Here is a 115,343-nt window from a genome sequence, read left to right as displayed (position 1 = left end):
TACCCTACCGATCGCACATACGTCCCACCCTCAGGAGCCCGGCGTGCCCCGTATCGCCCTCGTCACCTGCCGCCCCGGCCCCGAGATAAGCGTCGACCGCGACCTGCCCGTGCTGGTGGGCGCGCTGCGGGAGGCGGGGGCCGCGGCCGACGCCGTGTACTGGGACGACGAGCGGACCGACTGGAGCGGGTACGACCTCGCGGTGATCCGCTCGACCTGGGACTACAGCTGGCGTGCGGCGGAGTTCCTGGCGTGGGCGGAGCGGTGCGGCAAGGCCACGCGGCTCGCCAACCCGGCCGAGGTGGTGCGGTGGAACGCCGACAAGCGGTACCTCGGTGAGCTCGCGGCCGCCGGCGTCCCCGTCGTACCCACCCGCTACCTCGCCCCCGGCGACGGCGCCGACGGCCTCCCCGTGGACCACGAGTACGTCGTCAAGCCGACCTCCGGCGCGGGCGCCCGGTTCGCCGCCCGGTACACCGCCGACGAGCACGACACGGCCGTACGGCAGCTCGCACGGATGCACGCCGAGGGGTTGACCGCGATGGTGCAGCCGTATGTGAAGGGCATCGACGTCAGCGGCGAACGGGCGTTGCAGTTCTACGGCGGCCGACTCCTGCACGCCAGTCGCAAGGGCGCCGTCCTCACCCCCGGGACGCCCTACGACGAGCACAAGGTCGCCCACCCCGGCCTGGAGCCCTGGGCCCCGACCCCGGCCGAACTCGCCGTCGCCGAACGCGCCCTGGCCGCCGTACCGCAGGCTCCGGAGCTGCTGTACGCGCGTGTGGACCTCGTCGACGGGGAGGACGGGCCGGGCGGCGAGCCGCGGGTCATGGAGCTGGAGCTGGTCGAGCCGAACCTGTTCCTTTCGCTGCACCCCGGGTCGCTGCCGCGGGTGGTGGAGGCGATCGTGGCGGCCGCGGCCCGCTGAGGCATAGGCCGCGGTCAAGCCCGGTCGGCCGGGCCGGGGCCGGGTGGCTGTCCGGACGGCGGCGCGGGAGGATCGGGGGCCGCGCCCGAGCGCAGGCGTTCGAAGACGAGGTCGAAGGTGAAACCGGCGCTGAACCCGAGGGGCAGCGTGAAGAACAGCAGCCTGCGCACGTCGAGTTCGTCGAGCAGCGAGGGCACCGTGAGCAGCTGCGACGCCACGTACAGCAGGACGGAGACGACCCCGGCGCCCAGCCCCCGTACCGCGGACCTCGGCCACTGGTCGGCGGCTTCGAAGGAGCTGCGGATCACCGCGCCGGCCATGGCGGCCAGCAGCGGCGTCACCACCAGCACCGCGAGCCGGCGGCCGGTCGCCGGGCCGGGCTCGCCGGCCAGCGCGAAGCCCAGCAGGGCGCACACCAGCAACAGCAGCGCCACCGTCAGGCCCAGACCGGTGGAGAGCGCGACCCGGCGCCCGGCGCGCTCGCGGTCCCGCAGCCACTGCGCGCGGCGCCGCCGCTGCCCGTCCAGGCACTCGACGAGCCGGCGGGCGGAGTCGGGCCGCCAGTCCTGCCCGAGGAGGGTGATGTCGTCGTCGGTCGTGTCGTTGCGGACCTTGTCGAGGTTGACCCACACCTGGCTCGCCCCACCGCCGAACGCAGCGACCGGGAGCAGCGGGATGCGCTGGGACAGGGCGATGACCCCGGCCACCCGGGTCGACTGGCCGCCGCCGACGAGCAGTAGCGCGTCGCAGGTGAGCAGCGTCCGGTAGAAGGACACCTCCCACTCCGGTCCGGTGTCCCGCACCGTGTGCACGGCCGCCGGACTGCCCTGCGGCAGGCCGAAGTCGGCGTCCCGGTGGCGCGGGACATGCGCGAAGACCGAGCCCTCCTCCTGGGCGTACCCGTGGACGACATCGCGCTCGACGTACTTCGGCTTGGCGGAGAACACGGCCAGGTCGTAACCGGCCAGGGCGAGTTGACGGCCCAGCTCGCGGCAGGCGGCGGAGGCGGACTCGGGCTGCTTCAGCTCCGGCGAATAGCTCCGGCCGGGCTCGACGCTGCCGACGATCGCGACCACCGGGCGTGCGCTTTCGGGCGACACCATTGCCGTTTCCCCGTTTCTCACTCGACCGGTTGGTCCGCTGCCACCGGGAGGCTTTCCGGTCGCCGGGCCGGCCACACGTGGCAGGGATATTTACGGACCGTCAATTCGTCGACATAGTGCCGAGTTGACCTATGTCCCTATCACCTGTCAACCTCTCCGTCCTACAGGGGCGGCTGAGTCCCTACTGGGCACGTGCGGCAGGACGGTAAGTGGTCGATGGCGATCACCTTCATCAGTCACAGCTCTGCGGAGACCGAAGAAGACCAGGCAAACGTCGATTCGGTGCGGGGCGAACTCAGAAAACGATTGCCGGACTTCGGCTGGGAAGTCCGGGTGGACGACCAACTGCCGTCCGGAGTGGACTGGCGGTGGGTTCTGCACCAGTGGCTCGACGAGTGTGACGCGGCCGTCGTCCTGGTGAACAGGGACTGGGTGAAGTCGCCCTGGTTCAAGCGCGAGGTCGAGATCCTGCTGCACCGACGGGCGGCGGGTGCCCGCCTGACCATCGTGCCCGTGGTGCTGAGGGGATACACGACGGGCGAGTTGCGTCGGTCGGGGATGTCCCGGCTCGCCGATCTGCAGTGCATCGTGCAGGAGGACACGGGAGGCGACGCTGTGGCCGCCCGTGTGGTCGAACGTCTCGGGGAGCTGGGCGCGTGCGCGTCCTCCGCGGCGATGCGCTCGATGACGGTCAAGATCGAACACTGTCTGGGCGAGGTGAACGACCGGTTTCCGCTGCGGAACATGGCCCGTGCGCTCGGCTCCACGACGGAGTGGATGTTTCCCACCGCTTCGGAGGGGCGCCGCCTCATCGCGCACCGGTGCCTGGCACAGGTGCCCACCCAGAGGGTGCCGGGGGCCGTGAAAGAGGTCGAGTTCTTTCTCGCACTGGACCGGCTCAACAACCTCATCAGCATGCTGCTGCCCACCTGGATCGACCCCGCGGGGGTACGGCCGCTGGTCTCCGGCGGCCGTCATGTGGTCGCGACCCTGGCCGGCGCCTGGACCGACACGGCCAGACAGCACATCCACCGCGCTTCGTACTTCTCGGGTGACTACTGCGTCCAGGCGGTCTCCCTGGTCGCGGGCGAGGCACAGGAAGAGGAGCACATGGAGGCCTGTTTGACGGCCGTGCGTGCTCTGCTCAAGACGGAGGACGAGAACGAGCTGCCCCTGGAGGGCCAGGTGCTGTTCCTCGTCATCGACCCCGCCGGCACCGAACTCGGCGTCGTCGGAAATCTGGTGCGTACCCTGATCGACCGCTTCTCCTGGCTGAACGTCATCGTCCTCACCAACCAGGACGACCCCGCCGGCCTGGGTGCCCAGCTCGGCCACACCCTGCACATTCCGCTGCACCCCGATGCCGAGCGGCGGGTGGCGCGCACCCGGCTGGCGCTGGACGAGATCCGTGCCAACCGCAACGGCCGCGGAAAGGACCAGGTGTGGTGATCTCGGAGCCGATCCCGCCGGAACCGAGCGCGCGCAACGCCCCCGATCGCCCCGACGGCCGGGCCTACGTCGTACGCGGCGATCTCGACCTGGCCGTCGACGTCGCCCTCGCCACCGGACGGCCGCTGCTGCTGCGCGGCGACCCGGGCTCCGGCAAGTCGTCGTTCGCCGCGCATGTGGCGTGGCAGAACGGCTGGGCGTACCACGAGCACGTGGTGACCTCCCGCACCCAGGCACCGGACCTGCTGTGGTCCTTCGACCACGTGCTGCGGCTGGCCGACGCCCAGGCCCAACGGCTCAAGCCCATCGAGTCGTATGTGGAACCCGGTGTGCTGTGGAAGGCGTTCGCGCCGCGCTCCGCCCGCGCCCACACCCTGCGCGCCCGCGAGGACGGCGCGTGCCTGGCCGTCGTCGGCCGGACCGGCGCGGCGGAAGCCACCGAGGTGCGCGCCCGGTCCGTCGTGCTGATCGACGAGATCGACAAGGCGGACCCCGAACTGCCCAACGGACTGCTCGTCCCGCTGGGTTCACGCCGCTTCACCCTCTCCCAGACCGGCCGGGACATCGAGCCCGAGGACGACGCCAAGGCCCTCGTGGTGATCACCACCAACGAGCAGCGCGAACTGCCCGAGGCGTTCCTGCGGCGCTGCCTGGTCGTGAAGCTCGAACATCCCGTACCGGAGGAACTGGTCGAGGTCGCCCGCGCCCATGTGGACGCCTATGACGGCCCCTTCACGGAGGACGACCGGTTCCTCGCCGAGGAACTCGCGGACGTGGTGCAGAGTCTGCGGCAGGACGCGGACAGCAGGGCGCACCGCAAGCCCAGCACCGCCGAGTTCCTGGACGCGTTCCACGCCTGCCGGCAACTGGGCATCCGGGTCGCGGACAGCGACGAGCGGTGGCAGACCCTGCGCCGGATGGCCCTGCTGAAGCAGGACAACGTGACGTGATCGGACACGTCCCCGAGATCTGGCTGGCCGACCTGGCCCGGGCCCTGGCCGCGGTGGGCGACGACCCTGCCCGGCGGCACCGGGTCGCCCGGCTGCTCGGCCTCGGTGACGAGCCACCGCCCACCGGGCCGCCGCCTGCCGGAGCACCGCATCCCGGACCACTGCCGGTCGCACCACCGCCTGCCGAACCACCGCCTCCCGGAGCACGCCAGACCCCGGCGCCCGGTGAGCCCGCGCACCCCCCGTCGGCCGAGGTGCCGCCTCTCGCCCCCTCGGCCGAGGACCCACCCCTCGCCCCGCCCGGCCGGCTCCCCGGCGACGCCGCAGCCCACCTTGGGCCACCGGCACCCGACACCGACCCGGTGCCGTACGTAGGCCGGCCCCGCCCGGTCGGCCCACCCGTGCTGAAACCAGTGCGCTACGACGCTCCCGACTCCACCGACTGGGAATCAGTCCGCACCCTCGACACGACCACCGACCGTCGTCGCACCGCCCGGCCACCGCTGGCGCCGCTGCTCACCGAACGGTCCTCCACCGCGATCCTCAACGCCGCCCTGACCACCCTGGTTCGCGACGACGGCGAACCCGACATCGACGCCCTGGTCGACGCCTTCGCCCGCGGCATCCCGCTCACCCGGCTGCCCAGGGCACCCCGCCCCACGCTCCGCTTCGGCGTCCAGGTCCTGGTCGACCAGGGCGACGGTATGCAGCCCTACCGTCGCGACCAGCAGGAACTCGCCCGCCGCATCACCGGCCTGGTCGGCGCCGAACTCACGCAGATCCGTTACTTCGCCGATGCGCCGAACCGGGGCACGGGCCCAGCCTCCCCGCGCACCTGGCAGCCGTACCGGCCGCCCAGCCCGGGCACGCGGGTGCTGCTCGTCTCCGACCTCGGGGTCGGCGGGCCCTTGCTGCATCCGTGGCGCGCCTCGGTCGCCGAGTGGTACCAGGTGTGCCACGAGATCGTCCGGGCCGGCTGCACGGTGCTGGCGCTGGTGCCCTACCCGGTCACCCGGGTGCCCCCCGAGCTGACCCCGCTGCTGGCCGCACTCACCTGGGACCGGACCACGACGGTGAGCACGGTCGCCGCACTGGTGGGACGCAGGCGGTGACCGTGCCACGCGACCGACAGGCCGTCGACGCGGTCGAGAAGCTGGCGACCGCGCTCAGCGTGGCGGTGCGCGTGGAACCCGAACTGATCCGGGCGGTACGGCTGGAGCTGTTCCCGCGGCTCGGCGTGGAGACCGAGTCCGAGCTGTGGTTCAGCAAACTCGCCCGGTCCCAGGGGCCCAGCGGCCTCGTCTTCGACACCGGTGAACGCCACCGGCTGCAGGCCCGTCTGGAGCGATGGCTGCGGCAGCAGCGGGAGCGGCCGGAAGCCCCCGTCCACTCGCTGTGGCGCATCGTCCGGCACGTCCACGCCGACCTCTCCCCGGCCCTCCTGCTGGAGGAACAGGTCACCTGGCTCGCCGTGTGCGGACGGCACGATGAGATCGACGACGCGCTGGCCCCGGCGTTCAAGGCGATCACCCGGCAGAACCGCGACGGCCTCAGGCAGTGGTTCGCCTCGGCCTGGGACCGACTGCCGCAGGCGGTCCGGGACTCGCCCACGGGCTGGCAGCTCGCCCAGACCGTCCGTCCCCGCTTCCCGGCCCGGCGCTTCCCGTTCGGCGTGGAACGCGCCCCGCTGCCCGCCCGGCAGCTCGGCGACCTCGCCCGTGTCCTCGACGACGTCCTGATCACCGTACGCAGGGACGGCGGCGAGCTGGAGATCGACGGGCGGCCCGTCGACCCCGAAGCCACCGAGATGCCGCCCGGCGCCTACGCCCTCCCCGTGCCCGACACGGACCCGCGCGTGCTGACGCTGCTGGCCGGCGGCCCGCGCATGCGGGAAGAGGACCTGTCCGTGCCGGTGGACTGGCAGCTCCGCCTGCACGTCGGTCCCGGACCGGTGCTGCTGCGCAGCGCCCGTGGCCAGGTCTTCCTGCTGCACGAGCGGGCCGTACCCGAGCACGGCGCGAGCCCCGCCGGGCGGTTCCTCGGGATCTCGATGGCCCGCTACGACCACGAGGGGCTGCCCCCGCTCGACCACTCGCCCGACCTGTGCCGCGAGGTGGGCGCCGCGTTCGGCGACACCTACGCGACGGAGTACCTCACCGACCCGTCCCGCACCGCGGTCACCGAGCGGCTCGCCCGGCTCGCGGCGCGGCGGCACGACGGCCCGCTGGTGGTCTACGTCCACGGATACGCCTTGCGCGGCAGGGGCGCCGCCGGTCCGCATCTCGCCTTCCGCGACAGCGACCCCGGCCGGCCGGACACCCTGCTGGCCGGTGAGGAACTGTGCCGCCTCGCCGGTGAGGCGGGCGCCGACCAGGTGCTCGTACTGCTCGACAGCGTACGACCGCCCGGCAGCGGCAAGGACTGGGGCTACGGACCGCTGGCCAGAACGCTGAGAACGGCGAGCTGGACCGGCCAGATCTCCGTTCTCGTACCCCACGACGCCGGATGGGACAGGCTGTTCGGCTCCTGGCTGGTCCGGCTGCTGCAAAGCGGCCCGGAGACCGGCCCGCAGGGGTGGGGCTGGTCGCCCCGGGACCGGTTCATCACCGGCGGCGAACTCATGCGGGCCGTCGCCATGGACTGGCCCGGCGAGTACCCGTCGACACCGCGGAACTTCGCCACCGGCGTCCCGCGCGAGCTGCTCCCCAACCCCCGATACGCCCTGCGCCGCTTCCCGGACGGCGTGCACCCCGCCGACTTCGGGGAGGCCTACGCGCAGGAGGCCGCCGCGTTCCTCGGCGAGGTGATCAGGGACAGCGCGAGTTCCCCCGAGGACCGGGAGCGCGCCGTGTCCAACATGCTGCTGCTGGGCCCGGACCGGCGTGTCGAGGCCGCCGTCGCCCTGACCGAACTGGCGGAACGATTCACGGCGGCAGGTCGCCGGACCGACGCCGTCCCCGCGTACCAAGAGGCGGTCGACCTGCTCCGGCCGCTCGCCGGGCGACGGCCCGACAGCGCCCGCCAGGCACTGGGAGCCTCGCTGTACGGCCTCGCCGGCCTGCTGTGCGACGCCTACCGGTGGGCGGAGGCGCGGCCGTCCGCGGAGGAGGCGGTGGCGCTGCGCCGCCGGCTCGCCGAGACCCGGCCGGACCAGCGGCCCCGGCTGGCCGAGAGCCTGCACCTGTGGTCGCTCGTGCTGCGGGGCACCGGTCTGCACCAGCCGGCCCTGGAGGCGGCCGTCGAGGCGGCCGACCTGTTCGGCCGGCTCACCGCCGACGACCCGGACACGCACCGTGCGGCACTTGCCGTCTGCCTCAGCAGCCTCGCCAACCGCTACGGCGAGGTCGGTCTTCCCGAGCACGCCCTGACGGCCGCCGTCCAGGCGGAGGCCATCCGGCGGGCGCAGGCCCGGTCCGACCCGGAGAGCCGCGCCGACCTGGCCCGCAGTCTGCATGTGCGCTGGTACTGGGAGCGCTCGCTGCGGCACGCGGCCACGGCCCACACCACGATCACCGAGTGCGTGAGCATCCGCCGGGAACTGGCCGCACAGCGACCCGAGGTCCATCGTCCGAAGTACGCCGAGAGCCTCAACTGCCTCGCCGTCAGCCTCGCCGACCTGGGCCAGGTCGACCGCGCGCCGGTCCCCGCCCGCGAGGCCGTCTCCATCTACCGGGAACTCGTCGCCGCCGGCGCCGTCGACCTCCGCCAACCCCTCGCCCGCACCCAGCGAAACCTCGCCCTGTGGCTCGGCACTCTCGGCCGGCCCGCGGAGGCGGTGTCGGCGGCGGCCGAGGCGGTGAGCCACTACCGCGAGCTGGAGGCCGAGCAGAAGGGCCTGCACCGCGCCGACCTGGCGGACGCCCTGGAGATGTGGTCCTGGGCCCTGGACCTGCTCGGTGAGGGCAGGCCGAGGGCGATCGACGCGGCCCGCCAGGCGGTCGGGCTCTACCGCAAGCTCTTCGCCGCCGAACCGGGCAGGTACCGGCGGGCCCTGGCCCGCAGCGTCAACACCCTGTCGATCCGGCTGGACACGCACGGCCGGTCCGAGGAGGCGGCGCGGCTGCGCGCGGAGGTCCGCGACATCGTCTCCGGCGCGGTGCCTCCGTTCTGACGGCCCCTCGCCACCGGGCCGCCCCTACCGAACGGCCACTCGCTGCAACAACCCCCAGGTGAACTCGGCCACCACCTCCCGCCGTACCCCCTCCCCGTCCGGCGCCGTGAACGCCAGCCCCCACCGCGTGGGAGCCGTCCCCTCCAGCGGCCGGGCGGGCGCGAAGGCGCGGGCCGCCTCGTCGACCGTGCAGGACCAAGGGGTGAGGTCGGCGAGGGTGCGCAGGGCTGGGTGATCGGCTCCCGGGGCGCGGACGAGCCACTCGTTCCACACCGCGCCGTTCGGGGCGAGCAGCACCTCGAAGCGCAGGTCGGGCCAGAGCGGGACCGGCCACAGCCAGGCCTCGCAGTCCAGGTCGCCGACCTCGCGGGTGACGACGGACTCGGGCGCGCCCAGCACCGAGCGGTAGCGTGAGGCGGCCCCACGGGCACGATGGGGAGAGCGGACCATGGCCTGCCAGCGCTTGTTCGCCTCGCGCATGTCGGCGAGGGAGACGCCCAGTTCGCGTCGGGCCTCCTCCACCAGGTCCGGGTTGTGGTCGGCCATGCGGCGCAGCAGCACCAGCTGGAAGTCGAGCGGGGTGAACGGGCTAGCGGGGGGCTTTCCGGAGGGCATGCGTTCCATCGTCGCCGACCGGGCGGCGGCCGTCGGGCAGGAAGAGCACGGAATTGACGTAACGCGGGCCCCGGAAGGGCAGCACCCGGCGCAGCAGGCCCTGGGTGACGACGTACGAGGTCTCCGCCTGGTGGGTCTCCAGCGGGAAGCGGCTCAGGGGCACCCAGTCACGGCCGGGCAGAACCCAGCCGTCGTAGCCGAGCAGCGACAGATACGTCACCACCGGGCCGATCGGCTGGATACGGGACTCCAGCTCGACGAAGAGCGCGGGCCGGTCGCGCGCGAGGATCCCGGTCGCGCCGCGCAGCACCGCGAGCTCGCTGCCGTCCACGTCGACCTTGACGAACCCGACGTCCTTGAGGCCGAGTTCGTCGAGGGTGACCAGGCTGACCGGGAGCGCCTGGGCGTGGATGTTCCGGCGGACCAGCGAGGACACCCCGCGGTCGCCCGCGTCGTGCGGCGGCAGCCAGAGCCGGGCCGCGCCGGGGCGTTCGGCCGCCGCGGCCTGGACCACCCGGACGTTGGGCGGGGCCGTCGCCGCGAGCAGCCGGGCGAGGTGCGGGACCGGTTCCACGGTCACCACGCGGCGGGCCCGCCGCGACAGGCGACGCGTCCACGGGCCGTACCACCCGCCGACGTCCACGGCCGTCCCGCACCCGGCCGGGCACAGCTCCGCGAGCCGGGCCAGCTCGGGCTCGAAACGCGGGTACACGGCCCGGGCGAGGGCGGCGACCAGACGGGTGGGCAGCAGAGGGGCGATGTTCGCGGCCAGGGTCATGGGGCCATCCGTTTGAGGAGTTCCTCGTGTTCGTCGTCGGAGACCTGCTCGCCGGAGGCCGGCAGCAGCTGGGGGATGCCGTCGATGATCGGGTAGCGACGGTGCAGTCGTGGGTTGTACAGCGCGTCGTCCGGCAGGACCAGGTGCAGCGGGCCCTTGTCGAGGGGGCAGGCCAGTATCCGCAGGAGGGGGTCTTCGGGTTTCACGGTGGTGTCAACTCCTTGGCCGGTGAGGGATGTCGGGGAGCCGGCGCGGCGGGCCGTCGGTCGTGTCGCGGCATCGACATCAGCACGGCCAGGGCGAGCGCCGTGCCCGCCACTCGCAGCGCCAGCCGCAGCGGGTCCTGCGGCAGCGCCTCGCCGAACGACAGCGTGCCGAGCACGGCCGTGTACACGCAGGTCACCGTCGTGCACACCGGCACGATCAGCGAGGCACGGCAGCGTTGCAGCGCCGCCTGCGACATGACCAGGCCGAACGCGCCGGTGAAGAGGAGGAGGTACGGGTACGGGGAGCGGAGAAGGTCGAGCAGCGCGCCGCCGATCCCGCTCGTCGTCAGGTAGCTCGACACCCCCTTGATCGCCAGCGAGCTGACCCCGTAGAGCAGGCCCACCGCCACGCCGTACTCGACGCCCGTCGTCGGCAGCCGGTGCCGGTGGCGGGTCCTGCGTTCGGCCGAGTTGTACAGCCATACGCCCGCCGCGAGCGACGGCACGCAGACGAGGAGGACGAGGGGGTACGGCGCGGCCCGACTGACGGTCTCGGTGCCCTCCCGCAGCGACAGCACCACCATCAGCAGCGCTGCGAGGATCGCGCCGAGCGTGTACCGCTCCCGGCCGCTGGTCTCCTCGCCCAGCAGCCGCGCGGAGAGGAGCACGAGGAGGACGAGCCCCGAGACGAAGATGCCCTGTGCGGCAGCGATCGGCAGGGTGCGGTAGACGACGAGTTGGGCGCCGAACCCGGCGGCCAGGGCGAGCGAGCCGCCGATCCACAGCGGGCTGCCGAGCACCAGCCGCAGCAGCCGGGCGGGTTGCCGGATGCTCACCTGCGGGAGTGCGGTGAGCGCCCGTTTCTCCAGGACGAAACCGAGGCTGTACAAGGTGTTCGCCAGCAGCGCCGCCGCCACTCCCCACCACATGGTCTACTTCCTCCTGGCGTGCAGCAGCAGGATCGACGCGAGCGACGGCCTGGCACAGGCCAGCCGGTCCAGGGGGCGGAGGGGGCGCGGCACGCCGTGGAAGGGCGCGCCGTGCAGTCGTACGACTTCGAAGCCGGACGCGGCCACGAACTCCCGCAGTGCCCGGGCGGTGTAGAGCCGGAGGTGGCCGACGACTTCACGTCCCGGCCGGCCGTGGATCGCCCGCAGGCTGACCTCCGAGAAGACCGGCTGTACGCCGGCCGCCAGCAGGGCGCGGTTGTACCAGGCGGCCAGGTTCGGGGTGGAGAGCATGAGATGACCGCCGGGACGCAGTACGCGGCGGATCTCGTCCAGGGCGGCGTCGGGGTCGACGAGATGCTCGATCACCTCGCTGAACAGCACGGCGTCGGCGGACCCGGTCCGCAGCGGCAGCCCGCCGTCGGTGAGTTCACCGCGCACGGCGTACGGGATCCGGGTGCGGGCCCGTCGTAGCGCGTCCTGGGACCAGTCGACGCCGATGATGCGGTGGCCGGTCAGGTAGGGGGCCGCCGTGGCCGCGGCGGTGCCGTCGCCGCAGCCGATGTCGAGGACGGTGCGGGGGTCGCCGGTTGCCGGTCCCAGGGCTTCGGCGAGCATGCGGGCCTGGCGGCGGCTGCGCGGGGTGCCGGAGGCCACGGGGACGGCGGGGTTCTCGTAGAAGTCGCGCAGCTCGCGCGGCTTCACGGAGGAGGTTGTCATGGGGTCACCTCCGTGGTGTGCAGGTAGTGCTCGAAGAGGTCCCGCAGATGGGCGCCGTCCCCGTGGCTGAGCAGCGCGCGCGACCAGCGCAGGGCGAGGTGCAGACGGCCCGCGGTGGAGGCGGTGGTGACGGTGAGGCCGCGGGGCATCCGGGCCGGTGCCGAGAACCACACGGCGTGCGCACGGCCGGCCTCCTCGCCGAAGTCCAGGGGGTAAGGGATACGGCCGATGTTGCTGAGGAGGGTCGTGGACGTCCAGGGCGCGGCGGCCCGGCGCAGTCCGCGGGTGAGGGCGGCGCGGACGGCGACCGGGGCCCAGGGCGCGGTCAGGAGGGAGGCGCCGTGGCCGAGCTGGGGCCGGGGGAGGGATTTGAGGGCGCGGGTGCGGGTGGCGGTGCGGTGGAGCAGGGCGGGCATGTCGCCCGGGTCGTGCGCGGCCAACTCCTCCGGCGAGAAGGGCACTTCGACCAGCCGGGTGCCGTTGCCGATGGGCATGGAGGCGTCCCTGGGGCGGTCGTCCACGGGCATGGTGATGCGCAGGGGGCGGGGGCGGGCGCCGTGCTCCCGGTTCCAGTGGGCGATGGTCAGGGCGGTGGTGACCATGAGCTGGTCGTTGACCGTGTAGGGGGAGCCCTTGGGCCGGTGGGGGAGGGGGAGCTCGGTGACGAGCATGCCGTTGCCGGGGGAGGGTTCGGGGCTGCCGGGCGCCACCCGCGCCGGGTGGGACCAGTTGGACGGGGCTTCCTCGGGGGGCGGCGGCGCTTCGGCTGCCGAGCGTACGGGCGGTGCGGCGGGGGAGTTGTCCTTGCCGCCGTACAGCTCGGCGGCGGTGGCCAGGACGCGGAGGCAGGCGGGGCCGTCGAGCGCGGTGTGGTTGATGGTGAGGAAGAGGACGGTGCCCGGTGCGGTACGCGGCTGTGGGCCGCCGTCGACTCCGCGCGGCCGTACGCCCACGGCGTCGGATGCCTCGCTCCCCTCGACCGGTCCCGCCCCCGCTCCGTCCACCGCCTCCACCCGGATCGGCGGCGACAGCGACAGGGGCGGCGCCTGCGTCAGCGCCCGGGTCCGCGCGTCCCGCAACGCGTCCCGCCCCGACGCCGGAAAGCCCACCACCTCCACGTCCGGCTCCGCCGTCAGCTCCCACTCGTACCGGCGTCGGTACCACGGCCCCGGCGCCTGACGCATCAGGATGCGCGGATGCCGCCGCAACGCCTCGGCGAAGGCGGCCCGCAGCCGCCCCGCGTCCAGCCGCCCCGGCAGATGCACCTCGATGTGCACCGTCTCCGGCTCCTCCTCCTGGAGACAGTGCCGGGCGATCTCGTCCACGACGGGAAACGGGACCCGTACGGGCGGTCGCGGCGGACCGTCGGCGCGTGCGGGCTGCTGAAGTGCGGTCATGTGGTGTCGCCCTCCCGGGAGTCCTCGGGCTCCGGCGGGCCCCCGGCCGCCGACGCGCCCTGCGCCTGAGCCGTGTCGCCGGGACGGCTCACCCGGAACCTCGGCTTCCCGCCGATGCGCGCGGTCGGCGGATCCGGGTCCGGCCCACCGGGCCCGCGAGCGGAGACGGTCGGCCCGGATTCGGACAGGGGTACGGCTCCGGTCGGCCCGGACTCGGGTCGGGGTGCGGATCTGGGCCCAGGTCCGGCCCCAGGTCCGGGTCCGGCCCCAGGTCCGGGTCCGGCCCCAGGTCCGGGTCCGGCCCCAGGTCCGGGTCCGGCCCCAGGCCCAGTTCCGGAGGCAGGGTTCGCCGAACCAGGTGGCTCGATCCCCAGCGGACTCCGCCCGCGTCGACGCCGCGGCAACGGCCGCGTGGGTGACTGCGGCGCGGCGCCGCCCGGAAGGCTGGTCGCGGATGTGCCGGGTCCGCCTGCGGATACGCCCGAACCGCCCGCCACCCCAGCAGACCCCAGCGGCTCCCGCACCGCCACGACCCCCGCGAACAACCCGATCAACGCCAGCAGCTGGGCCGCAGGCCCGAACGTGCCCTCCTGCGCCCCGACCGGCTCCCCGGCGCCGAGGGCCGCCGCGACCCCCGCCCCGGCGAGGGCGGCGAAGGCGATCGGTACGAGCAGCGCGTGCCTGCGCCAGGCCACCACCGCCAACGCCGGCACCAGCAGTGCGAACCACCCGGCGATGAACACGCCCACCACCGTCACGGCCACCGTGCCCAGCCACAGCCCCGGCAGCGGCGGGGCCACCTGCGGCTCATCCGGATTGGGAGCGCGGCGGCGCCACAGCGCCAGCCCGGCCAGCAGGGCGAGCGCCACCGCGCTGCCGATCAGCCCGCCCTCGTACAGCACCGCGGGCTCGTACGACAGCTCGACCGCGCCGCCGGCCCCGGCGGGGATCCGCCAGCCCTGCTGCCAGCCGTCCAGCCGTACCGGCGTCAGTTCCTTGCCGTCCAGGGTGGCGTGCCAGCCGTCGTTGAAGTTCTCGTACATCGTGAGGTAGCTCGCCGCACCCGAGCCGACCGTCACCGCGCGCCGGTCGCCGAGCCAGTCCCGTATCTCCAGGTCACGCGCGGCCGTCGAGGCCTCGGCGACCGTGCCGCGCGTCAGGGTCACGTCGGTCAGCGTGAGCGGACCGGCATCCCCGGACTCGACCCGGTGGTCACCGGCCGGCAGCCGCACCTCGGCGTTGTCGCGGCCGCGCTGGCAGAGCGTCACCTCGACCTGCCGCCGTTCCATCAGATCCCGTACCGTTCCGCGCACGCTCGTGCGGTACAGCTCCCCGTCCACCGCGACGACCGGCCCCTCCCCGCACGGCAGCGAGAACGGCCGGGTGCCCCTCGGCTGCGGGGTCCGGTACTGGTCGAGGGCGGGGACGTAGGCCTCGGTCAGGCCCACCGGGAGCCGCAGGTCCTCGCCCACCATCGGGTTGTAGAGGGTCAGCGGGGCCGTCTGTGTGATCGTGATGTCGAGGCGGTCGGTCGTGATCGCCGGGAAGCGCACCCAGCCGTTCTCGTCGACCCCTGCGATCACCGCACCGTCCGGCGAGCTGATGTGCACCTCGGTGGGACGCGTGGAGAGGCCGCCCGCCGGTGCCAGCACGATCTCTCCCACCGCCTGCTTCCCGGGCCAGCGCAGGTGGAGCGTGGGCCGGTCGCCCGCGATCCACGCCGTGGTCAGGTCGCCGTCGGTGAGGTTGCGCGGCGACAGTCCGGCCCCGAGCCGTGCCGTGGAGTCGGCGGTGGCGACGATCCGGTTCCGCTGCTCCGGCGCCACCTTGTACAGCAGCTCGTCCAGCTCCTCGCCCGCCACCGGCACCGCACTCGCCCGTACCTCGTACGTCCCGGCCGTGGACGTCGTGAAGCGGCGGTGCAGTCCGGCCTCCGTGCCCGTCGGCGACAGCCCGGTCGGGTCGGCCGCACGGGACAGGGAGACGATCTCGGCGGCGGCCCCGGAGTCCTCGGCGTCGGTGGGCAGCCGCAGCAGCCGGGTCACCTGGACGTCCGGCAGGTCGATCTCGGAGAAGCCCGCCCCGGTCAGCCCGGGCCGCCGCGCCACGGAGTCCGTGATCGTCAGCTTCATCCAACTCGTCGCGCCCGCAGGCGCCTTGACCGTCTGCGTCGAACCGTCCGCCCGGAGGACGGAGTTCACCGACCCCTTCTGCGTCTCCACCCGCACCCGCGTCGCCGCCTCCCGTACGCCCTCCTGCGGCAACGGCGTCACCTTGAACGACTTCGGCATGTCGTACGACCCGCCCGCGAACCGGATCCGCAGCCACTCACCCTCCGGTGACCCCTCCGACCCCTCGGTCCACGCCGTGTCCGGATTGCCGTCGAAGGCGTTCACCGGGTCGAACTGGGGAAGGTGGAAGAGCCAGCTGCCGTACGACGACGCCGTCACCGACCGCGCACCGCGCAGCTCGGCCACGGTCTGGTGGTCGACGCCGGTCGTCGGCAGGATCTGGTGCGGCTTCTCGCCCGCGTCCTGGGCGGCGTCGGGCGCGTTGCGCTCGTCGCGCGTGTACGTGTACGACGTGTTGGCGTTGATCAGCCCGAACCGGGTGTCCGCACGCCGCAGCCCGTCCCCGACCACCTGCACCTGCGGTGAGCCGAGTCCGGGATGGTTGTCCCCGGTCAACACGCTTGCCCGGCCCCGCAGTTCGGACGCCAGCGGCAGCAGCGCCTCCGGCCCGCCGGACACCACGGCCGTGTCGGCGACCGGCTGAAGCCCGGCCTGATGCGGACGCGGCACGTCCGCGCTCACCGGCTTGTAGATCTCCACCGCCCGCTGCCGCGGATACAGCCCTTCCACCTGCAGCGGGGTGCCCGGCGCGATCGTCCCGCCGGTCATGACCGGCCCGAGCCCCGTCACCCGCTCGTACCCGGACTGCTCCAGGGTCCGCTTCACCGTCGTGGTCGGCACCTGGCCGATCTGGTCGGGATCGAGGTCGTTGCGGACGACGACGTAGTGGACACCGGCCCGGCTCAGGAAGTCGGCCAGTCCCGGCACCTGACCCCCGCTCGTCAGCGCCTGCTCCACGGCGTCCATCGCCCGCCGGTTGCCGGGCGTGCCGAACGGGACGTAGTCGCGCTGGGCCCACCGGGAGTCGGCGAGGACGTCCAGCGGCTGGTCGATGGTGGAGCCCCAGGTGTAGATGCCGTGCGCGGTGGCCGGCACGACGAGGGCGCGGGCGTCGGGGGAGTACTTCTCCATCCAGTCGGCCGTGGCCTGCCAGTACTTGGGGATCTCCTTGAAGGAACCGGGGTTGAGGATCGACCCGTTGAGATACGGCCACATCAGGCCCGGCAGCACCAGCACGGCCGCGACCAGCGGCGCGAACCGCCGCCCCCGCACCGGCCGCGCCCCGCGCGCCTCGGCCGCCACGCCCACCAGATGGGCGAGCCCCAGCACCAGCGCCAGAGCCAGCCCCGTCTGGAACTTGTAGATGTTCCGGAAGGGCACGAGCCCGCCGTTCAGCCAGTCCTGCACGACCCCGTGGAACGGCGCCCCGAACGCCCCGCCGTACCCGGCGAGCAGGATCAGCGCGACCGTCACCACGGTCAGCACCAGCCACCGCCGCTCGGGCATGTCCCGCCGCGCCAGCCCCGCGAGCCCCAGCCCGGCCGCGAGCGCCGAGCACACGATCACGACGACGGACGCGGCGACGGTCCACCCGGCCGGCAGCCACGCCTCACCGAAGTGCAGATAGGCGACCCAGTTCCCACCGCCGCGCAACGCCTCGGTCGCCGACATGGTCTCGGTGGTGGTCTGCGAACTCTCCACATAGGGAAGGAAGTTCTCGCCATAGGCCCCCAGCAGCAACAGCGGGATCACCCACCAGGCGGTCGCCAGCACGACCCCCGGCACCCACCACCCGATCAGCTTCCGCTGCCGGGGCCCCGGCGGCCGGGACAGCAGATACAGCCCGACGGGCAGCAGCGAGGCCAGCGTGGACGCGGCGTTCACGCCCCCCATGAAGGGGATGATCAGCGCCGACCGCAACGCGGCGACCCGCGCCGCGTACCGCTCATCGGTCAACGGCAGCAGCACCCACGGCAGAAACGCACCCGGCAGCGCGGCGGCGGACGTGGACCCGACGACGATGGTGAAGACGGGCCACAGGGCATAGACGACGGCACCGAGGAGCCGCGAGCCCCCGCTGCCCACCCGCAGCCGCTCGGCCAGCCGCAGCGCACCCCAGAAGGCGACCGACACGATCAGCGACAGCCACAGCCGCTCCGCCAGCCACACCGGCAGGCGTACGACGTCGGCCAGCCAGTAGAACGGCAGCATGGGCCACAGATAGCCCGAGTACTGGTTCTGGATCCCGCCGAAGCTGCCCTGGTCGGACCACAACTGCCCGAGATCGGCGAGGAACCGCCCCGGATCGACGGTCACGCCCAGCTTGGTGTCGAAGGTCTGCCGCCCCGGCTGCACCGCCAGCAACAGCACGAACACCACGGCCCAGAACCCCAGCAGCCAGCGCCGCGACCGCGGTCCCTCCGGCGGCCCCGAGGCCGGCACGGAGGTGGGCACGGCTGCCGGGGGAGGAGCCTGGACCGTGGTCGTCGTCATGGTGGACACCGCCGGAGGATGAGGAGGAGGTTCCAGGTGGCGAACTCGCGCAGTCCCGGCGCCTTCACGACGCCCTCCGCGAGAAACGGCCAGTAGCGGGAGCGCGCCGAGACGACCTCCACGTCGTCCCGCGCACGCACCTGCCGCAGGGTGGCGCCGATGTGCACGGCGAACAGGTTCTCGCCGAGGGTGTGCTTTGCGGCCCGCCCGGTACGCCGCTGGTATCGGGCCCGCGCCCGCTCGGCACCGAGGTAGTGCCAGGGCGCCCACTCGTGCCCGCCCCAAGGGGACAGCCAGTTGGTGAACGACACGTAGATCAGCCCACCGGGCCGGGTGACGCGCGCCAGCTCACTCAGGAACGTCTGCGGATCGGCCACGTGCTCCAGCACATTCGAGGAGAACGTGACATCCGCTACCCCGTCCCGCAGAGGCAGCAGATACCCGTCCGCGACCACGGCTCCATCAGGAGGCTTCGCCCCGAGTTCGCGCATATCGGGCTCGAAGAGGTAGGCCTGTGCCCCTCGCCGCCGGAACTCCTCGGTGAAGTACCCACTCCCCCCACCGACATCCACGACGGTGTGCCCGGCGACCGGCCCGTCGTATGCCTCGACCTGATCGACGGAGTCACGAGCGAGCAGCGAGTAGCAGGCTTCGGGTTCGTCCTGCTCATGCAGAAAGGCCCGAAAGAGGGCGAGTGAACGCCGAAACGAGGGGTCCTTGACAACGCGGTGTTCGGGCACGCCCCTGTAGGGGCGCGGGGCTGTGACATTTGCGGCTCCGCCGCGTGGGCGCGACCAGCCACGACGCTTCCGCACCCGCGAGACCACCGAATCACCCCGGCGTTCAGGCGCCACGTCGCACCGCCTCCGCAGCAACCGCCCGAAACTGCCGAACGGTCCGATCCCAGCGATAACGCGCGGCCCGATCCCGAGCCGCCTTCCCCATCAACTCCCGCCGCCGCCCGGACAGGGCCAACGTGCACCAGGCAGCGGCGAACGACGACTCCCCGCCCGCCAACACGCCGGTCTCCCCGTCCACGACGGAATCCCGAAGCCCAGGCACATCAAACCCAACGGTCGGCGTCTCCCGAGTCGCGGCCTCGGTGACGACCAGCCCCCACCCCTCCACGGCCGAGGGATGAAGCAACAGCCACGCCGCACACAGCAGCCGGTGCTTCTCCGCCTCCGACACATGCCCGACGAACTCGACGCCGGGGCCGGCCAGTTGCTCAAGAGAGGCCCGCTCGGGCCCGTCCCCGACGATGACGAGCCGCCCCCCGGTCACCGGCCGCACCCGCTCCCACAACCGCAGCAGCAGATCGATCCGCTTGTACTCGACAAGCCGCCCGACAGCCACGAACAACGGCTCGGAAGACCGGTCACCGAGCGGCCCCGGCTCCTCGACCCCGTTGTGCACGACCCGGATCCGCTCCCGTTCGACCCCGATCCCGCGCAGCGCCTGCGCGGTGGACGGAGAGACGGCAACCATCAGACCCCGCTGCCGCGCCCCCGTCAGAGCCCAGTGCTCCAGTCTTCGCCCGAGACGGGCAGCCGGGGCCAGGACCCCACCGAACCGCATCGGCCACAGATCGGTGTGCACATGGTTCACCAGGCACAACGTCGGCCCGCGATGCCACAGCGGTGCGAGGTACGGCATCCCGTTGCAGACCTCGACCAGCAGATCGCAGTCCCCGACCTGACGGGCGAAGGTGGATCTGGCACGCAGGTAGTGGCCGTAGGAGCCACCGGCCGACACGACCCGGTAGTCGCGGTAGGCCGCCGGCCCCCCGCACAGCAGGGTGACCTGGTGGCCGAGTCTCGTGAGGCCGTCGGCGAGTCGGTCGACCAGCAGCTCGGAGCCGCCGGCGGACCGGTTGCCCAGGTCTCGATGGGCGAGAAAAACGATTCGGCGCGGATGTGGGGGGAGCGCCGAGGAATGCTGCTGCGACGCCCAGGGGAGGGTGGCGCGCAGCTGGGAGGGCACGTGCTGGGGCATGAGCGCTCCAACTCGTCTCAGGGTGCGGAACTCAGCGTGGGGGAGGGGAGGGTTTGGGTTCCCGTGGGGGGATTCGAAGGTGCTGGTCTGCTTACGGTCGTTGTGCGTGGGGTGTGGACAGGCTGTGTCCGGGTGGGGGTGGACAGTTTTCGCCCAGCGGTTCGTCACGGCTACTCACCGGCGTGACAATTTCCGGCTTTATTAGAGCTGACGTCACGTCATATCGTGAGCGTGGGCTGGGGCATCTCGACCGTCCCGGCGGATTCAGGACGCTTACGCCCGCGTATCACCAAAACACCACCCACCGCCGCAAGAACGAATCCCGCCCCAGCAGCCCCTATCGGCAGCGTCTCGCTCACCATGCGCAGCTGACCGCTGTCCCGCTTCGCCTGCCGCACGGCCTCCTTCTGCGTGGCCGTGGTGAACGCGATCCTCTCGCTGTCCAGCAGCACCGCCGCGTCCTTGTCGCCGCCGGGCGCCCGCAGGGTGCGGCGCGGACCGGTCTGGGCGTGGACGACCCGGCCCGTGGCCTGATCCACGACGAGTTTGAAGCCGTGGTTGGAGTACCACTCCTCGGCCAGGACCTGCGGCCGGTCCGGCTCGTCGACCAGGCTGCCGGGGACGAGCCGGGTGCCGACCTTGCGGGGCGCGACCGTGCCGGTGAACCGGTAGCCCGTGTACCCCTGGATCTTCTCGGTGCCGTCGTAGCGCATGGTGATCGTGGTGCCACCGGTGTTGTCCCACCACTGGTAGGAGCGCTTCTCCACGTCGAACGGGAACTTCAGATAGGCCTCGCCCTCGATGTACGGCGACTCCTCGCAGCAGTGCACCGGCCTGGTCGTCCTGCGGTCCATCACCCAGCGGTGCGGGGTGAAGTCCAGCGCGTCGTGCGGGGACGCGGCAGGCAGCGACTTGTCCGTGTCGACGGTGGTGATCACGTCCCAGACGGCGTTGCCGCTGCGCTCGCTTTCCGCCACATTGCCGCGCACCCGCTGGGTGACGGTGATTTTCTGGTCCGGCACGGTCTCGATCTTGTCGGTGTCGAAGACACTTCCGGTGCCCTCGTACACGGCGGTGGTGTCGATGTCGATGGGGTTCACGGCGGCACGCGGGGCCACGTACCAGGCGAGCATCGGCGCCAGTACCAGCAGAAACGTGCCGAGGCCCAGCAGGATCAAGGAAAGAGGTGAGGCTGTACGGCGCATCCGGCACTCCTGGGGATTGACGCATGGTCGATGCACGCTCGGTGCACGGTCGTTGCCTGGCCGTTCTTGGGCCGGGAACCGTAGGCGCCCCTTGACGGAGTGTCAATGTCTTGACGGGCCGCCCCGGCTTGTCGAGACTGAAGGCGACAGGCAGGGGTAGACCGGGTCCAGGCTGGCACCACCGGGGTGGGGACGACCTCCGGATGCAGAGAGGCTGACCCTGCGATGTCCAGACTGCTCGCCGCCGCGCTGACCGTCGCGCTCGCCGCCGTACTCGCGGTGGGCGCCGCGCTCGGCGTCGTCGCGCTGCTGGAAGCGACACCCGACCAGCCGAACACGCCATTGATCACCTACGAGCAAGCGGGCCAGGGGAGTTGACCGTGGCCGCGACCCCCGCCACCCCCGAGGTGGCCTCCCCCGCCGCCACCCGCTCGGCCTGGCGGGACGTACCCCGCTTCCAGGTCCGCCGTTTCGCGGAGCTGGCGATGGCGGACGCCCCGGCCCTCGCCGAGGAGATCCTGCGCGAGATCCGCCGGGAGTACCCGCATCTGCCGCTGGTCCTGGACGAGTCGGGCGAACCGATGGCCCTGGTCGGCATCCGCCGCGCGATCGAGGTCTTCGTCCAGCACCTGGAGACCTCGGAGGGCCGCCCGACCGTCCCGCCCGGCGTCTTCCAGGAGTTCGGCCGTGGCGAGGGCCGGGGCGGCCGCTCACTGGACTCCCTCCAGGCCATCTACCGGATGGGCGTACGGCTGGCCTGGCGCCGTTTCGCCGAGATCGGGCAGCGCGTCGACATACCGCCGCCCGCGATGTACGAGCTGGTGGACGCCGGCTACGAGTACCTGGACGGCCTCGTCGACCAGTCGGTGCGCGGCTACGCGGAGGCGGCCGCCCGCCAGGCCGGCGAACGCTTACGCCTCCAACGCCGCCTGATGGAACTGCTGTTGGCCGAGCACCACCGCGGTGACCCGGCGGACGCCCTGTCCGAGCGGGCGGCCCGCATCGGCTGGCCACTGCCCGAGAAGGTCGCCGTAGGGGTCCTCCTGCGCCCGGCCCGGGAGGCGATGGCTCCGGCCGTGGGGCAGGGCGTGCTGCTCGACATGGAGTACGAGCAACCGCGCATGGTCGTCCCCGAACCGGACGCCGGCGGGCGCCCCGAACTCCTCCACCGGGCCCTGACCGGCTGGTCCGGCGCGATCGGCCCGCCCGTCCCGCTGGCCGACGCCGCGAAGTCCCTGCGCTGGGCCGAGGCGGCCGTACGCCTCATGGAACGGCGCCTGCTCCCGGCCGGAGACGTCCTGTACTGCACCGAGCACACCGAGGCGCTGGTGCTGCTCCAGCCCGAGGAACTGATCGACGACCTCGCGGTGCGCTGCCTGGCCCCCTTGCGGCACTGCGGCCCCACACACGGGCGGCGGCTCGCGGAGACGTTACTGGCCTGGCTGGAGACCAGGGGCGGCGCGCCCGAGGTGGCGGCCCGCCTGGGGGTGCATCCCCAGACGGTCCGCTACCGGCTACGGCAGATCCGGGAGCTGTGGGGCGACGAGATGGACGACCCGGACCGGCGGTTCGAGCTGGAACTGGTGCTGCGGGCACAGCGGTTGCGGGGAGCGCTGGGGGAGAACCCCCGCTAGCCGTCGCCGGCCGCCGTTGCCCGCGGTGCTGCGTCCGTCCGCCTCACAGACCGTAACGACTCTTCAGATGGCGCCAGAAGTCCCGGAACATCCACTTGTCGAACTCGGTGATCTGGGCGGCGGATCCGGCCTTCATCAGGAAGCAGCACTGGCCGGTCGGGGACCAGTCGTAGAAGTCGTCGAGGCCGAAGGTGTGGCCGACCTCGTGCAGATAGATGTGGATGTTCTCCTGGCCGAGCGCGGAGGTGAAGTACTCCTGCCCGACCCGCTGCCCCCAGTCACCGCCGGCCCCGCCCTGGAAGCCCTTGGTCAGCCAGAGCGACTGGTCGTAGTGGCGCGCGGCGCCGCCCGGACACTTGGAGTAGTTGCCGTCCTGGTGGAAGAAGCGGCCGCAGTCGGGGGCGCACTGCGGGGCGCCGGCCCCGTCGAGCATGCCGGCGTAGATGTCGACGGAGTTGTCGCTCCACTGGAGGGTGGACCGGTTCTTGACGGCCCAGCCGACGATGTTGACGGGGACGCCGGTGTACGGCCAGGCGTTGTGCCCGGCGCCGTTGCTCTCGACCATGGCGGCCATCCACTTGCCGAACTGCTTCTTCAGCGCGGCATGGATCTGGTCGCGCAGGGCGGCGCTGACCGGGGCGTCGGACTCCCAGCGGACGCAGTAGTTGACGCTGCCCCGGTTGGCCATGACCTGGTCCCAGCCGTAGTTCCGGAAGCCGTAGAGGTCGGGGTAGGTCGACTCGACGTGGTTCCAGACCTCGCCCAGGGGCTGGACGAGGCCCGCGGGCGGGTTCCACTGGGCGGCGGCTTGGGCGGGGGCCGCGGTGACGGCGGGCGCGGCGATCAACGCGACGATCGCGGCGATGACGGCACCGAGCCGTGCGAGAGGGGTGCGCATGGTGAACTCCCTTGGTGGGGGACGGGACTTCACCTGCTTGGTTGCCGCGGCGGCGTGGAGGGTTGCCTCCTGTACGGCACTTGTCGGGTGACGGAGGATCCGGTCAGGCCTCTTGCCGGGCGGGCTCCGGGCGGGCAGAGCGGGAGCGGGCGGCCCCGGGGCGCAGGCGGCGCCCGCGGCGGGTCAGGCCCCAGGGCTTGAGGATCGAGATCACGGTCATGAACACATACGCGGACAGTGACACGATCGGCCCCATCATGAGGTCGGTGGCATCGGGCAGCGGCCCGCCCGCCGCGACGGCGGCCACGGTGGAGCCCAGACCGGGCCGCAGGGCGAAGGCCGTGGCCGTGGTCGTGGCGAGCGTCAGCCAGAACTTGACGTACACCCATCGATGGCGCGCCAGCCCCCACTGCGACCCCAGGGCCAGCACCAGCCCGCTGACCAGCGTGAGGAACGCCACCGGCAGCAGCAGCCAGTCGGCGAACAGCTTCATCGCCCGCACGGACGCCTCCACGGTCACCGCGGACCCGGTGGTGGCCGCGGTGACGGCGAGCGCCAGCAACCCGAGCGTGAGCCCGAGCCAGCCGGCGGAGGCGACGACATGCACGACGAGAGCGGCCCGGCGGACGGGCCGGCTCAGTTTCCTGGCGGACGGGGAAGACCTCGTGGAAGACATGGACAACACCGTGCCGGGCACGGGCGGCGAGCACGTCTGACAGGGGGAGTAAGCCGGAGTACTGGCGTCGGCGTATGCGGCGGCACCGGGACTGCTTCGGCGATGAACCGCATGGCCCGGTCGTTCCCGCTTGAACTACGGCGCCGGATCGCATGACGCGGACACGCGGGTCCGCGTAGGCTCGAACGGCCCGCCGAGCGGCGGGGGAACAGGGGGTGCGATGGACATCGCGGGCGCGCGCGAGAGGGCGGCCCGGGTCGCTTCGGGGCTAAGACACCCCCTGGGGCTGCGGCGCTCACGCTCCGCTTCCGCGATGCGCGACCTGGCCTCCGATCTGAGCGCAGCGCTGCGTACCAGAGCCCACCCCCCGGCCGACGTCCGCGAGCTGTGCCACGCGCTGTGCGCGGAGATGAGCGCGCGGCGCGGCGGTCGGCCCGTCGAGCTGCGGTTCGAGCGGTTTCCCGACGAGATCGAAGTGACCGGGCTGTGGGTGGAGTTCCAGGACTTCGACCTGGTCATCGTCGAGGAGCGGGCCGAGGCGATGCAGCAACTGGTCATCCTCGGCCATGAGTTGTGGCATCTGCACGCCGGTCACGGCCACCATCACACGGACGGTACGGCCGCCGCCCGTGCCCTGGCCGGCACGCCCGGCTGGAAGGACGTCGCCCTCACGGTGGCCGCCCGCAACGGTTCCCGGGAGCGGGACGAGTCCGAGGCCGACGACTTCGGGCACCGGTTGGCGGCCGCGTTCCGGCCGCTGCTGTCGGGGCGGGGGGCGGAGCCACCGCTCGGGCCGGTGCAGCGGTCCATGGGGTATCGCGGGAGCGGGGCCGGGGGCAGGAACCGGAGGGTGGAGCGGTGACGTGGGCGAAGCTCTTCGGTGACGTGCAGATCTCCTTCTGGATCCCGACCGTCGCCCTCACCGCCGCCCTGGCGATCAAGCTGCCCAGCATCGTCAGGATGTGGCGGGACCCGCTGCTGCGTGCGGTCGGCGGCCTGCTGCTGTTCGCCTGCTCCGTGTTCGTCTTCGCCGCCCCGGGCACCATCGCCTGGACCAACCGCGTCACCGGCGTGCCGAACATCTCGGCGCCCTGGGTGTACTCGCTCATCACCGCGCTGTGCGCGTCCTGGCTGCTGCTGATCATCGCCTGGCGCAACGGCCTGGCCAACCGCTCGGCCGCGACGCGCCGCGCGACACGCTGGGTCGTCTCCGTCTACGCGGGTGTGGTCGTCGCCCTCTGGGTGCTCTTCGCCCTCGCCGACGCCCCCGTGGAACGGCTGCGGGACCTGGACACCTACTACGCCACGACGCCGTTCATGCGCGAGCAGATCCTGCTCTACCTGCTCGCGCACACCGTGGCCTGCACGATCACCGCCCGGCTGATCTGGAACTGGATCCGCACCGACGGCCTGGACGGCTGGCTGCGCTGGGGCCTCAGGTTCCTGGGCGTCGGCTATGCGACGAACCTGCTCTTCGACGCGTCCAAGCTCACCGCCGTCACCGCCCGCTGGACGGGCCACGACCTGGACTGGCTGAGCACCGACCTGGCGCCGGCGGCGGCCTGTGTCTCCGCGTCCCTGGTCGCCGTGGGCTTCATCCTCCCGCACACGGGCCAGTACCTGCACGAGCACTGGCGGATCCGGCTGCGCCACCGGCACCTGCGCACCCTCTCCGTGCTGATGCGGTCGGTCAGCGCCGCCCGCGAGCCGTTCACCCTGCGCGGCACGGCGGAACTGCGGCTGATCCGCCGGGAGACGTTCATCCGCGACGCGCTGCTCCAGGTGTCCCGGCACCTCGACGAGAACCTGCGCGGACGGTCGTACGACGCGGCCCTCGGCCTCGGCTTCGGGCCCGCGCAGGCGGAGGCCCTGGCCGCGGCCGTGATGCTCCTGGACGCCGTCGACACCCGGCGGCGCTCCCCGGAGGCCGACGCCGGCGCCTCCCCCTCCGGCCCCGACACCGCGTATCTGCTGCGGGAGATCCAGGCCGTGTCCCGAGCCCTCCGTCACCCCGACGACATCGAGGCGGTACGCGCCCGCGCGACCGCCCCGGCAGAGAGTGCCCCCGCATGAACGAACGCCCCGCCCCAGACGTCAGAACCGCCGTCGTCCTGGGGGGATCCCACACCGGCATGCTCGCGGCCCGCGCGCTCGCCGGTTTCGCCGACCGTGTGGTCGTCGTCGACCGGGACGCCCTGCCCGAGGGCCCCGAGCCCCGCAAGGGGCTGCCGCAGGCGCGCCACGCGCACATGCTGTGGTCGGGCGGGGTGCGGGCCATGGAGGAACTTCTCCCGGGCATCACCGAGGTGCTGCGGGCCGCCGGAGCGCAGCGGCTGCCCGTCACCACGGACGTGGTCGCCATGTCGGCACGGGGCTGGTTCCGCCGCTGGCCCGAGTCGCACCATGTGATCCTGGCCGGCCGGGACCTGCTGGACGCGACGATCCGGGCGCAGGTCCTCGCCGACGAGCGGATCGACCTGGTCGACCGGGCGGAGGCCGTCGGGCTGACCGGCACGGCCGCCGCCGTCACGGGCGTTCGGATCCGGACCCACGACGGGGCCGAGCGGGCCCTCCCCGCCTGCCTGGTCGTCGACGCCACCGGCCGCGGCTCCGGGACACCCAAATGGCTCGCGGCACTCGGCCTTCCCGCACCCGAGCACCGCGAGGTCGACTCCGGCCTGGTGTACGCCAGTCGCCTCTACCTCGCCCCCGAGCACGCCCGGGACGGCTTCCCGGTCGTCAACGTGCAGCCCGACCCGCGCGACGGCGGACCGGGCCGGGCGGGCTTCCTGCTGCCGATCGAGGACGGCCGGTGGATCGTCACCCTCTCCGGCACCCGCGGCGGCGAACCCCCCGCCACCGCCGAGGACTTCGCCGACTTCGCCCGCGAGAAGCTGCGCCACCCGCTGATCGGCGACCTCATCGAGAACGCCGAGCCGCTGTCCCCCGTCTCCTGCACCCGCACCACCGTCAACCGCCGCTACTTCTACGAGCGGATGCCGGCCTGGCCGGAGAACCTCGTCGTCCTCGGCGACGCCCTCGCCGCCTTCAACCCGGTCTACGGCCACGGCCTGGCGGTCGCCGCCCAGAGCGCCCTGATCCTGCGCGACATGACGCGCCGTCACTGCCCGTCGGCACCGGGACTGGCACGTCGCGTCCAGCGGTCGGTGGCCCGCCCGGTCGCCGCCGCCTGGGACATGGCCATCGGCCAGGACGTCTTCTATCCCGGCGCGACCGAGAACGGCCCCACGCTCAGGGAACGCCTCGTGGCCGCCTACGTGGCCCGCCTCATGCACACCGCCACCGGCAACGGCCGCATCGCCCGCCGGGTGACGGACGTGACGTCACTGGAACGCGGCGCCGAAGTCCTCCTGACCCCGTCCGTCCTGCTGGCCGCCGCGATCGGCCCACTCAAGCCGGCGCTGAGCGGGCCGCCGCTGACCGCGGAGGAGCGGAAGGCGGGCGGTTTGGTCTGAGGAGGATCAGCCGTCCGGCTGCGGCAGCCCGGGACCGGCTGTCCCACCCCGACCGGGCTGCGACGGCGCCAGATCGGCGCGCGACAGGGAGAGCCGGGGTGTGACGCGGCCGTCAGGGGCCGGGGCCCGGGGGCGTTGGAGTGTCTGGCGTGCGCCCCCGGGCGTCGGGCGGGGTCAGCCCTCGAAGGCCGGTTGCGGCAGGCCCTTGCCGGCGCCCGGGATCACGAAGACCGACCCGGCCAGGGCGGGCGGCGACGTGAGGCCCACGCGGGCCGTCGTGATGTACAGGTCGGTCAGGTCGGGCCCGGCGAAGGCGCACGCCGTGACCCTGGGCACCGGAAGCGGGACGACTCGGTCCAGTTCGCCGGTCGGCGTGTAGCGGCGTACGGACGCGCCCTCCCACAGGGCCACCCAGACGCAGCCCTCGGCGTCGACGGTGAGGCCGTCGGGGAACCCGGCGCCGTCCTCGATCTCGACGAGCGGGCGCCGGTTCACGGCGCGGCCGTCGTCCGTGAAGTCGAAGACGTCGAGGCGGCGGGTGGGCGAGTCGATGTAGTACATCAGCCGCCCGTCCGGGCTCCAGCCCGTGCCGTTGCTCACCGCAACGTCGTCGAGGATCACCTCGACCGTGCCGTCGCCGGTGACCCGGGACAGCGTGCCGCCGCCCGGGGCCTCGTCGTAACGCATGGTTCCGGCCCACAGGGAGCCGTCCGGGGCGACCGCGGCGTCGTTGGCGCGGCGGCCGGGGACGGGCTCGTGGTGCAGCCAGCGGAAGGTGTCGTCCGGGTCGAGCAGTCCGACGCCGTCCCGCAGGTTCAGCACCAGGCCGCCGCCGGCGCGCGGCTTGACGGCGCCGACGTGCTGCGGGGTCGTACGGACCGAGCGACGGCCCGAGACGGGGTCGTACGTGTGGATCCGGGACCCCAGGATGTCGATCCAGATCAGCCGGCCGCTCGCCGGGTCCCAGGTCGGGCCCTCACCGAGCTCTGCCTCCGCCCGTACCGCCACCTCGTACGCGGTCGTCGTCATGCCACGCTCCGGTGTCCGAGCCGCTCCGACAGTTCGGCGGCCCCCTTGGCGGCGAGCTGCTCCAGCTCGGCGCGCCGGTCCTCGCTCCAGCGGATCATCGGGACGGAGATGGAGAGCGCGGCGACGACCTGCCCGGTGCGGTCCCGCACGGGCGCGGCGACGCACGACACGTCCGGGTTGGACTCCTGGCGTTCGACGGCGATACCCCGCTGCCGGATCCCGGCGAGGGCCTCGCGCAGGGCGGCCGGGTCGGTGATGCTGTTGGGTGTCATGGCGACGAGCTCGGCGTCGTCCGCGATCCGGGAGGAGAGCTCCGGCTCGGGAAGGGAGGCCAGCAGCATCTTGCCGACGGACGTGCAGTGGGCGGGCAGCCGCCGCCCGGCGGCGGACACCATGCGCACCGCGTGCGTCGAGTCCACCTTGGCGATGTAGATGACGTCGGTGCCCTCGAGGATGGCCACGTGCACCGTCTCGTCACACGTCTCCGCGACGGACCGGGCGACCTGCTGCCCCTCGGCCGCGAGGTCGAGCTGCTCGGCGTATCGGCTGCCGAGCTGGTAAGGCCGTACGCCCAGGCGGTACCGTCCCGGCTGACCGGGGACCTGGACGATGTACGACCGGGCTGCGAGCGTGGTGACCAGCTCGTGCACGGTGGTGCGCGGCAGCTGCAGCTTGCGCACGATGTCGGGGGCGGACAGCGTGCCGTCCCCGTCGAGGAAGAGCTCGAGAATGTCGAGAGCCCGGGTCACGGCTGGTACGAGGCGTCCCACGTCCGGCACCCTCCCTTGGATGTCAGGCTGCGTTCGAAATTTCAACAGCCGATCGGAATAACGAACACAGGCTAACGCTTTTCCTGTGGGATCTGTAGTGATGTGCAGACTGTCAAATCCGCACGAGAGTGCGTGGATCGAATGCGTGACCTTTACGCGGATGTGTCGTTGATCGGGTGACAGCACCACGGCCGGAAGGGGGCGGGCTGGTGAGCCGAAAGTTGTCGCTCGGTGAGGGCGAAGCGGCCAGGACGGCTGGTGCCCGGGCTCTGCTGCGTACTGGCGTTGTGGAGAAGACGGGCGAGGTGCTGTCCGCCTCCGTACTGGCGGACCGGGTCGCCTGGGCTGCGGATTTGGTGTCCGACATGACCGCTGCCCTGCTGGCCGCGCACTGGAACGCCAGCGATGTGGACCTGTTGGCCTCGGGGGTGGACGCCACGGGTCGCGGCCTGCCGTCGAAGGCCTGGATGGCGCTGCGTCGCCTGGGCTGGAGTGCCGCACCGCCTGAGGGCGTCCGCGTCAATGACCGGATCGTGCGCATGGCCCAGGAGCAGGCCGGGCGCCAGCTGCGGTCGGCGAAGTGGCGAGCCGACCTGATCGCCGGCATCATCACGGCGTGGCCCACCGACCCGGGCAGGCGTACCCCAGCCGAGTGGGATGCCGTCCGTGAGGTCGTCCCCGACGGCGCACATCTGCCGTCTTGTGTGATCAGGGCTCGGACTCAGCAGGTCGCCGCTTTCCGGCGTCGGCACGGTCGTCTGCCGACCGAGGTCTTCGAGATGGAGACCGCACCCCAGGTGGCGCGGATACTGCCGTTGTCGACGTGCGACAGGCAGCAGGCCACCCTCACTCGCGCCGACGATCCGGGCCGGGCGCTACTGCGGCTGCAGTTGCCCGTCCGCCCGGACCCACGTTCGTATGCGGACTGGGCATGGGTGGCGTGCCCCATCGCGCTGCCGCCGACCATCCCGCTCAGTTCGGTGCTACACCTGCCCACCCTACGAATCCACCGAGGCCAGGTGCGGGCCGACCTCGCCTACACGCACGCGGTGCCGAAAGCCCGGCGTAGCGGCCACACCGTGGCATTGGGCGTGGACTGGGGTCTGAACACGCTGCTCAGCGTGGGCGCCGTCCGGCTCCACGACCACGACAAGATCATCGCGTTGGGTTCCGGTGCCCAGTTCCGCGCGGCCGGCGTGTTGGCCAAGCAGCACCGGTTGCGCCGTGCATCCGAGTTGCTGCACGTCAAGGCTGACCGCTACCACCGGCTCGTCAACGGCACCGACGGCCATCGCCTGACCGGGAAACATGCGGCCCTGACTGAGGAGATCCGGCACATCTCCGACCGGCGCTCGAACCTCAACGACGCACTCGGCTGGTCCGCCGCACGGTGGACAGTCGACCAAGCCATCGCCGCCGGCGCGAGCGTGATTTACGTCGAGGACCTCCGCTCGTTGGAGGCGCGCGGCATGGGCCGCACCCTCAACGTCCGCCTGTCCCAGCAGATCCGTGGGCAGATCGTGGACCGCATACGGCATCTGGCTGCCGAAGCAGGCATCTCCGTCGTCGCAGTCCCTGCCCGGGGAACCTCCCGGAACTGTCCCCGCTGTCTGGCCTCTCTACGCCACTGCAAGGCCCCAGACCGGCCGACCGTACCCGGATGGAAGTGGGCCCTCTGCCCCAATCCCGAGTGCGGCTGGCAGGGCGACCGTGACATGGGCGCGTGGCAGCGCATTGCCGCACGGGGGCTGGTCCACCAATCCATGACCGTGGTGGACCGCGCCAGTGGCATCATGATCATCCGAGGCCTGGTCGACATACTCGAAGCCCGAGCGATCGTCGAACCGGCCACCGCCTCAATTCGCCGGAACGACCGGTCCAAGACCGGCCCCACCCGACACAGAACTACCCGCCCCGCGCCCAGGCGACGCGGGGCACCCTCCCCCACCGGTCTCTCAAGTCCGGCGGGCAAGCGTCCGGAGGGGCACGTACCAACGGGCCGGAAAAGGTTGCCACGCGCAGCCCACCGGCACCAGGTCGTGACGACGATCAGTACCCCCACCACTGGCCAACACCGGCCACGAGGGGCAGCGTTGGGCGCGGGATTCCACCGCCACGTTCATGCTGCTCCACCACGGTGGGAAACGGTCCCGCGACCCCAGTCCGACTCGGGATCCTCCACCTGATCAGAGACGCTACTCAAATTGTGTCCAGCCGAGAACATTCACGCCCGGCCGGGATTGGCGGCAGCTTTGCACACGACGCCCCGCCCGCATGACGGCCTCGCTGCACCCCCACTCCATCGCCCCCGGCGTGATCCGTGCGCGACCCATTGACTAGAAAGCGCTTGCCGCCTACGGTCCCGTTCGAAGTTACGTGCAAAATTCGATATCTCGAACAGTTAGGGCAGGGAATGGGACGACCTGGCCTGAATCGCAGGCAACTTCTGGCCACGGCCGGAGGACTCGCGGTGGCCGGCAGCTTCGGCTTCGCGGCACTGGGGACCGGCGCCGACGCGCTCGCCTCCGACGCGCGTACACGAGTGCGGTACTGGAACCTCTTCAGCGGCGGCGACGGCGCCAACATGATCACGATGCTGGACGCCTTCCGGCAGGCCGACCCGGACATCGACGTGAAGGACTCCACCCTCCAGTGGGGCAACCCCTTCTACACCAAGCTCGCCATGGCCGCGGCCGGCAACCGCGCACCCGACCTCGGCGTGATGCACATGGGCCGGGTCACCGGCTTCTCGCCCGGCCGCCTCCTGGACCCCTGGGACGTCGACCTGCTCGCCAAGTACGGCGTACGCGAGCAGGACTACAACCCCGCCCTGTGGCAGCGCGGCATCATCGACGGCAAGCTCTACGCCCTCCCGCTCGACATCCACGTCCAGCTCTGCTTCTACCGCAAGGACGTGCTGAGGAAGGCGGACCTGCTCGGCGACGACGGCCGGATGATCCCGGTCAGCTCCACGGACGAGTGGTTCGACGTCCTGAAGAAGGCCAAGGCGGTCCAGAAGAAGGGCCTCCAGACGATCGGTCTGTGGACCAACGACCAGAACTTCCAATGGTGGTTCTTCGTCGCCTTCTACACCCAGCTCGGCGGCCGGTGGTTCAACGACGACAACACCGAGGTCCTCTTCGACACCGACAAGGCCACCCAGGTCCTGGAGTTCCTCCGCAGGCACGTCACCGACGGCTACGTCATCCCCGGCGCCCCCACCGGCGAACAGTTCGTCAACGGCGCCCCCTTCACCTGGGAGGGCAACTGGTCCGTGCCGGTCTTCTCCGGCGCGAAGCTGGACTACGGCGCGACCCCGCTGCCGCCCGTCTTCGGCGAGCAGGCCACCCACGCCGAGTCGCACGCCTTCGTCCTGCCGCACCAGTCGGACCGCGGCGGCGCCACCAACGAGGGCGCCCACGAACTCGCCGCCTACGTCGTCAAGCACGCTCTCCAGTGGGCGGCCGGCGGCCACATCCCCGCGTACACGCCGACGCTCTCCACGGACGCTTACCGGAAACTCACCCCGCAGAACGAGTACGTCAGCGCCATGGACCACCAGGCCACCGAGCCGAAGGTGTGGTTCGCGGGCTCGACGGGCGTCCTCGCCCAGGACCTCGGCCCGGTCGTCGTCTCCTCGACGATGGGCTCGGCCAAGCCCGGCAAGGTCGCGGGGACGATGAAGAGCCGCCTCACCAAGCTCCTCGCCTCGAAGAACCCGATGGACGGCAGAACCGCCGCGCAGGGAGGTGCGGTCGCATGACGACCAGCGCGCACATGACGACCGGAGCACAGACCGCCGTCGCACCGGCACGCGCCAGGACCGCGACCGCCACCGCGACGGTCCGCCGAAGGCAGGGCTTCCAGCACGGAGGCTGGTTCGTCGCGCCGTTCCTGGCGCTGTTCGCGCTGTTCGTGATCTGGCCGCTGCTGCGCGGCGTCTACCTCAGCTTCACCGACGCCAACATCTCCGGCGACGGCGCGAGCTTCGTCGGCCTCGACAACTACCGCGAGGCCCTGAACGACTCGGCGATGTGGGACGCGCTCGGCCACAGCGCCTACTTCACGCTGCTGGTCGTCCCCTGCATCACGGTCCTCGCCTTCCTCCTCGCGATGCTCGCCCACAACATCGAACGCGGCAAATGGCTGTGGCGGCTGTGCTTCTTCGTGCCGTTCCTGCTGCCCTCGACGGTCGCCGCCAACATGTTCCAGTGGCTGTTCACCCAGGGCATCGGCCTGATCAACGAGACCTTCGGGCTCACCACACCCTGGCTGACCGACAAGTCGTACGCCATGCTCGCCATCGTCATCGAGACCCTGTGGTGGACGGTCGGCTTCAGCTTCCTGCTCTACCTCGCCGCCCTCCAGGGCATCCCCGACCACCTCTACGAGGCCGCGAAACTGGACGGCGCGAACGCCTGGCACCGCGTCATCCACATCACACTGCCGATGCTGCGCAACATCACCGGCCTGGTGATCGCCCTGCAGATCCTCGCCTCGCTCCAGCTGTTCGACCAGGCGGTGGTGATGATGGACTTCTCGCCGGGACCGGAGCTGAGCACCCGCTCCTTCGTCCAGTACACCCTCGAACAGGGCTTCACCAGCTACCGCGTGGGCTACGCCTCCGCGATGTCCATCATCTTCTTCGTGATCATCGCAGTCGTCGCCCTGGCCCGGATGTGGCTGCTGCGCAACCGTGAGGAGGGCGGCCGATGACCACCGCCGTACAGCTCCGCAAGAGCCCCCGCAGGCCCTGGACGCCCAGCCAGATCGTCCTCACGATCCTCGGCGTCGCCGTCTCCGCCGTCTTCGTGGCACCGATCGCCGCGGCCCTGCTCACCTCGTTCAAGTCCGAGGCGGAGGCCGCCGCGATCCCGCCGCACTGGCTGCCGGACGACTGGACGGCCCAGGCGTGGAAGGGGCTGTGGGAGACCGGCAACATCACCAACTGGTTCGTCAACTCCCTGGTGGTGTCGGTCTGCGTCACCTCCGTGGTGCTGGCGGTCAGCGCCCTCGCCGGATACGGCTTCGCCCGCACCGAGTTCCGCGGCAAGACCGTCCTCATGGGCATCGTCATGGGAGGCCTGATGATCTCCCCGGCGGTCCTCGGCGTCCCGCTGTTCACCACGGTCCAGCAGATGGGGATGGTCGACACCTACTGGGGCATGATCCTGCCCCAGTGCGCGCCCGCCGCGATGGTCTACATCCTCTACAAGTTCTTCCAGGGCATCCCACGCGAACTGGAGGAGGCGGCCTTCATCGACGGCGCCGGCCGCTGGCGGGTCTTCTTCACGATCGTCGTCCCGCTCGCGAGGCCGTCGTTGGCGGCGGTCGGCATCTTCACCTTCATCGCCTCCTGGAACAACTTCCTCTGGCCCTACATGGTGACCAACAACCCCGACCTGATGACCATGCCGAACGGCATCGCGACCGTCATGAACTCCTACGGCATCCAGTGGGCCCAGCTCATGGCCGGCGGCCTCATGGCGGGCCTGCCCCTGATCGTCGTCTTCGTCTTCTTCCAGCGACAGATCGTGGCGGGCGTCGCCCACACGGGATTGGCGGGACAGTGAGGGTGCGCAGAGCGGTGACGGCCGTGGCGGCGGCGCTCGTCCTGGCCTTCCTCCCCAACGTCGCCCAGGCGGCGCAGGGTTACCCCGATCCACTCCCGGTCGTCGGCCAGCAGATCATCCACGACCCGACCGTCCTGAGGCTGAAGTCCGGCCAGTACGTGGCGTACTCCACCGGCGGCGTCATCGGCGCCCGCCTCTCGAAGGACCGAGTGCACTGGACCGACGAGGGCAACGCCTTCGCCGAGCCGCCGAGTTGGTGGTACGAGTACAACGACACGGGTGACCCGTGGGCGCCGGACATCTCGTACCGCGCGGGCAGGTACTGGCTGTACTACGCGGTGTCCAGCTGGGGCACCAACCACTCGGCGATCGGCGTCGCGACGTCGCGCTCGGGCATGCCCGGCACCTGGACCGACCACGGCAAGGTGTTCACCTCCGAGACCACCGACCCCTGGAACGCCATCGACCCGGCGATCATCCAGACCGACGGCCGCCTCTGGATGTCCTTCGGCTCGTACTGGACGGGTATCCGCATGGTGGAGCTGAACCCGAGGACGGGCAAGGCGGTCCCGGGAACGACGGTCCACCACCTGGCGACCCGCCCGGACGCCCCGTACGCGGTCGAGGGCCCGTACATCGTGAAGCACGGCCGCTTCTACTACCTCTTCGCGTCGTACGACGCCTGTTGTGCGGGAGTGAACTCCACGTACAAGATCAGAGTCGGCAGGGCAACGACGATCACGGGCCCTTACGTCGACAGCACCGGCAAACCGTTGCTGGAAGGCGGCGGCGATCTGCTGCTGGCAGGGCATGGACGTTTCGTCGGCACGGGAGGCGAGTCGGTGTTCCGGGCCAAGGGCCACGATTGGCTGGCCTACCACTACTACGACGCCGAGGACGAAGGCACCCCCAAGCTGGGCCTGAACCGACTGCACTGGAAAACCAACGGCTGGCCGATCGTCCTCTAGGGGCGCGGGGAACTGCGCGACCAGCCCCCACAAACCAGCAGCCGCCACCCAAACAGAGACCACCCACCCCGAAAGGCGCCCATGAGCACCGCCCGCGTCACCCTCGACCCCGCCTTCACCATCGGCGAGGTCAACCCCCGCCTGTTCGGCAGCTTCGTCGAACACCTCGGCCGCTGCGTCTACACCGGCATCTTCGAACCCGGCCACCCCACCGCGGACGCGGACGGCATCCGCCAGGACGTCCTGGACCTCGTCCGCGAACTCGGCGTCACCGCCATCCGCTACCCCGGCGGCAACTTCGTATCGGGCTACAAGTGGGAGGACAGCGTCGGCCCCGCAGCGGAGCGCCCCCGCCGCCTCGACCTCGCCTGGCGCTCCACCGAGACCAACCGCTTCGGCCTCTCCGAGTACATCGCCTTCCTGAAGAAGGTCGGCCCCCAGGCCGAGCCCATGATGGCCCTCAACCTCGGCACCCGGGGCGTCGCCGAGGCCCTCGAACTCCAGGAGTACGCCAACCACCCCGCCGGCACGGCCCTGTCCGACCTCCGTGCCGCGCACGGCGACAAGGACCCCTTCGGCATCAAGCTGTGGTGCCTCGGCAACGAGATGGACGGCCCCTGGCAGACCGGCCACAAGACCGCCCAGGAGTACGGCCGCGTCGCCGCCGAGACCGCCCGAGCGATGCGCCAGATCGACCCGAACGTCGAACTCGTCGCCTGCGGCTCCTCCAGCCAGGCCATGCCGACCTTCGCCGCCTGGGAGGCGACGGTCCTGGAGGAGACGTACGACCTCGTCGACCACATCTCCCTGCACGCCTACTACCAGCCCGAGGACGGTGACCTCGACTCCTTCCTGGCCTCCGCCGTCGACATGGAGTCCTTCATCGAGAACGTGGTCGCCACCGCCGACCACATCGGCGCGAAGCTGAAGTCGAAGAAGAAGATCAACCTCTCCTTCGACGAGTGGAACGTCTGGTACATCTCGGAGTGGCACGAGATCGAGAACTCCGGCGCGCGGGACTGGGCGGAGGCCCCGCGCCTCCTGGAGGACAACTACAGCGTCCTGGACGCGGTCGTCTTCGGCTCCCTCCTCATCGCTCTCCTGCGCCACGCCGACCGCGTCACCGTCGCCTGCCTCGCCCAGCTCGTCAACGTGATCGCGCCGATCATGACCGAGCCGGGTGGCCCGGCGTGGCGGCAGACGACGTTCTTCCCGTTCGCGCAGGCCTCGCGGTACGGCCGCGGCCAGGTCCTGGACGTCCGGGTGGACTCGCCGACGTACGAGACGAAGAAGTACGGCGAGGCCGACCTGCTGCACGCGACCGCCGTACGCGCCGAGGACGGCTCGGTCACCGTGTTCGCGGTCAACCGCAGCCGCACCGAGGGGCTGCCCCTGGAGGTCGCCCTGAACGGCCTCGACCTGACGCGGGTCGTCGAGCACAGCGCCCTCGCGGACGCCGACCCGGACGCCCGCAACACCCTCGACGACCCCGAGCGGGTCGCCCCGCACCCGGTCGAGGGCACGGTGTTGAAGGACGGCCGCCTCACCGCCGTACTGGAACCGCTGTCCTGGAACGTGATCCGGCTGAGCTGAGATCGACGGACGTCCACGCCTTGGACCTCCGTCCCACACCTCGGACACTCACAGCTCGCCCCCAGCCTGATGCCCTAAGGTCCGGTCCCGTCCATCCCTACCAACCCGGTAGGAAAACCTCGGAAAGACGGGACCGGCCGCATGCGCACGCTGATACTGCTCGCCCTCGCGGGCCTGGGGGCCCAACTCGTGGACGGCAGCCTCGGTATGGCCTACGGGGTGACCTCGACCACCCTGCTGCTGGCCCTGGGCACCAATCCGGCCGCGGCCTCCGCCACCGTCCACCTCGCCGAGATCGGTACGACGCTGATGTCGGGCGCCGCGCACTGGCGCTTCGGGAACGTCGACTGGAAGGTCGTCGGGAGGATCGGCGTGCCCGGCGCGGTCGGTGCCTTCCTCGGCGCGACCGTCCTGTCGAAGCTGTCCACCGACGTGGCCGCCCCGCTGATGTCCCTGATCCTGCTCGGCCTCGGCGTGTACGTCATGTCCCGCTTCACCTTCCGCGGCCTGCCCAAGGACCGCGTGGGCCTGCCCCTGCGCCGCCGCTTCCTCACCCCGCTCGGCCTGGTCGCCGGCTTCCTGGACGCGACGGGCGGCGGGGGCTGGGGGCCGGTCGGGACGCCCGCGCTGCTGGCCTCCGGCCGGATGGAACCGCGCAAGGTCATCGGCTCGATCGACACCAGTGAGTTCCTGGTCGCGGTCGCCGCGAGCCTCGGCTTCCTGTTCTCGCTGGGCTCGCAGGGCATCGATTTCGTCTGGGTCGCCGCCTTCCTCGCCGGCGGCCTGGTCGCCGCGCCGATCGCCGCCTGGCTGGTGCGCGTCCTGCCGCCCCGCGTCCTGGGTTCCGCGGTGGGCGGCGTCATCCTCGTCACCAACGTCCGCACCCTGCTGAACAGCGACTGGCTCGCGGTTTCCGGGGCTACGGCCGTGGCGGTGTACGTCGCCCTGTACGGCCTGTGGGCCGCCGCCCTGACGTACTCGATCCGCGCCCATCTGAAGGAGTCGCGGACGGCCGGGGTCGAGCCCGTGGCGGAGCGCCAGTCCGTCGGCGTCTGACCGACCGGAATCGGCCACCTGGGGGCGCGGCGCTCAACCGCGTTGTGAATGGCTGGAGTTGGCCCTGTCGGCGGCTCGCGCAACTCCTACGATGCGTACGCCTCCGGACTTCACAGAAAACCCACTGATTCTTCAAAGATTCAACAGGTGGGCGCGGGCCGGGGGTACAGCCACCCCCCATCCCCAAGGAGCGCTCCATGGCACGTGGACTCCTGCGATTCCTGCTGAGCGGCGGCGCACTCGCCGCTCTGCTCACCGCGGCACTGCCCGCGCAGGCGACCCCGGCGTTCGAAGACCCGCCGCCGGACAAGATCGTCATCAAGGTCGCCACGGTGAACGGCTCCGGCTGCCCCCAGGGCACCACCGCCGTCGCCGTCTCCGAGGACAACACCGCCTTCACCGTGACGTACAGCGACTACCTCGCCCAGGTCGGCGGCAACTCCGACCCCACGGCGTTCCGTAAGAACTGCCAGCTCAGCCTGGTCGTGCACGTCCCCGGTGGCTTCACCTACGCCATCGCAAGCGCCGACTACCGCGGCTTCGCCGCCCTCCAGTCCGGCGCGAGTGCCATGCAGAGAGCCTCGTACTACTTCCAGGGCTCACCGAACACACAGTTCCGCAGCCACCCCTTCAGCGGCCCGCTCAACGACAACTGGCAGGCCACCGACGAGACCGACTGGGCCCAACTGGTCTGGGCGCCCTGCGGAGTGCAGCGCAACTTCAACATCAACACCGAGCTGAGAGTGAACCTCGGCTCGTCCTCGGCGAGCAAGGTCAGCTTCATGACCATGGACTCGACGGACGGCGACATCAGCACGGTGTACCACCTGGCATGGAAGCAGTGCCCGGAGAAGTGACCGAGTAGCCCCGCGGCCCCCCGCGGACACGTCAGGCCGTGCCCGGCGCCTGAGAGGCCGGGCACGGCCTGACGCCTGTCCCGTCGGGGTCGGGTCAGCTCTCCACTCCCAGGGTGAGCGCCCCCGCGTAGCCGGCCGAGGGGCCGCTGCCCAGGGCGGTCAGGGTGAGCAGCCCCGACGCCGCGCCTCCGTCGTCGTAGATGCCGTCCTGGGCGAGGGTGGTGCGCGGGACGGTGTTGGCGGCGTAGGTCGCGAGCGCGGCGACTCTCGTGGTGATCGTCTCGTCGAAGAAGAGCTGGCCGGTGTGGAGTTCCTGACCGCCGGTGAAGGAGCCGGCGCCGGTGAGCGTGACGTCGGTGTGCACCTTGACGTGGATGTGGACGCACCGGCCGCGGTACCAGCCGGGGTACACCGTCGTGATGCGCGCGACGCCGTCCGGGCCGGTGAGCACGCCGCCGCGCAGGAACGTGCCGTTGTCGGGCTCGTCGTGGCCGTTGTTGCCGACGAAGCCCGAGTACTCGCCGAGGGCGTCGCAGTGCCAGATCTCCACGAGGGCGCTGTTCAGCGGCGCGCAGGTGTCGTCGTCGACGACGGTGAGGGTGAGCTCCAGCGGGATGCCGGTCTTGTCCTCGCTGATGTCGGCGCGGACGAACTGTCCGTCGAGGTAGTAGGGGCCTTCGGTCATCTCCTTGGTGAGGGCGCAGACGGCCGCGGCGGCGACGGGGGCCGTGTCGGCCGCCCCGGCTGTGGGGGCTTCGGGTGCGGCGGCGGTGACGGCCAGGGAGGCGGCCGCGGCGCCGGTGGCGATCAGTACGGTGCGGCGGCCGAGGGGGGTGGGGGTTGCCTTCGGGGTGCCTGAAGTGTCCGTCATGAGCACGGCACCGTAGGAGGGCAGTCTGTTGATGGGCTGTCAGTTGGGCAAAGTGAGCATTCGTCAAGTTTCTTGCAGGCCATGTCGGTTAGGGGGTGACGGGGATGTGTGGGCGGGGTCTGGAGCGGGCGCCGGCGTGCCATGCGGATCTCGGGCTTCAGGTGTCGTGCGAGTGGAGACGATACGCATCGTCTTGCATGGTGAGGGGATGGCAGAGCCGCCGAGCAACTCATGCTGCTCGGCGGCTCTGGGGTCTGGTGTTGTTAGTGGTTACCAGGTGCCGGGGTCGGCATACCAGGATCCGCGCGGTCCTGGGAAGGTTCCGTCCGGCTGGCTGAGCAGGGTGTAAGCGCGACTGGCGCCGATCGCGTAGTTGTACATGGTGGCGATGTCTGCGCGGCCGTCGTTGTTGGTGTCGCCGGATACGGCGGCGCCTGTGCTGCTGGAGTGCCAGTTTCCGGTGCCGGACTTCCAGCTGGCGGCGGGAGCGCCGAATCCTCCGTTGGTGTTGGCGGTGAAGGTGTGGGCGCCGGTGACGCCGTCGCCGTAGTCGTAGATGAAGGCGGCGTCGTGGCGGCCGTCACCGTTGTAGTCACCAGTGGTGAATTTGATGTCGGCCTGGTTCCAGATGCCGGCAGCAGCCGTCCAGGATTTGACGGGAGTGGTGAAGCCTCCGTCGGCTGTGGCCGGGAGGGTGAACAGTGCTGCCTCTCCGTTGCCGTAGCCGTAGTAGGCGATGATGTCGTCCCGGCCGTCGCCGTTGGCGTCGCCTGCGGAGTAGGTGACGCTGGAGGAGTACCAGTTGCCGCTGCCGGATTTCCAGCTGGCTGTGGGGGCGTTGAAGGTGCCGTCGGTCTTCGCGAGCAGTGTGTGGGTGCCGGTGACGCCGTCGCCGTAGTCGTAGACGACTGCGAGATCGGAGCGTTGGTCGCCGTTGAAGTCGCCGGCGACGAGCTTGGTGCGGTCCCAGTCCCAGTCTGCAGGCAGTGCAGCGCCTTTGACCCAGTGCCTGAAGGTGCCGTCGCCCTCGCTGACGAAGGTCAAGGCGGCGACGGTTCCGTCGGAGTATCCGTAGAGTGCGGCGACGTCGTCGCGGCCGTCGCCGTTGAAGTCGCCTGCGGTGTAACGGGCTTGCTCGTAGTAGAAGTTGCCCTTGCCGCTGACCCAGGCTTGCTTGGGGGGAGCGAAGTGGCCCTGCTCGTCGGCGGTGAGGGTGTGCAGCGAGGCGGTGCCTTCTGCGTAGTTGTAGACCGTGATCAGGTCGGAGCGTTGGTCACCGTCGACGTCGCCCATCAGGTCGGTGCGCAGGTGTGCCGTGCGGTCCTCGGGTTTGTGCTCGAGGGTTGTGCGGCTGTACCGATTCCAGCGGATGTAGCCGTTCTCGAAAGTGGTGCTGACGCCGCCGGTCACCTCTTCCTCGTATGAGCGGGGAAGGCCGAGCCATCCGTCGGTCCCCTTCAGGGCGAGCCATTTGGTGCGGATGGCGTTGGTCACGGGCCAGGCGCCGGTGGCACTGCTCCAGTAGATGGATCCGGTGTCGACCGCGTCGTCGCGCTGGCGGAAGTGCTGGTAGCGGCCGGAACGTGTGGAGAGGATCAGTTCGTCGGTGGTCGGGTAGCCGAGGGCCACTGTGGCGCCCATCTCGCGGTAGCGGGCATAGATGCCGCCCTGTATCGAGTGCGCCCCGAACTCGGAGACCCAGTAGATGGCTCCGGCACGTCCGCCCTTGCTGAACGTCGCGAAGAATCCGGTCCCGTCGCTGGTGCGTCGCTCGTCGCTGGTGGGGTAGCCGAGGATTCCGCCTTCGCGGGCCATGGCTGTCCATTTGGCCCAGATGGCACCGCGTACGGCCCAGGCTCCGGTGTTCGGGCTCCAGTAGATGGAGCGGTTGATGCTGGTGGACCCGTCGGACTTGAAATGGGCGTATCGGCCGACTTTATCCGGAGCGGTGACGGTGTCGGTGCTGGGGTAGCCGAAGGAGGACGGGCCGCCCAGAGCCTTGTACTTGGCCAGCACGGGGCCGCACAGCTGGTGTGTGGCAGTGGAGGCGGCTGTGGCGGGGAAGGATTCGCACACCGCCCAGGGGGTGCCGCTCATGACCAGGTCGCGTGGGGTTGTGAAGGCGCTGCCGCTGGTGAGGGCTTGGCCGGGGAATTCGATGACCTTGCCTTCTCCGTCGCGTGCCCAGAGGTCGGCGTATCCGTTGTTCTCGAAGTCTCCGTTGGTGGACAGGTGCGGGTATCGGGTGCCGGTGAAGCCGCTGCCGATGGCGTTCTGGCGCACGGTGGGATCGCCGTAGACGGCGAGATCGGCCACGGTGAGGGAGTCGGTGTCGCTCGTCACGCGGCTGGTGTACTGGTGGATGCTTCCACTCTGGGTGTCGCGAGCCCACAGTTCGGGGAGTTTGTCTCCGTTGAGGTCTCCCGGTGCCAGGAGTGTCATGTTCTGCCAGTCGGCGTTGCCGAGGAGAATGGCCCCGAAGCTGACCTCGTCCAGGTAGGGACTCCCCTGTGAGCCGAGGTACAACCACAGTTGGCCTTGCGCCTTGACGAGCAGGTCGGGGGCGTCAGCGTCGCTGATCTCGCCGTCGCCGTTGTCGTCGTTGAGGCTGCCGATGGACAGGACTTGGTCGGCGTTGTGCCAGTGGTTCTCACTGTCCTCCAGAACCGTGAGTTCGAAGCGTCCGCTGCCGTCACGGGCGAGTTCTCCGTTGCCGCTGTTGGCGTAGACCCATAGTTCTTTGCGGTTGGGGTCTTCGGCCCCGTCCTGGAGGGCGATGAGATCTTCGTAGTAGTCCTCGTTCCAACTGCCGCGGTGGGCGAAGGACATGCCGGCGAAGGAAGATGGTGCTGCGTCGCGACTGACGCCGAATTTGCCGTTGCCCAGGCCGGGGTGCAGTCGCAGCGCGCCGGAGCCCGGGTCTACCGACCACAAGTCGACGTTGTGGTCCCCGTTCAGGTCGCCGGGTCTGTCGCGCGTGGCGGACCGGGTCGGGATGAAGAGGTGGCTGCGCACGTCGGAGCGGTTTCCGGCGGCGTCGAGGCTGCGGACGTACAGATACTGCGGTCCTGCGGCGACGGGCGTGTACTTGACTGCCGGGGAGGGCCCGCCGGGGGTGACCGCGTCGACGTAGCGCTCGGTGGTGTCGTCTTCCGTCCACCAGGCGTAGCGCGTGACGTCCTTGATGCTGTTGGCGGTGAAGACGAAGGTGCCCTCGGTCCGCGCTGGGGCTCCGTCGGTGTCCGCGGGGAACTGCTGGGAGGTGACTCCGGGCAGGTTGGAGGGGCGGTCTTTGTCGATGCTGAACTTGCAGCGGCCGGCCCAGGGGCTGTTGGCGCGTCCGTCGCTGGCCCTCACGTCCCACTAGTACGTGCCGGTGGCGAGCGTTTTGGTGTCGATGCGCAGGGAGGCGTTCGTGTTGCGTGCCGCGGTGCGCTTGTTGCGGATGACGTCCTCGTCGGCGTTGAGGGGAGCGTAGAGGAACTCGGCGGTGAGCGTGGTGTCGTCAGCGTCCTTCACACGTGCGCGCAGGGTGATGTAGTCGGTCAGGCCGATGGTGCCGCCGGCGCATGGGACGGAGGGGTTGATGGAGCGTTCGGTGGGCTTGGCGGGAGCAGTGTTGTAGTAGGTGGAAATGCGGGCCGTGTTGGGGTCGAAGAGCCGCCACGAGGTGTCGATGGTGGTGTTCTTCGACGTCAGGACGAACGCCCAGTTGGCCCATTTGCCGCGGGCGGCTGAGCTGACCGCCGAAGTGACGTCGAATTCGACGAGTCCGGCGCTGTCAGCGGGGCAGTTGCGGCCGCCGAATGATTCTCCGGAGGAGTCGACGACGCCTCCCCAGGTGGGCTGGTTGTTCCAGGTGATGTTCGTGGGAAGGGTTTTGCCGATACTGCGTATCTGCAGTTGTCCGGACTTGCAGGACCAGGAGCCGGCGTGGGTCTGTTTGATGCGCAGGGTGGACTCGAGTATCTGCTTGCCGGCCAGATTGCCCGTTCCGATGCGGAAGTAGGTGTTGGCTCGGACGGTGCCACCGTTTTCGTTGTCGTTGGCGTAGCCGACACGGGCGCTTTTGGAGAGAGTTCCGCCGTTGTAGTAGACGGTGCTGGCGGTACTGGGCCAGGCGGTGTGCTTGTACGCCACTGACCAGGCGTTCTTCCAGGCGGGCTTGGCCCACGTGGGGTCGATGACCACGGGGAAGACGGTGTCGGGTGCTGTGAGGAGTTGTTGGTCGGGGGTGAGCGTGAGGGTGGTGTCATCCAGCGCGACCTTCAGGTCGCCCTGTCGTGAGCCTTCTGGGGATCCTTCGGCGGGGTCGCGTGGTGTGTCGGGTTCCTCGGCGGTGGTGGCTTGAGTCTTTGCTTTCGTGTCGATCTGAGGTGTGGCGCCTGCCGAGTCCCACATGCGGGGTGTCGGGGTGGCGAAGACGGTCTGTCCTGCGGCGTCGACGGCGCGTACCTCGCCGTTTGGTGATGCCTGGAGATCGAGTCCATTGGTGTCGATTCCGAAGGTGATGGTCTCGAGGTCGGGGTTCTGGGCTGCTTGGGCGGATTTGACGATCAGGGAGTGGGAGAACGAGGAACTGCCGGTGGTGACCTTGAGGTCGACTCCGGGGAACACCTCGGGGTAGGTCGCCGTGTTGTTGTCCAGTGTCGGCTTCGGCAGGGTGTTGGGCCAGGTCAGGGTGATGTGTCTGCCGGAGCTGCCGAGCGTTGCCAGCTCCTTGTCCCCTCCGTTGGACAAGGAGAGGTCGAGACCCACGGCTTTCGGTTCGACGCGGTTGTTCTCCACCGCAAGTGTGGTGTCGATCTGCACCAGGGAGCCGTTGCGCCATGTGCGGACGGGTACGAGTGCTTGGTCGACACGGAGTGTTCCGTCGGGGTTCACGTAGAGCTCTTCGGTCTCGGTGCGCCCCGACGGTATTTCTACAGGTTTACCTGTTTCTTTGGCTTCGGCTTTCCCTCGGCCTATCTCTTTCTGCTGCTGTTCGTTTGCCGTGAGCGTGGACTGGGTGGTGTCGGACTCATCTGCTGATGCACTTCTGGTTGTCGCAGGAAGTGCGAGGGTGGCTGCCGCGAGGGCCATGAGGGTAACCGCGGATGTTGCTTTCCTGCGTGTCCCCCCGGAGCCGGGAGCGGCCCTTTTCGTGTATGTCAAGGAAATCTCTTCTCGTTTCTCCGTCGCCGTCTTCGTATGGCTCGACGGCCCCCCAATGTCTCGCTCCGTTCCCTGCCGACGTGGCTGGCTGGTGCCGTTGCGAGGCCTGTGTGCACAGCTTTCTAGCAGCCTGCGAGCGTCCGTGGCGATCCTGCCCCGACTGACACAGCAACGCACCTTGTGGCAGGTATTGACGCTCTTCAGCCGTGTCTGCGGGGCAATGCGGTAGCTATTTCCGGCCGCACGTGAAGACCTGGTTAAAATCCGCCCTTTCGCTTGTGATCACCCAGTGATAGCTTCCGGGGCAACTTGTGACCATCCAGGGGGCTGGGTTGAAGTCGTTCGGCATGCGTGCGGGGGATGGGGAACGCCGGACGCGAAAGCGCAGACGCGCTCGGTTCGTCCTTTCCACCGTGACAAGCGCGCTTTTAATGTCCGGGTTGCCCGCAATTCCGGCGCAGGCGGCGGAGGGTGTTTCGCTGCCGGACAAGCAAGAGCTGGCCCATGTGTCAGGGAAATCCGTGCAGCTACGTCCCCAGAAGCACGCGGACGAGACCCAGAAACGCGCCTGGAAGAAGGCGCCGAGTGTCGTCTGGCCCAAGCCTGGCACCTCTGCTGTGGACCTTCCGCAGGCGGTCGGCGCACGCACCGCACAAGGCGCTCCGGGCAAGCAGGGCACCAAGGTGCGGGCTGGAACACTCCCGGTACGTATCGCAGCAGGACCCAAGCCGTCCGCCAAGGGCAATACCGGTGCGTCCGCGACCCAGGACCCGATGCGCGCCAAGGTGACGATGCGGGACCGCAAGGCCGCCATGCGGGCCGGCGTCGACGGGGTACTGCTCACGGTGGAGCGCGCCGACACCGCCGCCGGTTCGGCCCCCCTTGAGGTGGAACTGGACTACACGGGCTTCCGTAACGCCTACGGCGGCGGTTGGGGTTCGCGGTTGAAGTTCCTCGCGCTGCCCGCGTGTGTGCTCACGGATCCGGCTGCTGCGAAGTGCCAGGCCCGCACGCCCGTCGTCACCGAGAACGATGTGGCCACCGGCACGCTGAAGGCCCACATCCAGCTGCCGGCGGTGACCGCCGACGGCACAGCGGGCTCCCCGGTGGTGCTCGCCGCCACCGCCGGCGCGCAGGGGGCCAAGGGCGACTACCGGGCCACATCGCTGTCCGCGTCCGGATCGTGGCAGGGGGGCGGTTCCTCGGGCGGCTTCTCATGGTCGTACCCCATGGAGGTGCCCGCCTCCCTGGGCGGGCCGGGACCAGCCCTGGCGCTCTCGTACTCCTCCGCCGCCGTGGACGGCCGTACCTCCGCCTCGTCCCAGCAGGCCTCCTGGGTCGGTGACGGCTGGGACCTGGGATCGAACTTCGTCGAGCGGACCTTCGTACCGTGTGCGAACGACCGGAAGAAGAGTGGGTACAACAACCCCGATCAGGCCACCGGCGACCTGTGTCAGGGCCCGCCCATGGTCACGATGTCGCTGAACGGGGCCTCCACCCAGCTCGTCCTGGACGACGAGACCAAGAAGTGGCGCCCGGCCAGTGACGACGGCTCGAAGGTCGACCTCGTCTCCGACACCATCGATGGTGTGGCCCGTCAGTACTGGCGTGTGACCACCACCCAGGGCATGCAGTACTACTTCGGACTGAACCTGCTCCCGGAGTGGAAGGCCGACAAGGCGCAGACCAACTCCGCCTGGAAGGTGCCCGTCTACGGCAACCATCCCGGAGAGGACTGCTACAAGGCGTCCTACGCCGACTCGGTGTGCGACCAGGTGTGGCGCTGGAACCTCGACTACGTCGTGGATCCCCGGGGCAACGCCATGACCTACTGGTACAAGAAGGAAGGCAACCACTACGGCTCCAACGCCCAAAAGGACGGCAAGTCCACCAACCGCGGCTACGACCGCGGCGGCTGGCTCGAGCGCATCGACTACGGCCTGCGCAACACCGACCTGTTCGCAGCGGCGCCCGCCCGGGTGTCCTTCACCGTCGCCGAACGCTGCGTCAGGACCGATGCCTTCGACTGCGCCGAGGACAAGCTGACGCCGGAGGCCACCTGGGAGGTGGCCCGCAACTGGCCCGACGTGCCGGCCGACCAGCTGTGCGCCAAGGGCAAGGACTGCAAGGACCGCTATTCCCCTACCTTCTTCAGCCGCAAACAGCTGACCGCGGTGACGACCGAGGTCCTCAAGAGCGGCAAGCACGAGCCGGTGGACACCTGGAAGCTGACGCAGAACTTCCCGCCCACCGGGGACGGCGGAGTCGACGGCGACTACCCACTGTGGCTCGCCAAGATCCAGCACACCGGCAAGAACGGCCCCGACAGCACACCCGTCACCATGCCTGCGGTCACCTTCACCGGCAAGCAGCTGCCGAACCGGGTCGACGACAACACCGACGGCAATCCGCCCTACCTGCGTTGGCGCATCGAGCAGGTCCACACCGAGACGGGCGGTGTCATCGGCGTCGAATACCTGCCTACGGAGTGCAGTGCGCAGAGTGACCCGAAGAAGCTGCCTGCCTCGCCCGAGACGAACACCATGCGCTGCTACCCGGTGGTGGTCGAGTCCGCGGACCCGACCGACCCGACCGGAATGAAGCGCATCTACTCCACCGACTGGTTCCACAAGCACGTCGTGGCCAAAGTCCGCGAACAGGACAAGAACGACCTGTCCACGGCCAAGGAAGTCGCCTACGAGTACGTGGGCAAGCCCGCCTGGGCGTGGGACGACGACAGCGAGATGCTCAGCGAGAAGGCCCGCACCTGGAACCAGTGGCGCGGCTACCAGAAGGTCCGCACCCTCCAAGGCATCGCCCCGGACAAACGCTCCATGGTGGAGAACGTCTACTACCGCGGCATGCACGGCGACAGACTGCCGTCCGCCACCGACGGCAAACGGGCCGTTCAGATCACCGACTCCGAGGGCGGCACGACCGACGACCTGGAACAGTACGCGGGCCAGGTCCGTGAAACCCTCTATTACAATGGTGAGGGTGGACCGCTGCAGTCCGCCACGCTCTACAGCCCCGGCCGCCAGGGCCCCACGGCCACCCGTAAGCGGACCGACGGCGCCGAGCCCCTCGAAGCATGGGTGAGCACCCCGGCCAAGACCGCCTCGCGCACTGTCCTGTCCGACGGGCGCGGACAGCGTCGCACCGCCGTCGAGCACACTTACGGCTCCTATGGTCTGGTCAAGGAGACCACTGACCGCGGCGACCTCTCCAAGAGCGACGACGACACCTGCACCCGCTACGAGTACCTGACCGGCTCGGCTACCTGGATGCCGGCGCTGCAGACCCGCATCGAGACCCTCGCCAAAGCATGCGACGCCACCGGCATCGCGCGTCCCGCGGACGTCGTCTCCGACATCCGCGTCCACTACGACGACAAGGGCAACGTCATCAAAGGCGAGTCCCTTTCCTCGTACGAGGGGTCCACGCCGAAGTACACCCTGACCGGCGAAACCACCGTAGACGCCTACGGCCGTCCCACCTCGGTCACCGATGTCTACGGCAAGACGACCACCATGGCCTACGCGCCGGCCGCCGGTTCGATCGCCACAAAGATCACCACGACGAACACCCTCGGCCACGGCAGCACGGTCGAACTCGACGCCGGCCGGGGCATGATCCTGGCCGAGGAGGACACCAACAAGCGCCGCACTTCCATGGAGTACGACGCACTCGGACGCCTGACCAAGACCTGGTCGCCCGACCGCGACCCGGCCACCACCATCCCCGACGCCGAGTTCGACTACGACGTGCGCTCCGACGGCCGCCCGACAGTCATCACCAACAAGAGGCTGCTCGAGAACGGCACCTACCGCACCAGCTACGACCTCTACGACGGCATGCTGCGGCTGATCCAGACTCAGCAGAAGGCCCTCGACGGAGGCCGTGTCGTCACCGACACCTTCTACGACAGCCGCGGCCTGGTCTGGAAGGAGAACGGCGCCTACTTCAACAGTTCCGCCCCCGAACCCGAGTTGTTCGACGCCAACGACAACGAGATCCCCTCATCCACGCGCACCGACTACGACGGCATGGGCCGCCCGGTAGCGACCGTCTCCCGCAAACTCGGCCAGGAGACCTGGCGCACGACCACCACCTACGGCGGTGACTGGATCGCCGTCGACCCGCCCCAGGGCGACACTCCGACCAAGTCCCTGATCGACGCCCAGGGCCGCAAGACCCAGCTGCAGCAGTTCAAGGGGTCCTCCCCAACCGGTGCCTACGACGCCATCAACTATCGGTACGACCGCAAGGGTCGCCTGGAATCGGTGACCGACCAGGGCGGCAACACCTGGGGTTACAAGTACGACCTGCGCGGACGTCTCCATGAGACGACCGACCCGGACAAGGGCACGACGACCACCGTCTTCGACAAGGGTGACCGTGTACTGACCGTCACGAACAACAAGAAGACCATCGCCTTCGCCTACGACGCGCTGGGCCGGGTCACCGCCACCCACGACACCACGCTGGACGGCACCAGACTCACCGAGCAGACCTACGACAGCCTGCCCGGCGCGGTCGGACTGCCCGTCGCCTCCACCCGCTACATCGACGGCGCCGCCTACACCCAGGCCATCACCGGGTACGACACCGAATACCGCCCCACCGGCACGAAGATCACCATCCCGGCCGAGGAAGGCAAACTCGCCGGCGAGTACCTCTACACGAACTACTACAGCAAGACCGTCGGCCAGCCGATCGCCCAGATCCAGCCGGCCGCAGGCGGCTTCCCCCGGGAACGCGTCAGCACCGGCTACAACGGCCTGGACCAGATCACCACCATGGCGGTGGCCGGAAAGACGTTCGTCGCCTCTACCGAATACAGCCCCCTCGGTGACCTGCTGCGCACCCGGGTCGGCCCGGCCGGCCAGCAGCTCATCTCCAGCTACGAGTTCGACGAGCAGACCCGCCGCCCCACCCGCACCGTCCACGACCAGGAGACCGGCACCACCAGCACCACCAGGATCAGCGACACCACCACCGCCTACGACCCCACTGGCAACATCCTCAGGATCAAGGACGCCCAGGGGCCCAACCCCACCGCGGCCACCACCGACACCCAGTGCTTCGCCTACGACTACCAGCGGCGCATGACCGAAGCCTGGACCGCCACCGACGACTGCGCCGCCAAGCCCGCCACCACCCAGCCCAGCGGCGGCCCCAAGGTCGGCGGCCCGGACCCGTACTGGACCTCCTACACCTTCGACGCGGTCGGCAACCGCAAGACCGAGCACCAGCACAACCCCACCGGCGACACCACCAAGGACGTCAAGCGCACCTACACCTACGAAACCGGAGCCACCACCAGCCGGCTCGGCAGCGTTAACACCACCGGCCCCGAGGGACAGCGAACCGACACCTACCACTACGACAGCGCCGGCAACACCATCCAGCGCGCCGTCATGGGCGCCACCCAGAACCTCGACTGGGACCTTGAAGGCCATCTCAAGTCCGTCACCGAGGGCGACAAGACCACCGAGTACGTGTACGACGCGGGCGGGAACCGGCTCATCCGCCGCGACCCCACCGGAACCACGCTCTACCTCCCCGGCACCGAGGTTCGCCTCGACAAAGCCACCTCAACGCTGAAGGGCACCCGCTACTACCAGCACCCGGCTGGGCCCGTCATGGTCCGCACCGCACAAGCAGGCGAGATCACCACCTCTTACTTGCTCAGCGACCGCAACGGCACCGCCACCACCGCCGTGGACGCCAGTACCAAGGCCGTCACCCGCCGCAAGTTCACCCCCTTCGGCGAAGCCCGCGGCACCACACCCTCACTGTGGCCCGGAGAGAAGGGCTTCGTCGGCGGCACCCTCGACGAATCCACCGGCCTGACCCACCTCGGCGCCCGTGAATACGATCCGGCACTCGGACGGTTCATCTCCGTCGACCCCCTCATGGACACCGCCGACTCCGCGGCCCTCCACCCCTACGCCTACGCCGGCAACAGCCCGATCACCTTCTCCGACCCCACCGGCCTGCGCCTGGCAGACTGCGCTGGCGGCTGGAACGAGTGCGGCCCCGGCCCCGTACACACCGGAGGCGGCGGAGGCGGCGGCAATAGCGGTGGCGACAGCTACATACCGCCGCCACCTGCTCCCCCCACCCGGACCGTCAGCGAGTCCGACGTCAAGCAAGCCAACTGGGTCAAGACCCAACGACCTGTAGACGTGGCCCTGCGGGTGGCCAAAGAAGTGCTCAAGGACGTCAGCGGCTACAACGACATCAAGGCATGCCTCGGCGGTGACCTCCTCACCTGCGGCATGCTCGCCGCCGAAGCCGTACTCCCCTGGGCAGGCAAAGCCAAACGCATCGTCAAGGCACTGGACAGGGCCTGGAGCGCCTACCGCAAGTGGGGAGACGAGGTCAAATGGGCCACCGGCGTGCTGCGCCGCTCCGAAGCAGACGCCAAAGCCATGGCCAAGTACGCCGAGGACTATGCCGACTGGAGGAAACAGGCCGACGCCGCCAAGGCAGCGAAGAAAGCCGAGGAAGCAAAAGCCGCGGCAGCGAAGAAGACTGGCGACAGCGGAGGATCGAGCCCCGGCAACGGCGGTAGCGGCGCAGCCGCCTCCTGCACCAAAAACAGCTTCACCCCCGACACCGGTGTCCTGATGGCCGACGGCACCACCAAGCTCATCAAGGACATCAAACCCGGCGACAAGGTCCTCGCCACCGACCCGGAAACCGGCACAACCGAAACCAAGACCGTCTCCGCCGCCATCATCGGCAAGGGCGAGAAGCACCTCGTCAAGGTCACGATCGACACCGACGGCCACAACGGCACCCGGACCGAGACCGTCACCGCTACCGACGGCCACCCCTTCTGGGTCCCCCAACTCCGCGAATGGCTCCGCGCCGACCAACTCAAGGCCGACACCTGGCTCCAGACCGGCAGTGGCACTCACGTCCAGATCACCGCGGTCCGGGCCTGGACCGCAACCAACGCCATCGTCCATAACCTCACTGTCACCGACATTCACACGTACTATGTGCTGGCGGGTGCCACTCCCGTCCTCGTCCATAACTGCGGAGAGACCGTTCTCTACCGCTCACCGGCCGAAGGAAAGCGAGCGAGTGAGGCGCGGGGTCTCAATGCGGATAATCACTCAGGCCCTCATCCCACTGCTTACCTCTCCAACAAGCCGGAGGGTGCCGCACAGTATGCCGGAAACGGGCATGACATGGGATTCCATCGGTTTGTGATGAAGCCGGGGTTCCGGGAAGCCTTCGGGGATCTCGAATTTGAGTTGCCGAACAAGAATGGTGTTATCGGTCTAACCGAATGGAGAATTCCGGCCGGTAGGATCGAGGAGTTCAACTCATACATCGATCACAGCAAGACCCAGTGGTGGGATGCCGCCTTGGGGCACTTCTATCCACCGGCTGGATAGTAAAAGAGAGTAGTGGGGTGGGTGCTGCCGCGCGTGAGGCCGGCAGCACCCACCTGTTTCATGATCAGTGCTTACTCAGGGGGCATGATGGCTGTCCGTGACACGCTTGACCGGTTCGATCGATACTGTGAGCTTCTCTCTGCGCTCACCGGTGTGGAGCCCGTCATCAGCGATGTTGAACCGCGGGTGAGAGGGGACGGGCCGGTTCGGGCCATCTCATACATCGGAACACCGGAGCCCGGATATGTTACGGGTTTCACCTACGGACTCTCCCTATCCAGTCATCCAGATTGGGGGACAAAGGGGCGTGAACTGTGCGTCACCGTCCGCTCTGGTGACGTCGAATGGTCCCAGGTTCCCGCAAGGGTGGTTGCCGCATTGCGGGGCATCTGCCCCTTTAATCCGGGGCAAGTTCTCGGTTATAAGGAGCCCTATGTTGCAGGTTCTTCCATGAATAGCATCGTCTTGGCTGAACCCGCCGTTGAGCTTGGATCGGGGCCCCTCAATCTGGGTGACATTGAGGGTGGCGCGAGAATGCTGGATCTGGTCGAAGTTGTCGGCGCCTATCCGATTCATTCATCGGAGCGGGAGTTTGCTTACTCGCATGGATTTGACGCGCTTTGGAGCCTGGCGTGGGATCGCTTCGACCCCGCGCGTGCTCCGGTAGCTTAATGATCCTGGATAACACCTCAGAGGCCCCGCTGAAACTTCCAGCGGGGCCTCTGAGGTGTTTGACGGCAACGGTGACGGCAACGTCAGCGGACAACGGCTGCGGTACGTGGGCCGTCAGGGTCGTCGTTCTGGCCGAGGGCGTGGCCGAGGGTGTCGATGGCTTGGCGTTGGAGGCGGAGCCGTACGTGGGCGTAGACGCCGGCTGTGACGCCGATGTGAGCGTGTCCCAACAACTCCTTGATCACGACGAGGTCGACGCCTTGCTCTAGGAGCAGGGTGGCGGTCGAGTGGCGGAGGTCGTGGAAGCGGATGCGCCGGAGCCCGGCCCGGTCGAGGAATCCGCGGAAGCGGCGGGTGAGGTTGGCAGGGTCGAGAGGGTTGCCAGTCGGGGTGGTGAAGATGAGACCGCGCTCTCTCCAATCCAGTCCCGCTGTCTCGCGCTCGTTGTTCTGCCGCTCCTGGTGCTTCTTGAGACTGTGGATGCATTCGGTCGGGAGCGCGATGCGTCGTTCGGAGGCGCGGGTCTTGGTGGGCAAGTGGGTGAGGCCGCTGGTGCGGGTGCGCTGGAGGGAACGGCGGATACTGGCCGTTCCTGTGCTGAGGTCGAGGTCTTCCCAGCGGAGGCCGAGGAGTTCGCCTTTGCGGAGCCCAGTGCGCAGGGCGAGTTCGTAGAGGGCATGCAGCCGGTCGGCGCGGGCCGCGTCGAGGAAGTGGCGGGCTTCGGTCGCAGTGAGGGGCTGGTATCGCCTGGGCCGGGGTGTGGTGGTTTTGACGTTGCGGGCGACGTTGCGGGGCAGTTCGTCTTCGCGGACAGCATGTTCCAGTGCCGACTTGAGGACCGAGTGCACGTAGGTCACGGTCGAGGGAGACAGCCGCTTCTGGCAGCAGTCGCCAATCGCGCAGCACTGCTTCTGTTCGTTGTCGAGTCCCTGGGTGCAGCACTGGCATGTGGTGCGGAGCCGGTCAAGGAAGGTGCGGACGTCCTTCGCGGTCAGCCGGGCGATCTTCTTGGTGCCGAGGCCGGGGATGAGGTGGAGGCGGATACAGGTGGCGTAGCGGGTGTGGGTGTTCTCGCGGAGCCGGTGGGCGGCGACGCTGCCGAGCCAGTAGGTGAGGTAGTCGCCGACGGTGCTGTCTGCGGTGGCGACGGGTAGACCGCGGTTGCTGTCGGCGATCTTCTCGGTGAGTTTGTCGGCGGCTTCCCTCCGTGTGCTGCCGTAGACGCGGACGCGCTTGCTGGTGCTGTCGGCGGCGAGGACGTAGCCAGCGGCTTCCCAGCGGCCGTCCTTGCGCTGGTAGATGGTGCCTTCGCCGTTCGCACGCGTCTTCTTCGGGGAGCGGTCATCAGGCGGCCTCTTCCAGGTGGCGCTGGACGTAGTCGTCCAGGGCGTGGGCGGGGATGCGGCGGGCGCGGCCGATGGTCAGTGAGGCCAGGCGTCGGGTGCGCAGGAGGTCGTAGAGGGCGGAGCGGCCGATCTTGAGGCGGGCCATGGCCTCGGGGACGGTGAGGAGTTCGTCATCACGCACCTCCTGTCACCGCCTGTTCGCGGGTCGGTCCGCCGCCGATGAGGGTGGCGAGGCGTTCGAGGTCGGGGGTGAGGCCGGTGCCGTCGTAGGCCCAGTAGGCGAGGACGAGGGTGGTCGGTGAGGGTGGTGGGGTGTGGCGCCGGTGCCAGGCGGCGCGGGCGGCCCGGAGGGCACCGAGGGTGGTGGAGTAGGCGCGGGTCTTGGTGGAGAAGTGGCCGCGGAAGCCGAGCATGTGGGCCCACTTGCGCAGGTTCAGGTGTTTGAGGTCGTCGCGGTTGCCCAGTGTCCAGGCGGTGCGGATCATGCGGGCGGCGTGCTCGGGTACGGACTCGAACCAGAGTTCGGTGATCTTCTTCAGGCGGTGGTCGAGGGTGCCGGTGGCAGCTTCGGTGCCTTTGGTGGCGTACTTGGCGACGTATCCGGCGACCTTGCCCTCGGTGATGGCGGTCCCGGCCTGGAAGGAAGTGGACCGGATGACCCGTGTGTCGGTCTGCTTGCCGAATGCGAAGGAGTGGGTGCGATTTTTGAGCGTGGGTCCGTCGATGTGGGCGCGGGTGGCCGCGATCCGGATGGAGTCGGCGAGGAGTTCGGGGGTGGCCCAGGCGGGTGGTGGGGTGTAGGGGCCTGCGGGGCCGTCGAGGCGGATCACGGCGTGGAAGTGGATCAGTCCGCGCTGCTGGTACTCGGCGACTTTGGCGTACGAGACGCGGACGATCTTGTAGAACAGGCGCTGTGGGATACCGGCTGCGGTGGCGATGGTGCGGCGCAGGTGGAGCATGAAGCGGGCCCACAGGGCGGGGGCATGGGCGTTCCACAGCACGGCGCCGGTGTAGTCGTATCGCTCGGGGTCGAGCGGGGTGCCGAGGAGCGGGTCGTCCTTGGTGTGGGCGCGTCCGCAGCGGCAGCGGGAGGAGCCGCCGGTTCGTCGTCCGTGGACCGGTCCGTATGAGGGTGCGGTGAGAGTGGCGAAGACGCGGGGGTGGGTGGTGACCTGTTCGGGGATGTTCTTGCCGCCGCGCAGTCCGGCGGCGATGAGGTGGTAGGTGTCCTGGCGGTAGAGCTCGGCGCAGGAGGGGCAACGGGTGGTGCGGCGGTTGCCGCAGCGGACCAGGAGGTGTCCGGCGGGAAGTTCCTTGGACTTCAGTTCGCGCAGGATCTCGCCGGTGAAGGCGTCGATCTCGGTGCGCTGGCCTTCGAGCCGGATCGGCTGGGCGCAGCCACCCAGGGAGGACAGCTGCCGGACCAGGCCGAGCACTACGCGGTGCCGCTGAACGTGGTCACCAACGCCATTGCCCTGCTGGCCGGCAACTTCCTGCTGCGGTTCCCCGGCGAGCTGCCTGGTGACGAGGTCTACGTACGCGACTGGGACGACCACGGCTTCGCCACCCAGCTCATCCACGGCCGCCTGGTCCGCAAGATCAGGGACGGCTCACTGTCCAGGGGCGCCACGCTGACCGTGGACGAGGTAGTAGACGCGATCGGAGGCGACGCCGAAGCAGCCGACCAGGCCCTGACCTTCCTCGCCCTGGAGGGCAGGGTCAAGAAGATCCACGAGACCAGAGGATCGCATCGGGAAGTCGCATACGTCGTCCTGGGCGGCGAGTTCGGCACCGAAGTACCGGTCACCGTCCAACCAGTGGACAAGCCGGCCGAGGCATCCGACATCCCGGCGAAGGAGTTCCCGACCGCCGGGGTTGCGGATCTGGCCTACAAGCTGGAACGGGCCCTGGAGCGGATCGAGGAGCTGGAGGAGCGCGTCGAACGTCTCGAAGGTCGCGACGGCAACTGAGACAGGCACGAGAACGACGGCGTCCCCGAAGGCCGCAGGCTGGCATTCGGGGACGCTTCGCGTTGACCGGTCAGGGCTGGTACTCGTAGCCGATGGTGAACCGGGGCGGCAGACACCACTCCCCGTACTCGATGATCCCTTCCGCATCCGACCAGCGGTGGGCGCCGGCCAGGATCGGGGCGCCGACCGGCAGCCCCAGTGCGCTCGCCTCGCGGGCATCGGCGGGGCGGGCGTGCATGTCGTCACGGGCGTGGGTGATCGTGCGCCCGGTGGCTTCCAGGACCCGGGCGGACAATCCGTGATTGCGGCCCGGGGCGGTGTTCAGCAGGTCCGGTACGAGGGCGGCGAACGGGGCCGGGTACCAGGTGACGGCGAACACGGTCCGGGTCTTGCCCCGTCCGGCCAGCCACTCTCGACGGACCACCTGATCCCCGGGTTCCAGGTCGAAGATCTCCGCGACGTACAGCGGCGGGATGATCAGCTCGGCGGCCGTCACCCGGCTTGTCTCGCCCTCGGCGAGGAATGACTTCACCCTCTGGACCCGGGCCAGGCGGTCCCGCGCCGACAGCGTCCAGCGTGGATCGTCGGCGACGTAGGTGCCTCGGGGGGTCGTACGGATGAAGTTCTCCACCTGGAGGGCCTGCAAGGCGCGGGAGACGGTGGCGGCCGCGGCCTGCCACTGGCCGGCGATCTCCCGGTTGGTCGGCAGCTTGGCGCCAGGCTCAAGCTCTCCCGACAGGATGCGCTCCCGGAAGTGATCCGCGATCTTCGTGAACGTCTTGGGACTGGGCATAAGGCGTGCCCCTCAGTTGAGTTGACGTGCTGTCAGTGAGAGCACACTAGTGCACTGCGAACCGTAGCGGGAGTGCTTCGGCCACTCGAATACTGAACTAGAGCACCGGCCTGTCAAGAGGTCGGCCATGTGACGTTCGAGAGGTGGCGATGTGCAGTGACGGAGCCGACCAGGTACTCGACCCCGCCAGTTGAACTCCCCTTGCGCCTGGAGCTGGAGCCGGTACCCGTTGAGGGCTGCGCGGGGTGCGCGGAGCTGGCCAACGTACGCGATCGAGCCCGCATGGTCGGTGACATGACCACCGTCAGCGACTGCAACGTCTACATGCAACGCCACCCGGAGGGCCATCAGTGAGCCCCCGCGCGGTCTACCGGCACATCACTCACACCATCCGCCACGCGCCCGAGGGCGGCATCACCTACGAGGCATTCTGCGTCACGGCTGGCTGCGACGCAGAATCCGGCCCCCACGACGAGCAAGAGGCCGCACAGGACTGGGCACTCCGCCACACCGGACGCACAGGCCATGACCTGTTCAGACGAGTCGTTACCGACCACGCCAAGGTCATGCGTGCCGAGTAGACCCCATCGGCAGCCGTAGCAGTACCCACCACCCGCAGGTCATCGCACAAGGCCGGCAGCCCAGCCGGACGCTCAACCGACAGCCAGGGCATACCGCCGAAGCGGGATGCGTCCAAACTTTCTTTACGTCTTCAAGGCGACCCGCTGACGCGTGTCGCGCGCGGCACGGCCGCCCACCCGGCCCGCTCTCGGCTCCGCCACCGCGGGCCGGCCAGCGACCAGGCCGCGCAGAAACAGCGCAGCGCAGTGCCGGAAGCGCGGAAGAAGCCGGACGCGCCCGCACGGGAGCGCCAGACCGACGGCGAGGCGACGGGAGGGAGTTGGCCGGGGCGAAGGCCCGGAGGTGGGGCCGGTCGACTCCGTGGGCTTTACCCACCTCCCCGGGCCGGGGCCCGCGTCGGGCAAGGCCAGGGGGCCACTCGTTCAAATTCCGGGCAGGATCACGACCTGCCCGAGTTGCCGGGCCAGCGTACGGCCCCCTGACCATGCCCGACCCCAACCCGGGCAGGACACCGGCCAAAGCCCACTCCACCGACCTCACGCACGTAGCCGTCTGACGGCAACGCCGACGGCAACACGGGCGTACAACAGGGCACTTCTACGCACGCCCCCGGACCGGCCGGAATTCGCTGACCAGCAAAAATGCAGGTGACGCCCGCCCGGCGAGCACACGTACTATGTGCTGGCGGGGGCTACGTCGGTCCTGGTCCACAATTGCGGTCCGAGTGGGGTCGAAGAAAAGGCAGGCGGCAATACATGGACGTCTGACTTGAGTCATGTGACAGGGAAGACGGCTGCCTCGCGGAATCGCGCCATCGAAGCTGTGATCGCCGAGGACTTCCCCAGTCTCCGGTTCACCCACCAGCCCGTATACAGCCCTTGGGTTAGCACGGGAATAGCGAGGCCGAATGGTGGAACGCAGATCGGCGCAGAGTCTTTCGTGAGCAGGGCAGAGCTTCGCGATAGCCTGGTACACGAAGAGCTGCACCACCGATGGTTCAGTCGCGGCATACCAGCGGGCACTCGTCATCCGCGTGATGGATCGGGTCTGTCGCCGCGCTTCTATGGAATCATCGCGCGATACAAGTCCATCAGAGGTTGGGAATGAGTGAACAAGCTGCGAAGCTCTCCGGTCCGTGCGGCGGGTGTGGCGAGCCCTGCACGGGGTGGGCAGTGCAACTGACGAGGGGTGGTCGGCTTCGGTGGGAGGTTGAGTGGGCTTGTGATGCCTGCGGAATTTCGCATCATGGCGCCTGGGGTACAGCTCCGGTGGAGGTCCGCAGTGAAATCTTGGCGCAGCATGGCCCGTACTGCGTGAAGCTGACCGACAGGGAATATCGCGGCGGGGGGATCCTGAAGGCGTTTCGTGGTGCATTCGATCTCTCTATTCGCGAGGCCCAGGAGTCATCCCAAAAGCTGAAGCGGCGTGGGTACGAAGGTACGTACGTAGAATCGCATTTCCTTTCGGATCTATTGCAGAAGGAAGGGGTCTTCAACGAGGTTTCCCCTGGTGCATGCGAGTGATCGCCGTAGGTCCGAACAATGGCGCCCGCTGAATCGCAGCCAATGGGTGGGAATGTCTCGGTCCGTGATTCGGTAATCAGGTCTTGCGGGTGACAGCGCTTATTGTTCAGGTTCCACAGAAGCCCCGTCAGGCTTTGCCTGGCGGGGCTTTTGTGTGGTGTGACGGCAGTAGTTGACGGCAACGTCAGCGGACGAGTGAGGCGCAGGGCGGCGGTTCGTCGCCGTTGCCGCTGGCCGTCTCGGTTGGCTCCGTGCTGTCGAGTGCGGTGCCGAGGGTGTCGATGGCGCGTCGCGCTGGAGGCGGAGTCGGACGTGGGCGTAGACGGTGGCGGTGGCGCCGATGTGGGCGTGGCCGAGGACTTCCTTGATCACGACGAGTTCGACGCCCTGCTTAGGTGGTGCCTGTGGCCTCGCGCTGCTGCTGCTCGCGGTGAAGCTTCAGCAGGTGGAGGCAACGGCTGGGAAGGGCGATACGGCGCTCGGAGGCCCGCGTCTTGGTGGGCAGCGTGGTGAGCTTCTTCTTGCCCAGGCCTGGGATGAGGTACCGGTCGACGCAGGTGGTGTAGCGGGTGTGGGTGTTCTCGCGGAGGTGGTGGACGGCGACGTTCTTCCAGCCAATAGGTCAGGTAGGCGGCCACGCCGCCCTGGGGGACGGGGAGGCCGCGGTTGACACCTTCGGCAGGGATACCGGGTTCACCGCGACCAGCGGTGGGGAACACAGGTCGTTCCGCTTGGATACCGACGACAGAATCGGCCCGCACATCAATGTGATGACGGGCAAGGGCGCGTCGGTTCGAGAATGGGCGATAAGGTTCCCTGGAGGGAGTATTTCGACGTGGTTGAGGCGGAACGTATGACCGGCGGTAGTTCTTATGGGAGTCATCCGGAATACCTTCCGGACTTCATGAACGACCCCCGTGACGATGACGGCCAGCAGGTGGTGAAGCTGGATCTCGCCGAGAACCGCGCATTGGCGGAAGCGACGCTGAGCAGATTTCCGGCTGCCACCGGCGACGTGATCGACTTCGAGTCCACTCCGTTCGAAGACCGTCTCTGGTGGGACGATGAGGAGCACTGGACGAGGATGGCGGCGGAGCTGCTCTCCTCGTACGTACAGCGGGGTGAGCGGATCGCCGTCATCTGGGGCAACTACCTGATGCCGACTGTGACCATGCCTGCGGATGTCGCGGTGCGACACGTGCGGGACATCCTGGACGCAGGGCCGCACTTCTGGATCCACCCGCTTGGCGGTTCGGTGCTCATCGAATGCCTAATGGATGGACAGGTGACGGTCGTGACGATTCCGTCAGGCTAAGTACAGAACCCGCGAGAACGCCCCGCCGAGGAATCTGCGGGGCGTTCTCGCGGGTTTCCACACGTAACGCTGTATTTGATGTGCCGTTCGCTGATGGGCGAGTTTGCTGGCATCTGCGAGGAGGGGGCGTCACGGGTTTGACGCTGAGGTTGAAAGGGTGGGGTGACAGCGGGCGTTGGCGGTGCTGCATCCTCGTCATGAAGTATGCGGATGGCGACGGTTTGACCGCTCTGGGGCGGGCGAAGCAGTGCGTTTCGAGGCCGCGGAGATGTTCGAGTACGGGGTGCGGCCGCCGGAGGTGGCCCGCAGGTTACGGGTGTCGCGGAAGTCGGCGTACGCCTGGCGCGACGGCGGCAAGCTGGGCCTGGCCTCCAAGGGGCCCGGTGGCATTCCGTGTCAGCTCAACGATGCCCAGGCAGAACGGTGGCAGGCCGATCTGGAGGCCGGCCCTGCGGCGCACGGCTGGAGCGAGGACCAGCGGTGGACCCTGGCGAGGGTCGCGGAGCTGATCCGCCGACTGTTCGGGCACCGGTACACCCCGCGCGGGGTGTCGTATCTGCTGCACCTGCTGGGCTGGTCACCGCAGGTCCCCGCGCACCCGGGCCGTCGAGCGGGACGAGCAGGCCGTTGAGTCGCTCCATGCCCACCGCCTCAGGAGTGCCCCGCCCACACGCTCGACGGGTGCGCGCCGCCCCCGGCCCAGATACACCAGGTTCGAGCCGGTGCCGCATCAAGGGGGTGTCCCACGCCGGTTCCTCGCGTACTCCTCTCCGTCCCGCTAGCCGAACCCGCACCATCTGGCAGTACTGACACGTCCCGGCGTTGTCAGGGCTGCTCCCACCCTCCCCGGCACCACCCGGATCAGGCTGCCCTCAGCTCCACCCTCCCGCTGCGACGGGATCAGCGGTGAAGGTCTCTCACCCCCACTCGAATCACTGCGCCTCAGGGCGCACCCACGACCTCCGCCACACGACCGCCCCCGCTCCTGGAGCAGGGCGTTGACCTCGTCGTCATCAAGGAGCTGAGGGGCGACGCCCACATCGCCAAGCATGGTGCTGCTGGTGCGGCGAGTCTCCGGCGTCGGGCACATGAGCGACGCGCAGCCCGAACCTCCGGCAAACGTCCACACCAGCGCACCAGGTGTTCATGCCGGGGCCCGTCATCCACCGATCCCCGGTCGCCGCCCGCCGTCTTGTCGCCGAAGTGTCCGCCTTGGAAACCGGGTCGCAACAGTCACGTACGCGGTAAGGCGGCAGGTCCCGTGAAGAAGTCGACGTATTCGGTGACCTGGCGGTCACAGCGGTGAAGCCGGCCGCCGGAACGCGTCGTGCGTCGCATCGGTGCGGCTGGCGGTCTCCTCTTCAGGGTGCTTTGATCCTGCGCATGGCCGGAGGCGTCGGAATGAATTCCGGGTCCGGGAATCGGGCAGCTACCGCCGTTATCGCAGTACGTTCACGCGAAGGGAACCGCAGGCTATGAGCTACACCTCTCAGGTTGAGACGGCCGAGATCGCCGACACCGTCCTGGACGACATCTCCGGTGGTCAGGCGGGCGCCGCCGCCGTCGGTCTCGCGGGCTCCCTCTCCGGCAGCGTCGCCGGTCTCTCCGAGACCGTGTCCGCCGTCGCCTGCGCCGACGTCTTCGCGGCGGTTTCGCCGGAGGGCGTCGCGCTGGGCGTGCACGCGCACGCTGCCGCACACTGACGAAACATGTGCAACGGGCCCTGGATCCTTTGATTCCGGGGCCCGATTGGTTTTAGTTCTTCCGGCAGTGCGAGACAAACGCCTCCCAGGGTTCCGGCGCAAGTGCCAGCTGACGCTCCTGCGGGGCCTTGGAGTCCCGGACGTGGATGATGTGGGGGCAGGCGGCGACCTCGACGCAGTCGCCGTCGCCGCCGCTGTAGCTGGACTTGTGCCAGGCGAGGGCCACTTCGACGCAGTCACCGTCGCCGCCGCTGCTGTAGCTGCTCTTGAACCAGGCCAGTTCGCTGGTGTTCATAGCTCTCCTCGCATCCGCTGCAGCAGGCTCACGGAGTCTTCAACGGTGTGAGCCTGCGCGAGCATCCTGGCATATCGCCGTTGGAGGACGCTGACCTCTTTCGCGTCGGAGATGAGCAGGCCACCTCGCTGTCCCTCGCAGTAAGCGAACCACTTGTTCTCCGGGGTTTCCAGGAGCTGCATGGGGCCATCGAGTCCCGCGTGGGTCTCCCGTGCCGTCGGCATGATCTGGATCTCCACGTTACGCAGTTCCGTCATCTCCAGCACGTGGTCGACAAGCGCCCGCGTAACCTCCGCACCGCCCGTTCGCCGCCGGAACAGATGCTCCTCCAGGATGAAAGCGAAGGCCGTGTTCGGCCGCTCCCGCAGCAACCGCTGCCGTTCCGCGCGCGCTACCCACTGCGCCTCGATCTGCTCGTCGCTCAGCGGCGGCAGCTGGTTCGTGAACAGGGTCCGCGCGTACGCCTCGGTCTGCAACAGGCCCGGAATCAACCGGCATTCGTACGTGTACAGCGTGATCGCCGTGGTCTCCAGCTGAGCCCACCGCCGAAACCACGCCGCCAACCCCGGCTGCCGAGCCAGATGCTGAGCCGCCTTCGTCAGCGCCCCGGTGTTCCCCAGCACCGGCTCCGACCGCTCCGGAAACGTCGGATCCGGCATCCTCCGCCCCAACTCAAGCGAAGCCACCGTGTGCTTCGACAAACCCACCCGGTCCCCGAACTCCTCCCTGCTCAACCCCGCGTGCTCCCGCAGGGCCTGTACAACGGCCCCGAACGTCCGCAGACTGTCCGACGACTCCGGCTCACCACACTCGACCAAGGCAGGTCACCTCCCGCAGCAAATGGTCACGGTCAGTCACGCGTACTGTCCAGCCCGTAACCACGTACGCTCCCGCACCGTACGCGGCGTCCACCTGGTGAACTGCCCCGCACGGCCGCCAGATTGAGCGCATGCCAGTACCGCTCACCCAGCGCCTCAGTGCCACTCCCCGCGGCGCCCGCCTCGCCCGGCACCTCGCTCTGAACCAGCTGCATGCCTGGGGCATCCCGCACGGCAGTACGGCCTCCGACGTCGTCGCCGTGATCGTCGCCGAGCTGGCCGCCAACGCGGTCACCCACGGCCGGGTCCCCGGCCGGGACTTCGAGTTGAGGGTGTCCCTCCCGACAGGCGGCATCCGTATCGAGGTCAGTGACACCCGTACGGAGTCCCACCCTCCGAAACCCGGCGACGTACCGCCTCCGCACTCCCTCGACGAACACGGCCGCGGCCTCGTCCTCGTCGAGGCGCTGGCCGACCGGTGGGAGGTGGTGGAGCGGGACGGGGCGCCCGGTAAGACCGTCCGCGCCGAGGTCGATCTGCACGGCTGATACTGCGCGGACCATTGACGCGCAAGGGGTTCGATTCTACGGTCCGTTCGAACTTGCGAGCGCTGTTCGAGATATCGGCCATACATTGGCCGGATATCTGCCGACCTGTCACCCCCCACCGCAAGGAGGACCGCATGAGCCGCACCTCCCGCACCTCCCGCACCTCCCGCACCTCCCGCACCCTCCGCAGGCGAACCGCCCTGCTCGCACTCCCCACCGCCGCCCTTCTCGCCCTGATCCCCTCCACCGCGTCCGCGTACCCCAACCCCGGCCGCGTCACCGGCGACGTCGTCACCCACGACCCGACGATGATCCGCACCTCGTCCGGCCAGTACCTGCTCTACGCCACCGGCGGTGGCATCGCCAACAAGACGTCCAGCGACCGCACGGCCTTCAGGAACGGCGGTGACGCCTTCTCCAGCCGCCCGAGCTGGTGGCGGAACTACTCCTCCGTGCCGGAGGCCTGGGCGCCGGACATCTCGTTCCACGGTGGCAAGTACCTGATGTACTACTCCGTCTCGAAGTTCGGCTCGAACACGTCCGCCATCGGTCTCGCCACCTCCACCACCGGCCGGCCGGGCAGCTGGACCGACCAGGGCACGGTCTACACGTCCAGCTCCTCCAGCGACTACAACGCCATCGACCCGAACCTCTTCGTGAACGACGACGGCAAGTGGTGGCTGTCCTTCGGCAGTTGGTGGTCCGGGATCAAGATGATCCAGATCAACCCCTCCACCGGGAAGCAGCTGGGCTCCAACACCACCCGTTACTCGCTGGCCTCCCGCCCCACCGGGACCAAGGCCGTCGAGGCGCCCTTCATCGTCAAGCGGGGCGGCTACTACTACCTCTTCGCCTCCTACGACACCTGCTGCGCCGGAACGAGTTCGACCTACAAGGTCAAGGTCGGCCGCGCCACCAGCGTCACCGGGCCGTACACCGACAAGAACGGCGTCTCGATGATGAACAACGGCGGCACCCCGGTCCTGGAGTCGCACGGCAGCGTCATCGGTCCTGGCGGCCAGTCGATCATGAACGACGTCGACGGCGACCTGATCGTCTACCACTACTACGACGGCAACGACAACGGCACGCCCAAGCTGGGCGTCAACCTACTGAACTGGAGCACCGGATGGCCCGTCGCCTACTGACCCTGCTGGCAGCCCTGCTGCTGGCCCTCTCGATCGGCCAGCCCTCCGCCAGTGCCGCCTCGTTCGCCAATCCCGTCAAGTCGGTCAAGGGCGCCGACCCCTGGATCTCGTACCACGACGGCAACTACTACCTGGTGACGACGAGCTGGACCGACGTCATCACCATCCGCAAGTCCACCACCCTCGCCGGCCTGGCCACCGCCCCCAGCGTCCAGGTGTGGCAGGGCGACGCCGCATCCCGCTGCTGCAACATCTGGGCCCCTGAGCTGCACTTCCTCAACGGCCGCTGGTACCTGTACTACGTCGCCGGGCAGAACATCGCCGACTACAACCCGACCCAGCGCAGCCATGTGCTGGAGAGCGCGGGCTCCGACCCCATGGGGCCGTACACCTACAAGGGCCGGCTCAACTCCGCCTGGATGCTGGACCCGAGCGTCCTGAACGTGGACGGCCGGCTGTACATGCTCGGCAGCGCGATCACCGGCGGCACCCAGAACCTCGTCATCGCGCCGATGTCCAACCCGTACACGGTCAGCGGCTCCTACTCGACGATCTCCAGGGCGACGTACGACTGGGAACGGCAGGGCGGCACGGTCAACGAGGGCGCGGAGATACTCCAACGCGGCGGCCGGACCTTCCTCATCTACTCCGCCAGCGGCTGCTGGACCCCCGACTACAAGCTCGGCCAACTGGAACTCACTGGCTCCGACCCGCTGGCCGCCGCCTCCTGGACCAAGAAGTCCACGCCCGTCTTCCAGCGCAATGACGCGAACGGCGTCTACGGGCCCGGCCACAACGGCTTCTTCACCTCGCCCGACGGCCGCGAGAACTGGATCGTCTACCACGCCAACGACAGCGCGAGCGAGGGCTGCGACAACGGGCGTACGACCCGGGCCCAGAAGTTCACCTGGAACGCCGACGGCACCCCGAACCTCGGCACCCCGGTCCGTCTCGGCGCCTCCCAGACCGGCCCCTCCGGGGAACCCTCCACCGTCTCCACCACCTACACGATCACCAACCGCAACAGCGGCAAGTGCCTGGACGTGTCCGGGAGTTCGACCGCCGACGGCGCCAACGTCCAGCAGTGGGCATGCGGCGGCGGCAACAACCAGAAATGGCGCCTGGAGGACCTTGGCGACGACACCCACCGACTCGTGAACGTCGCCACGGGCAAGGTCCTCGACACCGAGAACTGCTCCTCCGCCGACGGCGCCGACCTCAGGCAGTGGTCCTGGCTGAACAACACCTGCCAGCGTTTCCGGTTCGTGGCCACCGACGGCGGCTACGTCCGGATCGTCAACCAGGCCACCGGCAAGGTCGCCGACGTAGCGAACTGCGGAACGACGGACGGCACGGACGTACGCCAGTGGTCCTGGTTGGGCAACGCCTGCCAACAGTGGCGCTTGAACCCGGCGTAGGACAGCCGACCTCCAGGGGCGCGGGGAACTGCGCGACCGGCCACAACGCACCCGCAGTCGCACACGGTCCCCGCCCCCACCCCACGGCCAGCAGGCGCTATCCGGTCTGCATCCCCGCTGCATTGGGCCAGCTCTGACTGTTGGGCCACCCGGTGGCCGGCGCCGGCGCCAGCCCAGGAGGCGGCCCCGTGGTACCCCGAACCTGCGCAGCCGTAAGCCCACCCCGAGCCGGCACCCCGGGCGGCGTGGGCCCCGGCGGCACCACCGCAGCGGCCGGCGCCACAGGCGACGGGAAGGGAGTCGGGGCGGGCGCGGGCGCAACAGGCGCGGGCGCCGGCATCGGGGCCGGAGCGACAGGCGCGGGCGCCGGCATGGGCGCCGGCATGGGCGTCGGCATGGGCGTCGGCGTCGGCATCTGCGCGGCGGCCGGCTGCGGCTGAGCCGCCGCAGGCATCGCCGCACCGACTCCCATGGCTTGCGCGGCGAGGCCCTGCATGCCGGAGCCGTTGGTGGAGCTCACCAACCGGTCCACGGCCGCCGTACCCGAGCTGTAGTTGGTCCCTGTACCCAGCTCGGGTACGGCGGCTCCCCTCCTGGACGTCCCGTAGAGCACCTGTTCCAGAGCGGACACCAGGCGACGCACGTCCACCTGGGGGCGCACCACGAGTCGCAGGAAGCGGCTGGACGAACCGATCTTGTTGCCGCACTCGCGGACCAGGATCCGGTGCTCGGTGAGCAGCCGGTCGCGGACCACGGTGCCTTCCGCGCCCACGGGGAGGCGCACGAAGAGGAAGTTGCCCTGGGAGGGGTAGACCGTCAGGCCGGGCAGTGCGGAGAGCTGGCTGGCCATGTCCAGGCGGTCCTTGCGAACCTGGTGCAGGCTCTGCGCGTACTCGGCGCCGTGGTTCTTGAGCATGAACACCACGTGCTCGGCGAAGGCGTTGAGGTTCCACTTCGGCAGCATCGAGCGGACCATCCCGGCCAGGGCCGGGTTGGCGACGAGGTAGCCGAAGCGGATGCCGTGCAGACCGAAGTTCTTGCCGAGGGAGCGCAGCACGATGACGTTCGGCCGGATCATCGCCTCCTGGACCACCGACGGGTCCTGCTCGGCGTCGGCGAACTCCAGGAAGGACTCGTCGACGATGACCAGGTCCAGGTCGGCCATCGCGTCCATGAACTGCACGAGCGCATGCTTGTGGAGGTAGCCGCCGTCGGGGTTGTTCGGGTTGCAGATCACGGCCACCCGGGTGCCCCGGGCGCGGATGAACTCGGCGTACTGGGCCAGGTCCAGGGCGAATCCGCTGGACTCCTGGAGCGGGAACATGTCGACCCGCTTGCCGGTCTCCATCGGCTGGTCGGTCCAGCGGCCGAACGTGGGGACGGGGACGGCGAGGGACTCACGGACCAGGAGGTGGTCGATCCAGGTGATCAGCTCGGTGGAGCCGTTGCCCATCGCCACGCACTGCGGCGGGAGCTGGAGGAGGTTGCACAGTTCGGCCGTGATGGTGTCGGCGCTGCTCGGGTAGTACGTGATGATGTCCCGCAGCCGCGCCCCCATGTCCTGGAACATCTCCGGCGTCGGGAAGTACGGGTTGCAGGGAATGCAGAAGTCCACCGGACCGGCCCCGTCGCCGCCCTCACGCGTCAGCGCCGCCATCGACGGGCTGTGTGCCGCGGTGCTGCGGAACAGCGAGGTGACGTTGTCGGCCATGGAACCTCCGTATGGGGCGGACCCGGCGGGGACGAGGCGGGTCCGTCGTCTTTGGGTGGCCCGCGCGGGGGAGCACGGGCCGCCCTTACATACGGAGGCTGGGGTGGCGCTGTTCAACCCCTGGGAAATCGGTCAGAACTTGTGTGCCATCTGTGAAGAACCGTCAGAAAGGACGGTTCGACGGGCTCAGCAGCTGAACGAGTGCACCGTCGTCGAACGGTATGTCTGACCGGGTCGCAGCACCGTCGAGGGGAACGACGGCCTGTTCGGCGAGTCCGGGAAGTGCTGCGTCTCCAGGCAGAGCGCGTCGCCCTGCCGGTAGGTGCGGCCGGACGGGCCGACGAGCGTGCCGTCGAGGAAGTTGCCGGAGTAGAACTGCAGGCCGGGCTCGGTGGTCGCCATCCGCAGGGTGCGGCCGGAGGAGGGGTCCTTGAGGGTGGCGACCCACTCGGGGCGCGGCGAGACGCCCTTGTCCAGCACCCAGTTGTGGTCGATGCCCTGGCCGTAAAGGAGCTGCTGGTGGGCCTCGCGGAGGTGCTCGCCGATGCGCTTGGTGCGGCGGAAGTCGAAGGGGGTGCCGTCGACGGGGGCCGGCGCACCGGTGGGGATGAGGTCGGCGTCGACTGGGGTGTAGCGGGACCCGGCGATCTTCAGCTCGTGGTTCTCGATCGTGCCGCTGCCCTCGCCCGCGAGGTTCCAGTACACATGGCTGGTGAGGTTGACGACGGTGGCCTTGTCGGTGGTGGCCGCGTAGTCGATGCGCCAGTCGCCGTGCTTGGTGAGGGTGTACGTCACCTTCACCTCAAGGGTGCCCGGGTAGCCCATCTCGCCGTCGACGGACGTGTAGTACAGGTGCAGGCCGACGTCGGAGCCCTTGGCGAACGGCTCGACGTCCCACACCTGCTTGTCGAAGCCCTTGGTGCCGCCGTGCAGGCAGTTCACGCCGTCGTCGACGTCGACCTGGTAGGACGTGCCGTCCAGGGTGAACCGGCCCTTGCCGATGCGGTTGCCGTAGCGGCCGATCAGAGCGCCGAAGTACGGGCTCCCCGCGACGTAGTCCGCGATGTCGTCGAAGCCCAGCGAGACGTTGGCGTACTGGCCGCGACGGTCCGGGACCTCCAGGGACTGCACGATGCCGCCGTAGGAGAGGACCTTCATCCGCGTGCCGCCGTTGGCCAGCGACCAGCTGTGGACGTTCGTGCCGTCGGCGAGCTTGCCGAAGAGTTCCTTCACGGGTGCTCCCCGCCCTTCTCACGTGAAAGGGGGCCCCGCCCTTCGGCGAGGCCCCCTTCCGGTCCCGTCAGCTGCCGACCTTGCGCTTGTTCCACACGTCGAACCCGACCGCCGCCAGCAGCACCAGGCCCTTGATGACCTGCTGCCAGTCGGTGCCGATGCCGACGAGGTTCATGCCGTTGTTCAGCACGCCCAGGACCAGGCCACCGATGATCGCGCCCAGGACCGTGCCGACGCCGCCGCTCATCGACGCGCCGCCGATGAACGAGGCCGCGATCGCCTCCAGCTCGAAGTTGAGGCCGGCCTTGGGAGAGGCCGCGTTGAAGCGGGCGGCGAAGACCAGACCCGCCAGCGCCGCGAGCATGCCCATGTTCACGAAGATCAGGAAGGTGACCTTCTTGTCCTTCACACCCGACAGCTTGGCCGCCGGCAGGTTGCCGCCGATCGCGTAGATGTGGCGGCCGATGATCGCGTTGCGCATCACGTAGCCGAAGCCGACGAGCAGCACGCCCAGGATGAGCAGCACGATCGGGGCGCCCTTGTAGCTGGCCAGCAGCAGCGTCAGCGTGAGGATGGCGGCGCCGAGCGCGACCAGCTTCAGCAGGAAGAGGTTGAAGGGCGGGACGTCCAGGTCGAACTCCTGCTGCCGGCGGCGGTCGCGGAACTCCTGGAAGACCACGAACGCGATCATTCCGAAGCCGAGCAGAAGGGTGAGGTTGTGATAGTTGGTGTTCGGGCCGACCTCGGGCATGAAGCCGTTGGCGACCTTCTGCAGGCCCTCAGGGAACGGGCCGAGCGTCTGGCCCTCCAGGAAGATCTCCGTCAGACCGCGGAAGATCAGCATGCCCGCGAGGGTCACGATGAAGGATGGTATGCCGCCGTATGCGATGAAGAAGCCTTGGACCGCGCCCGCGATCGCGCCCACCGCCAGGCACAGAATCACGGCGACCGGCCATGGCAGATCGTTCTTGACCATGAACACGGCCGCCATCGAGCCGATGAACGCCGTCAGCGAACCGACCGACAGGTCGATGTGGCCCGCGATGATCACCAGCATCATGCCCATCGCGAGGATGAGGATGTAGCTGTTCTGCAGCACCAGGTTGGAGACATTGCGCGGCAGCAGCAGGTCGCCGTCGGTCCACACGGCGAACAGCGCCACGATCAGGCCGAGGGCGATCAGCATGCCGTACTGCCGCATGTTGCGGCGCATGCCGTCCAGCACCAGCTGGAGCAGACCGTCGCCCGCGGCCCCTCCGCTCTTGCCCGGCGGCGCGGGGGCCGGGCTCTTGGCGGTCACATCCGTGCTCATCGGGATACCTCTTTGTCCTTTGTCATCTGACGCATCAGCGATTCCTGCGAGGCCTCTTCTCGCGGGAACTCGCCGGTCAGCCGCCCCGCGGCCATCGTGTAGATGCGGTCACACATGCCGAGCAGCTCGGGCAGCTCGGAGGAGATGAAGACGACCGCCTTGCCCTGGGCGGCCAACTGGTCGATGACCGTGTAGATCTCGTACTTGGCACCGACGTCGATGCCGCGCGTCGGCTCGTCCAGGATCAGCACATCGGGACCGGCGAAGATCCACTTGCTGAGGACGACCTTCTGCTGGTTGCCGCCGGACAGCTTGCCCACCGGCTCGAAGACGGTCGGCGCCTTGATGTTCATGGACTTGCGGAAGCCCTCGGCGACCTGCCGCTCCTCGTGCTCGTCGACCACGCCCCGCTTGGCGACCTTGCCCAGCGCGCTGAGCGAGATGTTGCGGTTGATGGTGTCGATGAGGTTGAGGCCGTAGTGCTTGCGGTCCTCGGTGACGTAAGCGATGCCGTTCTTGACCGCCTCGGGGACGGTCTTCGTACGGATCTCCTTGCCGTCCTTGAGGACCGTGCCGTCCGCGTACCGGCCGTAGGTCCGCCCGAAGACGCTCATCGCGAGCTCGGTGCGGCCGGCGCCCATCAGGCCCGCGATGCCGACGATCTCCCCGCGTCGCACGGACAGTGACACATCGTCGACGACCTTGCGCTGCTGGTCGATCGGGTGATGCACGGTCCAGTTGCGGATCTCCAGCGCGGGGGCCGCGCCTTCCTCCGGCTCGTGCGGGGTGCGGTCGGGGAAGCGGTTCTCCAGGTCCCGGCCGACCATGCCGCTGATGATCCGGTCCTCGGTGGTCTCCGGCGCCTTCACATCGAGCGTCTCGATGGTCTTGCCGTCGCGAATGATCGTCACCGAGTCGGCGACCTTGCGGATCTCGTTGAGCTTGTGCGAGATGATGATCGAGGTGATGCCCTGCTTCTTCAACTCCAGGATGAGATCCAGGAGTTTGCCGCTGTCCTCGTCGTTCAGGGCCGCGGTCGGCTCATCCAGGATGAGCAGCTTCACCTTCTTCGACAGCGCCTTCGCGATCTCCACCAGCTGCTGCTTGCCCACGCCGATGTCGGCGACGCGGGTGTCCGGGTGGTCACCGAGCCCGACCCGGCGCAGCAACTCGGTGGCGTGCCGCAGGGTCTCCCTCCAGTCGATGAACCCGCCCTTGGCGTGCTCGTTGCCGAGGAAGATGTTCTCCGCGAGGGAGAGGAACGGCGACAGCGCCAGTTCCTGGTGGATGATGACGATGCCGCGGTGCTCGCTCGCCCGGATGTCCTTGAACTCGCAGACTTCCCCTTCGAAGAGGATGTCTCCCTCGTAGGTGCCGTGCGGGTGGACGCCGGAGAGGACCTTCATCAGGGTCGACTTACCGGCGCCGTTCTCCCCACAGATGGCGTGGACCTCGCCCTGCTGGACGGTCAGTGTGACGTCCGAGAGCGCCTTGACGCCGGGAAAGGTCTTGACGATCGAGCGCATTTCCAGGACGGGTCCCGCCATGGTCGTGCCTTCCAATCAGAGTGTGCCGGCGGTTACTTGAGGTCGCTTTCCTTGATGTAGCCGGAGTCGACGACCTCCTTCTGGTAGTTGGTCTTGTCGACGCTGACCGGCGTCAGCAGGTAGGCGGGAACGACCTTGGAGCCGTTGTCGTACGTCTTGGTGTCGTTGAGCTCGGGCTTCTTGCCGTTGAGCGCCGCGTCGACCATGTTCGAGGCCACCTTGGCGAGTTCACGGGTGTCCTTGTACACGGTCATCGACTGCTCGTCGGCGATGATCGACTTCACCGAGGCGACCTCGGCGTCCTGACCGGTGACGATCGGCCACGGCTTGCTCTTGGAGCCGTAGTCGTCCGACCGCAGCGCCGAGAGGATGCCGATGGAGATGCCGTCGTACGGCGAGAGGACCGCGTCGACACGCTCGCTCTTGTAGGCCGAGGTCAGGATTTCGTCCATGCGGTTCTGGGCCTTGCCGCCGTCCCAGCGCAGGGTGGTGACCTGGTTCAGCGCGGTCTGGCCGGAGCGGACGACGAGCTGCTTCTTGTCGATGTAGGGCTGCAGGACCTTCATCGCCCCGCCGAAGAAGTAGCGCGTGTTGTTGTCGTCGTTGGAGCCGGCGAACAGCTCGATGTTGAAGGGGCCCTTCTTGGAGCCGTCCTTCAGGCCGAGCTTCTCGACGATGTAGGTGGCCTGGAGCTCGCCGACCTTCTCGTTGTCGAACGACGCGTAGTAGTCGACGTTCTTGGTGCCGAGGATGAGGCGGTCGTAGGAGATCACCGGGATGTTGGCGTCGGCGGCCTGCTGGAGCACGTTGTTCATCGACTTGTTGTCGATGGCCGCGACGATCAGCGCCTTCACGCCCTGCGTGATCAGGTTCTCGATCTGCGAGACCTGCTGGTCCGGGTCGTCCTCGCCGAAGACCAGCGTGGTCTTGTAGCCCTTGGACTCCAGGTCCGCGACCACGTTCTTGCCGTCGGCGATCCAGCGCTCGGAGGACTTGGTCGGCATCGCGATACCGATGGTGCCGCCCTTGGTGTCCCCGCCCGCGTCCTTGCTGCCGCCCTCGCCGCTCTGGCCGCAGGCGGACAGGGTCAGGGCGAGGGAAGCGGCTGCGGCTATGGAGGTGAGTGCGGCTCTGCGAGTGCGCATGGTGGTCATCCTTGATGTGTGTGAGCAGGGCTCGGTCGGGCGGTGCGAGGACGCTTCGAGGGTTGAACGGTGGAGACCTCGGGCGTGTGGGATTGTGTTCGACCGCGTCGTCTTCTGTGAAGGGGGATTGTCCGGAACGTTATGCGGGAGTTTCGAAACGCTTCAGCGTCCCGGGCAGCCGTGAACCGAGAGGCGCCATGTCGCCGTCGGCTCCGTGCCGTGCGAGCAGGTCCAGCGCCAGGCGTCCGCGCCGCACGCGTTCCTTGGCGGTGGCCAGCGTCAGATCCCGCATGTGGTGGCCGTAGGGGTAGATCCCGGGGGCCTTGGAGAGCCCGAACTTCAGGTAGAGCGGTGCGCCGCGCCGGATCAGCTCGGCGACCTCGTACATCCGGATGTAGCCGCCCAGGTCGTCGGGGGCCTCGATGTACATGTCCATGGGGGCGGCGGAGACGCGGCGGATCTCGGTGAGGTGATCCAGCGTCAGGTCGCTCGGCACGTTGATCGAGTCGCCGCCGAGGTTCTCGTACACGGCGTACGCCGTCGGGTTGACCGGACCGATCAGCGCCGACACCTTGAACGTCGTGTCGGCCGGCAGGATCCCCGCGACCCGCGCCCGGTGCAGCGTCCACAGCACGCCCTCGTCGGCGACGAGGAGGCACTTCACGCCCAGCTCGGTGGCGCGTACGGCGTCCTCGACACACCCGGCGACGGCGTCGTGGCCCCGGGCGCGCAGCCCGCCGCCCTTGGAGTCGGTGCGGGTGGAGCCGCCGATGTCCCAGGTGCCGCGCGGGCCGGTGAACAGGCAGAGCTCGATGTCGCGCTCGGCGGTCGCCTCCACCATCTCGGTGATCTCGGCGTCGCTGAGCATCCAGATGCCGCTGCCCTGGCTGATCCGGTGGACCGGCACATCGAGCCGCGAGGACTCCTTGAGGACCACGGCGAGCGCCTCGGGTCCCTCCACGGAGGGAACCTCGGTGCGCCAGCGGCCACCGCCGGGGAAGGTGTGCGGGGAGGCGTCGGAAGGGTCGAGGGCGGGCGCGCCCAGGCCGAGCGCGGTGAGCGCCTGCTCGCCGGGGCGGCGCGGCGTCTGAGCGTTGGTGTCGGTCACAAGCTGTCCTTCATGTTCGATATTTCGGACGAGGGTCGCGGCTCTGGTCGTGCGGGGCTTTGGGTGTACGCCGGTACGGAGTCGTCAGGTACCCCGTACCGGCGTACGGCTCAGGGGTGTGTCATGGCCGCAGCAGGACCTTTCCGACCTTCGGGTCGCCGGACCCGACCAACTCGATGGCCTGCGCGAACTCCTCCAGCGGCAGCTCGTGGGTGACCAGCGGCAGCGGGTCGAGGAGTCCCGCCCCGAAGACCCGCACGGTGTGGGCCCAGGCCTCCGGCGCCGCGCCGAACACGGTCTGCACCTCCAGCTGCCGTACGACGAGATCGGTCGGGTCGAGCCCGTCCGCGCCCGGCGCCGGGATGCCCGTCAGGATCAGCCGTCCACCGCGGCGCAGCAGGGCGGCGGCGGTGCGCGCCGCGTCCGCGGACCCGGCGGTCTCGATGACGACGTCGAAGTCGCCGGGAAGTTCCTCGTCCTTGGTGCGGAAGTCCGTGGCGCCGAACCGCTTCGACAACTCGGCCCGGTCCGGCCGCGTCCCCACGACGAGCAGCTCGGCCGGCGAGCCCGCCTTCAGGAACTGCGCGGCGAACATCCCGAGCGTGCCTGTGCCCACCACGGCCACCCGCTCGCCCGGCACCGCGTTCGCCTTGAGCGCGGCGGCCGCGATGCACGCGGCCGGCTCCAGCAGCGCGGCCGCCGTCAGATCGGCGTCGTCCGGCAGCACGTGCAGCAGCCGGGCCGGAAGTGTGAGCGTGGTGGCCATGGCGCCCGGCTGGGTGAAGCCGGTCTCCTCGTAGCCCGCCGTGCACAGGGTGGTCTCGCCCGCGTGGCAGCGGTCGCACACCTGGCAGTTGCGGAAGCCCTCGCCCACGACCTTGCGGCCCACCAGGCTCGAAGGGACGCCGTCGCCGACCGCCGCCACCGTCCCGGACCACTCGTGGCCCGGGGTGAGCGGATAGCGGACGTACCCCTCCGGCCGGTTGCCCTGGAAGACCTCGCGGTCACTGCCGCAGATCCCCGAGGCGTGCACCCGGACCAGGGCCTCGCCCGCTTCCGGCTGCCGGGGCTCGTGCGGGACGAGCCGGTGCTCGCCCGGGGCCTCGATCACGACGGCGGTGCTCACTGGGACCCCCTGGGGCCGGGCCGGCGGGTGTGGGCGCTCACTCGGTGCCCTTGGGCTTGCGCTGCTCCCAGCCATCGGCCCACAGGTCGAACCGGGCCTGCTGCTGCGGGAACTCCGCGGCGGCGTCGACGTCCAGCTCCACACCGAGACCGGGCTCGTGGGAGAGGTGGAAGCAGCCGTCCTCGGGGTTCACCTGAGGGGCGCCCTTGACGACCTTCTTGATCTCCGCGTCCGCGAAGTCGTTGAAGTGCTCAAGGATCTTGAAGTTGGGGGCGGTGAAGCCGACCTGGAGGGAAGCGGCGGTCAGCACCGGCCCGCCCACGTTGTGGGGCGCGACCAGCATGTAGTGCGTCTCGGCGGTCGCGGCCAGCTTGCGGGTCTCCCAGATGCCGCCGATGTGGCCGACGTCCGGCTGGATGATGTCCACGGCCTGGCTCTCGAAGAGCTCCCGGAACTCGATGCGATCGTGGATGCGCTCACCCGTGGCGACCGGCATGTCGACCTTGGCGGCGACCTTCTCCAGCGCCTTCAGGTTCTCCGGCGGCACCGGCTCCTCCAGCCACGCGGGCTTGAAGGGTGCCAGCTCCTTGGCCAGGCGGACGGCGGTGGCGGGGGAGAACCGGCCGTGCATCTCCAGCATCAGTTCGGCGTCCGGGCCGATGGCGTCGCGCACGGCCTCGATCAGGGAGACCGCGTAGAGGCTCTGCTCGTGGTCGAGCTCGAAGTGGCCGGTCCCGAACGGGTCGATCTTGAGCGCCCGGTAGCCGCGCTCCATGACCCCCTGGGCAGCCTTGTGGTAGGCCTCGGGCGTCCGCTCGGTGGTGTACCAGCCGTTGGCGTACGCCTTGACCTTGTCGGTGACCTTGCCGCCGAGCAGCTGCCAGACCGGCACGCCGAGCGCCTTGCCCTTGATGTCCCAGCAGGCCATCTCGATCACGGCGATACCGGACATCACGATCTCGCCGGCCCGGCCGTAGTCGCCGTACTTCATCCGCTTGACGAGATCCTCGACAGCGAACGGGTCGGAGCCGAGAATGTGATTGGTCTTCGCCTCGTGCAGATAGCCGAGTAGCGCGTCGGTGTGGCCCAGCATGCGGGTCTCGCCGACGCCGGTGAGCCCCTCGTCGGTGTGCACCTGGACGTAGGTCAGGTTCCGCCACGGCGTTCCGACCACGTGTGTGCTGATTCCCGTGATGCGCACGGTACTCCCTGTCCTCTTCGGTCTGTTCGATATTTCGGCACTCGTTCGAAATGCTGTCGCGACAGTAGGGACGACCACATGCGAGTGTCAATGGGTCTACAAACAACGGTTTCGATGTGACGGCGGAGGCGCCCGGCGCGGCGGATGCGAAGGGGTGTGCCACGAGGTCCGCGGACTCTTCAAGGGTGCGCGCACGCCTCCCCTGGTGGGTACTCGGATCGCTCCTGACCAGCTGGAACGCCCCCGGCCGCGCAGTCCGCGCCACCCGTCGCGTTATTCAACCGTGACGACTTGTCTGGCGCAGCCCTCTTGACCGGCATGAATTGTTAGCGCTCACAATACGTCGGCATTCACCAGTCGGCCCCTACGGCATGCAAAGGAGGTATGAGCGTCGTGTCAGCAGTGCTTCAACTGGCCTTCCCGCCCCGTGCCGTTGGCCCTTCCGGACCACCGGCATGACGCGGCCGGCGCCGGACCACCGGCCCTCGGTGCGGGTCTTATCGGCAGACGACAGCCAAGGAGGTGCGGCTGTGACCCACTCGCAGCTTCGGCCGCCCACCATGGCCGACGTGGCACGCCAGGCCGGTGTGTCCCACCAGACCGTGTCCCGCGTGCTGGGGGACCACCCCAATGTGCGGGACGAGACACGCGCCAAGGTGCTGCGCGCGATCGAGGAGATGGGCTACCGCCGTAACTTCTCCGCACGGGCCCTCGCGACCCGGCGCACCCGGACCCTGGGTGTGGTCGCCCCCAACACCACGCTCTACGGTCCGGCCAGTACGTTGTTCGCGCTGGAGGAGGCGGCGCGCGCCGAGGGCTATCTGGTCTCGACGGTCAGTCTGCGCAGGCTGACGGTGGAGACGCTGTCCGAGGCGCTGGACCGCCTCAGCGAGGGCGGGGTGGAGGGGGTCATCGCCATCGCCCCGCAGCGGTCGGCGGTCGAGGCCCTCGCCGAACTGCGCCATCCGTTCCCGGTGGTGGCCGTGGGCACCGGCTCGGGCGCCGAGGTCCCCAGCGTCAACGTGGATCAGAAGCTGGGCGCACGGCTGGCCACCGGCCATCTGCTCGCCGCGGGTCACCGTCGGGTCTGGCATCTCGCCGGGCCCGAGGACTGGCAGGAGGCGGCGGACCGGGTCGACGGCTGGCGGGCGACCCTCGAAGAGGCGGACGTGGAACCACCGATGCTGCTGCGGGGGGACTGGGGCCCGCTGTCGGGCTACCGGGCCGGCCAGGAACTGGCGGGCTGGGTGGGACGCGGCCTGACCGCCGTCTTCGTCGCCAACGACCAGATGGCACTGGGGGTGTTGCGGGCGCTGCGTGAGGCGGGCGTGCGTACGCCCCAGGACGTCGCGGTGGCCGGCTTCGACGACATTCCCGAGTCGGAGTTCTTCGCCCCGCCACTGACCACCGTCCGGCAGGACTTCGCGACGGTGGGCAAGCGGAGCATCGCCCTGCTGCTGGACCTGATCGAGGGCCGTACGCCCTCCGGGACGTCCCAGGTCTCGATCGAGCCCCAACTCGTCGTCCGCGCAAGTACGTTCCCGTACCTGCCGCAACCGGGAGCCGCTCCCGGCTGACGCCGCACCACCCGGTCGCTTTTCGCCCTTTGGGCAAGCGTGCCCGATATTTCGAACGATGATCGACAGGCTGGACGCAGTGCAGCCCGTCCACACGAGTACTCACCGAGTGCTGAGTACCGAGTACCGAGTACCAGCGGTCCATCCCCGGACCGGCTCTTCGAAGGAGAAGACATGCTCAACAGACGGAACTTCCTCACTGCGGCGGTCGGCGTGGCGGCCACGGCCGGTCTGGCGGCCTGCGCCAAGGAGGACGGCTCCTCCTCCGCCTCCTCCGGCGGTGGCAGCAAGGCGATCACCCTCGGCTTCTCCCAGGTCGGCTCCGAGAGCGGCTGGCGCAGCGCCAACACCGACTCGGTGAAGTCGGCCGCCAAGGAGGCGGGCTACAAGCTGCAGTTCTCCGACGCGCAGCAGAAGCAGGAGAACCAGATCTCCGCGATCCGCAGTTTCATCGCGCAGAAGGTGGACGTCATCGCCTTCTCGCCGGTGGTCGTCACCGGCTGGGACGCCGTGCTCAAGGAGGCCCAGTCGGCGAAGATCCCGGTCGTCCTGACCGACCGGTCCGTGGAGAGCGACGAGTCCCTGTTCGTCACCCTGGTCGGCTCCGACTTCACCGACGAGGGCCGCCGCGCCGCCAAGATCCTGGAGAAGGTCCTGGAGAAGGCCGGCCACAAGGGCAAGGTGAAGATCGCCCAGCTGGAGGGCACCACCGGTGCCGCCCCCGCGATCGAGCGCGCCAAGGGCTTCAAGGAGGTCATGGACGCCGAGCACAAGGACGACTGGGAGATCGTCGTCAGCCAGACCGGTGACTTCACCCGCGCCGGCGGCAAGCAGGTCATGGCGGCCTTCCTGCAGTCCAACCCGGACATCGACGTGCTGTTCGCGCACAACGACGACATGGGCCTCGGCGCCATCCAGGCCATCGAGGCGGCCGGCAAGAAGCCCGGCAAGGACATCCTCATCGTCACGGTCGACGGCGTGAAGGACGGCTTCATCGCCATGTCCGAAGGCAAGATCAACGCGATCGTCGAGTGCAACCCGCTGCTCGGCCCCCAGCTGATGGAGGTCGTGAAGAAGGTCCACGACGGCGAGACGGTCGAGCGCTGGATCAAGACCAAGGAGAGCGACTTCATGCAGGACCAGGCCAAGGACGCGCTCCCCACCCGCAAGTACTGACCGGCCGCACCCACCGGCAGGGGGCCTCCGGCCGACCGAATCCCGGTCGGCCGGGCCCCGTGGGCCTGCAGCGGCTCGTTCAAGAGGAGCGCTGCCGTGACTCCGCCCCAGGTGGGGCTTCCAGCCCAAAGGCAGCCATCCAGACCAAACCGACCCCTTGCGGGCGTAACCAACCCAACACGGAATGAATTCCCCACCGGGCAAAGCCGGTGATCCCCTCATTAGGAGAGGTATGGCAGAGCCGCGGCCCGTCCTGGAGATGACGGGCATAGTCAAAGAGTTTCCGGGGGTACGGGCTCTGTCGGGCGTCGACTTCCGGCTCTTCCCCGGCGAGATCCACGCCCTCATGGGCGAGAACGGGGCCGGGAAGTCCACCCTCATCAAGGTGCTGACCGGGGTCCACACCCTGGACGGCGGCACCGTCACCCTCGACGGCAAGGCCGTGCGGATCGGCAGCCCGCTGGAGGCCCAGCACGCCGGCATCAGCACGGTCTACCAGGAGGTCAACCTCTGCCCCAACCTCTCGGTGGCGGAGAACATCTTCATCGGCCGTGAACCCACCCGCGCCGGCCGCATCCAGTGGAAGCAGATACGCAAGCAGGCCGCGGAGATGGTCGACCGGCTCGGCCTCGACATCGACGTGACGGCACCGCTGTCCTCATACCCGCTGGCCGTGCAGCAACTGGTCGCGATCGTACGGTCGGTGGGCCACGGCGACAGCGACGGCGAGGGCTCCGGCACCAAGGTGCTCGTCCTGGACGAGCCCACCTCCAGCCTCGACCGCGACGAGGTCCTCGAACTGTTCCGGCTGATGCGGCGCCTGCGGGACGAGGGCGTCGCGATCCTCTTCGTGTCGCACTTCCTCGACCAGATCTACGAGATCTGCGACCGCATGACCGTGCTGCGCAACGGCACCCTGGTCGGCGAGCACATGGTGGCCGACCTCGACCAGGTCGGGCTGATCGAGCTGATGATCGGCAAGGCCCTGGACCAGCTGGAGGAGCTGCACGAGCACCAGCTGCGCTCCGACGTCGGCGAGACGCTCGTCAAGGCCGAGGGCCTCGGCCGCACCGGCGGAATCGCCCCCTTCGACCTGGAGATCAAGAAGGGCGAGGTGCTCGGCCTCGCCGGACTGCTCGGCTCGGGCCGCACCGAACTGGCCCGGCTGCTGTTCGGCGCCGACCAGCCCGACAGCGGCAAGGTGACGGTCGCCGGCAAGCAGGTCTCGATGAGCGCCCCCAACGACGCCATCGGCGCCGGTGTCGCGTTCTGCTCGGAGAACCGCAAGACCGAGGGCCTGGTCCCCGACCTCACGGTGCGCGAGAACATCATCCTCGCCCTCCAGGCGTCCCGCGGCTGGACCCGGCCCATCCCGGCCACCCAGCGCGACGAACTCGTCGCCAAGTACATCAAGGCCCTCGACATCCGCCCCGCCAACCCCGAGGCCCGCGTCGGCCAGCTGAGCGGCGGCAACCAGCAGAAGGTGCTGCTCGCCCGCTGGCTGATCACCCAGCCGAAGCTGCTGATCCTCGACGAGCCCACGCGCGGCATCGACGTCGGCGCCAAGGCCGAGATCCAGAAGCTCGTGGTCTCCCTCTCCGAGGACGGCATGTCCGTGCTGTACATCGCGGCCGAACTGGAGGAGGTGCTCCGGCTCAGCCACACCATCGGAGTGCTGCGCGACCGCAAGCTCGTGGCACAGCTGACCAACGGGCCGGAGATCACCACCAGCAAGATCCTGGAGACCATCGCGAGCGGAGAGCACCAGTGAGTACCCCGGCAGTGACCACCCCCTCCCGCTGGCGAGCACTGACGCACCACCACCTGTTCTGGCCGGTCGCGGTCCTGATCGCGCTGCTGCTCGTCAACGTTCCCTTCACACCCGACTTCTTCGCGATCCGGATGGCGGACGGCCACCTCTACGGCAGCCTCGTATCGATCGTGCTGTTCGGCTCGCCGCTGATCCTGGTGGCCGTCGGCATGACCCTGGTGATCGCCACCGGCGGCATCGACCTCTCCGTCGGCGCCGTGGTCGCCATCACCGGCGCCCTGACCTGTTCGTACATCAGCGACCAGGCCGACCAGAACGCGCTGGCGGGGGTCTTCCTCGCCATGGGCATCGGCCTGGTGGCGGCAGTGGTCTGCGGCCTGTGGAACGGCTTCCTGGTCGCCCGGATGGGCATCCAGCCCATCATCGCGACCCTCATCATCATGGTCGCCGGACGCGGTGTCGCCCAGCTGATCACCGACGGCCAGATCATCACCATCAACAGCGAGCCGTACAAGCTCATCGGCGGCGGCTACTGGCTGACCCTGCCCTTCTCCATCTTCGTGGTGGCCGCCGTCGTGGCCGTCACCGTCGCCCTGACCCGCCGCACGGCGCTGGGCCTGCTCGTCGAGTCGGTCGGCGGCAACGCCGAGGCCAGCCGTCTGGTCGGCATCCGCTCCCGGCGCATCAAGATCATGGTGTACATGTTCTGCGCCCTGTGCGCGGGCATCGCCGGCCTGATGATCAGCTCCAACACCTCGGCCGCGGACGGCAACAACGCCGGCCTGTGGATCGAGCTGGACGCGATCCTCGCGGTCGTCATCGGCGGCACCTCGCTGCTCGGCGGCCGGTTCTCCATCGGCGGCACCGTGATCGGCGCCCTCGTCATCCAGACCCTGACCACCACGATCTACACCATCGGCGTGCCCACCCAGACCAACCTGGTCTTCAAGGCCGCCGTCGTCATCGTCGTCTGCCTGCTGCAGTCCCCGAAGTTCCGGGCCAAGGTCTTCGGCGCGAAGGGACGCGCCCGGACCACCGCCCCGGCGGAGCCCGCCACCCCGGCCGACGCCGCCCCGAAGATGGAGGTGTCGCGATGAGCGCGACCACCAAGACCCGCACGGCAGCGGAAGGCCGTACGCCGTCCACGCCGGCACGGGCGTCCGCGGCCGCGCGTCTGCTCGGTGACCGGCGGCTGCCCGTCCTGGTCACGGCCGGCCTGTTCCTCGCGATGTACATCGGCGGTCTCAGCCGCTACCAGAACTACGGTTTCGGTGAACCGCAGGTCTTCCTCAACCTGTTCATCGACAACAGCTATCTGCTGGTCGCGGCCGTCGGCGCCACCTTCGTCATCATGTCCGGCGGTATCGACCTGTCCGTCGGCTCGCTGATCGGCTTCACCACCATGTTCACGGCATGGCTGGTGGAGCGTCAGGGCCTGCCGCTGTTGCTGGTCATCCCGCTCGCCCTGGGGGTGGGCGCGTTCGGCGGCTTCCTCATGGGCTATGTGATCCACAACTTCGAGATCCAGCCGTTCATCGTGACCCTCGCCGGCCTCTTCCTCTTCCGGGGCCTCTGCCTGGTCATCAGCAAGGAGTCCATCTCCATCAGCGACTCCACGGTGAGCACCATGGCCCAGACCCGGGTGCCGCTCGGACTGGGGGAGCTGTCGATCGGCGCCATCGTGGCACTGGTCGTCCTCGCCGTCGCCTTCTACATCCTCCACTACACGCGCTTCGGCCGCCGGGTGTACGCGATCGGCGGCAACGAGCAGTCGGCGCTGCTGATGGGGCTTCCGCTGGGCGGCACGAAGATCGCCGTGTACACGGTGAGCGGCTTCTGCTCGGCGCTGGCCGGCCTGCTGTTCATGCTGTACATCCAGTCCGGTGACCCGCTGCACGCCGTCGGCATGGAACTCGACGCCATCGCCGCGGTCGTCATCGGCGGCACGCTGCTGACGGGCGGCTCCGGTTACGTCCTGGGCACCCTGTTCGGCGTCCTCGTGCTGGGCCTGATCAAGAGCATCATCCAGTTCGAGGGCACGCTCAGCTCCTGGTGGACGAAGATCGCCACGGGTGTGCTGCTGTGCGCGTTCATCCTGATCCAGCGGGCGATGACGACGCGCAAGCAAACCTAGGGCGGACCTGGGGACTTGGGCCGAGGTGGCCCGTCGCACGGAGTATGTGCGACGGGCCACCCGAGTTGCCTACGGGCCCGGCGCGGAGGATCGCGCCGAATAGTCGGGCTTGACCCCCACCGACCAAACCGGAAAGGCCAGTTCCGCACACAACCTTCACAGCAGTCGCTAGGAAAGGTGTGGGTCGGTTCCTTAGTCTTCCCGCGTCATGGACTACTGCCACCCGTGCCGCAGGCACCTCAACGGCGCCCTCGCCTGCCCGGGGTGCGGCGCCGCGATCGAAGAGCTGCGCATGCACGCGGGCGCGCCGGACGAGGCGTACCCGCAGCTGGCCGAGCGGGCCGAGTACGTGCCCGCGGGTGCTGAGGGCGGCCAGGGCTCGTACGAGGCGTACGAGGGGCAGTACGGGAGTGACGCGGGGCGGTACGGGGGCAGCGAGGGCGGGTACGGCGGCGGTACGGGGCACTACGGGGCCGATGCGGGGCAGTACGGCGGTGGAGAGTACGGCGGGGGCGAGTACGCCGACCGCCATGCCGACGCCGGCCACTTGGCGGAGGCCACGGAGGCCGCGGAGGCGGGCACGGATGCCGGTGAGGCGGCCGAGACCGCGCCGGTCGGCGGACGGGCCGCGCGCCGGGCGGCGCAGCGGCGTGGCCGCCGACGCGGTCACACCGAGCCCGAGGAGTACGCCGGGCACGAGGACGAGGACGACGAGTACGACGAGGAAGAAGGCGACCTGGACGAGGAGTCCGGGGCCGCCGGTGCCAGCCGTCGCGATCGCAAGGCCGCCGCGCATCGGCGTCGCCGCCGCCGGACCCTGCTGATCGCCGCGGGCTTCGTCCTGGCCGCCGGCGGCCTGAGCCTCGCGGAACTCGGCATGGACGCCCCGGGCTCCAGCCCGAAGCCGGCCGCCGCGGGGGACGAGTCGGCGGAGGGCGCGGCGTCGGAAGAGGTGACCGCGTCCCCCGCCGCGACGGACGGTGCGACCAGGACGGACGGGAGCGCGTCGTCGCCGGGTCCCTCGTCGTCCCCTTCGGCCTCGAAGTCGCCGAAGGACGAGGACGAGAAGAAGGACGAGGACAAGACCCCCGACAAGGACGGCCAGTCTCCGACCACCGGCAGCGGCGGCTCCGGCACGTCCGCCTCGGCCCCCACCACCACGTCCGATCCGCAGGCTCCGGCGCCGACCGCCGAACCGACCACGTCGGACCCGACCCCCGAACCGTCGCCGTCCGAGACGGAGTGCGACCGGTTCCTGTGGTGGTGCACCTGAGCCGGTCACTTTCCCGGTCCCCCCGGGTCGTAGGGGTCGTCGCTGACAAGGACCGTCTGAGAGACGTCGATGACCGTGCCGCCCGCGCGGACCGTCAGCCGCGGCCCCCGCGAGCCCCGGCCCGCATCACCTGTTCCGGGTGATCCCGGCGGAGGGCGGGCCTGTGACGATGCGGGCAAGGAGGTCCGGTCATGGCCACGCTGCACGACGCCCCGCTCTCCCCGACGACCGACGGCGCGCTCTCCCCGACCGAGCGCGCGGCCCTCGGCAAGGAGGCGCGCGCCCGTGTCCCGCGCTCCGCCCACGCCGTCTTCGAACCCGACCGGAAACGGCCCGACCCCCTCGACATCATCGAGCGGCAGTCCGCCACCCGCGTCCCCGAACTCGTCCCCGTCCGCTACGGCCGGATGCTCGAATCACCGTTCCGCTTCTACCGGGGAGCCGCGGCGATCATGGCCTCGGACCTGGGCGCGGGGCCGCACACCGGGCTGTACGCCCAGCTGTGCGGCGACGCCCATCTGCTGAACTTCCGGCTCCTCGCCTCCGCAGAACGCCATCTCGTCTTCGACATCAACGACTTCGACGAGACACTGCCTGGCCCCTTCGAGTGGGACGTCAAGCGGCTCGCCGCGTCCCTGGTGATCGCCGGTCGGGCCAACGGGTTCCCGGCCGGGAAGTGCGACAGGATCGTGCGCGCCGCCGTGGAGGCCTACCGCGAGCGCGTGCGCGAGCTCGCCGAGGCACGCACCCTCGACGTCTGGTACGCGCGCGACGACTTCGACCGGATCGCGGAGCTGCTGCCCGAACGGCCCGGCAAGGCGCAGGAGCGGCGCGCCACCCGCGCGGCGGCCAAGGCCCGCACCCGGACGAGTCTCCAGGCGGCCGCGAAGCTGACCCGGGTCGTGGACGGCACCCCCCGGATCGTCTCGGATCCCCCCTTGATCACCCCCCTCGCGGAGCTGCTGCCGGGCGCCGAGGGCGAGGGCCTGGCACGGACGCTGCGCACCCTCGTCAACGACTACCGCTCCAGCCTGTCCTCCGAGCGAAGGCACCTGCTGAGCCGTTTCCACGTGGTCGACATGGCCCGCAAGGTCGTCGGGGTCGGCAGCGTCGGCACCCGGTGCTGGATCATCCTGCTGCTCGGCCGCGACGACGGCGACCCACTCCTGTTGCAGGCCAAGGAGGCGGGTGAGTCGGTCCTCGCTCCCTACTGCGGGGCGAGCCCCTTCCAGAACCAGGGCGAGCGGGTGGTGACCGGGCAACGGCTGATGCAGGCCGCCGGCGACATCTTCCTCGGCTGGGAGCACGTCACCGGCATCGACGGCCGCGAACGCGACTTCTACGTACGGCAGTTGAGGGACTGGAAGGGCATCGCCAGGCCCGAGACCATGGACCCCGGGACCCTCGGCCTGTTCGCCCGCCTGTGCGGCGCCTCACTGGCCCGGGCGCACGCCCGCTCCGGCGACCCGATCGCCATCGCCGCCTATCTCGGCCGCGGCGACACCTTCGACCGGGCGCTGGCGCGGTTCGCCGGGGCCTACGCCGACCAGAACGCACGCGACCACCGGGAACTGGCCGACGCCGTGGCCGGCGGACGCGTCACCGCCCGGACCGAACCGGCGGCGTGACGCCTCACCCCCCGGGGGTGACGACGGGCGCGGCCTCGTGGATCAGGCTCGATGGTGTACGGCTGCGCGCCGCAGCCCGTCCAGGAAAGGGAGGCCGGACATGGCCACCACCAGCCGTCCCCAGCATCGGGAAGGAGCGCAGACCGCCGCCACCGGCCTGACGCTGTTCGCCGCGGTGATGCTGTTCATCGCCGGGATCCTCGATGTCTTCCGGGGAATCATGGGGATCGCCGAGGACGACGTCTACGTCTCCACCCCCAACTACATCTTCAAGTTCGACCTGACCAGCTGGGGCTGGATCAACCTGCTGTTCGGGGCGATCGCCCTGGTCGTGAGCTTCGGTCTGTTCACTGCGAAGACGTGGGCGCGGGTCGTCGGCGTCGGCATCGCGGCCCTGCTGCTGATCGCCAACTTCCTGTCCATCCCGTACTACCCGGTCTGGTCGCTCACGCTGATCGCGCTGTACGCGTTCATCATCTGGGCCCTGTGCGTGGTGAGGCGGGACCCGACCTCCTAGGGCGGCCGGCGTCCCCACGTTGCCGTGCCTCCTGCGCGGACACAGCCGTGCATCCGTCGGGGACGCCGCGGTAGCTCCTGTGGGGTGCTCCGCGCACGGCGATCCCGCTCGGGACCGTCGTGCGCGGAGCCTCGCCGTGCCGGGTCCGGGTCCGGGTGCGTGGCCGCCTTGCGTCAGGACACCCGCGAGGGGTGATGCCGCACGAGCGGGGCCCGGCGCAATGTGAAGCCGACGAGTCCCGAGTGCTCGGGCGCCGGCCGGCGGAGGTGATCATGGACTACCCCCTGCTCGACGTGTTCCTGACCATGCTCTGGTTCTTTCTGTGGATCATGTGGCTGATGCTGCTGTTCCGCGTCGTCGCCGACATCTTCCGGGACGACGCGCTCAGCGGCTGGGGGAAGGCTGGCTGGACGCTGCTGGTGTGTGTGCTGCCGTTCGCCGGCGTCCTCGCCTACTTGGTCGCCCGCGGGAGCGGGCTGGGCGAGCGCGAGCTGAGCCGGGCGCCGGACCAGGAGCGGGCCTTCCGGGCGTACGTCCAGCAGGCTTCCGCCACCGGAACCGGCACCAAGGCGGACGACCTGGGCAGGCTGGCCGCGCTGCACGACCGGGGCGCCATCACCGACGCCGAGTACGAGCGGGCCAAGGCGAAGGTGCTGGGAGTCTGACGCGGACCGTCACGGAGACACCATCGTTCGAGCGCGCCCGGAGAGCTGCCACGGACAGCGACACCCCACCCGCCGCGGGTGATGCCGTCGCGGGCCGACAGGCGCAGCGTGGAGGACATCAGGCTTGGAGCGCCGCCGTGGCGTCACGGCGGCCGGCATGTGGAGGCAACAGTGGACTATCCGCTGCTCAACGCGTTCCTGACCATGCTCTGGTTCTTCCTGTGGGTCATGTGGTTCGTGCTGCTGTTCCGGGTCATCGGCGACATCTTCCGCGACGACACCATGGGTGGCGGGGCCAAGGCGGGCTGGACGGTCTTCGTCTGTGTGCTGCCGTTCCTCGGCGTCTTCGTCTACCTGATGGCCCGTGGCCGCGGCATGGGTGAGCGTGACGTGCGCCAGATGCAGCGGCAGGAGGAGGCGTTCCGCTCCTACGTCCAGAAGGCGGCCGCCGAAGCCCCGGCGACCGGCGCGACCCAGGCGACCCGCGCGGACGAGCTGGCCAAGCTCGCCGGGCTGCACGACCACGGCGACATCACCGACGCCGAGTACGAGCGGGCCAAGGAGAAGGTGCTGGCGGGCTGAACGCCCTCGCGCCCCCGCCCACCTGCCCGCGCCCTCACTCCGGGATCCGGCGGACCTCCGCCACGCGCAGCCCCAGCGACTGGAACCGGACCAACAGGCCGTACAGATGCGCCTCGTCGTCGACCTGGCCGTACAGCACGGTGTGGGCGGGGACGACGAACGTCGTCAACTCGGGGAACGCCGTGGTCAGCTCGTCCGACATCTCCCCGTCGACGCGGATCTCGTAGCGCATGACCTCATGCTGGCCGCCCGGGTGCGGGGAGGCATCACCCGGGCGAGGTGACACGGCCCGGGCGAGGTCGGGCGGAGTTCTTCAGAGCAGGCCGAGTTCGCGGGCCCGGCGGACGGCCTCGCCGCGTCGGGTGGCGGCGAGCTTGCGGTAGATGTTCTTCAGGTGGGTCTTCACGGTGTTGGCCGACAGATGCAGGTCGGCGGCGATCTCCTCGGTGGACATGAGCTCGGCCAGCCGTTCGAGGACCTCGTGTTCACGCGCGCTCAGCGGCTCCGTCCGGGGCGGCGAGGCGGCCGGCCGCGACGCGAGCGTGCCGGTCAGCCAGGTGTGTTCCCGGGCGAGCGCGGGCCGGTGCCGCAGCAGCCGGCCGAGCCACGGCCCGGCCTGAAGGAACGGCCGCCTCAGCTGATGCGGACGGGCCGCCGCGAGGGCCCGCTGCACCAGGCCCTCGGCGGCCGGGGAGTCACCGATCGCCTCGACGACCTGCGCACGGGTCAGCAGCAGCCACACGTCGACGGCCGGCCCCTGGTCCCGGGGCTCGGGGAGTGCGTCGAGGATGCGCAGCGCCCGGCCGGCGTCGCCCGCGGCCACCCGGGCCCGGGCCTCGGCCGCCCGGCTCTCCGGGCTGTGCAGCGGCTGTTCCTCGAAGACCTTCACCGCCGCCTTCGGATCGCCGTCCGCCAGATGCGCCGCGGCGGTGGCCATGGCGATGCGGTCGCTCACCCACGGGGAGTGCTCGGCGGAGACCAGGGGCTGCCTCGTCATGTCGTCGAGAGCCGGCAGCGCCGCCCGGGAGTCACCCCTGGCGACCAGCAGCCGGGAGCGCAGGATCGCCAGCTCCACGGCCACGAGGGGATCGCGGGCCGCGGCGGAGGTGGCGGCCGCCTGGTCGAGATGCTCCTGCGCGGCCGTCAGGTCGTCCCGGTCGACGGCGACCGCGGCCAGCACGAGCTGGGCCATCCCGGTGCGGTACGACACCGGCAGCCCCGACCGCTCGGCCTCCGCGACGGCGCCCCGGGCATGCGCCTCGGCCTGGCCGGGCCGGCCGTGCAGGAAGTCGATCAGTGCCAGCCGGCCGAGCGCCTCGTGCCGGGGGGACGCCGTCGGCAGCCCCTGGGCGGCCTCGACCGCCGTGGACAGCGTGACGCGCGCGGCGTCGAACCGGCCCGCCCACAGCTGGGCCGAACCGAGGTCGGTGAGCATCAGGGCCGTCAGCTCCGGACTGCGCTCCAACCGGTCGGCGGGCAGGTCCTGTTCCGCCTCCGCGGCGTCCCGCGCCGCCGTCTCGGCCAGGTCCGCCGAGCCCACCACCCGGGCGGCCAGCACCCGCAGCACCGCACAGCTCAGCCGGACGGCCGCGGCGTCGTCGGTGCCGCGGTCGGGCAGGTTCTGCTCCGCACGCCGCAGATACGTCACACCCCGGTCGACGTCGTGGTGGGCCAGCTCGCGCGCCGCGCGCACCAGGTCGGGCGCGGGGCCGGACGCGTCCGGCGCCATCTGGGCGAACAGACCGTCCAGCCGCTCGGCGGCCAGCCCGGTCAGCAGCCGTCCGATCGCCAGATGGTCGACGAGCTCGGCGGCGGCCAGCTCCCAGTCACCCGCGTCCGCCGCGTGCCGCAGCGCCTCGTCGAGCAGGCCCGCCCGGCTCAGCCACTGGGCGGCCGTGCGGTGCAGCTCCGGCTCCAGGCCGGGGTGGCGCACCCGCAGACGCACCCGCAGGATCTCGGCGAAGAGCGAGTGCAGCCGGTACCACGAGTGGCCGAGGGGCTCGACGAACGCGTTCGCTCGCTGGAGCGCCTCCAGGACCGGCTCCGCGTCGTCCCGCCCGGTGAGGGCGTTGGCCAGGTCGGGGTGGGTCCGCTCCAGGATGCTGGTGCGCAGCAGCAGGTCCTGGGTCTCGGCGGGGTGGGCGCGCAGCACCTCGCCCAGCAGGAAGTCGGCCACCGTGCTGTGCCCGGCCTCGAAGTCGTCCAGGAAGCTCTCCGGGTCGTCGGCGCGCTGCGCGGCCAGCGCGCACAGCCGCAGCCCCGCCGCCCAGCCCTCGGTGCGCTCGGTCAGCGCGTGCGCGGCGTCGGCCGACAGCGGCAGCCCGTGCCGGTCCACCAGGGCGGCGGCCTCCTCGGCGCGGAAGGCCAGGTCGTCGGCGCGGATGTCGACGAGTTCACCGGCGGCCCGGTAGCGGTGCAGCGGCAGCAGCGGCTCGGTACGGCTGATGATCGCCAGGCGCAGTCCGTCGCCGGCGTGGCGGAGCACGAACTGGAGCTCGTCGGCGACCGCGGCGGATCCGGCCACCCGGTCGAACTCGTCCAGGACGAGGATCACCCGGCTGTCCCGTTCGTTCAGCCAGGCCGCGAGACGGGCCAGCAGTGAGTGGTCCACCTCGCCGGGCCGGGCCGGGCCGCGGATGTACTCGGGCACGATGATCCCGTGGTGCCGCAGGGCATGCAGGACGTACGACCAGAACACACCGGGCGCACTGTCCTGCGGTTCCACGGTCAGCCAGGCCACGGCCCCAGGTTCGCGGCCCGCGACCCAGTCGGCGACCAGCAGCGTCTTGCCCGCCCCCGCGGGCCCGTTGACCAGGGTCAGCGGCCGCCCCGCCCCCTCGTCCAACTGCTCGACGAGCCGCTCCCTGCGTACGAAGGTCCCCGGCACCGTCGGCACGGTCAGCCGGGCGGCGAGCACCGGGTCACCGTCCGGAGTCACCCCCGCCTTGACGGACCGCCCGCCACGCCCGTCAGACCCCTCATGGCTGCCCGAGCGGTACAACACCACGTTCCGATCCTCGCCCCGGGCCGGACCACCCGCAACCGGCGCCCCGGGCCCGCCCGCCCCCGCGCGCCTCTTCCGGATCATGCGGTCGTCGCGGGACCGCCCGGCACGCACGCTCCGTGTCGACTCCTCCGCCGCCGGCGCAGCCGCAAGGAACTGCTCGTCGCAACCGGGGATCAGGAAGATCCCCTCAGACGTCCACGCCCAGCATCCGCCGCAGCAGATCCCGCAGGGTCAGCCGCTGCGCCTCCGACAGCCCGGCCAGTGGCTCCCGGGCGAACCGCAGGGAGTCCCGCAGGCTGCGGGCCACCTGGCGGCCCTCCTCCGTCGCCGCCGCCAGCTTCACCCGGCGGTCCGCGGGGTCCGGGCGTCGCTCCACCAGGCCACGGGTCTCCAGGCGGTCCACGATGCCGGTCACGTTCGACGGCTCGCAGCGCAGCCGCTGGGCCAGCTTCCGCATCGGCAGCGGCTCCAGTGACAGCAGGCTGAGCAGCCGCGCCTGCGCGCCGGTGAGCGCGTGCTCGGCGGCGGCCTCCTCGTACTCCTCGTGGTAGCGGGCCACGACGGAACCGATGAGGTCCACGACTTCGAGGGTCAGCTCATCGGGACGCCGGGTCTTGGGTGGAGTGGCCATGCTCTCAGGGTACCCCCGTTACTTGACATCCTGAAATATTCAGGAGCATGGTTGTTTCATATGCTGAAGTAATTGCAGTGCGGCGCACCCGCAGTACACCGGAAGGGCACCCCCCATGATCAACCGCGAATGGCACCTCCTCTCCCGCCCCGTCGGCTGGCCCAAGGCCGATGACTTCGCCCTGGTCGAGGCCGAACTGCCGACCCCCGCCGAAGGGCAGGTGCTCGTACGCAACAAGTACCTCTCCGTCGACCCGTACATGCGCGGGCGCATGTCGTCGGCCAAGTCCTACGTCGCCCCGTTCGAGCTCGGCAAGGTCATGCAGGGCGGCGCCGTCGGCGAGGTCGTCGAGTCCAACGCCGAGGGGATCGCCGTCGGCGACCACGTCCTGCACTTCTTCGGCTGGCGCGAGTACGCCGCCGTGGACGCGAAGAGCGCCGTCAAGGTCGACCCGGACGCCGCGCCGCTCTCCACCTACCTCGGCGTCCTCGGCATGACCGGCCTGACCGCGTACGCGGGCCTGCTGCGGGTCGGTGCCTTCAAGGAGGGCGACGCGGTCTTCGTCTCGGGCGCCGCGGGCGCCGTCGGCAGCCAGGTCGGCCAGATCGCCAGGCTCAAGGGCGCCTCCCGGGTCATCGGTTCCGCCGGCTCGGACGAAAAGGTCAAGCTCCTGGTCGAGGAGTACGGCTTCGACGCCGCCTTCAACTACAAGAACGGCCCGGTCTGGGAGCAGCTCAAGGAGGCCGCCCCGGACGGCATCGACGTCTACTTCGACAACGTCGGCGGCGAGCACCTGGAGGCCGCGATCGGCGCGCTCAACCTCCGTGGCCGTGCCGTGATCTGCGGCATGATCTCCCAGTACAACTCGACCGAGCCGACCCCCGGCCCGCGCAACATGGTCAAGATCCTGCAGAACCGGCTCCGCGTCGAGGGCGTCCTGGTCGGCGACCACTACGACCTCCAGCCGCAGTTCGTGTCCGAGGTCGGCCCGTGGGTGGCCGCCGGCGAGTTGAAGTACCGCGAGACGGTCGTCGAGGGCATCGAGAACAACCTGGAGGCGTTCCTCGGGGTCCTGCGCGGCGACAACACCGGGAAGATGATCGTCAAGCTCTGACGCCTTCTGCTGATTTCCGGCATGCGGTAACTTCTTTCCGAAACCGTCGTCGATCGTGGGCGCGAGTCGCGGCGGACCGAGAAGGGGAAGACACCGCATGTCCATCCAGCAGACCGACGTCCTGTACACGGCCGTCGCCACCGCCGACAACGGTCGCGACGGCCGGGTCGCCACCGACGACGGCAAGCTCGACGTCGTCGTGAACCCGCCCAAGGAGATGGGCGGCAGCGGCGCCGGCACCAACCCGGAGCAGCTCTTCGCGGCCGGCTACAGCGCCTGCTTCCAGGGCGCCCTCGGCGTCGTCGCCCGCCAGGAGCAGGCCGACATCTCCGGCTCGACCGTCACCGCGAAGGTCGGCATCGGCAAGAACGACGACGGCTTCGGCATCATCGTCGAGATCTCCGCCGAGATCCCGAACGTCGACACCGAGACCGCCAAGGCCCTCGTTGAGAAGGCCCACCAGGTCTGCCCGTACTCGAAGGCGACCCGGGGCAACATCACCGTGACGCTCGGCTGACCCGGTCGTTGCCACGGGGAGGCCGCGCCCCTGGACGTGGGGTGCGGCCTCTTGGCGTTGGTCGACTTGGAACGCCGCGGGCAGCAACCGCCTAGGGGCGCGGGGAACTGCGCGACCAGCCGCCACGAGCCCGCACCCGCGATACGACCGAACCTCCCGAGCTCCTGGGCGCAGTGGGCGTCACGCGAGCGCCGCGCCATGCACCACCCGCACAAACCGCCCGTTCTCCGGAGCGGCCCCACCAGGAAACGCACACCGGCGCCGGGTATACCCATAAGCCAGCCCGGCGCGGGGATCCGCGAAGGCCTGCGACCCGCCAGCCCCACTGTGCCCGAAGGTCCGGGCCCCCAGGAACGGATACCACGTGTCCGCCGTCGCCTGAAAACCCAGCCCGTACGACTTGTGCGCCCGCGCCACCAGGTCGTACCCGGTCGAATGGATCTGCCCCACCTCGGCCACCGTGTCCGGCTTCAGCAGCGGCGGCCGCTCGTCCAGCTCACTGATCGCCGCCGCGTACATCCCGGCGAGTCCCCGCGCGGAGGCGACACCGCCCGCCGACGCCGGCCCGCTCGCACGCACGGCACGCGAGTTGGCGTAGTCCACCAGCTCACCCGGATCCGGCACATGCGTGTTGAACGCGATCGACGACAGCGTGTGCGGCCCCTGCGGCACCGCGTCCAGCACCGCCTGCTGCTCCGGCGTCGGCGCCATCGGCTGGACCGAGCGGAAACGCGGCTCCAGCTCCTCGGGCAGCCCGAGGTGGAAGTCCAGACCGTACGGCGCCCGCACCCGCTCCTCGTACACCTCCTGGAGCGTCCGGCCGGTCGCCCGCCGTACGACCTCACCCGTCAGCGCGCCGATGACGAGCGCGTGATAGCCGAAAGCCGTGCCGGGGCGCCAGAACGGCCGCTGGTCGGCGAGGCGTTCGGCGATGGCGCGGTCGTCGGCCAGCTCGTCCCGGGTGAACCCGGCGTCGAGCCCGACCAGCCCGGCCCGGTGGGAGAGCAGATCGCGCAGGGTCACCGAGGCCTTGCCCTCGGCGCCGAACTCCGGCCAGTAGTACGTCACCTTGCGGTCCGGTTCGAGCGTGCCGTCCTGGACCAGGAGCGCGACCACCAGATGCGCGGCGCCCTTGGTGGAGGAGAACACGCCGTAGAGCGAGCCGGCCTCGCAACCGTCACCGGCCCACAGGTCGACGACCTTCCTGCCGTGCACATACGCGCACAACTGGCCTTCGTAGTCGGGCCGCTCGCCCGCCACGAACGCGGCGAACTCCTCGCGCACCGCCTCGAAGCCGTCCGCCACGGTGCCGTGGATCCCTTGCGTCATCCGCTCTCCTCATCTGGTGCCACTGGCCTGCGCCATGCTGAACAACGCCCGTCCGACCTGGGCGAATTCCCCCTTCGGGTGATCCCGGAAGAGCGGCTCGGTGCCGAACAGGACGGCGCCCGGACCGCTGACCACCGACGCCCGCCCCGCCGCGTCCGCAGGCCCGCCGGAACCGTCCGGCGACGACCGCCAGTGCCCGGAGACCAACGGGTTCCCGGTGCCGTACACCTGCTCGACCCGCACTCGCGGACCCAGATCCGTGAACCACACGGGCGCGTACACGAACCCGTGGTCCGGAGTACCGGACATGAGAAGGCTGCCCGAGTTCCGCACCCGCACCACACCGTTGGCGTCCCCGTTGCCCTCGACCGGCTTCACCGCCAGCAGTCCCGCTGCCGTGCTCAGCTCGGCGCCGGTGATGCCCCGGCCGACGAGGCCGTGTCCGGCGAGGAAGGCGTCGAGGGCGGTGCGGGCGGCGGCGCCCAGGTCGCCGTACTCCACTCCCACCGACACGAACAGCACGTCCACCGACGACCAGTCGAACCCGGCGTTCAGCACGTCCGTCGACACCGGCGTGACCTCGAAGTTCATCTCCCGCAGCGCGAACAGCTCACCCGCGGTGACGGCGGCGGCGACCCGGGTGCGGTGCAGCGGGGCCGTGCCGGTGAGCCGTGTCGCGTGGAAGGCGACGTCGTACCGGCGGGCGGCCTGCGCGGCCTGCCGCCGCGCCGAGCCCGGCACGATCGCACTGCCGTCGGCGGCCCGGCGCGCCCGGACGCCGTCGCGGAGCAGGGAGTTGAGCGCGGCGACCTCGTTCGGGTCGTCGAGCCGCAGCCGCAGGTCGCCGCGCGGGGCGACGTACGCGACCGGGGACGCCGCACGGACCGGGCGCAGGAAACCGCCGTACGGCATCCGCGGCAGGGTCTCCACCGCCGCGCCCCACAGCCGGCCGAGGCTCCAGCCGGAGATGTCGTACATCGCCGACACCTTGTCGCTGATGTCCCGCCCGTCCGCGAGGAGCACGTTCGCGAGCCCCCGCTTGGGCTGGTGCATGTCGACGACGTACGAGCCCTTGGCGTACGTCCGGCCGCCGAGCCGGAAGGAGTGGGTGGCGCGGGTGACGCGTACGTCGTTGGCGAGGAGGTGGTCGACGAGGCGGGCGGCGGCCGTCGTGCCCGGCGCCGGAATGACGTAGGCGCGGGGGAAGGTGGTCGTGTAGACGTCCTCGGGGCCGATGCCGGGGACACCCGGGACGGTCGCCGGCGACACCGGCACCTGCGCGGCGCCCGCGGCTCCCCGTCGGAAGACCTCGATCTGGTCCGCGACCAGCGAGGCGCGCTTCGTCCGGACGAAGTCGAGGGTGGCGCGCAGGGCGGCCCCGGCGACGTCGACGTTGATCGCGGAGCGGCGGCGCAGTTCGGTGACCGGCAGGGTGTCGTAGACGGAGCCGTTCACCTCCATCGGGATCTCCACCGTGTGCGCGGCGACCGTGCCGTGGAAGGCCGCGTACTGCGGGGTGAAGACCGGCGGCCAGTCGTCCCAGCCCTCCTCCAGGTCGCGGAACGGGATCTGCGCGGGCTCGACCCCGTCCTTGCGCGGTGTGTAGCCGAGCCCGTTGACGGCGGCCTCCATGCCGAGGGCGTTGGCGTAGGAGTTCTTCAGGAAGAGGTCGTACTCGTAGTTCTCGCCGTGCGGGGGAGTGGTGGGCTCGATGAGCGTGCCGTTGACGTAGCCGTGCAGGTCGAGCATGACGGTCGGCTGCTTGGCCACCATGATCCGCCGCATCGCCCGCACCTCGGGCTGCGAGGCGGTGACGAAGTCCCGGTTCATGTCGAAGCCGTTCGCGTTCGCGCGGGTTCCGGCGATACGGCCGTCCGGGTTGGCGGTGACGTTGAAGTACAGGCGGCTGTGCGACAGCAGGTCACGCGTCTTGGCGTCCTGCGCGGTGGCCAGCCGTCGGATGAGCCGGAGGGAGGCGTCGGTGCCCTCCCATTCGTCGCCGTGGATGTTGTTGTTCACGAACACCGGTGCCTTGTACGCCCGCTTGATCTCGGGCGACCCGGCGGCCAGGGCGGGCGTCTTCTCGATGAGTTCGCGCATCCGCGCCTGCGCGCGGGCCTGACGGGCCGTCTCGGGGGCGGTGACGGTGACGAGATACAGCCGGTGCCCGCCCGCCGACCGCCCCGCGACCTCGACGCTCACACGGTCGCCGAGGCGCTGCAGGGCGTTCAGTTCGGGCGCGAGGGCGTGATACGGGGTGAGGCCCAGCCTGATCGACTTGTCGGCCGGGTTCACGGGTTCGGGGTCGAGGACCTGCCGACGGGGGTAGCCGCGGCCGTCGTCGCCGAGCGCTGCCTCCGGTGCGGTCCCGGCGGTGGCCCCGGCACCGGCGAGGGCCCGCTGGGCCGCGCTCAACGGCGCCCGGGCCACTTGCTGGTCGAGTGCGGCTTCCCGGTGGACCGGGGGCTGGGGTTGCGCCGCACCGGCGTTCGGGCCGAGGAGCAGGGAGCCCGCCGCGGTGACGGCGAGGGCGATGAGTGGAACGGGTCTCGCAGGAACGGTTCTCGTGTTGCGCACGCGTACCTCCTCCGGGATCTTCCTGAGATCGGTACGGCGAGGTGTACCTGTTCGACTCAACCGCAACAAGAGGGAGTTGGTGTCACCGATGCCCCGGATGGCGCATCTGCCTGCCCTGGGCCGCGGTGACCGGGCGCCGAAACGACCGTGACTGCCGTGTGACACGGCCCGACTAGAGTTCGGTCCATGCGCGATCTCGGGACCGGGTTCAGGTATCTCCTCAAGGGCCAGCGGTGGGTGGCCCGGCACGGCAAGCAGTACGGCTTCGGGCTGATCCCGGGGCTGATCACCCTGGTGCTCTACGCGGCCGCCCTGGTCGCGCTCGCGCTCTGGGGCGAGGACTTCGTCTCCTGGTCGACGCCGTTCGCCGACGACTGGTCGAGCCCCTGGCAGGGTCTCTTCCGCGGCTTCCTCACCGCCGTCCTGTTCGCCCTGGGCCTGCTCCTCTCCGTGATCACCTTCACCGCGGTCACGCTCCTCGTCGGCCAGCCCTTCTACGAGAACCTCTCCGAGAAGGTCGACCGGGACGTCTCCCCCGACGGCTCCGCACCCGAGTCCGGCCTGCCGCTCTGGCGCGAGCTGTGGATCTCGGGCCGCGACAGCCTCCGCATCGTCCTGCGCGCCGCCCTCTGGGGCGTCCTGCTCTTCGCCCTCGGCTTCATCCCGGTCGTCGGCCAGACCGTCGTACCGGTCCTCGGCGTCTTCGTCACCGGCTTCTTCCTCACCGAGGAACTCACCGCGGTCGCCCTCCAACGCCGCAGCGTCGCACTCCGCGACCGCCTCACCCTCCTCCGCTCCCGCAGAACCCTGATCTGGGGCTTCGGCGCGCCTCTCGCCGCCGCCTTCCTGGTGCCGTTCGTCGCGGTGTTCCTGATGCCGGGGGCGGTCGCGGGGGCGACGCTGATGTCGCGGGAGTTGATGGGGGAGGAGACCGTGGAGGGCGGGGGCCGGAAAGGCGCCGGCCCTTTTGACGAGGAGCCGGCGCACTCGGGCCAGTTCGGCGCCGGCCCGGACCCTTTCAGCCCGTCCGGCGTTTGAGGACGAGGCCGTTCAGGCCGATGGGGTCCAGGGGGCGGAGCCCCTTGGCGGGGTCGAAGGGGCGGAGCCCCTTCAAGGGATGGGACGGGTAGGGGCGGCGGGGGCGAAGAAGCTCCCGACGCCCCCACCGGGTCCCTACGAAGCTGACGTCGACTCCACCGCCACCCCCACGATCGCCCGCACCTGCGCCACGATGTCCAGCCGATTCCGCACGAACTCCGGATCCGTCACCGCCCCCGTGGCCGGATCGGAGTTACCCGCCCCGAACTGAAGCACCGGAGTGTGCACATGCCCACCCGGCAGGGTGTCGTGCAGCCCGAGCCGGTCCCGCAGCAGCGTCGCCCGATAGGCGATCTCGTTGGAGAGGTAGTCCCCACCGCCCCCGGCCCGCGCGGTGGACCCGGGCGTCGGCCCGTCCGGCCGGACGACGGCCTGCGTACCGCCCGCCGGAATCTCGGTGACGCTCGTGTTGTCGTACACGGGGAAAGGCCCGGTGTTCGCGGCCACGATCTCCGCGTACGGCAGGGTCGTCGACGTCCACTGCGGCTGCGAGGCCGGATCGGTCACCGGGACGGTCTCGGTCCGGCCGACATTCTCGTTGTCCCCGAACCCGCCCCGCCAGGCCCCGTTGGTCCGCTCCACGTCGAACCGCCCGACCCGCCCCTGACTCACGGTCGTGAACAGATCGACCTGCCTCAGATACGGCCGCAACGTCCGCTCCACCGTCCCCTCGGCGAAGTCCGACCAGCGCACCGGAAACACGGCGGTCTCCACCCGTACCGGCCCCCGCGCCGTCCGGATCACCGTCCCGTCGAGCGCGAGCGCGCTCGCCCCGGACGGATTGGAGATACGGATGTCATGGTCGAGGGTGAACGGATCGAACCCGGTGAGCAGGACACGCCGGATGCCCTTCCCCGACGGGTACCGGATATCGGTCTGCCCCCGAGAGCCCCGCTCCAACGCGTCCAGCAACGCGGCCCGCTGACCGTCACTCAGCCCGAACCCCGGCTCCCAGGTCTGCACCTCCCGTGTCATCGACAACCGGGCCCAGTACAGCGGCCGATCGTCGTCCCGGCTCAGGCCCACCCGTGGCCCACCACCACCCTTTTTGGGAAGCGCTTCGCGCCTGTTCGAATCGTCCGGCCCCCGCCCCTGCGCCCGCTCGACGGCCCTCCGCCACAGCGCCGACCCCTCGCGTACGACGAGACGCCGGGCCTGTGCGTAGGAGCGCGCGGCGGCGAGGCCGGCGGCGAACTCCTCGGTCTGGACGTCGAATCCGGAGCGGCGCAGGATCTCCTGCGGGACCGCCTTGTCGAGGCGCTGTTCCTCGACGGTCGGGGCGGCGGGGGCGGCTGCGACCTCGGCGGCGGCCGACCCGGACGTGGGGGCGGCGAGGCCGGCCAGCAGGGCCAGCCCGAGGACGCCGATCCGAACGCGTATGGAATTCAAGGGAGTTACGGTCCTTCCGTCACGGTGGGGGGTGAGGCAGAGCATGCGTCGTTGCAGGACGCCGGAAGTATCGCGTGACGGGAGTGGACTACGCCATGGCGTGGGAAAACCGGACCGAGAACCTCAGCCCGGGGCCACGTCGGTCGACCTCTCGCCCAGCAGGGCGAGGAAGTCCCGGAACGCCCCCGGCATGTCCACCGAGTCGGGGTCCAGCAGCCACTGGTACTGCAAGCCGTCCATGACGGCGACCAGCAGCGGAGCCGTACGCTCCGGGGTCAGTCCGTTCGGCAGCCGGTCGCCGTACTCGGTGCGCAGGACCTCGGCCATGCTCGCGCGGACGTCCGTGTACCGCTCGGTGAAGTACGCGCGCGCCGGATGCCCCTCCGTCACGCTCTCGCCGAGCAGTGCCGAGAAGGTCTGGATGATGCCGGGCCGCATCGCGTTGTACTCGACGAGCGAGGCCAGCAGGTCGATCCGCCACCGGGTGCCCGGCACGGCGTCCCACTGGTCCCGCTCCTGGAGCACGGCGACGAGCAGCGCGTCCTTGGTCGGGAAGTAGTGCAGCAGTCCTTGCTGTGTGAGCCCGACCCGCTCCGCGACCGCGCCCAGGCTCGCCCCCCGGTAGCCGCGCTCGGCGATCACCTCCAGGGCCGCCCGCACGATCTCGGCGCGCCGCGCCTCGCTTCTGACCCTCGCGTCCATGGCGTCACCGTACGACATCGACGAGGCTTGAATATAACGGCAGAGTAACGAAACCTACTGAGCTACAGGTACCCGGTGCAGGATGGAGTCAGGCACAGCCCCGGACTCAACGAGGAGGCACCGCGATGGCGGGAACCCGCACCCAGGCGGACGAAGCGCGCGAGGCGGTCGTCGAGGCAGCCCTCGCCGGCCTCGACCTCGACGCGAAGGCGCGGCTGCTGTCCGGGCAGGACACCTGGACCCTGCCCGCGCTCCCCGGGATCGGCCTGAGGTCCCTCGTGATGTCCGACGGCCCGATCGGCGTCCGGGGTGTGCGCTGGACCGCCGACGACCCCTCCGTGGCCCTGCCCTCACCCACCGCCCTCGCCGCCACCTGGGACCCGGAACTCGCCCGCAGGGCCGGGGTGCTGCTCGCCCAGGAGGCCCGCCGCAAGGGCGTCCACGTGCTGCTCGCCCCGACCGTCAACCTCCACCGCTCCCCGCTCGGCGGCCGGCACTTCGAGGCCTACAGCGAGGACCCGTACCTGACCGGCACGATCGGCGCCGGCTATGTGAACGGCGTCCAGTCCGGCGGCGTCGGCACCACCGTCAAGCACTTCGTCGCCAACGACGCCGAGACCGAGCGCTTCACCGTGAACAACGAGGTGAGCGCACGCGCCCTGCGCGAGCTGTACCTGGCGCCCTTCGAGATCATCGTCGACAACGCCCGCCCCTGGGGCATCATGACCGCCTACAACACGGTCAACGGCACGACGATGACCGAGCACCACCACCTGGTGAACGAGGTCCTGCGCGGCGAATGGGGCTTCGACGGCTACAACGTCTCCGACTGGATGGCCGCCCGGTCGACCGTCGCCGCCATCGAGGGCGGCCTCGACGCCGCCATGCCCGGCCCGCGGACCGTCTACGGCGAGGCCCTCGCCCAGGCGGTACGGGACGGGCGGGTCGCCGAGGCCAAGGTCGACGACGCCGTGCGCAACGTCCTGCGGCTCGCCGCCCGCGTCGGCATCCTCGACGGCGCCGAGCCGGCCGTCACCGAGCACCCCGGGCCCGTCGACGGCGCCGGCCTGGCCCGCGAGATCGCCCGCCGCTCCTTCGTTCTGGTCCGCAACCAGGACGCCCTCCCGCTCCGGCCGAACGCCACGGTCGCCCTCATCGGCGCCGCCGCCCGCGACGCCCGTGTCCTCGGCGGCGGCTCCGCCACCGTCTTCCCCGACCGGATCGTCTCCCCGCTCGACGGCCTCACCGCCGCCCTCCCCGACGGCACCCTGACGTACGCCGTCGGCGCCGACCCGAACACCGAACTCGGCGTCGCCGACAAAGGCTTCGACCTGCGCGCCGTGTGCCGGGACGCCGACGGGAACGTCCTCGGCACCGGCTCCGCCCCGGGCGGCCAGATCCAGTGGATGGGCGACGACCTCCCCGACGGCGTGACGCACCAGACGCTGCACACCGTCGAGCTGACCGGCATCTTCACCCCGCGCGACACCGGCGCGCACGCCTTCGGCATCAAGGGCATCGGCGCCTTCAGGCTCACCGTCGACGGCACCACGTACTTCGACGACGACCAGCGCCCCGCCAAGGACGACCCCTTCATCACCTTCTTCGGCGCCCCCGTCCCGCGCGCCCGCCCCGAACTCACCGCCGGCGAACCCGTCGAGGTCTCCCTCACCTACGTCGTCGAGTTCGCCGAGGACATCCCCATGAAGGTCGTCGCCTTCACGCTCTCCCACCAGGAGCCCCAGCGCGACGCCGACGAGCTGATCGCCGAGGCCGTCGAGGCCGCCCGGCACGCCGACACGGCCGTCGTCGTGGTCGCCACCACCGACCGCGTCGAGTCAGAGGGCTTCGACCGCACCGACCTGACCCTGCCCGGCCGCCAGGACGACCTGGTCCGCGCCGTCGCCGCCGTCAACCCCCGCACCGTCGTGGTCGTCAACTCCGGCTCCCCGGTCGAACTCCCCTGGCGGGAGGACGTCGCCGCCGTCCTGCTCAGCTGGTTCCCGGGCCAGGAGGGCGGCGCCGCCCTGGCCGACGTCCTCACCGGAGCGCACGAGCCCGGCGGCCGGCTGCCCACCACCTGGGGCTCCCTGGCCGACGCACCCGTCACCCAGGTCGTCCCCGAGGACGGTGAACTGCGGTACACCGAGGACGTCTTCATCGGCTACCGCGCCTGGGAGAAGGAGGGCCGCGCCCCGTCGTACCCCTTCGGGCACGGCCTCGGCTACACCGAGTGGACGTACGAGTCCGCCAAGGTCGAGGGGACCACGGTCACGGTCCGCGTCCGCAACTCCGGCGACCGTGCGGGACGCGAGGTCGTGCAGGTGTACCTGGCGCCGGGCGAGCGCGACGCCGACCGCCCGGCGCGGTGGCTGGCCGGATTCGCCGGGGTGGAGGCGGGGCCGGGGGAGACCGCCGAAGCGGTGATCGAGATCCCGCGCCGCGCTTTCGAGACGTGGGATGAGACGACCAATTCGTGGACCGTTGTGAAGGGTTCGTACGAGATCCAGGTGAGCCGCTCGATCGCCGACCGTCGGGTGACGGCGACGATTAACGTCTGAGCCGGGAGAAGTACCCCAGGAACAGCCCCGGCCCGGGTCCTGACGCCCGGGCCGGGGCTTTGGCCTCTCCCCGGCCCTGCGGGCTCAGCGGGCCGAGAAGCCGTACACCGTCTGTGAACGGAACACCTCGCCCGGGCGCAGCACCGTGGACGGGAACTCGGGCCGGTTCGGGGAGTCCGGGAAGTGCTGGGTCTCCAGCGCGATGCCGTCGCCCGGCGCGAACGGCTCGGTCAGATGGTCGGCCGTGTACAGCTGCAGCCCCGGCTCGGTGGTCGCCACCGACAGCACCCGCCCGGTCGACGGGTCGTACAATTCGGCGACCTCCTGCGCACTCCCCGTCACCCCCTTGTCGAGCACGAAGTTGTGGTCGTACCCCGCACCGACCTTCCGCGCCTCACGGAAGTCGAACCGCGTGCCCGCGACCTCCGCCGGCGCGCCGGCCGGAATGAGGTCCGCGTCCACCGGGGTGAACCGGGAGGCGGCCAGCCGCAGTTCATGCCCGCCCGCGCTCCCCGCCCGCGACCCGGCCAGATTGAAGTAGCTGTGGTTGGTCAGGTTCACCACGGTCGGCGCGTCCGTCACCGCCTCGTACGCGATCCGCAGCGCCCCGTCCGCGTCCAGGGTGTAGGTCACCGAGACGTCCAGACGCCCCGGGAAGCCCTCCTCGCCGTGCGGACTGACCCGGCTGAGCCGCACACCGTGCTCGACCGGCGCCACCTCCCACACGCGCTTGTCGAATCCGCGCCCGCCGCCGTGCAGGGAGTTGGGCGGATTGTTCGGGTCGAGCGCGTACGTCAGACCGTCCAGCGAGAACCGGCCGCCCGCGATCCGGTTGGCGTACCGCCCGATGAGAGCACCGAGATAGGGCCCGGGGTGGGAGAGATACCCGTCCAGGTCGGCGAAGCCCAGCACCACGTCCGCCGGGTGACCGTCCCGGTCCGGCACCTCCAACGACTGCACGATCCCGCCGTACGACAGCACCCGAACCCGGACGCCCGCGCGCTCCAGCGTCCAGCGATGGATCTGCGTACCGTCGGAAAGTGTGCCGAAGTGTTCGCTCATGAGCGGAACACTAGTTCGTGATCCTCTGGTAGGCGATCTCGGCCAGCCGTGCCTGACCGTTCACACTCGGATGGAACCAGTCCCACTGGCTCAGCTGCTCGGCACCGAACCGGAAGTCGTACACCGCGCCCTCGTCGAACCGGCAGTGCCGGTCCTTCGCACAGACCTCCTCCAACACCTTGTTGTACGCCTCGACCCGCCCCTGCACCGTCTCGCGCCGCTGGTTCGCCGCCGTGGACAGCGACTCGGCGTCGCCCAGCATCGACGGACAGATGCCCAGCTTCCACACCTGCCGGCCCACCGGACTGGTCCGGCCCTGCTCCCACAGCCGCATCAGGTTCGGCACGCTCGCCACGTACACCTGCGTCTTCGGCAGCGCCTCCCGCAACGTGCCCATGGCGTCCTCGAACTGCGTGCGGAAATCGGCCACCGACGTCATGGCGTCCGTCGTGTCCCGGCAGGCGTCGTTCGCCCCCGCCATCACCGTGACCAACTCCGGCCTGTGCGCCACCGCCCGCGCCATCTGCCCCGGCACGTCCGCCATCCGCGCCCCGGTCACCGCGTGGTTCCAGCTGCGCTCCGCCGCTTTCGCCTTCCCCAGCAGCCGAACGGCGAGACTGTCGACCTGCGGACTGCCGCCGGTCGCCCACGACACCTCCGGGCAGTCCGACAGGACCGTACAGGCGTCGAAACCGGTCGTGATGGAGTCGCCGACAGCCGCGATCGACGCCGGAGCGCGGTCCCACGCCGGCGTCGGCTTCGGCGACGGGCGCGCGCTCCCCGCCTCGGTGCCGGACGGCGCCGGGGAGTTGCCCCCGACGGCGTCACAGCCGGCCACGCCCAGCACGGTCGCGGTCACGGCGGCGAACACCGCGCGCGAAAGGTGCCGTCGCTTCGGCATCCGTGGTCCATCCCCTCGCTCGGCCCCGTCATTGGTTTCCAACCCATGACAACGCACGAGGGTTCCCATCCCGCTCATGCAACGGCTCACACCCGTACAAGCGTCCTGCCGGGTGAATGGCGGGCGTTTCGCGGCACCGGGACCGACGGTACGTCACACTCCTTGCGCCGCCGCACGGTAGCCTCGCCATCAACGTGGCCGTCCGGCCACTATCGTCCGCCAGTTCGCAAGATGTCCGCTCTGCCCGGAGGTCCCGGTGACGACACGTGGAGTTCTGTACGTGCACTCCGCGCCGCGCGCGCTGTGCCCGCACGTCGAGTGGGCCATCGCCGGGGTGCTCGGCACGCGCGTCAACCTCGACTGGATCCGGCAGCCCGCCGCGCCCGGCACCTGGCGCTCCGAGTTCTCCTGGCAGGCCGAGGCCGGCACCGCCTCCAAGCTGGCCTCCGCCCTGCGCGGTTGGCATCTCCTCCGCTTCGAGGTCACCGCCGAGCCCTGCCCCACCGCCGAGGGCGAGCGCTACAGCTGCACCCCCGACCTGGGGATCTTCCACGCCGTCACCGGCATCCACGGCGACATCCTCATCCCCGAGGACCGCCTGCGCGCGGCCCTGACCCGCTCCCAGCGTGGCGAGACCGACCTGGAGGCAGAGATCGCCAAGCTGCTCGGGAAGCCGTGGGACGACGAGTTGGAGCCGTTCAGGTATGCCGGTGAGGGCGCGCCGGTGCGCTGGTTGCACCAGGTGGTCTGAGGCTTGGACACGTGAAGGGGCCCCACCTCGAAAGGTGGGGCCCCTTCACGTACGTATGGACGTGGCTCAGATCGTCCTGAACGCCAGCACCACGTTGTGGCCACCGAACCCGAACGAGTCGTTCAGCGCGGCGATCCGCCCCTCGACCGGCAACTTCCGCGCCTCCCCACGGATGACGTCGGCATTCGCCTCGGCCTCCGGGTCGAGGTTCTCGACATTGATGGTCGGCGGAGCCACCCGGTGGTACAGCGCGAGCACCGTCGCGACCGTCTCGACACCACCCGCACCACCCAGCAGATGCCCCGTCATCGACTTGGTGGCCGAGACGGCCATGTGGTCGGCGTCGTCACCGAACACCTTCCGCAGCGCCTTCAGCTCGGCGATGTCACCGGCAGGCGTCGACGTCGCGTGCGCGTTGACGTGCACGATCTCCGCCGGGTCCAGGTCGTTGCGGTCCAGCAGGTTCTGCAGGGCCTGCGAGATACCGCGGCCCTCGGGCTCGGGCTGCACGATGTCGTGCGCGTCGGCGGAGATGCCCTGCCCGACCGCCTCCGCGTACACCCGGGCCCCGCGCCTGGCGGCGTGCTCGGCGGACTCAAGGACGATCACGCCGGCGCCCTCACCGAGGACGAAGCCGTCGCGGGCGACGTCGTAGGGACGCGACGCGCCCTGCGGGTCGTCGTTGTTCTTGGACATCGCCATCATGTTGCCGAACGCGGCGATCGGCAGCGGGTGGATCGCCGCCTCCGTGCCACCCGCGACGACGACGTCGGCGCGGCCGGTGCGGATCATCTCGATGGCGTAGCCGATGGCCTCGGCGCCCGACGCGCAGGCGGAGACCGGCGTGTGCACGCCCGCACGGGCGCCCACGAGCAGGCCCACGTTGGCGGAGGGGCCGTTCGGCATCAGCATGGGGACGGTGTGCGGGGAGACGCGGCGGACGCCCTTCTCCTTCAGCACGTCGTACTGGTCGAGCAGGGTCGTCACGCCGCCGATGCCGGAGGCGACGACCGCGCCGAGGCGGTCGGGGTCGATGTTCGGGTCCTCACCGGCCTTGGCCTCGAACCCGGCGTCCTTCCACGCCTCCTGCGCGGCGATCAGCGCGAACTGCGCCGAACGGTCCAGGCGGCGGGCCTGCGGCCGCGGGATGACCTCGGTCGGCTCCACGGCGACCGGCGCGGCGATACGGACCGCCTGGTCGGCGGCCCACTCCTGCTCCAGGGGCTTGACGCCGGACTTGCCGGCGATCAGGCCCTCCCAGGTAGAGGCTGCGTCGCCACCCAGCGGTGTGGTTGCGCCGATACCGGTGACGACCACGGTGCGATTGGTCGGGCTCACGGGAATTCTTTCTCCAAGGAATGGGGATTCAGCGGCGCCACCGCCGGGTGGCGGGGCAGTCAGCCCAGAAGCGTGATCGGAAGATCAGCCCTGGTGCTTGAGGATGTAGTCGGTCGCGTCGCCCACGGTCTTGAGGTTCTTGACGTCCTCGTCCGGGATCTTCACGTCGAAGCGCTCTTCGGCGGCGACGACGACCTCGACCATGGACAGCGAGTCGACGTCCAGGTCGTCGGTGAAGGACTTGTCCAGCTGGACGTCCTCAACCGGGATGCCGGCGATCTCGTTCACGATGTCGGCGAGACCGGCGACGATCTCTTCCTGAGTGGCGGCCATCTTGGCGCTCCTTCGTTGTTGTTCAGGTTGTTCAGCGAGTTTTCGCTTCCGCCGCGGCAGCGACGGGTGGTGCGGTTCCCGTACCGGCTCACAAGATCCGGCACGGAGTGCCTAGGGGAGAGTAACGACCGTCGCGGCGTATACGAGACCCGCCCCGAATCCGATGACTAGCGCGGTGTCGCCGCTCTTCGCCTCGCCGGTCGCCAGGAGCCGCTCCATCGCGAGCGGGATCGAGGCGGCCGAGGTGTTGCCGGTGGTGCGCACATCGCGGGCGACCGTGACGTGCTCCGGCAGCTTCAGTGTCTTCACCATCGAGTCGATGATCCGCTCGTTGGCCTGGTGCGGAATGAAGACGTCCAGGTCGTCCGCGGTGATCCCGGCCGCGTCCAGCGCCTGCTGGGCGACCTTCGCCATCTCGAACACGGCCCAGCGGAACACCGCCTGGCCCTCCTGCGTGATCGCGGGGAACTTGACGTTTCCCTCGCTGTCCAGCGGGAGCTTGGAGACATCGCCGATCCGGAACTGGTCCCACGGCACCGTCTGCTTGATCGTCTCGGACTTGTCGCCCTCGGAACCCCACACCGTCGGACCGATGTGCGGCTCCTGCGAGGGGCCGACCACGACCGCGCCGGCGCCGTCGCCGAACAGGAACGCCGTGGCCCGGTCCTCCAGGTCGGTGAGGTCGGACAGCCGCTCCACACCGATCACGAGAACATACTCGGCGCTGCCCTCGACGATCATGCCCTTGGCGAGGGTCAGACCGTAGCCGAAGCCCGCGCAGCCGGCCGAGATGTCGAAGGCCGCGGCCTTGTTCGTGCCGAGCTTGTCGGCGATCTCGGTGGCGACGGCCGGGGTCTGCCGGAAGTTCGACACGGTCGAGACGATCACGCCGCCGATCTGCTCGGCGGAGATCCCGGCGTCGGCGATGGCCTTGCCGGACGCCTCGATCGACATCGCGGCGACGGTCTCCTCGTCGTTCGCCCAGTGCCGCGTCTCGATACCGGAGCGCGAGCGGATCCACTCGTCGGACGAGTCGATCTTCTCCAGGATCACCTCGTTCGGCACGACCCGGGTCGGGCGGTACCCGCCGACGCCGAGGATGCGCGCGTACGGGGCGCCCTTGCTGGGCTTCAGCTTCGCCATGCTCGGGCTCCTTGTCAGGCGCTGTGCTCTGCGATGAGCTCGCGAGCAGCGTCCAGGTCGTCGGGGGTCTTGAGCGCCAGGGTCGTCACACCCGGCAGTGCGCGCTTGGCCAGACCGGTCAGCGTGCCGCCCGGGCACGCCTCGATCAGGGCGGTGACGCCGAGCTCCTTGAAGGTCTCCATGCACAGGTCCCAGCGGACCGGGTTGGCGACCTGCCCGACGAGACGCTCCAGCACCTCCGCGCCGGCGGCGACCGCCCGGCCGTCCTTGTTGGAGACGTAGGTGACCTTCGGATCGGCGGGCACGAGCTCCTTGGCGGCCTCGGCCAGCTTCTCGACCGCGGGGCCCATGTGGTGCGTGTGGAACGCGCCCGCGACCTTCAGCGGGACGACCTTGCGCACCCCCTCGGGCTTGTCCTCGTTCAGCGCGGCGAGCTGCTCCATCGTGCCCGCGGCCACGATCTGACCGGCGCCGTTGATGTTCGCCGGGGTCAGGCCGAGCTTCTCCAGGTGCGCGACCGAGGTGTCCGGGTCGCCGCCGAGCAGCGCCGACATACCGGTCTCCGTGATCGCGGCGGCCTCGGCCATGGCCAGACCCCGCTTGCGTACGAGGGTCAGCGCGGCGGTGTCGTCGAGGACGCCCGAGTAGGCGGCAGCGGTGATCTCACCGACGCTGTGGCCGGCGACGGCCCCGGGCGCGCCCGCCGCGTCAGCGGCAAACGGGTAGGCACCCAGTGCCGCGGCGGACAGGATGCCGGCCGCGACCAGCAGCGGCTGCGCCACCGAGGTGTCCCGGATGGCGTCGGCGTCGGCCTGCGTGCCGTAGTGGACGAGGTCCAGTCCGATGGCGTCGGACCACGCGGCGACGCGGTCCGCGGCACCGGGGAGTTCGAGCCAGGGAGTCAGGAAGCCGGGCGTCTGGGCGCCCTGGCCGGGAGCGACGAGTACGAGCACTCTCACACTCTCTCTTGGGGACGGGCACGGCCGCCCGTGGGGACAAGGACGAAGAACACGAGGGGGTTTTGTGGGCCCCCGACAAAACCCTAGAGCTGAAGATCGCCGTCGACCAGACGCCCCAGGATCAGCGCGATCCGCAGAGTGAACGCGGAGCGTACATCGGAAGGCGACCAGCCGGTGACGTCAGTCACACGTCGAAGCCGGTAGCGCACGGTGTTGGGATGCACGAAGAGCATCCGTGCGGCCCCCTCCAGGCTGCTCGCCTGCTCCAGATAGACCGAGAGCGTCTCCAGCAGAGCCGACCCGGCCTCCTCCAGCGGTCTGTAGATCTCCTCCACCAACTGCTCACGCGCACTGGGATCCCCGGCGATGGCACGCTCCGGCAGCAGATCGTCCGCCAGCACCGGCCGCGGCGCGTCCTGCCAGGCCGAACACGCCTTCAGCCCGGCGGCCGCGGCCTGCGCGGACCGGGTCGCGGCCAGCAGATCGGGTACGACGGGCCCCGCCACGACCGGCCCGGCCGCATACGGCCCGATCAGCGACTTGGCGACGGCGATCGGATTGTCGCTGCCGCCCGCGATCACGACCAGCCGGTCCCCGAGCACCCCGGTCAGCACCTGGAGCTTGGCGTGCCGGGCGGCCCGCCTGATGGCCTCCACGGTCAGCTCGCTGTCCCCGTCGGGCGCCGTACCGAGAACGACACAGACGTGCTCGGGGGAGTTCCACCCGAGCGCGGCAGCCCTGCTCACCGCCCCCTCGTCGGCCTCGCCGCTGAGCACGGCGTTGACCACGAGCGACTCCAGGCGGGCGTCCCAGGCACCGCGTGCCTCCGCGGCCTGGGCGTACACCTGGGCGGTGGCGAAGGCGATCTCACGGGCGTAGACCAGCAGGGCCTCGCGCAGGACGCTCTCGTCGCCGGGGGCGGCGACCTCGTCGATGGCCGACTCCATCACCTCGATGGTGGTGCGCACCATCTCCACGGTCTGGCGGAGCGTGATGGCACGGGTCAGCTCACGAGGCGCGGTCCCGAAGACATCGGTGGAGATCGCCTGGGGCGCGTCGGGACGCCGGAACCACTCGGTGAAGGCGGCGATACCGGCCTGGGCGACCAGACCGATCCAGGAACGGTTCTCCGGGGGCATGGCCCGGTACCACGGCAACGTCTCGTCCATCCGCGCGATGGCCTGCGCGGCCAGCGAACCGGAGGACTTCTCGAGCCGCTTCAAGGTCGCGGAGTGCGGGTGGACGTCGTGCGCGGCGGGTTCGGACTTACGGGCTACGGGTTCGGGCACGGGGACAAGACTGCCTTATCGGGACGGGGGTGGGTGTCGGAGGGGGTTGTGGTTGGGGGGTTGTGTGGCTCGGTGGGCTGTGTTGTGCCTTTGGGGGTGGGGTGCTGAATTTCTTGCTTCGTTCGCCTACGGGGCGCCTTGTGCCGGTGTCGAGAGGGCGATCGTGCTCGACCCTTCGGGCCTGCGCGCGTTCGCCCTCTCGACACCGGCGCGCCCCTACGGCTCTCTTCGCGGCCGGTGTCGTGGGGACAGCGGAGGTTGGTGGGCTCTTACCCGGCACCATGGCGGAAACGGGGCGCGCCCCCAGCCCGCCCAGCGTTCGAGGGCGGGGCACTGTCATCCCTGGACCCCATCCCCCCCGCAGGGGGCTGCCCTACGTCGGGCGCGACCACTTCCGACGCCGGGCTGGGCACCCCCAGCCCGTCCGACGTCCGAGAACAAGCCCGTCCCAAGCCCCAGCCACCCGCAGGTGGCTTTGCCGGTCCAGTGACCCTCAGCTTGCCCGGCGTCCGAGAACAGGGCCGTCCCCCCCCAGCCCGTCCGGCGTTTGAGGACGAGGCCGTTCAGGCCGATGGGGGTCCAGGGGGCGGAGCCCCTTGGCGGGGTCGAAGGGGCGGAGCCCCTGGGGATGGGACGGGTAGGGGCGGCGGGGGCGAGGGAAAAGGGTGGAGGGCGTCGGCGTCAGGGTCCGGCTGTGCGGCCCGGCAGGGATACCGTGGGGCCGTGATCGATGTACGGCGCGCCGCGGAGCGCTACCCCGGAGGGGACCCGGCAGCGGGGATCTCGTCGCGCCACGCCTTCTCCTTCGGACCGCACTACGACCCCGACAACCTCCGCTTCGGCGCGATGATCGCCTGCAACGAGGAGCACCTCGAACCCGGCGCCGGATTCGACGAGCACCCGCACAGCCACACCGAGATCGTGACGTGGGTGGTCGAGGGCGAGCTCACTCATCGGGACTCGACGGGGCACGAGACGCGGGTAGGACCCGGGGACGTACAGCGGCTCAGCTCTGCCGGTGGCGTGCGGCACGTCGAGCGCAACGACGCCGAGGTGCCCCTGACCTTCGTCCAGACCTGGCTGGCCCCGCTGGCACCGGGCGGCGACCCGGCGTACGAGATCGTCCACGGCATCGCGGACTCCACGCCGTACGCCGTCCCGGAGGCGGGCACGATGCTCCATGTGCGGCGGCTGGCGGCGGGGGAGCGGACGGCGGTGCCGGACGGGGCCTATTTGTACGTGCACGTCGTGCGGGGTGCGGTGCGGCTCGGCGGGGAAGAGCTGGGCGCCGGGGACGCGGTGCGCATCACCGGTGCCGAGGGGGTGGAGGCGGTGGGGGTGAGCGCGGCCGAGCTGCTGATGTGGGAGATGGCCGGGTAGCGGCAGGTGGTGGTGGGGCTCGACCTGACGGTCTTCCGCGGCCTGCTGGTCGCCGTGAAGGCGGCCGTCCTGAACGTCCTGTCCATCGCGGCCTCGTACGGTGTCGTGGTCGCCGTCTCCCAGCGGGGCTGGGGCGGGCCCGCGCTGGGGGTGCACGGCAAGGTGCCCATCAGAGCTATGTGCCGATGATGATGTTCGCCATCATCTTCGGGCTCAGCATGGACTACGAGATCTTCCTGCTGTCCCGGGTGCACGAGGCGTCGTCGACGCCACGGTGGTCCGGCTGCTGATGGTGCCCGCCGTGCTGACGCTGCCGGGCAGACACTCCTGGTGGACGCCCCGGTGGCTGGACAGGATCCTGCCGCACGTCGACACCGAGGGGGCCGGCGAGGCCCTCGGCACGGGCGGGGCTACAGCTGGGCGCGCACCGCGTCCGTGAACGGCGGCCACACCTCGACCGCCCACGGCCCGAACGCCCGGTCCGTCAGCGCGACACAGGCGGCGCCCGCGTCGGGGTCGATCCACAGGAACGTCCCCGACTGCCCGAAGTGCCCGAAGGTGCGCGGCGAGGACGAGGCGCCCGTCCAGTGCGGCGACTTGCCGTCCCGGATCTCGAAGCCGAGCCCCCAGTCGTTGGGGTTCTGATGCCCGTACCCCGGCAGCACGCCCTTCGTCCCCGGGTACTGCACGGTCATCGCCTCGGCGACCGTCCGCGGGTCCAGCAGTCGCGGCGCCTGCACCTCCGCCGCGAACCGCAGCAGATCCTCCACGGTCGACACCCCGTCCTTCGCCGGGGAGCCCTCCAGCGACGTGGCCGTCATCCCCAGCGGCTCCAGGACCGCCTGCCGCAGATACTCCGCGAACGGAATGTCCGTCGCCTTCGCGACATGGTCCCCGAGCTGCTCGAACCCGGCGTTGGAGTACAGCCGCCGCTCCCCGGGCGGCGCCGTCACCCGATGCTCGTCGAACGCCAGCCCCGACGTATGCGCCAGCAGATGCCGCACGGTCGCCCCCGCGGGGCCGGCCGCCTCGTCCAGCTCGACGGCCCCCTCCTCATAAGCGACGAGCACCGCGTAGGCGGCCAACGGCTTGGTGACCGAGGCCAGGGGGAAGCGCTGCCCGACGGGCCCATGGGTGCCGAGGACGGTCCCGTCCGCCCGTACGACACCCGCCGCAGCGGTGGGAACCGGCCAGTCTTCGATCAGCGCGAGGCTCTGCAAGGACATGCCCACGAGCCTAAGCGGCTCAGAGCTTCAGGATCATCGTGGGGTCCGGCTTGTGGACGAAGCCGAGGGACGCGTAGAGCGGCTCGGCCTCCGCGGACGCGGTGAGCATGACCTGCCCGGCGCCCCGCTCGCGGAACCACAGCAGCAGTTCGTCCATGCACGCGCGCGCGTACCCCCGACGTCGGGCCTGCGGATCGGTGGCGACGCTGAAGACGTACCCCGCCAGCCCGCCCGGATTGCCCGCCTTCCCGATCCGGTAGTCGATCGTCCCGACGACCAGCGCCGCCAGTGCCGCCGGCCGGTCCGGGTGGTCGACCACGAACGCCGCGAAGGCCCCGTTCGCCTCGCCCAGCTTCCCCCGCAGCACCGGCAGGGAGTCCGTGTGCCAGTCCGTTGAGCTGTCTCCGCCGGGCACTGCGTCGATCATCACCTGGCGCAGACGCAGCACCTCCTCCGCGTCCTCGGCCCTGGCGCGACGTACAAGACTCATGCCCGCACGCTAGCCCCGACGATCACACCATGTCCCATGCTTTTCTTACCGTTTCCGCTTGCTTGGAGCGCACTCCAAGGTCATAGCGTTGAGCGCATGACGGTGATGGAGAGCACGAGTACCAGGACCGACAGCTGTGCCGCCCCGCCGCATCCGCACCGGCGGCCGGAGGGCCAGGACAGCTACACGATCAGCGAGGTCGTCGCCTTCACCGGTCTGACGGCCCACACCCTGCGCTGGTACGAGCGGATCGGCCTCATGCCGCACATCGACCGCTCGCACACCGGCCAGCGCCGCTACAGCAACCGCGACCTGGACTGGCTCGACCTCGTCGGCAAGCTGCGCCTCACCGGCATGCCGGTCGCCGACATGGTCCGGTACGCCGAGCTGGTGCGCGAGGGCGACCACACGTTCGGCGAGCGCTTCGAACTGCTGGAGACGACCCGCCGCGACGTCCTCGCCCGGATCGCCGAGCTCCAGGACACGCTGGCCGTACTCGACCGGAAGATCAGTTTCTACGCGGACGCGGGTCGTCTGTACGAGCAGGACAAGACGTACGAGCAGAACAGCACGGAGAAGGTGGAGAAGGCCGGATGACGGACAGCAGGATCGCGACGGCACGACTCGGCGCGACGGGCCCCGAGGTCGGCGTCCAGGGACTCGGCTGCATGGGCATGAGCTTCGGGTACGGTCCCTCCGACGCGGACGCG

At 70.0% G+C, this 115,343-nt stretch carries 96 protein-coding genes and 2 pseudogenes (1 of these 98 cut by a window edge); 50 read left to right on the top strand and 48 right to left on the bottom strand.

The features are described from left to right. The first annotated feature begins 43 nt into the window (after positions 1 to 43). Entirely contained in the window at positions 44 to 928 is an 885-nt protein-coding gene (locus tag ACZ4UU_RS04255) for an ATP-grasp domain-containing protein (RefSeq protein ID WP_468036358.1), read from the top strand. A gap of 14 nt (positions 929 to 942) precedes the next feature. Here the strand turns inward: ACZ4UU_RS04255 and ACZ4UU_RS04250 are convergent, their stop codons facing one another. After that, positions 943 to 2,031 carry a hypothetical protein gene (locus tag ACZ4UU_RS04250; protein WP_468036357.1) on the bottom strand — a complete coding sequence of 363 codons (1,089 nt, stop codon included), beginning with the start codon at positions 2,029 to 2,031 and terminating at the stop codon, positions 943 to 945. Between the two features lie 192 nt (positions 2,032 to 2,223). Between ACZ4UU_RS04250 and ACZ4UU_RS04245 the strand changes: the two genes are divergently transcribed. Genes ACZ4UU_RS04245 through ACZ4UU_RS04230 form a run of 4 tightly spaced genes read left to right on the top strand, consistent with a single transcriptional unit; the run spans position 2,224 to position 8,541 of the window. Then, the gene (locus ACZ4UU_RS04245) at positions 2,224 to 3,480 is read left to right on the top strand and encodes a toll/interleukin-1 receptor domain-containing protein (protein WP_468036356.1); all 1,257 of its coding nucleotides are present in this window, start codon (positions 2,224 to 2,226) and stop codon (positions 3,478 to 3,480) included. After that, positions 3,477 to 4,430: an AAA family ATPase gene (locus tag ACZ4UU_RS04240; protein ID WP_468036355.1), complete on the top strand. Its 954-nt coding sequence runs from the start codon at positions 3,477 to 3,479 to the stop codon at positions 4,428 to 4,430. The genes ACZ4UU_RS04245 and ACZ4UU_RS04240 overlap by 4 nt, the downstream gene beginning before the upstream one ends. Continuing rightward, on the top strand, positions 4,427 to 5,542 hold the full coding sequence (locus ACZ4UU_RS04235; RefSeq protein ID WP_468036354.1) for a hypothetical protein: 1,116 nt from the start codon (positions 4,427 to 4,429) through the stop codon (positions 5,540 to 5,542). Before ACZ4UU_RS04240 ends, ACZ4UU_RS04235 begins: the two co-directional genes overlap by 4 nt. A 2-nt stretch (positions 5,543 to 5,544) precedes the next feature. Beyond that, positions 5,545 to 8,541, top strand: coding sequence for a tetratricopeptide repeat protein (locus tag ACZ4UU_RS04230; protein ID WP_468036353.1), 2,997 nt, complete (start codon positions 5,545 to 5,547; stop codon positions 8,539 to 8,541). A gap of 24 nt (positions 8,542 to 8,565) precedes the next feature. On the opposite strand, the gene ACZ4UU_RS04225 is transcribed toward ACZ4UU_RS04230, so the two are convergent. From ACZ4UU_RS04225 to pgfA, 10 genes are all read right to left on the bottom strand, one after another. Next, the gene (locus ACZ4UU_RS04225; RefSeq protein WP_468036352.1) at positions 8,566 to 9,165 is read right to left on the bottom strand and encodes a hypothetical protein; all 600 of its coding nucleotides are present in this window, start codon (positions 9,163 to 9,165) and stop codon (positions 8,566 to 8,568) included. Then, complete coding sequence (locus tag ACZ4UU_RS04220) at positions 9,131 to 9,934, bottom strand: FkbM family methyltransferase (RefSeq protein WP_468036351.1); 804 nt, start codon at positions 9,932 to 9,934, stop codon at positions 9,131 to 9,133. The genes ACZ4UU_RS04225 and ACZ4UU_RS04220 overlap by 35 nt, the downstream gene beginning before the upstream one ends. Then, positions 9,931 to 10,140 (bottom strand): Trm112 family protein, encoded by a 210-nt coding sequence (locus tag ACZ4UU_RS04215; protein WP_468036350.1) that lies wholly within the window; start codon positions 10,138 to 10,140, stop codon positions 9,931 to 9,933. Before ACZ4UU_RS04215 ends, ACZ4UU_RS04220 begins: the two co-directional genes overlap by 4 nt. After that, positions 10,137 to 11,057, bottom strand: a complete 921-nt coding sequence (locus ACZ4UU_RS04210; protein WP_468036423.1) for a DMT family protein — start codon at positions 11,055 to 11,057, stop codon at positions 10,137 to 10,139. The genes ACZ4UU_RS04215 and ACZ4UU_RS04210 overlap by 4 nt, the downstream gene beginning before the upstream one ends. A 15-nt stretch (positions 11,058 to 11,072) precedes the next feature. Next, positions 11,073 to 11,807 (bottom strand): class I SAM-dependent methyltransferase, encoded by a 735-nt coding sequence (locus tag ACZ4UU_RS04205; protein WP_468036349.1) that lies wholly within the window; start codon positions 11,805 to 11,807, stop codon positions 11,073 to 11,075. Further along, positions 11,804 to 13,204, bottom strand: a complete 1,401-nt coding sequence (locus ACZ4UU_RS04200; RefSeq protein WP_468036348.1) for a condensation protein — start codon at positions 13,202 to 13,204, stop codon at positions 11,804 to 11,806. The genes ACZ4UU_RS04205 and ACZ4UU_RS04200 overlap by 4 nt, the downstream gene beginning before the upstream one ends. After that, the gene (locus ACZ4UU_RS04195; RefSeq protein WP_468036347.1) at positions 13,201 to 17,829 is read right to left on the bottom strand and encodes a DUF3367 domain-containing protein; all 4,629 of its coding nucleotides are present in this window, start codon (positions 17,827 to 17,829) and stop codon (positions 13,201 to 13,203) included. The genes ACZ4UU_RS04200 and ACZ4UU_RS04195 overlap by 4 nt, the downstream gene beginning before the upstream one ends. Then, positions 17,826 to 18,569: a class I SAM-dependent methyltransferase gene (locus ACZ4UU_RS04190; protein ID WP_468036346.1), complete on the bottom strand. Its 744-nt coding sequence runs from the start codon at positions 18,567 to 18,569 to the stop codon at positions 17,826 to 17,828. The genes ACZ4UU_RS04195 and ACZ4UU_RS04190 overlap by 4 nt, the downstream gene beginning before the upstream one ends. 103 nt (positions 18,570 to 18,672) lie before the next feature. Then, positions 18,673 to 19,824, bottom strand: a complete 1,152-nt coding sequence (locus tag ACZ4UU_RS04185) for a glycosyltransferase family 4 protein (RefSeq protein WP_468036345.1) — start codon at positions 19,822 to 19,824, stop codon at positions 18,673 to 18,675. 218 nt (positions 19,825 to 20,042) lie between these two features. Next, positions 20,043 to 21,029, bottom strand: coding sequence for a cell envelope lipid trafficking protein PgfA (pgfA, locus tag ACZ4UU_RS04180; RefSeq protein WP_468036344.1), 987 nt, complete (start codon positions 21,027 to 21,029; stop codon positions 20,043 to 20,045). A gap of 225 nt (positions 21,030 to 21,254) precedes the next feature. On the opposite strand from pgfA, the gene ACZ4UU_RS04175 reads away from it, so the two are divergent. After that, entirely contained in the window at positions 21,255 to 21,407 is a 153-nt protein-coding gene (locus tag ACZ4UU_RS04175; protein WP_167348315.1) for a hypothetical protein, read from the top strand. 2 nt (positions 21,408 to 21,409) lie between these two features. Beyond that, positions 21,410 to 22,663: a PucR family transcriptional regulator gene (locus tag ACZ4UU_RS04170; protein WP_468036343.1), complete on the top strand. Its 1,254-nt coding sequence runs from the start codon at positions 21,410 to 21,412 to the stop codon at positions 22,661 to 22,663. Positions 22,664 to 22,706: 43 nt separating this feature from the next. Here the strand turns inward: ACZ4UU_RS04170 and ACZ4UU_RS04165 are convergent, their stop codons facing one another. Further along, positions 22,707 to 23,561, bottom strand: coding sequence for a hypothetical protein (locus ACZ4UU_RS04165; protein ID WP_468036342.1), 855 nt, complete (start codon positions 23,559 to 23,561; stop codon positions 22,707 to 22,709). Positions 23,562 to 23,664: 103 nt separating this feature from the next. After that, positions 23,665 to 24,237, bottom strand: coding sequence for a DUF2269 domain-containing protein (locus tag ACZ4UU_RS04160; RefSeq protein ID WP_468036341.1), 573 nt, complete (start codon positions 24,235 to 24,237; stop codon positions 23,665 to 23,667). A gap of 220 nt (positions 24,238 to 24,457) precedes the next feature. Between ACZ4UU_RS04160 and ACZ4UU_RS04155 the strand changes: the two genes are divergently transcribed. Genes ACZ4UU_RS04155 through ACZ4UU_RS04145 form a run of 3 tightly spaced genes read left to right on the top strand, consistent with a single transcriptional unit; the run spans position 24,458 to position 27,713 of the window. Next, on the top strand, positions 24,458 to 25,099 hold the full coding sequence (locus ACZ4UU_RS04155) for a toxin-antitoxin system, toxin component family protein (protein WP_468036340.1): 642 nt from the start codon (positions 24,458 to 24,460) through the stop codon (positions 25,097 to 25,099). Then, the gene (locus ACZ4UU_RS04150) at positions 25,096 to 26,310 is read left to right on the top strand and encodes an MAB_1171c family putative transporter (RefSeq protein WP_468036339.1); all 1,215 of its coding nucleotides are present in this window, start codon (positions 25,096 to 25,098) and stop codon (positions 26,308 to 26,310) included. The genes ACZ4UU_RS04155 and ACZ4UU_RS04150 overlap by 4 nt, the downstream gene beginning before the upstream one ends. Further along, the gene (locus ACZ4UU_RS04145) at positions 26,307 to 27,713 is read left to right on the top strand and encodes a pyridine nucleotide-disulfide oxidoreductase (protein WP_468036338.1); all 1,407 of its coding nucleotides are present in this window, start codon (positions 26,307 to 26,309) and stop codon (positions 27,711 to 27,713) included. Before ACZ4UU_RS04150 ends, ACZ4UU_RS04145 begins: the two co-directional genes overlap by 4 nt. Before the next feature lie 174 nt (positions 27,714 to 27,887). Here ACZ4UU_RS04145 and ACZ4UU_RS04140 read toward each other — a convergent pair whose 3' ends face one another. Together ACZ4UU_RS04140 and ACZ4UU_RS04135 are read right to left on the bottom strand one after the other, a co-directional pair. Then, positions 27,888 to 28,742 (bottom strand): SMP-30/gluconolactonase/LRE family protein, encoded by an 855-nt coding sequence (locus tag ACZ4UU_RS04140; protein ID WP_468036337.1) that lies wholly within the window; start codon positions 28,740 to 28,742, stop codon positions 27,888 to 27,890. Further along, positions 28,739 to 29,512 carry an IclR family transcriptional regulator gene (locus tag ACZ4UU_RS04135; RefSeq protein ID WP_468036336.1) on the bottom strand — a complete coding sequence of 258 codons (774 nt, stop codon included), beginning with the start codon at positions 29,510 to 29,512 and terminating at the stop codon, positions 28,739 to 28,741. Before ACZ4UU_RS04135 ends, ACZ4UU_RS04140 begins: the two co-directional genes overlap by 4 nt. A gap of 221 nt (positions 29,513 to 29,733) precedes the next feature. Between ACZ4UU_RS04135 and ACZ4UU_RS04130 the strand changes: the two genes are divergently transcribed. The 8 genes from ACZ4UU_RS04130 (at position 29,734) to ACZ4UU_RS04095 (ending at position 39,559) form a co-directional block, all read left to right on the top strand. Continuing rightward, the gene (locus ACZ4UU_RS04130) at positions 29,734 to 31,698 is read left to right on the top strand and encodes a zinc ribbon domain-containing protein (protein WP_468036335.1); all 1,965 of its coding nucleotides are present in this window, start codon (positions 29,734 to 29,736) and stop codon (positions 31,696 to 31,698) included. 227 nt (positions 31,699 to 31,925) lie between these two features. Next, a complete protein-coding gene (locus ACZ4UU_RS04125) occupies positions 31,926 to 33,275 on the top strand; it encodes an extracellular solute-binding protein (RefSeq protein ID WP_468036334.1) in 1,350 nt (449 codons plus the stop codon). A gap of 14 nt (positions 33,276 to 33,289) precedes the next feature. Then, positions 33,290 to 34,228, top strand: a complete 939-nt coding sequence (locus ACZ4UU_RS04120; RefSeq protein ID WP_468036422.1) for a carbohydrate ABC transporter permease — start codon at positions 33,290 to 33,292, stop codon at positions 34,226 to 34,228. Next, on the top strand, positions 34,225 to 35,085 hold the full coding sequence (locus tag ACZ4UU_RS04115; RefSeq protein WP_468036333.1) for a carbohydrate ABC transporter permease: 861 nt from the start codon (positions 34,225 to 34,227) through the stop codon (positions 35,083 to 35,085). Before ACZ4UU_RS04120 ends, ACZ4UU_RS04115 begins: the two co-directional genes overlap by 4 nt. Then, positions 35,082 to 36,053 carry an arabinan endo-1,5-alpha-L-arabinosidase gene (locus tag ACZ4UU_RS04110; RefSeq protein WP_468036332.1) on the top strand — a complete coding sequence of 324 codons (972 nt, stop codon included), beginning with the start codon at positions 35,082 to 35,084 and terminating at the stop codon, positions 36,051 to 36,053. The genes ACZ4UU_RS04115 and ACZ4UU_RS04110 overlap by 4 nt, the downstream gene beginning before the upstream one ends. Before the next feature lie 81 nt (positions 36,054 to 36,134). Continuing rightward, positions 36,135 to 37,646, top strand: a complete 1,512-nt coding sequence (arfA, locus tag ACZ4UU_RS04105; RefSeq protein ID WP_468036331.1) for an arabinosylfuranosidase ArfA — start codon at positions 36,135 to 36,137, stop codon at positions 37,644 to 37,646. Between the two features lie 141 nt (positions 37,647 to 37,787). Then, on the top strand, positions 37,788 to 38,702 hold the full coding sequence (locus ACZ4UU_RS04100) for a sulfite exporter TauE/SafE family protein (protein WP_468036330.1): 915 nt from the start codon (positions 37,788 to 37,790) through the stop codon (positions 38,700 to 38,702). Positions 38,703 to 38,899: 197 nt separating this feature from the next. Next, a complete protein-coding gene (locus ACZ4UU_RS04095; protein WP_468036329.1) occupies positions 38,900 to 39,559 on the top strand; it encodes a DUF4360 domain-containing protein in 660 nt (219 codons plus the stop codon). Positions 39,560 to 39,653: 94 nt separating this feature from the next. Here ACZ4UU_RS04095 and ACZ4UU_RS04090 read toward each other — a convergent pair whose 3' ends face one another. From ACZ4UU_RS04090 to ACZ4UU_RS04080, 3 genes are all read right to left on the bottom strand, one after another. After that, a complete protein-coding gene (locus tag ACZ4UU_RS04090) occupies positions 39,654 to 40,430 on the bottom strand; it encodes an intradiol ring-cleavage dioxygenase (RefSeq protein WP_468036328.1) in 777 nt (258 codons plus the stop codon). A 270-nt stretch (positions 40,431 to 40,700) separates the two neighbouring features. Beyond that, the gene (locus ACZ4UU_RS04085) at positions 40,701 to 43,787 is read right to left on the bottom strand and encodes an FG-GAP-like repeat-containing protein (protein ID WP_468036327.1); all 3,087 of its coding nucleotides are present in this window, start codon (positions 43,785 to 43,787) and stop codon (positions 40,701 to 40,703) included. 6 nt (positions 43,788 to 43,793) lie between these two features. Further along, positions 43,794 to 45,512, bottom strand: a complete 1,719-nt coding sequence (locus ACZ4UU_RS04080) for a DNRLRE domain-containing protein (protein WP_468036326.1) — start codon at positions 45,510 to 45,512, stop codon at positions 43,794 to 43,796. Positions 45,513 to 46,105: 593 nt separating this feature from the next. On the opposite strand from ACZ4UU_RS04080, the gene ACZ4UU_RS04075 reads away from it, so the two are divergent. Then, positions 46,106 to 52,999, top strand: coding sequence for an RHS repeat-associated core domain-containing protein (locus ACZ4UU_RS04075; RefSeq protein ID WP_468036325.1), 6,894 nt, complete (start codon positions 46,106 to 46,108; stop codon positions 52,997 to 52,999). Between the two features lie 60 nt (positions 53,000 to 53,059). Further along, a complete protein-coding gene (locus ACZ4UU_RS04070) occupies positions 53,060 to 53,671 on the top strand; it encodes a suppressor of fused domain protein (RefSeq protein WP_468036324.1) in 612 nt (203 codons plus the stop codon). Positions 53,672 to 53,754: 83 nt separating this feature from the next. On the opposite strand, the gene ACZ4UU_RS04065 is transcribed toward ACZ4UU_RS04070, so the two are convergent. The 3 genes from ACZ4UU_RS04065 to ACZ4UU_RS04055 are packed head-to-tail and all read right to left on the bottom strand — an operon-like array spanning position 53,755 to position 56,453. After that, positions 53,755 to 54,972: a tyrosine-type recombinase/integrase gene (locus tag ACZ4UU_RS04065; protein ID WP_468036421.1), complete on the bottom strand. Its 1,218-nt coding sequence runs from the start codon at positions 54,970 to 54,972 to the stop codon at positions 53,755 to 53,757. Between the two features lie 43 nt (positions 54,973 to 55,015). After that, positions 55,016 to 55,198 (bottom strand): helix-turn-helix domain-containing protein, encoded by a 183-nt coding sequence (locus tag ACZ4UU_RS04060; protein ID WP_376628963.1) that lies wholly within the window; start codon positions 55,196 to 55,198, stop codon positions 55,016 to 55,018. Then, the gene (locus ACZ4UU_RS04055) at positions 55,191 to 56,453 is read right to left on the bottom strand and encodes a replication initiator (RefSeq protein WP_468036323.1); all 1,263 of its coding nucleotides are present in this window, start codon (positions 56,451 to 56,453) and stop codon (positions 55,191 to 55,193) included. Before ACZ4UU_RS04055 ends, ACZ4UU_RS04060 begins: the two co-directional genes overlap by 8 nt. Before the next feature lie 6 nt (positions 56,454 to 56,459). Here ACZ4UU_RS04055 and ACZ4UU_RS04050 point away from each other — a divergent pair, with 6 nt between their 5' ends. Continuing rightward, the gene (locus ACZ4UU_RS04050; protein ID WP_468036322.1) at positions 56,460 to 56,987 is read left to right on the top strand and encodes a hypothetical protein; all 528 of its coding nucleotides are present in this window, start codon (positions 56,460 to 56,462) and stop codon (positions 56,985 to 56,987) included. 70 nt (positions 56,988 to 57,057) lie between these two features. Here ACZ4UU_RS04050 and ACZ4UU_RS04045 read toward each other — a convergent pair whose 3' ends face one another. Beyond that, positions 57,058 to 57,780, bottom strand: coding sequence for a GntR family transcriptional regulator (locus tag ACZ4UU_RS04045; RefSeq protein WP_381250086.1), 723 nt, complete (start codon positions 57,778 to 57,780; stop codon positions 57,058 to 57,060). A gap of 156 nt (positions 57,781 to 57,936) precedes the next feature. Between ACZ4UU_RS04045 and ACZ4UU_RS04040 the strand changes: the two genes are divergently transcribed. From ACZ4UU_RS04040 to ACZ4UU_RS04010, 7 genes are all read left to right on the top strand, one after another. Further along, complete coding sequence (locus tag ACZ4UU_RS04040; RefSeq protein WP_468036321.1) at positions 57,937 to 58,134, top strand: hypothetical protein; 198 nt, start codon at positions 57,937 to 57,939, stop codon at positions 58,132 to 58,134. Continuing rightward, positions 58,131 to 58,361 carry a DUF7848 domain-containing protein gene (locus tag ACZ4UU_RS04035; protein WP_468036320.1) on the top strand — a complete coding sequence of 77 codons (231 nt, stop codon included), beginning with the start codon at positions 58,131 to 58,133 and terminating at the stop codon, positions 58,359 to 58,361. Before ACZ4UU_RS04040 ends, ACZ4UU_RS04035 begins: the two co-directional genes overlap by 4 nt. Before the next feature lie 679 nt (positions 58,362 to 59,040). Further along, positions 59,041 to 59,469, top strand: coding sequence for a hypothetical protein (locus ACZ4UU_RS04030; protein ID WP_468036319.1), 429 nt, complete (start codon positions 59,041 to 59,043; stop codon positions 59,467 to 59,469). A 206-nt stretch (positions 59,470 to 59,675) separates the two neighbouring features. Beyond that, entirely contained in the window at positions 59,676 to 59,885 is a 210-nt protein-coding gene (locus tag ACZ4UU_RS04025; RefSeq protein ID WP_468036318.1) for a hypothetical protein, read from the top strand. A gap of 835 nt (positions 59,886 to 60,720) precedes the next feature. After that, entirely contained in the window at positions 60,721 to 61,200 is a 480-nt protein-coding gene (locus ACZ4UU_RS04020; RefSeq protein ID WP_468036317.1) for a hypothetical protein, read from the top strand. Positions 61,201 to 61,447: 247 nt separating this feature from the next. After that, a complete protein-coding gene (locus tag ACZ4UU_RS04015) occupies positions 61,448 to 61,831 on the top strand; it encodes a winged helix-turn-helix domain-containing protein (RefSeq protein WP_468036316.1) in 384 nt (127 codons plus the stop codon). 844 nt (positions 61,832 to 62,675) lie between these two features. Then, positions 62,676 to 62,903, top strand: a complete 228-nt coding sequence (locus ACZ4UU_RS04010) for a hypothetical protein (RefSeq protein ID WP_468036315.1) — start codon at positions 62,676 to 62,678, stop codon at positions 62,901 to 62,903. Between the two features lie 52 nt (positions 62,904 to 62,955). Here ACZ4UU_RS04010 and ACZ4UU_RS04005 read toward each other — a convergent pair whose 3' ends face one another. Both ACZ4UU_RS04005 and ACZ4UU_RS04000 read right to left on the bottom strand, forming a co-directional pair. After that, positions 62,956 to 63,198, bottom strand: a complete 243-nt coding sequence (locus ACZ4UU_RS04005) for a DUF397 domain-containing protein (protein ID WP_468036314.1) — start codon at positions 63,196 to 63,198, stop codon at positions 62,956 to 62,958. Continuing rightward, on the bottom strand, positions 63,195 to 64,016 hold the full coding sequence (locus ACZ4UU_RS04000; protein WP_468036313.1) for a helix-turn-helix domain-containing protein: 822 nt from the start codon (positions 64,014 to 64,016) through the stop codon (positions 63,195 to 63,197). The genes ACZ4UU_RS04005 and ACZ4UU_RS04000 overlap by 4 nt, the downstream gene beginning before the upstream one ends. Before the next feature lie 131 nt (positions 64,017 to 64,147). On the opposite strand from ACZ4UU_RS04000, the gene ACZ4UU_RS03995 reads away from it, so the two are divergent. The 3 genes from ACZ4UU_RS03995 (at position 64,148) to ACZ4UU_RS03985 (ending at position 67,130) form a co-directional block, all read left to right on the top strand. Further along, complete coding sequence (locus ACZ4UU_RS03995; RefSeq protein ID WP_468036312.1) at positions 64,148 to 64,564, top strand: ATP-binding protein; 417 nt, start codon at positions 64,148 to 64,150, stop codon at positions 64,562 to 64,564. A gap of 134 nt (positions 64,565 to 64,698) precedes the next feature. Further along, the gene (locus ACZ4UU_RS03990) at positions 64,699 to 65,712 is read left to right on the top strand and encodes an arabinan endo-1,5-alpha-L-arabinosidase (RefSeq protein ID WP_468036311.1); all 1,014 of its coding nucleotides are present in this window, start codon (positions 64,699 to 64,701) and stop codon (positions 65,710 to 65,712) included. Then, positions 65,694 to 67,130, top strand: coding sequence for a family 43 glycosylhydrolase (locus tag ACZ4UU_RS03985; RefSeq protein WP_468036310.1), 1,437 nt, complete (start codon positions 65,694 to 65,696; stop codon positions 67,128 to 67,130). The genes ACZ4UU_RS03990 and ACZ4UU_RS03985 overlap by 19 nt, the downstream gene beginning before the upstream one ends. A 97-nt stretch (positions 67,131 to 67,227) precedes the next feature. On the opposite strand, the gene ACZ4UU_RS03980 is transcribed toward ACZ4UU_RS03985, so the two are convergent. The 8 genes and pseudogenes from ACZ4UU_RS03980 to ACZ4UU_RS03945 all read right to left on the bottom strand — a co-directional run bounded on the left by ACZ4UU_RS03980 (position 67,228) and on the right by ACZ4UU_RS03945 (position 77,513). Continuing rightward, positions 67,228 to 68,841, bottom strand: coding sequence for a pyridoxal phosphate-dependent aminotransferase (locus ACZ4UU_RS03980; protein WP_468036309.1), 1,614 nt, complete (start codon positions 68,839 to 68,841; stop codon positions 67,228 to 67,230). Between the two features lie 186 nt (positions 68,842 to 69,027). Then, positions 69,028 to 70,089, bottom strand: a pseudogene (locus ACZ4UU_RS03975) (aldose epimerase family protein); the annotation flags it as partial. Between the two features lie 52 nt (positions 70,090 to 70,141). Next, positions 70,142 to 71,386: a multiple monosaccharide ABC transporter permease gene (gene mmsB, locus ACZ4UU_RS03970; RefSeq protein WP_468036308.1), complete on the bottom strand. Its 1,245-nt coding sequence runs from the start codon at positions 71,384 to 71,386 to the stop codon at positions 70,142 to 70,144. Next, positions 71,383 to 72,933 carry a multiple monosaccharide ABC transporter ATP-binding protein gene (gene mmsA / locus ACZ4UU_RS03965; protein ID WP_468036307.1) on the bottom strand — a complete coding sequence of 517 codons (1,551 nt, stop codon included), beginning with the start codon at positions 72,931 to 72,933 and terminating at the stop codon, positions 71,383 to 71,385. Before mmsA ends, mmsB begins: the two co-directional genes overlap by 4 nt. 32 nt (positions 72,934 to 72,965) lie before the next feature. Next, positions 72,966 to 74,078: a multiple monosaccharide ABC transporter substrate-binding protein gene (gene chvE, locus ACZ4UU_RS03960; protein ID WP_468036306.1), complete on the bottom strand. Its 1,113-nt coding sequence runs from the start codon at positions 74,076 to 74,078 to the stop codon at positions 72,966 to 72,968. 139 nt (positions 74,079 to 74,217) lie between these two features. Beyond that, positions 74,218 to 75,186 (bottom strand): hypothetical protein, encoded by a 969-nt coding sequence (locus tag ACZ4UU_RS03955; protein WP_468036305.1) that lies wholly within the window; start codon positions 75,184 to 75,186, stop codon positions 74,218 to 74,220. A 121-nt stretch (positions 75,187 to 75,307) separates the two neighbouring features. Further along, positions 75,308 to 76,312 carry a zinc-dependent alcohol dehydrogenase gene (locus tag ACZ4UU_RS03950; RefSeq protein WP_468036304.1) on the bottom strand — a complete coding sequence of 335 codons (1,005 nt, stop codon included), beginning with the start codon at positions 76,310 to 76,312 and terminating at the stop codon, positions 75,308 to 75,310. Between the two features lie 37 nt (positions 76,313 to 76,349). Further along, positions 76,350 to 77,513 carry a mandelate racemase/muconate lactonizing enzyme family protein gene (locus ACZ4UU_RS03945; RefSeq protein ID WP_048582372.1) on the bottom strand — a complete coding sequence of 388 codons (1,164 nt, stop codon included), beginning with the start codon at positions 77,511 to 77,513 and terminating at the stop codon, positions 76,350 to 76,352. Positions 77,514 to 78,043: 530 nt separating this feature from the next. Here ACZ4UU_RS03945 and ACZ4UU_RS03940 point away from each other — a divergent pair. From ACZ4UU_RS03940 to ACZ4UU_RS03895, 10 genes are all read left to right on the top strand, one after another. Continuing rightward, positions 78,044 to 79,090 carry a LacI family DNA-binding transcriptional regulator gene (locus tag ACZ4UU_RS03940; RefSeq protein WP_468036303.1) on the top strand — a complete coding sequence of 349 codons (1,047 nt, stop codon included), beginning with the start codon at positions 78,044 to 78,046 and terminating at the stop codon, positions 79,088 to 79,090. A gap of 174 nt (positions 79,091 to 79,264) precedes the next feature. Further along, on the top strand, positions 79,265 to 80,266 hold the full coding sequence (locus ACZ4UU_RS03935; RefSeq protein ID WP_468036302.1) for an ABC transporter substrate-binding protein: 1,002 nt from the start codon (positions 79,265 to 79,267) through the stop codon (positions 80,264 to 80,266). Between the two features lie 232 nt (positions 80,267 to 80,498). Continuing rightward, the gene (locus ACZ4UU_RS03930; RefSeq protein WP_468036301.1) at positions 80,499 to 82,037 is read left to right on the top strand and encodes a sugar ABC transporter ATP-binding protein; all 1,539 of its coding nucleotides are present in this window, start codon (positions 80,499 to 80,501) and stop codon (positions 82,035 to 82,037) included. Continuing rightward, the gene (locus ACZ4UU_RS03925) at positions 82,034 to 83,134 is read left to right on the top strand and encodes an ABC transporter permease (RefSeq protein WP_468036300.1); all 1,101 of its coding nucleotides are present in this window, start codon (positions 82,034 to 82,036) and stop codon (positions 83,132 to 83,134) included. Before ACZ4UU_RS03930 ends, ACZ4UU_RS03925 begins: the two co-directional genes overlap by 4 nt. Continuing rightward, positions 83,131 to 84,171, top strand: a complete 1,041-nt coding sequence (yjfF, locus tag ACZ4UU_RS03920) for a galactofuranose ABC transporter, permease protein YjfF (RefSeq protein ID WP_468036299.1) — start codon at positions 83,131 to 83,133, stop codon at positions 84,169 to 84,171. Before ACZ4UU_RS03925 ends, yjfF begins: the two co-directional genes overlap by 4 nt. A 208-nt stretch (positions 84,172 to 84,379) precedes the next feature. Next, positions 84,380 to 85,444, top strand: coding sequence for an SCO2400 family protein (locus ACZ4UU_RS03915; protein WP_468036298.1), 1,065 nt, complete (start codon positions 84,380 to 84,382; stop codon positions 85,442 to 85,444). Between the two features lie 191 nt (positions 85,445 to 85,635). Beyond that, positions 85,636 to 87,072 carry a DUF2252 domain-containing protein gene (locus tag ACZ4UU_RS03910; RefSeq protein WP_468036297.1) on the top strand — a complete coding sequence of 479 codons (1,437 nt, stop codon included), beginning with the start codon at positions 85,636 to 85,638 and terminating at the stop codon, positions 87,070 to 87,072. A gap of 100 nt (positions 87,073 to 87,172) precedes the next feature. Continuing rightward, positions 87,173 to 87,589 (top strand): DUF7144 family membrane protein, encoded by a 417-nt coding sequence (locus tag ACZ4UU_RS03905; protein ID WP_468036296.1) that lies wholly within the window; start codon positions 87,173 to 87,175, stop codon positions 87,587 to 87,589. A 272-nt stretch (positions 87,590 to 87,861) separates the two neighbouring features. Beyond that, positions 87,862 to 88,254: an SHOCT domain-containing protein gene (locus ACZ4UU_RS03900; protein ID WP_468036295.1), complete on the top strand. Its 393-nt coding sequence runs from the start codon at positions 87,862 to 87,864 to the stop codon at positions 88,252 to 88,254. Between the two features lie 204 nt (positions 88,255 to 88,458). Then, complete coding sequence (locus ACZ4UU_RS03895) at positions 88,459 to 88,836, top strand: SHOCT domain-containing protein (RefSeq protein WP_468036420.1); 378 nt, start codon at positions 88,459 to 88,461, stop codon at positions 88,834 to 88,836. A 34-nt stretch (positions 88,837 to 88,870) separates the two neighbouring features. Here ACZ4UU_RS03895 and ACZ4UU_RS03890 read toward each other — a convergent pair whose 3' ends face one another. The 3 genes from ACZ4UU_RS03890 to ACZ4UU_RS03880 all read right to left on the bottom strand — a co-directional run bounded on the left by ACZ4UU_RS03890 (position 88,871) and on the right by ACZ4UU_RS03880 (position 92,474). After that, positions 88,871 to 89,068 carry a hypothetical protein gene (locus tag ACZ4UU_RS03890; protein ID WP_468036294.1) on the bottom strand — a complete coding sequence of 66 codons (198 nt, stop codon included), beginning with the start codon at positions 89,066 to 89,068 and terminating at the stop codon, positions 88,871 to 88,873. Positions 89,069 to 89,149: 81 nt separating this feature from the next. Beyond that, positions 89,150 to 91,843 carry a winged helix-turn-helix domain-containing protein gene (locus ACZ4UU_RS03885; RefSeq protein WP_468036293.1) on the bottom strand — a complete coding sequence of 898 codons (2,694 nt, stop codon included), beginning with the start codon at positions 91,841 to 91,843 and terminating at the stop codon, positions 89,150 to 89,152. 187 nt (positions 91,844 to 92,030) lie between these two features. Beyond that, positions 92,031 to 92,474, bottom strand: a complete 444-nt coding sequence (locus ACZ4UU_RS03880; RefSeq protein ID WP_468036292.1) for a MarR family winged helix-turn-helix transcriptional regulator — start codon at positions 92,472 to 92,474, stop codon at positions 92,031 to 92,033. Between the two features lie 115 nt (positions 92,475 to 92,589). Here ACZ4UU_RS03880 and ACZ4UU_RS03875 point away from each other — a divergent pair, with 115 nt between their 5' ends. Beyond that, positions 92,590 to 93,588 (top strand): NADP-dependent oxidoreductase, encoded by a 999-nt coding sequence (locus ACZ4UU_RS03875; RefSeq protein WP_468036291.1) that lies wholly within the window; start codon positions 92,590 to 92,592, stop codon positions 93,586 to 93,588. A gap of 97 nt (positions 93,589 to 93,685) precedes the next feature. Beyond that, on the top strand, positions 93,686 to 94,105 hold the full coding sequence (locus ACZ4UU_RS03870) for an organic hydroperoxide resistance protein (RefSeq protein ID WP_468036290.1): 420 nt from the start codon (positions 93,686 to 93,688) through the stop codon (positions 94,103 to 94,105). A gap of 180 nt (positions 94,106 to 94,285) precedes the next feature. On the opposite strand, the gene ACZ4UU_RS03865 is transcribed toward ACZ4UU_RS03870, so the two are convergent. Both ACZ4UU_RS03865 and ACZ4UU_RS03860 read right to left on the bottom strand, forming a co-directional pair. Then, positions 94,286 to 95,434: a serine hydrolase domain-containing protein gene (locus ACZ4UU_RS03865; protein ID WP_468036289.1), complete on the bottom strand. Its 1,149-nt coding sequence runs from the start codon at positions 95,432 to 95,434 to the stop codon at positions 94,286 to 94,288. A 9-nt stretch (positions 95,435 to 95,443) separates the two neighbouring features. Further along, positions 95,444 to 98,011, bottom strand: coding sequence for a M14 family zinc carboxypeptidase (locus ACZ4UU_RS03860; protein WP_468036288.1), 2,568 nt, complete (start codon positions 98,009 to 98,011; stop codon positions 95,444 to 95,446). 186 nt (positions 98,012 to 98,197) lie between these two features. Between ACZ4UU_RS03860 and ACZ4UU_RS03855 the strand changes: the two genes are divergently transcribed. Beyond that, positions 98,198 to 99,049: an EI24 domain-containing protein gene (locus ACZ4UU_RS03855; protein ID WP_468036287.1), complete on the top strand. Its 852-nt coding sequence runs from the start codon at positions 98,198 to 98,200 to the stop codon at positions 99,047 to 99,049. 135 nt (positions 99,050 to 99,184) lie between these two features. Here ACZ4UU_RS03855 and ACZ4UU_RS03850 read toward each other — a convergent pair whose 3' ends face one another. Continuing rightward, a complete protein-coding gene (locus ACZ4UU_RS03850; RefSeq protein ID WP_468036286.1) occupies positions 99,185 to 100,498 on the bottom strand; it encodes a pyroglutamyl-peptidase I in 1,314 nt (437 codons plus the stop codon). Positions 100,499 to 100,621: 123 nt separating this feature from the next. Further along, the gene (locus ACZ4UU_RS03845) at positions 100,622 to 101,218 is read right to left on the bottom strand and encodes a TetR/AcrR family transcriptional regulator (protein WP_468036285.1); all 597 of its coding nucleotides are present in this window, start codon (positions 101,216 to 101,218) and stop codon (positions 100,622 to 100,624) included. A gap of 107 nt (positions 101,219 to 101,325) precedes the next feature. Here ACZ4UU_RS03845 and ACZ4UU_RS03840 point away from each other — a divergent pair, with 107 nt between their 5' ends. After that, a complete protein-coding gene (locus ACZ4UU_RS03840) occupies positions 101,326 to 103,761 on the top strand; it encodes a glycoside hydrolase family 3 protein (RefSeq protein ID WP_468036284.1) in 2,436 nt (811 codons plus the stop codon). An 84-nt stretch (positions 103,762 to 103,845) separates the two neighbouring features. Here ACZ4UU_RS03840 and ACZ4UU_RS03835 read toward each other — a convergent pair whose 3' ends face one another. Then, the gene (locus tag ACZ4UU_RS03835; RefSeq protein ID WP_468036283.1) at positions 103,846 to 104,823 is read right to left on the bottom strand and encodes an aldose epimerase family protein; all 978 of its coding nucleotides are present in this window, start codon (positions 104,821 to 104,823) and stop codon (positions 103,846 to 103,848) included. 10 nt (positions 104,824 to 104,833) lie between these two features. Next, positions 104,834 to 105,724 (bottom strand): SGNH/GDSL hydrolase family protein, encoded by an 891-nt coding sequence (locus ACZ4UU_RS03830; protein ID WP_468036282.1) that lies wholly within the window; start codon positions 105,722 to 105,724, stop codon positions 104,834 to 104,836. 256 nt (positions 105,725 to 105,980) lie between these two features. Here ACZ4UU_RS03830 and ACZ4UU_RS03825 point away from each other — a divergent pair, with 256 nt between their 5' ends. Further along, complete coding sequence (locus ACZ4UU_RS03825; protein ID WP_468036281.1) at positions 105,981 to 106,475, top strand: DUF3145 domain-containing protein; 495 nt, start codon at positions 105,981 to 105,983, stop codon at positions 106,473 to 106,475. Positions 106,476 to 106,541: 66 nt separating this feature from the next. Here the strand turns inward: ACZ4UU_RS03825 and fabF are convergent, their stop codons facing one another. The 5 genes from fabF to fasR form a co-directional block, all read right to left on the bottom strand. Further along, positions 106,542 to 107,813, bottom strand: coding sequence for a beta-ketoacyl-ACP synthase II (fabF, locus tag ACZ4UU_RS03820; RefSeq protein ID WP_468036280.1), 1,272 nt, complete (start codon positions 107,811 to 107,813; stop codon positions 106,542 to 106,544). An 84-nt stretch (positions 107,814 to 107,897) separates the two neighbouring features. Further along, positions 107,898 to 108,146: an acyl carrier protein gene (locus ACZ4UU_RS03815; protein WP_004001566.1), complete on the bottom strand. Its 249-nt coding sequence runs from the start codon at positions 108,144 to 108,146 to the stop codon at positions 107,898 to 107,900. 111 nt (positions 108,147 to 108,257) lie between these two features. After that, positions 108,258 to 109,289, bottom strand: a complete 1,032-nt coding sequence (locus ACZ4UU_RS03810; RefSeq protein WP_468036279.1) for a beta-ketoacyl-ACP synthase 3 — start codon at positions 109,287 to 109,289, stop codon at positions 108,258 to 108,260. 14 nt (positions 109,290 to 109,303) lie between these two features. Beyond that, the gene (locus tag ACZ4UU_RS03805) at positions 109,304 to 110,242 is read right to left on the bottom strand and encodes an ACP S-malonyltransferase (protein WP_468036278.1); all 939 of its coding nucleotides are present in this window, start codon (positions 110,240 to 110,242) and stop codon (positions 109,304 to 109,306) included. An 89-nt stretch (positions 110,243 to 110,331) separates the two neighbouring features. Beyond that, the gene (gene fasR / locus ACZ4UU_RS03800; protein ID WP_468036277.1) at positions 110,332 to 111,537 is read right to left on the bottom strand and encodes a fatty acid biosynthesis transcriptional regulator FasR; all 1,206 of its coding nucleotides are present in this window, start codon (positions 111,535 to 111,537) and stop codon (positions 110,332 to 110,334) included. Positions 111,538 to 112,263: 726 nt separating this feature from the next. On the opposite strand from fasR, the gene ACZ4UU_RS03795 reads away from it, so the two are divergent. Continuing rightward, on the top strand, positions 112,264 to 112,917 hold the full coding sequence (locus ACZ4UU_RS03795; protein WP_468036419.1) for a pirin family protein: 654 nt from the start codon (positions 112,264 to 112,266) through the stop codon (positions 112,915 to 112,917). Positions 112,918 to 112,941: 24 nt separating this feature from the next. After that, positions 112,942 to 113,356: pseudogene (locus tag ACZ4UU_RS03790) on the top strand (MMPL family transporter); the annotation flags it as partial. Here ACZ4UU_RS03790 and ACZ4UU_RS03785 read toward each other — a convergent pair. Next, positions 113,328 to 114,143 (bottom strand): serine hydrolase domain-containing protein, encoded by an 816-nt coding sequence (locus ACZ4UU_RS03785; RefSeq protein WP_468036276.1) that lies wholly within the window; start codon positions 114,141 to 114,143, stop codon positions 113,328 to 113,330. The pseudogene ACZ4UU_RS03790 and the gene ACZ4UU_RS03785 overlap by 29 nt on opposite strands. A gap of 19 nt (positions 114,144 to 114,162) precedes the next feature. Further along, positions 114,163 to 114,633, bottom strand: a complete 471-nt coding sequence (locus ACZ4UU_RS03780) for a GNAT family N-acetyltransferase (protein WP_468036275.1) — start codon at positions 114,631 to 114,633, stop codon at positions 114,163 to 114,165. Between the two features lie 96 nt (positions 114,634 to 114,729). Between ACZ4UU_RS03780 and ACZ4UU_RS03775 the strand changes: the two genes are divergently transcribed. Next, on the top strand, positions 114,730 to 115,230 hold the full coding sequence (locus ACZ4UU_RS03775) for a MerR family transcriptional regulator (protein WP_468036274.1): 501 nt from the start codon (positions 114,730 to 114,732) through the stop codon (positions 115,228 to 115,230). Continuing rightward, positions 115,227 to 115,343: the start of an aldo/keto reductase gene (locus tag ACZ4UU_RS03770; RefSeq protein ID WP_468036273.1), read on the top strand. 897 nt of this gene lie beyond the right edge of the window; 117 of the gene's 1,014 nt are visible here — the first part of the coding sequence; the start codon lies at positions 115,227 to 115,229; the stop codon falls past the right edge of the window. Before ACZ4UU_RS03775 ends, ACZ4UU_RS03770 begins: the two co-directional genes overlap by 4 nt.

This window comes from Streptomyces sp. NPDC028907, assembly GCF_055564995.1.
The sequence above is the reverse complement of the archived record's forward strand: the minus strand, read 5'-3'. Positions and strand labels throughout refer to the sequence as shown.

What these genes read in the sequence shown, in the direction of transcription:
- ACZ4UU_RS03830 (WP_468036282.1), bottom strand. Translation starts at nt 105,724, where the DNA reads ATGCCGAAGCGACGGCACCTTTCGCGCGCGGTGTTCGCCGCCGTGACC.
- ACZ4UU_RS04115 (WP_468036333.1), top strand. Translation starts at nt 34,225, where the DNA reads ATGACCACCGCCGTACAGCTCCGCAAGAGCCCCCGCAGGCCCTGGACG.
- ACZ4UU_RS04120 (WP_468036422.1), top strand. Translation starts at nt 33,290, where the DNA reads ATGACGACCGGAGCACAGACCGCCGTCGCACCGGCACGCGCCAGGACC.
- ACZ4UU_RS04145 (WP_468036338.1), top strand. Translation starts at nt 26,307, where the DNA reads ATGAACGAACGCCCCGCCCCAGACGTCAGAACCGCCGTCGTCCTGGGG.
- ACZ4UU_RS04100 (WP_468036330.1), top strand. Translation starts at nt 37,788, where the DNA reads ATGCGCACGCTGATACTGCTCGCCCTCGCGGGCCTGGGGGCCCAACTC.
- ACZ4UU_RS03910 (WP_468036297.1), top strand. Translation starts at nt 85,636, where the DNA reads ATGGCCACGCTGCACGACGCCCCGCTCTCCCCGACGACCGACGGCGCG.
- ACZ4UU_RS03780 (WP_468036275.1), bottom strand. Translation starts at nt 114,633, where the DNA reads ATGAGTCTTGTACGTCGCGCCAGGGCCGAGGACGCGGAGGAGGTGCTG.
- ACZ4UU_RS03995 (WP_468036312.1), top strand. Translation starts at nt 64,148, where the DNA reads ATGCCAGTACCGCTCACCCAGCGCCTCAGTGCCACTCCCCGCGGCGCC.
- ACZ4UU_RS04225 (WP_468036352.1), bottom strand. Translation starts at nt 9,165, where the DNA reads ATGGAACGCATGCCCTCCGGAAAGCCCCCCGCTAGCCCGTTCACCCCG.
- ACZ4UU_RS03855 (WP_468036287.1), top strand. Translation starts at nt 98,198, where the DNA reads ATGCGCGATCTCGGGACCGGGTTCAGGTATCTCCTCAAGGGCCAGCGG.
- ACZ4UU_RS04125 (WP_468036334.1), top strand. Translation starts at nt 31,926, where the DNA reads ATGGGACGACCTGGCCTGAATCGCAGGCAACTTCTGGCCACGGCCGGA.
- ACZ4UU_RS04070 (WP_468036324.1), top strand. Translation starts at nt 53,060, where the DNA reads ATGATCAGTGCTTACTCAGGGGGCATGATGGCTGTCCGTGACACGCTT.
- ACZ4UU_RS03880 (WP_468036292.1), bottom strand. Translation starts at nt 92,474, where the DNA reads ATGGCCACTCCACCCAAGACCCGGCGTCCCGATGAGCTGACCCTCGAA.
- ACZ4UU_RS04140 (WP_468036337.1), bottom strand. Translation starts at nt 28,742, where the DNA reads ATGACGACGACCGCGTACGAGGTGGCGGTACGGGCGGAGGCAGAGCTC.
- ACZ4UU_RS03810 (WP_468036279.1), bottom strand. Translation starts at nt 109,289, where the DNA reads ATGGCGAAGCTGAAGCCCAGCAAGGGCGCCCCGTACGCGCGCATCCTC.
- ACZ4UU_RS04160 (WP_468036341.1), bottom strand. Translation starts at nt 24,237, where the DNA reads ATGTCTTCCACGAGGTCTTCCCCGTCCGCCAGGAAACTGAGCCGGCCC.
- ACZ4UU_RS04205 (WP_468036349.1), bottom strand. Translation starts at nt 11,807, where the DNA reads ATGACAACCTCCTCCGTGAAGCCGCGCGAGCTGCGCGACTTCTACGAG.
- ACZ4UU_RS03890 (WP_468036294.1), bottom strand. Translation starts at nt 89,068, where the DNA reads ATGCGCTACGAGATCCGCGTCGACGGGGAGATGTCGGACGAGCTGACC.
- ACZ4UU_RS04185 (WP_468036345.1), bottom strand. Translation starts at nt 19,824, where the DNA reads ATGCCCCAGCACGTGCCCTCCCAGCTGCGCGCCACCCTCCCCTGGGCG.
- ACZ4UU_RS04010 (WP_468036315.1), top strand. Translation starts at nt 62,676, where the DNA reads ATGAGCTACACCTCTCAGGTTGAGACGGCCGAGATCGCCGACACCGTC.
- ACZ4UU_RS04250 (WP_468036357.1), bottom strand. Translation starts at nt 2,031, where the DNA reads ATGGTGTCGCCCGAAAGCGCACGCCCGGTGGTCGCGATCGTCGGCAGC.
- ACZ4UU_RS03905 (WP_468036296.1), top strand. Translation starts at nt 87,173, where the DNA reads ATGGCCACCACCAGCCGTCCCCAGCATCGGGAAGGAGCGCAGACCGCC.
- ACZ4UU_RS04045 (WP_381250086.1), bottom strand. Translation starts at nt 57,780, where the DNA reads ATGCCCAGTCCCAAGACGTTCACGAAGATCGCGGATCACTTCCGGGAG.
- ACZ4UU_RS03840 (WP_468036284.1), top strand. Translation starts at nt 101,326, where the DNA reads ATGGCGGGAACCCGCACCCAGGCGGACGAAGCGCGCGAGGCGGTCGTC.
- yjfF (WP_468036299.1), top strand. Translation starts at nt 83,131, where the DNA reads ATGAGCGCGACCACCAAGACCCGCACGGCAGCGGAAGGCCGTACGCCG.
- ACZ4UU_RS04220 (WP_468036351.1), bottom strand. Translation starts at nt 9,934, where the DNA reads ATGACCCTGGCCGCGAACATCGCCCCTCTGCTGCCCACCCGTCTGGTC.
- ACZ4UU_RS04095 (WP_468036329.1), top strand. Translation starts at nt 38,900, where the DNA reads ATGGCACGTGGACTCCTGCGATTCCTGCTGAGCGGCGGCGCACTCGCC.
- ACZ4UU_RS04200 (WP_468036348.1), bottom strand. Translation starts at nt 13,204, where the DNA reads ATGACCGCACTTCAGCAGCCCGCACGCGCCGACGGTCCGCCGCGACCG.
- mmsA (WP_468036307.1), bottom strand. Translation starts at nt 72,933, where the DNA reads ATGGCGGGACCCGTCCTGGAAATGCGCTCGATCGTCAAGACCTTTCCC.
- ACZ4UU_RS04080 (WP_468036326.1), bottom strand. Translation starts at nt 45,512, where the DNA reads ATGGCCCTCGCGGCAGCCACCCTCGCACTTCCTGCGACAACCAGAAGT.
- ACZ4UU_RS03815 (WP_004001566.1), bottom strand. Translation starts at nt 108,146, where the DNA reads ATGGCCGCCACTCAGGAAGAGATCGTCGCCGGTCTCGCCGACATCGTG.
- ACZ4UU_RS03835 (WP_468036283.1), bottom strand. Translation starts at nt 104,823, where the DNA reads ATGAGCGAACACTTCGGCACACTTTCCGACGGTACGCAGATCCATCGC.
- ACZ4UU_RS03915 (WP_468036298.1), top strand. Translation starts at nt 84,380, where the DNA reads ATGGACTACTGCCACCCGTGCCGCAGGCACCTCAACGGCGCCCTCGCC.
- ACZ4UU_RS03930 (WP_468036301.1), top strand. Translation starts at nt 80,499, where the DNA reads ATGGCAGAGCCGCGGCCCGTCCTGGAGATGACGGGCATAGTCAAAGAG.
- ACZ4UU_RS03900 (WP_468036295.1), top strand. Translation starts at nt 87,862, where the DNA reads ATGGACTACCCCCTGCTCGACGTGTTCCTGACCATGCTCTGGTTCTTT.
- ACZ4UU_RS03980 (WP_468036309.1), bottom strand. Translation starts at nt 68,841, where the DNA reads ATGGCCGACAACGTCACCTCGCTGTTCCGCAGCACCGCGGCACACAGC.
- ACZ4UU_RS03985 (WP_468036310.1), top strand. Translation starts at nt 65,694, where the DNA reads ATGGCCCGTCGCCTACTGACCCTGCTGGCAGCCCTGCTGCTGGCCCTC.
- chvE (WP_468036306.1), bottom strand. Translation starts at nt 74,078, where the DNA reads ATGCGCACTCGCAGAGCCGCACTCACCTCCATAGCCGCAGCCGCTTCC.
- arfA (WP_468036331.1), top strand. Translation starts at nt 36,135, where the DNA reads ATGAGCACCGCCCGCGTCACCCTCGACCCCGCCTTCACCATCGGCGAG.
- ACZ4UU_RS04005 (WP_468036314.1), bottom strand. Translation starts at nt 63,198, where the DNA reads ATGAACACCAGCGAACTGGCCTGGTTCAAGAGCAGCTACAGCAGCGGC.
- ACZ4UU_RS04175 (WP_167348315.1), top strand. Translation starts at nt 21,255, where the DNA reads ATGTCCAGACTGCTCGCCGCCGCGCTGACCGTCGCGCTCGCCGCCGTA.
- ACZ4UU_RS03935 (WP_468036302.1), top strand. Translation starts at nt 79,265, where the DNA reads ATGCTCAACAGACGGAACTTCCTCACTGCGGCGGTCGGCGTGGCGGCC.
- ACZ4UU_RS03870 (WP_468036290.1), top strand. Translation starts at nt 93,686, where the DNA reads ATGTCCATCCAGCAGACCGACGTCCTGTACACGGCCGTCGCCACCGCC.
- ACZ4UU_RS03865 (WP_468036289.1), bottom strand. Translation starts at nt 95,434, where the DNA reads ATGACGCAAGGGATCCACGGCACCGTGGCGGACGGCTTCGAGGCGGTG.
- ACZ4UU_RS03775 (WP_468036274.1), top strand. Translation starts at nt 114,730, where the DNA reads ATGACGGTGATGGAGAGCACGAGTACCAGGACCGACAGCTGTGCCGCC.
- ACZ4UU_RS04195 (WP_468036347.1), bottom strand. Translation starts at nt 17,829, where the DNA reads ATGACGACGACCACGGTCCAGGCTCCTCCCCCGGCAGCCGTGCCCACC.
- mmsB (WP_468036308.1), bottom strand. Translation starts at nt 71,386, where the DNA reads ATGAGCACGGATGTGACCGCCAAGAGCCCGGCCCCCGCGCCGCCGGGC.
- ACZ4UU_RS03845 (WP_468036285.1), bottom strand. Translation starts at nt 101,218, where the DNA reads ATGTCGTACGGTGACGCCATGGACGCGAGGGTCAGAAGCGAGGCGCGG.
- ACZ4UU_RS03785 (WP_468036276.1), bottom strand. Translation starts at nt 114,143, where the DNA reads ATGTCCTTGCAGAGCCTCGCGCTGATCGAAGACTGGCCGGTTCCCACC.
- ACZ4UU_RS03895 (WP_468036420.1), top strand. Translation starts at nt 88,459, where the DNA reads ATGCTCTGGTTCTTCCTGTGGGTCATGTGGTTCGTGCTGCTGTTCCGG.
- ACZ4UU_RS03990 (WP_468036311.1), top strand. Translation starts at nt 64,699, where the DNA reads ATGAGCCGCACCTCCCGCACCTCCCGCACCTCCCGCACCTCCCGCACC.
- ACZ4UU_RS04155 (WP_468036340.1), top strand. Translation starts at nt 24,458, where the DNA reads ATGGACATCGCGGGCGCGCGCGAGAGGGCGGCCCGGGTCGCTTCGGGG.
- ACZ4UU_RS04090 (WP_468036328.1), bottom strand. Translation starts at nt 40,430, where the DNA reads ATGACGGACACTTCAGGCACCCCGAAGGCAACCCCCACCCCCCTCGGC.
- pgfA (WP_468036344.1), bottom strand. Translation starts at nt 21,029, where the DNA reads ATGCGCCGTACAGCCTCACCTCTTTCCTTGATCCTGCTGGGCCTCGGC.
- ACZ4UU_RS04165 (WP_468036342.1), bottom strand. Translation starts at nt 23,561, where the DNA reads ATGCGCACCCCTCTCGCACGGCTCGGTGCCGTCATCGCCGCGATCGTC.
- ACZ4UU_RS03875 (WP_468036291.1), top strand. Translation starts at nt 92,590, where the DNA reads ATGATCAACCGCGAATGGCACCTCCTCTCCCGCCCCGTCGGCTGGCCC.